This window comes from Hamadaea sp. NPDC051192 (genome assembly GCF_040682475.1).
Lineage (GTDB): Bacteria > Actinomycetota > Actinomycetes > Mycobacteriales > Micromonosporaceae > Hamadaea > Hamadaea flava.
Window position 1 is genome coordinate 1 of sequence record NZ_JBFBAZ010000023.1, and the last position, 85,937, is coordinate 85,937.

At 70.2% G+C, this 85,937-nt stretch carries 93 protein-coding genes; 45 read left to right on the forward strand and 48 right to left on the reverse strand.

All coding sequences use genetic code 11. The features are described 5' to 3' along the window. The first annotated feature begins 60 nt into the window (after positions 1-60). Genes AB0M47_RS12600 through AB0M47_RS12615 form a run of 4 tightly spaced genes read left to right on the forward strand, consistent with a single transcriptional unit; the run spans position 61 to position 4,220 of the window. Entirely contained in the window at positions 61-2,709 is a 2,649-nt protein-coding gene (locus tag AB0M47_RS12600; RefSeq protein ID WP_363412402.1) for a LuxR C-terminal-related transcriptional regulator, read from the forward strand. 56 nt (positions 2,710-2,765) lie between these two features. Continuing rightward, positions 2,766-3,131: a metalloregulator ArsR/SmtB family transcription factor gene (locus AB0M47_RS12605; RefSeq protein WP_363412235.1), complete on the forward strand. Its 366-nt coding sequence runs from the start codon at positions 2,766-2,768 to the stop codon at positions 3,129-3,131. After that, on the forward strand, positions 3,128-3,634 hold the full coding sequence (locus AB0M47_RS12610) for an SRPBCC domain-containing protein (protein WP_363412237.1): 507 nt from the start codon (positions 3,128-3,130) through the stop codon (positions 3,632-3,634). Before AB0M47_RS12605 ends, AB0M47_RS12610 begins: the two co-directional genes overlap by 4 nt. Before the next feature lies 1 nt (position 3,635). Further along, on the forward strand, positions 3,636-4,220 hold the full coding sequence (locus AB0M47_RS12615) for a dihydrofolate reductase family protein (protein ID WP_363412239.1): 585 nt from the start codon (positions 3,636-3,638) through the stop codon (positions 4,218-4,220). Between the two features lie 124 nt (positions 4,221-4,344). Here AB0M47_RS12615 and AB0M47_RS12620 read toward each other — a convergent pair whose 3' ends face one another. Next, positions 4,345-4,908 (reverse strand): NAD(P)H-dependent oxidoreductase, encoded by a 564-nt coding sequence (locus tag AB0M47_RS12620; RefSeq protein ID WP_363412241.1) that lies wholly within the window; start codon positions 4,906-4,908, stop codon positions 4,345-4,347. Next, positions 4,820-5,491, reverse strand: coding sequence for a hypothetical protein (locus tag AB0M47_RS12625; RefSeq protein WP_363412243.1), 672 nt, complete (start codon positions 5,489-5,491; stop codon positions 4,820-4,822). The genes AB0M47_RS12620 and AB0M47_RS12625 overlap by 89 nt, the downstream gene beginning before the upstream one ends. A 56-nt stretch (positions 5,492-5,547) precedes the next feature. Between AB0M47_RS12625 and AB0M47_RS12630 the strand changes: the two genes are divergently transcribed. From AB0M47_RS12630 to abc-f, 3 genes are all read left to right on the forward strand, one after another. Continuing rightward, a complete protein-coding gene (locus AB0M47_RS12630) occupies positions 5,548-6,018 on the forward strand; it encodes a MarR family winged helix-turn-helix transcriptional regulator (RefSeq protein WP_363412245.1) in 471 nt (156 codons plus the stop codon). A gap of 54 nt (positions 6,019-6,072) precedes the next feature. Next, positions 6,073-7,161 (forward strand): ABC transporter substrate-binding protein, encoded by a 1,089-nt coding sequence (locus tag AB0M47_RS12635; protein ID WP_363412246.1) that lies wholly within the window; start codon positions 6,073-6,075, stop codon positions 7,159-7,161. Positions 7,162-7,436: 275 nt separating this feature from the next. Continuing rightward, complete coding sequence (gene abc-f / locus AB0M47_RS12640; protein WP_363412248.1) at positions 7,437-9,026, forward strand: ribosomal protection-like ABC-F family protein; 1,590 nt, start codon at positions 7,437-7,439, stop codon at positions 9,024-9,026. On the opposite strand, the gene AB0M47_RS12645 is transcribed toward abc-f, so the two are convergent. Genes AB0M47_RS12645 through AB0M47_RS12660 form a run of 4 tightly spaced genes read right to left on the reverse strand, consistent with a single transcriptional unit; the run spans position 9,016 to position 12,717 of the window. Further along, positions 9,016-9,975, reverse strand: coding sequence for a sugar kinase (locus AB0M47_RS12645; RefSeq protein WP_363412250.1), 960 nt, complete (start codon positions 9,973-9,975; stop codon positions 9,016-9,018). The two genes, abc-f and AB0M47_RS12645, sit on opposite strands and share 11 nt — an antisense overlap. After that, the gene (locus AB0M47_RS12650) at positions 9,972-10,676 is read right to left on the reverse strand and encodes an SDR family oxidoreductase (RefSeq protein ID WP_363412252.1); all 705 of its coding nucleotides are present in this window, start codon (positions 10,674-10,676) and stop codon (positions 9,972-9,974) included. The genes AB0M47_RS12645 and AB0M47_RS12650 overlap by 4 nt, the downstream gene beginning before the upstream one ends. Continuing rightward, the gene (locus tag AB0M47_RS12655) at positions 10,673-11,572 is read right to left on the reverse strand and encodes a dihydrodipicolinate synthase family protein (protein ID WP_363412254.1); all 900 of its coding nucleotides are present in this window, start codon (positions 11,570-11,572) and stop codon (positions 10,673-10,675) included. The genes AB0M47_RS12650 and AB0M47_RS12655 overlap by 4 nt, the downstream gene beginning before the upstream one ends. After that, complete coding sequence (locus AB0M47_RS12660) at positions 11,569-12,717, reverse strand: mandelate racemase/muconate lactonizing enzyme family protein (RefSeq protein WP_363412256.1); 1,149 nt, start codon at positions 12,715-12,717, stop codon at positions 11,569-11,571. Before AB0M47_RS12660 ends, AB0M47_RS12655 begins: the two co-directional genes overlap by 4 nt. Positions 12,718-12,806: 89 nt before the next feature. Between AB0M47_RS12660 and AB0M47_RS12665 the strand changes: the two genes are divergently transcribed. From AB0M47_RS12665 to AB0M47_RS12710, 10 genes are all read left to right on the forward strand, one after another. Beyond that, positions 12,807-13,607: an IclR family transcriptional regulator gene (locus AB0M47_RS12665; protein ID WP_363412258.1), complete on the forward strand. Its 801-nt coding sequence runs from the start codon at positions 12,807-12,809 to the stop codon at positions 13,605-13,607. Next, on the forward strand, positions 13,604-14,539 hold the full coding sequence (locus AB0M47_RS12670; protein ID WP_363412260.1) for a sugar ABC transporter permease: 936 nt from the start codon (positions 13,604-13,606) through the stop codon (positions 14,537-14,539). The genes AB0M47_RS12665 and AB0M47_RS12670 overlap by 4 nt, the downstream gene beginning before the upstream one ends. After that, positions 14,536-15,393, forward strand: coding sequence for a carbohydrate ABC transporter permease (locus AB0M47_RS12675; RefSeq protein ID WP_363412262.1), 858 nt, complete (start codon positions 14,536-14,538; stop codon positions 15,391-15,393). The genes AB0M47_RS12670 and AB0M47_RS12675 overlap by 4 nt, the downstream gene beginning before the upstream one ends. 26 nt (positions 15,394-15,419) lie before the next feature. Next, a complete protein-coding gene (locus AB0M47_RS12680) occupies positions 15,420-16,715 on the forward strand; it encodes an extracellular solute-binding protein (protein ID WP_363412264.1) in 1,296 nt (431 codons plus the stop codon). A gap of 65 nt (positions 16,716-16,780) precedes the next feature. Then, positions 16,781-17,380: a bifunctional 4-hydroxy-2-oxoglutarate aldolase/2-dehydro-3-deoxy-phosphogluconate aldolase gene (locus AB0M47_RS12685; protein ID WP_363412266.1), complete on the forward strand. Its 600-nt coding sequence runs from the start codon at positions 16,781-16,783 to the stop codon at positions 17,378-17,380. 117 nt (positions 17,381-17,497) lie between these two features. After that, complete coding sequence (locus AB0M47_RS12690) at positions 17,498-18,331, forward strand: fumarylacetoacetate hydrolase family protein (protein ID WP_363412404.1); 834 nt, start codon at positions 17,498-17,500, stop codon at positions 18,329-18,331. A gap of 27 nt (positions 18,332-18,358) precedes the next feature. Beyond that, positions 18,359-18,832: a hypothetical protein gene (locus AB0M47_RS12695; protein ID WP_363412268.1), complete on the forward strand. Its 474-nt coding sequence runs from the start codon at positions 18,359-18,361 to the stop codon at positions 18,830-18,832. Continuing rightward, the gene (locus AB0M47_RS12700) at positions 18,733-19,593 is read left to right on the forward strand and encodes a BNR-4 repeat-containing protein (protein WP_363412270.1); all 861 of its coding nucleotides are present in this window, start codon (positions 18,733-18,735) and stop codon (positions 19,591-19,593) included. Before AB0M47_RS12695 ends, AB0M47_RS12700 begins: the two co-directional genes overlap by 100 nt. Then, positions 19,593-20,759 (forward strand): glycoside hydrolase family 16 protein, encoded by a 1,167-nt coding sequence (locus tag AB0M47_RS12705; RefSeq protein WP_363412272.1) that lies wholly within the window; start codon positions 19,593-19,595, stop codon positions 20,757-20,759. Before AB0M47_RS12700 ends, AB0M47_RS12705 begins: the two co-directional genes overlap by 1 nt. A gap of 1 nt (position 20,760) precedes the next feature. Further along, positions 20,761-21,630 (forward strand): beta-propeller fold lactonase family protein, encoded by an 870-nt coding sequence (locus AB0M47_RS12710; RefSeq protein WP_363412274.1) that lies wholly within the window; start codon positions 20,761-20,763, stop codon positions 21,628-21,630. Here the strand turns inward: AB0M47_RS12710 and AB0M47_RS12715 are convergent. After that, positions 21,591-22,832 (reverse strand): ROK family transcriptional regulator, encoded by a 1,242-nt coding sequence (locus AB0M47_RS12715; RefSeq protein WP_363412276.1) that lies wholly within the window; start codon positions 22,830-22,832, stop codon positions 21,591-21,593. The genes AB0M47_RS12710 and AB0M47_RS12715 overlap by 40 nt on opposite strands. A gap of 335 nt (positions 22,833-23,167) precedes the next feature. On the opposite strand from AB0M47_RS12715, the gene AB0M47_RS12720 reads away from it, so the two are divergent. From AB0M47_RS12720 to AB0M47_RS12745, 6 genes are all read left to right on the forward strand, one after another. After that, positions 23,168-24,403 (forward strand): extracellular solute-binding protein, encoded by a 1,236-nt coding sequence (locus tag AB0M47_RS12720; RefSeq protein ID WP_363412278.1) that lies wholly within the window; start codon positions 23,168-23,170, stop codon positions 24,401-24,403. A 56-nt stretch (positions 24,404-24,459) separates the two neighbouring features. Further along, positions 24,460-25,347 (forward strand): sugar ABC transporter permease, encoded by an 888-nt coding sequence (locus AB0M47_RS12725; RefSeq protein ID WP_363412280.1) that lies wholly within the window; start codon positions 24,460-24,462, stop codon positions 25,345-25,347. Beyond that, positions 25,334-26,158 carry a carbohydrate ABC transporter permease gene (locus AB0M47_RS12730; protein ID WP_363412282.1) on the forward strand — a complete coding sequence of 275 codons (825 nt, stop codon included), beginning with the start codon at positions 25,334-25,336 and terminating at the stop codon, positions 26,156-26,158. Before AB0M47_RS12725 ends, AB0M47_RS12730 begins: the two co-directional genes overlap by 14 nt. A 32-nt stretch (positions 26,159-26,190) precedes the next feature. Continuing rightward, complete coding sequence (locus AB0M47_RS12735; RefSeq protein ID WP_363412284.1) at positions 26,191-27,735, forward strand: cellulase family glycosylhydrolase; 1,545 nt, start codon at positions 26,191-26,193, stop codon at positions 27,733-27,735. Further along, positions 27,732-29,696, forward strand: coding sequence for a DUF2264 domain-containing protein (locus tag AB0M47_RS12740; protein WP_363412286.1), 1,965 nt, complete (start codon positions 27,732-27,734; stop codon positions 29,694-29,696). The genes AB0M47_RS12735 and AB0M47_RS12740 overlap by 4 nt, the downstream gene beginning before the upstream one ends. A gap of 102 nt (positions 29,697-29,798) precedes the next feature. Continuing rightward, complete coding sequence (locus AB0M47_RS12745; RefSeq protein WP_363412288.1) at positions 29,799-32,732, forward strand: hypothetical protein; 2,934 nt, start codon at positions 29,799-29,801, stop codon at positions 32,730-32,732. A gap of 44 nt (positions 32,733-32,776) precedes the next feature. Here the strand turns inward: AB0M47_RS12745 and AB0M47_RS12750 are convergent, their stop codons facing one another. Continuing rightward, positions 32,777-33,412 (reverse strand): response regulator transcription factor, encoded by a 636-nt coding sequence (locus AB0M47_RS12750; RefSeq protein WP_363412289.1) that lies wholly within the window; start codon positions 33,410-33,412, stop codon positions 32,777-32,779. Next, positions 33,409-34,608 (reverse strand): sensor histidine kinase, encoded by a 1,200-nt coding sequence (locus AB0M47_RS12755; RefSeq protein ID WP_363412291.1) that lies wholly within the window; start codon positions 34,606-34,608, stop codon positions 33,409-33,411. Before AB0M47_RS12755 ends, AB0M47_RS12750 begins: the two co-directional genes overlap by 4 nt. A gap of 171 nt (positions 34,609-34,779) precedes the next feature. On the opposite strand from AB0M47_RS12755, the gene AB0M47_RS12760 reads away from it, so the two are divergent. The 3 genes from AB0M47_RS12760 (at position 34,780) to AB0M47_RS12770 (ending at position 37,530) form a co-directional block, all read left to right on the forward strand. Then, on the forward strand, positions 34,780-35,868 hold the full coding sequence (locus AB0M47_RS12760) for an ABC transporter permease (protein WP_363412293.1): 1,089 nt from the start codon (positions 34,780-34,782) through the stop codon (positions 35,866-35,868). Then, a complete protein-coding gene (locus AB0M47_RS12765; RefSeq protein WP_363412295.1) occupies positions 35,865-36,548 on the forward strand; it encodes an ABC transporter ATP-binding protein in 684 nt (227 codons plus the stop codon). The genes AB0M47_RS12760 and AB0M47_RS12765 overlap by 4 nt, the downstream gene beginning before the upstream one ends. A gap of 160 nt (positions 36,549-36,708) precedes the next feature. Next, entirely contained in the window at positions 36,709-37,530 is an 822-nt protein-coding gene (locus AB0M47_RS12770; RefSeq protein WP_363412297.1) for a hypothetical protein, read from the forward strand. 64 nt (positions 37,531-37,594) lie between these two features. Here AB0M47_RS12770 and AB0M47_RS12775 read toward each other — a convergent pair whose 3' ends face one another. From AB0M47_RS12775 to nikB, 7 genes are read right to left on the reverse strand one after another with little or no spacing between them, the layout of a single operon-like run. Further along, the gene (locus tag AB0M47_RS12775; protein ID WP_363412299.1) at positions 37,595-39,109 is read right to left on the reverse strand and encodes an ABC transporter substrate-binding protein; all 1,515 of its coding nucleotides are present in this window, start codon (positions 39,107-39,109) and stop codon (positions 37,595-37,597) included. Positions 39,110-39,122: 13 nt separating this feature from the next. Continuing rightward, positions 39,123-39,917 (reverse strand): endonuclease/exonuclease/phosphatase family protein, encoded by a 795-nt coding sequence (locus tag AB0M47_RS12780; protein ID WP_363412300.1) that lies wholly within the window; start codon positions 39,915-39,917, stop codon positions 39,123-39,125. Positions 39,918-39,955: 38 nt separating this feature from the next. After that, positions 39,956-40,585 carry a histidine phosphatase family protein gene (locus AB0M47_RS12785; protein ID WP_363412302.1) on the reverse strand — a complete coding sequence of 210 codons (630 nt, stop codon included), beginning with the start codon at positions 40,583-40,585 and terminating at the stop codon, positions 39,956-39,958. Continuing rightward, positions 40,582-41,589 (reverse strand): dipeptide ABC transporter ATP-binding protein, encoded by a 1,008-nt coding sequence (locus AB0M47_RS12790; protein ID WP_253763951.1) that lies wholly within the window; start codon positions 41,587-41,589, stop codon positions 40,582-40,584. Before AB0M47_RS12790 ends, AB0M47_RS12785 begins: the two co-directional genes overlap by 4 nt. Then, the gene (locus AB0M47_RS12795; RefSeq protein WP_363412304.1) at positions 41,561-42,574 is read right to left on the reverse strand and encodes an ABC transporter ATP-binding protein; all 1,014 of its coding nucleotides are present in this window, start codon (positions 42,572-42,574) and stop codon (positions 41,561-41,563) included. The genes AB0M47_RS12790 and AB0M47_RS12795 overlap by 29 nt, the downstream gene beginning before the upstream one ends. After that, positions 42,574-43,491, reverse strand: coding sequence for an ABC transporter permease (locus tag AB0M47_RS12800; RefSeq protein WP_363412306.1), 918 nt, complete (start codon positions 43,489-43,491; stop codon positions 42,574-42,576). Before AB0M47_RS12800 ends, AB0M47_RS12795 begins: the two co-directional genes overlap by 1 nt. Positions 43,492-43,493: 2 nt before the next feature. Continuing rightward, positions 43,494-44,417 (reverse strand): nickel ABC transporter permease, encoded by a 924-nt coding sequence (gene nikB, locus AB0M47_RS12805; RefSeq protein WP_363412308.1) that lies wholly within the window; start codon positions 44,415-44,417, stop codon positions 43,494-43,496. A 332-nt stretch (positions 44,418-44,749) separates the two neighbouring features. On the opposite strand from nikB, the gene AB0M47_RS12810 reads away from it, so the two are divergent. The 3 genes from AB0M47_RS12810 to AB0M47_RS12820 are packed head-to-tail and all read left to right on the forward strand — an operon-like array spanning position 44,750 to position 47,163. Then, entirely contained in the window at positions 44,750-45,712 is a 963-nt protein-coding gene (locus AB0M47_RS12810) for a DUF6772 family protein (protein WP_363412310.1), read from the forward strand. A gap of 4 nt (positions 45,713-45,716) precedes the next feature. Continuing rightward, positions 45,717-46,049 (forward strand): hypothetical protein, encoded by a 333-nt coding sequence (locus AB0M47_RS12815; RefSeq protein ID WP_363412312.1) that lies wholly within the window; start codon positions 45,717-45,719, stop codon positions 46,047-46,049. 40 nt (positions 46,050-46,089) lie between these two features. Further along, complete coding sequence (locus AB0M47_RS12820) at positions 46,090-47,163, forward strand: LacI family DNA-binding transcriptional regulator (RefSeq protein WP_363412314.1); 1,074 nt, start codon at positions 46,090-46,092, stop codon at positions 47,161-47,163. Between the two features lie 57 nt (positions 47,164-47,220). Here the strand turns inward: AB0M47_RS12820 and AB0M47_RS12825 are convergent, their stop codons facing one another. After that, entirely contained in the window at positions 47,221-48,213 is a 993-nt protein-coding gene (locus AB0M47_RS12825) for a hypothetical protein (protein ID WP_363412315.1), read from the reverse strand. A gap of 222 nt (positions 48,214-48,435) precedes the next feature. Here AB0M47_RS12825 and AB0M47_RS12830 point away from each other — a divergent pair, with 222 nt between their 5' ends. From AB0M47_RS12830 to infA, 4 genes are all read left to right on the forward strand, one after another. Then, the gene (locus AB0M47_RS12830; RefSeq protein ID WP_253763136.1) at positions 48,436-48,945 is read left to right on the forward strand and encodes a DUF2231 domain-containing protein; all 510 of its coding nucleotides are present in this window, start codon (positions 48,436-48,438) and stop codon (positions 48,943-48,945) included. 30 nt (positions 48,946-48,975) lie between these two features. Next, positions 48,976-49,314: a TfoX/Sxy family protein gene (locus AB0M47_RS12835; protein ID WP_363412317.1), complete on the forward strand. Its 339-nt coding sequence runs from the start codon at positions 48,976-48,978 to the stop codon at positions 49,312-49,314. A 201-nt stretch (positions 49,315-49,515) separates the two neighbouring features. Beyond that, positions 49,516-50,298, forward strand: a complete 783-nt coding sequence (locus AB0M47_RS12840; RefSeq protein ID WP_363412319.1) for a GNAT family N-acetyltransferase — start codon at positions 49,516-49,518, stop codon at positions 50,296-50,298. A gap of 60 nt (positions 50,299-50,358) precedes the next feature. After that, on the forward strand, positions 50,359-50,583 hold the full coding sequence (gene infA / locus AB0M47_RS12845) for a translation initiation factor IF-1 (RefSeq protein WP_253763139.1): 225 nt from the start codon (positions 50,359-50,361) through the stop codon (positions 50,581-50,583). Here the strand turns inward: infA and AB0M47_RS12850 are convergent. Both AB0M47_RS12850 and AB0M47_RS12855 read right to left on the reverse strand, forming a co-directional pair. Further along, positions 50,580-51,377, reverse strand: a complete 798-nt coding sequence (locus AB0M47_RS12850; RefSeq protein WP_363412321.1) for a hypothetical protein — start codon at positions 51,375-51,377, stop codon at positions 50,580-50,582. The two genes, infA and AB0M47_RS12850, sit on opposite strands and share 4 nt — an antisense overlap. A gap of 87 nt (positions 51,378-51,464) precedes the next feature. Then, positions 51,465-51,833 (reverse strand): helix-turn-helix transcriptional regulator, encoded by a 369-nt coding sequence (locus AB0M47_RS12855; RefSeq protein ID WP_363412323.1) that lies wholly within the window; start codon positions 51,831-51,833, stop codon positions 51,465-51,467. A gap of 153 nt (positions 51,834-51,986) precedes the next feature. On the opposite strand from AB0M47_RS12855, the gene AB0M47_RS12860 reads away from it, so the two are divergent. After that, complete coding sequence (locus AB0M47_RS12860) at positions 51,987-52,619, forward strand: ATP-dependent Clp protease proteolytic subunit (protein WP_363412325.1); 633 nt, start codon at positions 51,987-51,989, stop codon at positions 52,617-52,619. Beyond that, a complete protein-coding gene (locus AB0M47_RS12865) occupies positions 52,616-53,221 on the forward strand; it encodes an ATP-dependent Clp protease proteolytic subunit (RefSeq protein ID WP_363412327.1) in 606 nt (201 codons plus the stop codon). Before AB0M47_RS12860 ends, AB0M47_RS12865 begins: the two co-directional genes overlap by 4 nt. Before the next feature lie 51 nt (positions 53,222-53,272). Here the strand turns inward: AB0M47_RS12865 and AB0M47_RS12870 are convergent, their stop codons facing one another. From AB0M47_RS12870 to AB0M47_RS12880, 3 genes are all read right to left on the reverse strand, one after another. Further along, the gene (locus tag AB0M47_RS12870; protein WP_363412329.1) at positions 53,273-53,815 is read right to left on the reverse strand and encodes a hypothetical protein; all 543 of its coding nucleotides are present in this window, start codon (positions 53,813-53,815) and stop codon (positions 53,273-53,275) included. 149 nt (positions 53,816-53,964) lie between these two features. Further along, positions 53,965-55,029 (reverse strand): membrane dipeptidase, encoded by a 1,065-nt coding sequence (locus tag AB0M47_RS12875; RefSeq protein ID WP_363412331.1) that lies wholly within the window; start codon positions 55,027-55,029, stop codon positions 53,965-53,967. Continuing rightward, the gene (locus tag AB0M47_RS12880) at positions 55,026-56,324 is read right to left on the reverse strand and encodes an amidohydrolase family protein (protein ID WP_363412333.1); all 1,299 of its coding nucleotides are present in this window, start codon (positions 56,322-56,324) and stop codon (positions 55,026-55,028) included. Before AB0M47_RS12880 ends, AB0M47_RS12875 begins: the two co-directional genes overlap by 4 nt. A 93-nt stretch (positions 56,325-56,417) precedes the next feature. Here AB0M47_RS12880 and AB0M47_RS12885 point away from each other — a divergent pair, with 93 nt between their 5' ends. Together AB0M47_RS12885 and AB0M47_RS12890 are read left to right on the forward strand one after the other, a co-directional pair. Then, positions 56,418-57,161, forward strand: a complete 744-nt coding sequence (locus AB0M47_RS12885; protein ID WP_363412335.1) for an IclR family transcriptional regulator — start codon at positions 56,418-56,420, stop codon at positions 57,159-57,161. Then, the gene (locus tag AB0M47_RS12890; protein ID WP_363412337.1) at positions 57,158-58,060 is read left to right on the forward strand and encodes an NAD(P)-binding domain-containing protein; all 903 of its coding nucleotides are present in this window, start codon (positions 57,158-57,160) and stop codon (positions 58,058-58,060) included. The genes AB0M47_RS12885 and AB0M47_RS12890 overlap by 4 nt, the downstream gene beginning before the upstream one ends. Positions 58,061-58,085: 25 nt before the next feature. Here the strand turns inward: AB0M47_RS12890 and AB0M47_RS12895 are convergent, their stop codons facing one another. The 9 genes from AB0M47_RS12895 to AB0M47_RS12935 form a co-directional block, all read right to left on the reverse strand. Next, on the reverse strand, positions 58,086-58,541 hold the full coding sequence (locus AB0M47_RS12895) for an ester cyclase (protein WP_363412339.1): 456 nt from the start codon (positions 58,539-58,541) through the stop codon (positions 58,086-58,088). A 159-nt stretch (positions 58,542-58,700) separates the two neighbouring features. Next, a complete protein-coding gene (locus AB0M47_RS12900; RefSeq protein WP_363412341.1) occupies positions 58,701-59,171 on the reverse strand; it encodes a hypothetical protein in 471 nt (156 codons plus the stop codon). A 23-nt stretch (positions 59,172-59,194) separates the two neighbouring features. Further along, positions 59,195-59,791, reverse strand: a complete 597-nt coding sequence (locus AB0M47_RS12905) for a TetR/AcrR family transcriptional regulator (RefSeq protein ID WP_363412343.1) — start codon at positions 59,789-59,791, stop codon at positions 59,195-59,197. Positions 59,792-59,846: 55 nt separating this feature from the next. Further along, a complete protein-coding gene (locus AB0M47_RS12910; RefSeq protein WP_363412345.1) occupies positions 59,847-60,578 on the reverse strand; it encodes an ABC transporter ATP-binding protein in 732 nt (243 codons plus the stop codon). Continuing rightward, positions 60,575-61,705 (reverse strand): ABC transporter permease, encoded by a 1,131-nt coding sequence (locus AB0M47_RS12915; RefSeq protein ID WP_363412347.1) that lies wholly within the window; start codon positions 61,703-61,705, stop codon positions 60,575-60,577. The genes AB0M47_RS12910 and AB0M47_RS12915 overlap by 4 nt, the downstream gene beginning before the upstream one ends. Before the next feature lie 212 nt (positions 61,706-61,917). Continuing rightward, positions 61,918-62,112 (reverse strand): hypothetical protein, encoded by a 195-nt coding sequence (locus tag AB0M47_RS12920; protein ID WP_363412349.1) that lies wholly within the window; start codon positions 62,110-62,112, stop codon positions 61,918-61,920. Then, positions 62,046-62,666 (reverse strand): hypothetical protein, encoded by a 621-nt coding sequence (locus tag AB0M47_RS12925; protein ID WP_363412351.1) that lies wholly within the window; start codon positions 62,664-62,666, stop codon positions 62,046-62,048. The genes AB0M47_RS12920 and AB0M47_RS12925 overlap by 67 nt, the downstream gene beginning before the upstream one ends. After that, positions 62,663-63,553, reverse strand: a complete 891-nt coding sequence (locus AB0M47_RS12930; protein ID WP_363412353.1) for an ABC transporter ATP-binding protein — start codon at positions 63,551-63,553, stop codon at positions 62,663-62,665. The genes AB0M47_RS12925 and AB0M47_RS12930 overlap by 4 nt, the downstream gene beginning before the upstream one ends. Continuing rightward, positions 63,550-63,759: a PLDc N-terminal domain-containing protein gene (locus AB0M47_RS12935; protein ID WP_363412355.1), complete on the reverse strand. Its 210-nt coding sequence runs from the start codon at positions 63,757-63,759 to the stop codon at positions 63,550-63,552. The genes AB0M47_RS12930 and AB0M47_RS12935 overlap by 4 nt, the downstream gene beginning before the upstream one ends. A gap of 275 nt (positions 63,760-64,034) precedes the next feature. Here AB0M47_RS12935 and AB0M47_RS12940 point away from each other — a divergent pair, with 275 nt between their 5' ends. Next, positions 64,035-64,508, forward strand: coding sequence for a cupin domain-containing protein (locus AB0M47_RS12940; protein ID WP_363412357.1), 474 nt, complete (start codon positions 64,035-64,037; stop codon positions 64,506-64,508). Between the two features lie 25 nt (positions 64,509-64,533). Here AB0M47_RS12940 and AB0M47_RS12945 read toward each other — a convergent pair whose 3' ends face one another. From AB0M47_RS12945 to AB0M47_RS12960, 4 genes are read right to left on the reverse strand one after another with little or no spacing between them, the layout of a single operon-like run. Next, a complete protein-coding gene (locus AB0M47_RS12945; protein WP_363412359.1) occupies positions 64,534-65,808 on the reverse strand; it encodes an MFS transporter in 1,275 nt (424 codons plus the stop codon). Between the two features lie 50 nt (positions 65,809-65,858). Beyond that, entirely contained in the window at positions 65,859-66,734 is an 876-nt protein-coding gene (locus AB0M47_RS12950; protein WP_363412361.1) for a sulfite exporter TauE/SafE family protein, read from the reverse strand. Beyond that, positions 66,731-67,318: a rhodanese-like domain-containing protein gene (locus AB0M47_RS12955; protein WP_363412363.1), complete on the reverse strand. Its 588-nt coding sequence runs from the start codon at positions 67,316-67,318 to the stop codon at positions 66,731-66,733. Before AB0M47_RS12955 ends, AB0M47_RS12950 begins: the two co-directional genes overlap by 4 nt. Before the next feature lie 53 nt (positions 67,319-67,371). Continuing rightward, entirely contained in the window at positions 67,372-68,718 is a 1,347-nt protein-coding gene (locus tag AB0M47_RS12960; protein ID WP_363412365.1) for an MBL fold metallo-hydrolase, read from the reverse strand. A 235-nt stretch (positions 68,719-68,953) separates the two neighbouring features. Here AB0M47_RS12960 and AB0M47_RS12965 point away from each other — a divergent pair, with 235 nt between their 5' ends. Further along, positions 68,954-69,223 (forward strand): metal-sensitive transcriptional regulator, encoded by a 270-nt coding sequence (locus tag AB0M47_RS12965; RefSeq protein WP_363412367.1) that lies wholly within the window; start codon positions 68,954-68,956, stop codon positions 69,221-69,223. 4 nt (positions 69,224-69,227) lie between these two features. Here the strand turns inward: AB0M47_RS12965 and AB0M47_RS12970 are convergent, their stop codons facing one another. The 6 genes from AB0M47_RS12970 to AB0M47_RS12995 all read right to left on the reverse strand — a co-directional run bounded on the left by AB0M47_RS12970 (position 69,228) and on the right by AB0M47_RS12995 (position 74,592). Further along, a complete protein-coding gene (locus AB0M47_RS12970; protein ID WP_363412369.1) occupies positions 69,228-70,334 on the reverse strand; it encodes a winged helix-turn-helix domain-containing protein in 1,107 nt (368 codons plus the stop codon). Between the two features lie 110 nt (positions 70,335-70,444). Further along, positions 70,445-70,843: a hypothetical protein gene (locus AB0M47_RS12975; RefSeq protein ID WP_363412371.1), complete on the reverse strand. Its 399-nt coding sequence runs from the start codon at positions 70,841-70,843 to the stop codon at positions 70,445-70,447. A gap of 193 nt (positions 70,844-71,036) precedes the next feature. After that, positions 71,037-71,321, reverse strand: coding sequence for a hypothetical protein (locus AB0M47_RS12980; protein WP_363412373.1), 285 nt, complete (start codon positions 71,319-71,321; stop codon positions 71,037-71,039). A gap of 49 nt (positions 71,322-71,370) precedes the next feature. Continuing rightward, complete coding sequence (locus AB0M47_RS12985; RefSeq protein WP_363412375.1) at positions 71,371-72,288, reverse strand: RNA polymerase sigma-70 factor; 918 nt, start codon at positions 72,286-72,288, stop codon at positions 71,371-71,373. A gap of 5 nt (positions 72,289-72,293) precedes the next feature. Further along, entirely contained in the window at positions 72,294-73,238 is a 945-nt protein-coding gene (locus AB0M47_RS12990) for an NAD-dependent epimerase/dehydratase family protein (protein WP_363412377.1), read from the reverse strand. Between the two features lie 49 nt (positions 73,239-73,287). Then, positions 73,288-74,592: a wax ester/triacylglycerol synthase domain-containing protein gene (locus AB0M47_RS12995; RefSeq protein ID WP_363412379.1), complete on the reverse strand. Its 1,305-nt coding sequence runs from the start codon at positions 74,590-74,592 to the stop codon at positions 73,288-73,290. A 277-nt stretch (positions 74,593-74,869) separates the two neighbouring features. Between AB0M47_RS12995 and AB0M47_RS13000 the strand changes: the two genes are divergently transcribed. After that, positions 74,870-75,301, forward strand: a complete 432-nt coding sequence (locus tag AB0M47_RS13000; protein WP_363412381.1) for a CBS domain-containing protein — start codon at positions 74,870-74,872, stop codon at positions 75,299-75,301. Positions 75,302-75,365: 64 nt separating this feature from the next. On the opposite strand, the gene AB0M47_RS13005 is transcribed toward AB0M47_RS13000, so the two are convergent. Next, entirely contained in the window at positions 75,366-75,956 is a 591-nt protein-coding gene (locus AB0M47_RS13005; protein ID WP_363412383.1) for a TetR family transcriptional regulator, read from the reverse strand. 111 nt (positions 75,957-76,067) lie between these two features. Between AB0M47_RS13005 and AB0M47_RS13010 the strand changes: the two genes are divergently transcribed. After that, positions 76,068-77,003, forward strand: a complete 936-nt coding sequence (locus AB0M47_RS13010; protein ID WP_363412385.1) for an aldo/keto reductase — start codon at positions 76,068-76,070, stop codon at positions 77,001-77,003. 61 nt (positions 77,004-77,064) lie between these two features. Here AB0M47_RS13010 and AB0M47_RS13015 read toward each other — a convergent pair whose 3' ends face one another. Beyond that, a complete protein-coding gene (locus AB0M47_RS13015; RefSeq protein WP_363412386.1) occupies positions 77,065-77,715 on the reverse strand; it encodes a hypothetical protein in 651 nt (216 codons plus the stop codon). 378 nt (positions 77,716-78,093) lie between these two features. Here AB0M47_RS13015 and AB0M47_RS13020 point away from each other — a divergent pair, with 378 nt between their 5' ends. Then, positions 78,094-78,951 carry a nitroreductase family protein gene (locus AB0M47_RS13020; RefSeq protein WP_363412388.1) on the forward strand — a complete coding sequence of 286 codons (858 nt, stop codon included), beginning with the start codon at positions 78,094-78,096 and terminating at the stop codon, positions 78,949-78,951. Positions 78,952-78,965: 14 nt separating this feature from the next. Here AB0M47_RS13020 and AB0M47_RS13025 read toward each other — a convergent pair whose 3' ends face one another. Then, a complete protein-coding gene (locus AB0M47_RS13025; RefSeq protein ID WP_363412406.1) occupies positions 78,966-80,543 on the reverse strand; it encodes a GAF domain-containing protein in 1,578 nt (525 codons plus the stop codon). A gap of 268 nt (positions 80,544-80,811) precedes the next feature. Between AB0M47_RS13025 and AB0M47_RS13030 the strand changes: the two genes are divergently transcribed. Continuing rightward, entirely contained in the window at positions 80,812-81,696 is an 885-nt protein-coding gene (locus AB0M47_RS13030) for a universal stress protein (protein WP_363412390.1), read from the forward strand. Between the two features lie 114 nt (positions 81,697-81,810). After that, on the forward strand, positions 81,811-82,050 hold the full coding sequence (locus AB0M47_RS13035) for a hypothetical protein (protein ID WP_363412392.1): 240 nt from the start codon (positions 81,811-81,813) through the stop codon (positions 82,048-82,050). Positions 82,051-82,178: 128 nt separating this feature from the next. Here AB0M47_RS13035 and AB0M47_RS13040 read toward each other — a convergent pair whose 3' ends face one another. From AB0M47_RS13040 to AB0M47_RS13050, 3 genes are read right to left on the reverse strand one after another with little or no spacing between them, the layout of a single operon-like run. Further along, positions 82,179-82,673, reverse strand: coding sequence for a cyclic nucleotide-binding domain-containing protein (locus tag AB0M47_RS13040; RefSeq protein WP_363412394.1), 495 nt, complete (start codon positions 82,671-82,673; stop codon positions 82,179-82,181). A 16-nt stretch (positions 82,674-82,689) separates the two neighbouring features. Further along, positions 82,690-83,598 (reverse strand): universal stress protein, encoded by a 909-nt coding sequence (locus tag AB0M47_RS13045; RefSeq protein WP_363412396.1) that lies wholly within the window; start codon positions 83,596-83,598, stop codon positions 82,690-82,692. 11 nt (positions 83,599-83,609) lie between these two features. Continuing rightward, positions 83,610-84,599: a nitroreductase gene (locus AB0M47_RS13050; RefSeq protein WP_363412398.1), complete on the reverse strand. Its 990-nt coding sequence runs from the start codon at positions 84,597-84,599 to the stop codon at positions 83,610-83,612. 133 nt (positions 84,600-84,732) lie between these two features. Between AB0M47_RS13050 and AB0M47_RS13055 the strand changes: the two genes are divergently transcribed. Further along, positions 84,733-85,371, forward strand: coding sequence for a response regulator transcription factor (locus AB0M47_RS13055; RefSeq protein WP_253763180.1), 639 nt, complete (start codon positions 84,733-84,735; stop codon positions 85,369-85,371). Between the two features lie 19 nt (positions 85,372-85,390). On the opposite strand, the gene AB0M47_RS13060 is transcribed toward AB0M47_RS13055, so the two are convergent. Beyond that, positions 85,391-85,783 carry an acetate--CoA ligase family protein gene (locus AB0M47_RS13060; protein WP_363412400.1) on the reverse strand — a complete coding sequence of 131 codons (393 nt, stop codon included), beginning with the start codon at positions 85,781-85,783 and terminating at the stop codon, positions 85,391-85,393. Positions 85,784-85,937 lie beyond the last annotated feature (154 nt).

Genomic DNA, 85,937 nt, shown 5'->3' on the forward strand with positions numbered 1-85,937 from the left:
GAGGCCGGTTTCTGGCGCGACCTCCGCTGGGCGATCCTCGATCCGCTGGCCGGCGGCCTGGTGCTGTCCGGTGGCGGCGTCGTGCAGATGCAGGGACCGGCCGGGATCGGCAAGACGGCGGTGTGGCGGGCGCTCGTCGAGCGCGCCCGCGAGGAGAACTGGCTCGTCCTGGCATGTGCGCCGACCGAGAACGAGGCGGGTCTGCCGTTCGCCGCGCTCGCCGACCTGCTCGCCCCGTTGGCCGAGCACGTCGCCGCTTTGCCGCCGCCGCAACGGATCGCGGCCGAGACGGTGCTGCTGTCGGCGACCCCGGACGAACCGGTGGACGAACGCGCGATCGGTGCGGCCACTCGCGCGCTGATCGCCGCGGCCGACGGGCCGGTCCTGCTCGCGATCGACGACGCGCCGTGGCTCGACCCGCCCAGCGAGCGGGCCGTGCGCTACGCGGTGCGCCGCCTGGCCCCGGGGCCCAGCACGCTGATCAGCGTCCGCAGTTCCGGGGTCGCGGAAACGCCGCTCGGGCTCGACGAGCTGCCGTCGCCGGTCACCCGGATCGGGCTGGATCCGCTCGGCGTCGGTCCCTTGCACCACATCTTGTACGCACACCTCGGGCGATCGCTCAGCCGCCCGTTGTTGGCCCGCATCGCCCGCGACGCCGCCGGGAATCCGCTGCTGGCGATCGAACTGGCCCGCGCGGTGCTCCGATTGCCGCAGTTGCCCCGGCCTGGCGACGATCTGCCGGTCGCCGCGTCGATGCACGATCTCGTCGCGGCGACCCTACGGGATCTGCCCACCGAGACCCGGGAAGCGGTACGCCTGGCGGCACTGCTCGCCGCGCCGAACCTGCGCGACCTGGCGGCGGCGGGCGTACCGGCGACGGCGCTCGACGCCGCCGAGGAGGTGGGTCTGCTCACTGTGGACACTCGTGGCGTCCACTTCGCTCATCCCGTCTACGCGTCCGCCGTGCGGGCCGCCACGCCGGACGGCGTACGACTGCGAACTCATGCTCGGCTCGCCGCGACCGTAGCCGATCCGGACGAGCGCGCCCGTCAGCTGGCTCGCTCGGTGGTGGAGCCGGACGCGCAGGTGGCCGCGGATCTGGAGCAGGCGGCCGCCCGGCAGCGTGCGCGCGGCGCCCCGGCGACCGCAGCGGATCTGTATGACCGCTCCGCGGATCTGACACCGGCCGCGCACGCCGACGATCGGGGACGGCGCGTCCTGGCGGCGATCCGATGCCGGTTCGACAGCGGTGATTACGCCGCGGCAGCGACCGCCGCCGACGGCGCGATCGCGCAGCTGGCCGGCGATCAGCTGGCCGAGGCGCGGCTGTTGCGCGCGACGGTGGCCTGGGCCGCTGACGACCTGGCCACCGCGGTGGCCTCCGGCGAACAGGCGTTGGCCGCCGCGTCGTCCGGCAGCCGGCTCGCGGGACGGATTCATGCGCACATCTGCCTGTTCCAGGACTCGCCTACGCCCGCCCGTGACCATGCCGAGGCGGCGCTCGCTCTGCTGGACGGCAGTGTGGAGGATCGGGCGCTGCTCGCCGGGACGCTGCTGAACCTGTTCTTCCACGAGGTACGCGCGGGGCTGCCCGCCCGCGTCGAGTTGCTGGACCGGGCGCTGGACCTCGAATCGGGCCGGCCGACGTGGCTCGGCGGCACCGTGCCGGCGATCTGGTGGAAGGCGGTCGACGACCACGAGCGCGCCCGGACGCGGTTGCACAGCATGCTGCGGTACGCCACGACCGGCGGCGACGACGCCTGGCAGCACGAGATCCTGACTCACCTGGGCGAGACGGAGCTGCTCGCCGGTCGCTTCGCCGAGGCGGAGCACAGCATCACCGCCGCCCTCGACCTGGGCCGCCAGCTCGGCACCGGGTTGATCGGCGAGACGTGGCTGGCGGCCACACTCGACGCGTACCGGGGACGGCTGGAGCAGGCGGGCGCGGTCGCCGAAGCCGGGCTGCGGCACGACGACGCCTGGGCGCGCCGCATTCATCTGCAGCTCGCGGGGTTCGTCGCACTGTCCGCCGGGCGGATGCGGGCGGCGGCCGACGCGTACGCGGAGCTGGCGGACATCCTCGACGCCTCCGGTGTGGTCGAGCCGATCGCGTTGCGCTTCGAACCCGACTGGATCGAGGCCTGCATCGGCGCGGGCGATCTCGACGCCGCGCGTGCGGTCCGGGAGCGCCTGCGGCAACGGCATACGCGGCTGGCCCGCCCGTGGACCACGCTGGGCCTGGCCCGCAGCGACGCCCTACTGGCCAGTGCCACCGGCGCCGCGACGGACGCCCCGTTGGCCCACCTGATCGCCGTACGCGACGCGACGCCGCCCGACGTCGTCCCGCTCGACCGCGCGCGGTGTCTGCTGGTGGCGGGCATCGTGCATCGGCGCGCCCGGCGCAAACGCGAATCCCGGGCCGCGCTGAGCACGGCGGTCGCCGAGTTCACCGCGCTCGGCGCAGCCGCCTTCGCTGCCAAGGCAGAGGCCGACCTTTCGCGTACGGGTGGCCGGGTCGAGGCGGCGGACGAGTTGAGCCCCACCGAATTGCGGGTGGCCCGGCTGGCGTCGCAGGGCCGGACGAATCAGCAGATCGCCGACGAGCTGTTCATCAGCCCGAAGACCGTCGAGGCGAACCTCGCGCGGGCGTACCGGAAGCTGGGCATCGGCCGCCGGGCCGAACTGGCCAGGGTGATCCCGGCGGGCTGAACAATACTGAAGCATCCGCTTGACTATTGGCGCGGGCCGCGCGAATACTTAAGCGCATGCTTGACTATGCGCCGGACCTGGACCGGGTGTTCCAGGCGCTGGCCGACCCCGGCCGGCGCGCCATGGTCGAACGGCTCAGCCGCGGCCCGGCCTCGGTGAGTGAACTCGGCCAGCCGCTGGAGATGTCGCTGGCCGCCGTCCTGCAACACGTCCGGGTGCTGGAAGTGTGCGGCCTGGTCCACTCCAGCAAGGTCGGCCGTACGCGCACCTGCAGCATCAACTCGGCGGCACTGCGTTCCGCGGAGGACTGGCTCGCCGACCGGCGCACCATGGTCGAGCGGAACCTCGATCGGCTCGGCGTGTTCCTGGCGGCCACCGCCGACGACCCTGACCCGGCGAGCGACCCACAGGAGCGGCGATGAACGACCGATCCGTCATCCACGACACGTTCACCCTCGAACGGATCTACCCGGCGGCCCGCGCGCGGGTGTTCGCCGCGTTCGCCTCGGTGGAGTCCAAAGAGGCCTGGGGTGCGACCAGTGAGGTCGAGCCGGGGGAGAGCGCCACGAGCATCGACGAGTTCGACTTCCGGATCGGCGGCCGGGAGCGGTTCACCGTCCGGCGGCGCGGCACGAGCTACCGCAACGACGCGCTGTACTACGACATCGTGCCCGACCGGCGAATCGTCTACAGCTACGAGATCTACGCCGACGGCACCCGGATCTCCGTGTCCGTCGCCACCATCGAGTTCACCGACAGCCGAGCCGGCACGACGGTGACCTGGACCGAGCAGGGCGTCTACCTGGACGGCATCGACGGCGCGCAAGCGCCCGTCCTGCGGGTGGGCGGCACCACCGAGCTGCTCGACAGCCTGACCCGGCACCTGCGGGTTTCCCCACGCCACGACGACACCATGGAGGTCTGACATGCGTACGACGAAAGCGCTGGTGTTCAACTACTCGCTCAACGGACTGCTCGCCGACCCCGACACCGGCTTCTGGGACTTCGTCTTCGGCCAGCTCGACGAGGCCGGCGGCCCGGACCACGACGACGAAACCCTGGCCCTGCTGCGCAACGCGTCCGCGCACGTCATGGGCCGCTCGGCGTACGAGGGCATGGCCCAGAACCTGCCGGCGAACACCGAGCACCCGTGGTCGGCCATCATGAACGCCGGCAACAAGGTGGTCTTCTCCCGGACGATGACGACGGCCGCCTGGGAGAACACCACGATCGTCTCGGGTGACACGGCCGAGGAGATGGATCGGCTGCGCCAGGGCGACGGCCACATCCTGCTCTGGGGCGGCGTCAGCCTCTGGCGCTCGCTCATGCAGCTCGACCTGATCGACGAGTTCTACGTGAGCATGTACCCGTACCTCACCGGGCAGGGCACCCTGATGTTCGACGACATCCCGAAGGGCTACCGGCTCGACCTGATCTCCAGCCTGGCCAAGAGCAACGGGGTTCTCGAACTGCACTACGGGCGGCACCGTCCACTCCATCGCTATCGGTGACCCGGAAGTCGGCCAGGCCCCACGGCCGTCGCCGCAGCGGTTCGGTGATCGCCCTGCTGTTGTCGAGATCGTCGACGAACAATTCCATGCGTAGCCGCATGCGCGTCTCCTCACCGGCTCGATTTCAAGATCGTAGTGTGGCCAGTGCCGGGGTGATCCGCAGGAGTTCGTCGAGGGTGTTCTTGGCTGCGTTCTGCATGGATTGGCTGGGTGCCAGCCGGCCGTCGGCGTCGAGCGCCTGGCGAAGATGAATGGTCACCGTTTCCGCCACCGGCACCATCTTCAGGGCCGACACGACCGGTTTGAGCATGTGCGCGGCGCGCAACCCGCCCGACGACATGCCATAGGTGACGAACGCGACTGGCTTGTCGTTCCACTCGTAGAACAGGTAGTCCAGGGCGTTCTTCAGCGCTGCCGGGTAACCCTGGTTGTATTCGGGTGTGACGATCGCGTACGCGTCGGCAGCGGCACTGATCGCGCTCCAGCGGCGGGTGTGTTCGTGGCGGTACGGCTTGCCGTCGATGGCAGCGTCGGGTTCGTCGAGGAACGGCAGGGCGAGGTCGGCGAGATCGATCAGGTGGGAGTCGAATCCGCCGTGTTCAGCCGCGGCCCGCATGAACCAGCGCGCGACGGAGGCGCCCGCTCGGTTGGGTCGCGTGCTGGCGAGAATGACGTTGAGGCGAGGCATGGTCGTTTCCTTTGCTGATGGTGAACAGAGGGATCAGTCGATGGACAAGTGGCCCAATGGCCAGGGCGTAGAGCAGGGTGCCGAGGCCCACCGTGCCGCCCAGGAGCCATCCGGCGGTCAGCACGGTCAGCTCGATCAGCGTGCGGACGCGGCGGATCGAGTAGCCGCGAGCGGCCAGTCCGGTCATCAAGCCGTCACGGGGACCCGGCCCGAGCCCAGCTCCGATGTAGAGGCCGGTGGCCACGGCGTTGACGACGATGGCGGCAGCCAGCGCACCCCAGCGCGTCGGTAGCAGGTCCAGCTGGGGGATCACCTTCAGTGCGCCTTCGGCTGCGATACCCACGAGGGCGACGTTGGCGATGGTTCCGTAGCCGGGCCGCTGACGCAGGAGGACCCAGGCCAGCAGCACGAGGACGCCCACCCCGTTGATCACCCAACCCAGCGGCAACCCCGTGTGCCGGGCCAGTCCCTGGTGTAGCACGTCCCAGGAGTCCATGCCGAGGTTCGCGCGAACCATCAGGGCGATACTCACGCCGTACAGGGCGAGGCCGGCATGGAGCTGGGCCAGACTTCTTAGTGACATGTCACCAACCTAGAGTCGTCCTTGGTGACATGTCAACTAGATGATAGGGTCGGCGTATGCCCGAACCACGATGGCTCGATCAGGAGGAGATGCGCGCCTGGATGGGCTATCGGCGCATGCGTCTACTCCTCGACCTACAGGTGAACCGTGAGCTGATGGCCCAGCATGGACTGTCCGAACCCGACTATGACGTGCTGTCCAACCTGTCGGAAGCCGGCGACGACGGCATGCGTCTGAGTGAGCTCGCGGCGTACATGCGCTGGTCGAAGAGCCGTCTGTCGCACCACATCACGCGGATGCAGGAGCGTGGCCTGGTGGAACGTCGCGAATGCGCCGATGACGGCCGTGGTTCGCTGCTCCATCTCACCATCCACGGCGCCAAGATGATCCGCAACGCTGCGCCGGACCACGTCGACTCGGTCCGCCGGCATTTCATCGACCTACTGACGCGAGAGGATGTCGAGGTCTTCGGCAAGATCAGCCACCGCGTCCTCGACCACCTCCGTGAGATCGAGCTGAATCACTGACCTGGTCGCGGTTGTCGCGTGCGGGGTGCCGGGCTGGACGCGATACCGTTTCGCATGATCACCCAGGGGCAATCCGCCGTCCACCTCGGAGCCCTCCTCCCCCTGAGCCGGCCCGGCTGGGTCGAGGCCGGGCAGCACCTGCTCGCCGGGATGGAGCTGGCCGTCCAGGAAGTCAACGCCGCCGGTGGGATCGGGGGACACCCGCTGGCGCTGGTGGTACGCGACACCGCAGCCGATCCGCAGCGAGCCGTGGCAGCGGTCGACGAGTTTGCCGCGCTGGGCGTCGCAGCCGTGGTGGGGGAGTATCACAGCGTCGTGGCCCGCGCGGCCGCTGCTCGCGCCGATGCTGTCGGCCTGCCGTTCCTGTGCACGTCAGCGGTGCTCGACGGGCTCACCGAACAGCCGACGGACTGGGTGGCGCGGCTCGCCCCGGCGCAGGCGCGCGGCTGGCAGCTGTACGCCGGTTTCCTGCTCGACGCGGGTCATCGCCGCATCGCCGTCGCCGCGCAGGCGAGCGTCTACTGGGCGGCCGGGATTCGCATCCTGCGGGAGTATCTCGCTCCCCGGGGCGGCACCGTCATCGACCTCGACGCCACGACGCTCGACCCGGCCGCGTTGTGCGACGAACTGGTCAGCAGCAGCGCGACCGCCTTGCTGCTGCTGGTCGGCCAGCCGGAACCCGCGGTGCCGATCGTCCAGGCGGTACGCCGCGACGAGCGCCTCGCCGAGGTCATGATCGGGGCGCCGGCGGGGCAGCCGGAGTTCGCCGAATGGGCGGAGTTGCTCGGTGACGACGGCGTGGCCGTCCCGTTCCTGCGTTACCTGCCCGAACACTTCACGCCGCTCGGCGTACGCGTTGAGGCGGTCCTGCGGGAGTCGCTCGGTGCAGCGCCCTCGTTCGTCGCCTTCGAGGGTTACGACGGGATCGCCGTGCTCGCCGAAGTCCTGCGTACGCAGGGCGCGGACCGGGCGCGGATCGCCGAAGGCTGGGCGACCGTGGCCGTCGAGGGCACCCGGGGCCGCATCCGGTTCAGCCGCGTACCCGGGATCACCGTGTGGCAGTGGGCGTGGCCGCCGATCCAGATCGCCGACCGGGACCCGGCCTGGCCTGGCCGTTTCCGCACCCGGGATACCGCCCGGTGACGACCGCAGACGGAAACACGGTGGCTGCCGCGATCATCACCGGCTAAACTGGCCTCGTGGCATACCAGTTCTACCTGTGAGATCTCCCGGGCCGACGGTGTTGAGCGCGTGGTGAGCGCGGCTCCGCCTCGGCCTAGCTGACGTCTTCCTTCTCGTCATCGGCTGCGACGGCCATCACGTCCGCGGCGGCGGCGGCTGCCTGCCGCCCGCTGGGCGTACGCCGGGGCGCGCCGGGAATCCCCGAGGTGAACATGCTTACCGCCCTAGATCATCAATTGTCCCTGCATTCCGTCACCGTCCGGTTCGGCGAGCACGTCGTGCTCGGCGACGTCACCCTGGCCGTGCGGCCGGGCGAGTCCGTGGGCGTCATCGGCGACAACGGCACTGGGAAGTCCACATTGCTACGGCTGATGGCCGGCGTCCTCACGCCCGACGACGGTCACGTCATCGTGGCCGCACCGGGTGGCCTCGGCTACTTGACCCAGACACTCGGCCTGCCCGGCAGCGCCACCGTCGCCGACGCGATCGAGCACGGACTCCGCGATCTCCGCGACCTCGAACGCCGAATGCGTTACCTGGAACGGCATTGGGACGCCGACGGCGCGGCCGAGGAGTACGCCGACCTGACCGAGCTGTTCGAGATCCGGGGCGGCTACGACGCCGAGTCCCGGGTGGAGATCGCCCTGCACGGTCTCGGCCGGCCAGGGCTGGACCGTGCTCGGCGGCTGGACACCTTGCCCGGGGGCGACGTCGCCCGGCTCGGTCTCGCCGCCGTCCTGGCGAGCCGGCCGCAATTGCTGCTGCTCGACGAGCCGACGAACGACCTCGACGACGAGGCCCTCGGCTGGCTGGAGGAGCATCTGCGGGCGTACCGGGGGACGCTGGTCGCGGTCACCCATGACCGGGTGTTCCTCGAACAGCTCACCAGCACCGTGCTGGAAGTGGACGGCGACGCGAAGGCGGTACGCCGGCACGGCAACGGCTACGACGGCTACCTCGCCGCCAAGGCCGCCGAGCGGGCGAACCAGATCCAGCGCTACGAGCAGTGGAAGGCCGAGTACGCCCGGCAGACGGCACTGCTGTCGTCGCAGGTCGAACGGCTGTCGGCCATTCCCCGCAAGATGGACAAGGCGGGATTCGGTGGCGGCCCGTTCCGGGCGCGATCGCGTACGCACGGCGCGATGGGACGCATCCGCAACGCGAAGGAGGAACTGCGCCGGTTGACCGCCGACCCGGTGCCTCCGCCACCGGAGCCGTTGCGGCTCATGGCCCGCTTCGACGGCGAGTCCGGTGGCGAGCCCGTCGTGCGCTGCTCGGACGTGGTCGTCCGCGGCCGGCTGCGCCTGCCGGAACTCAGCCTCGATCCCGGCGACCGGTTGCTGGTCACCGGACCGAACGGGGCGGGCAAGAGCACGCTGCTCAAGGTGGTCGCGGGCGAACTCACGCCGGACAGTGGGACGGCGTGGAGTTCCGACCGGCTCGGCTATCTGCGCCAGCACGACACCGTCGCCGACGGAACCGTGCTCAGCGCGTTCGCCGACGGGCTACGCGGCACGCCGGACGAGCACGCCGATCTGCTGCTCAGCCTCGGGCTGTTCCGGCCCGAGGACCTGCGTCGGGCTACGCGTACGCTGTCGATCGGCCAGCGGCGCCGCATCGAGCTGGCGCGGCTGATGCGCCATCCGTCCGAGGTGATCCTGCTCGACGAGCCCACCAACCACTTGGCTCCCGACCTGGTGGAGCAGCTGGAGGACGCGCTCACGGCGTACTCCGGCGCGGTGATCATGGTGACGCACGACCGCCGCATCCGCCGCACCTTCACCGGCCGCCGCCTCGAACTCGATCGCGGCTCCGTTATCCGGTGATCGTTGCGAGGAGGGATGCGGCGGCGGTGGGGGTGGGGAGGCCGTCGGTGTCGCCGGGGGTGGCGACGATCGCCGCCGCGAACTGGCTGGCGAGCCACGCCGCCCCCGCCGGTGCCGCGCCGCGTGCTCGGCCGGCGAGGTAGGCGCCCGCGAAGGCGTCTCCCGCGCCGACCGGGTCCAGCACTGTCGTCGCGGCGCTGGGCAGGTGGGCTGCCGTGTCGCCGTCGGCGTACCAGCAGCCGTCGGGTCCGGCTTTGAGGACGGTTTCGGCCACGCCCGCCGCCCGCGCCGCGCGGAACACAGCGTGCGGCTCGGTGGTGCCGAACAGCGGCTCGGCCTCGTCGGTGCCGATCAGCAGCACGGACACGTGCGGGAGCAGGCTGCGCGCTTCGGCGATCTGAGCGTCCAGGTCGCCCAGCGCCGGGCGGAAGTTCGGATCATAAGCGACTTGTACGCCGAAAGCACTGGCCTGCGTCAGCAGGGTGCGTACGGCATCCCGGGCGGTTTCGCTCAACGCGGAGGTGATGCCGGAGACGGCCACCAGGCGCGGCCGGCTCGCCAGCGCCCGGTGAGCGTCCTGATCGGACAGAGCGGAGGCGGCCGAACCGCGCCGGTAGTAGTGCACGCGGCGCGCGCCGTCGGGGCGGACGTCCTTGAGGAACAGCCCGGTCGGGCGAGCGTCGTCGACGGTCACCAGGTCGGTGGCGATCCCGAAGGAGGCCGCGTGGTCGCGGATCCGTTCGCCGAGCGGGTCGGCCCCGACCCGGCTGCAGTACGCCGTCCGCAGCCCGGCCCGGGCGGCGGCAGCGCACAGGTTGAGCTCGGCCCCGGCTACGTGGACCGAGGTGTGCTCGGCCGTACGCAGGGCGCCGACCGGCTGGAAGAGCACCATGGCCTCGCCGAAGCCGATCAGGTCGTAGCCGGGTCCGGCCGGGTCGAGGTCGTTCACAGCCACCGTGCCTTGAGATCGTCGCGCAGGAACGCCGCCGGTGACGCGATCGACAGCCCGCCGTCGACCGGCAGCACTGCTCCGGTGACGAAACCGGCAGCGGCCAGGAAGTGTACGGCGTCGGCGACCTCGGCCGGTCGTCCGGTCCGGCCGAGCGGATAGCCCGCGGCCTTCGCCGGGTCGTCGCCGTCGTCGATCAGCCCCGGCGCGACCGCGTTCACGCGTACGCCGCGGGGGCCGAAGTCGAGGGCGAGCTGCCGGACCAGTCCCTCCAGGCCCGCCTTCGCCGCCGCGTACGCCGGAAGCCCGGGCGCGGCGAGAGTGGCGTTGACCGAGCTGACCGCGACGATCGCCCCGCCGGGGGACAGGATCGGCAACGCCGCTCGGCATACGGCGAACGCGGTGCCGAGGATGGCGTCGAAGGCGGCCTGCCATTGGGCGTCGGTCGTGGTGGTGATCGGCGCGACCGGCATGACCGCGGCGGCCAGGACGACGACGTCGAGCGAGCCCGCCCGGTCGGCGACGGCCTGGACCGCCGTCGCCGCGCCGGACGCGGTCGAGCAGTCCAGCACGAGGTCAGCGGGTTCGGCGAGCGCGACCCCGACGACGGTGTCTTCGCTGAACCGCGCCTGGATCGCCTGCCCGATCGGGGAACTGGACCCCACCACGAGCACGCCTCGGCCAGTGCGTCCGGCGGTCATGACAGCAAGTCCAGGTCGCGGAGGATGTCATCGAGCCACGCCAGGGTGGCGGCGTCCGCGTCGACGGCCGGTGGACGGACTGCCGACGACGTGATCAGCTCTCGGCGTACCAGCACATGCTTGTGAATGGACCACGCGATGCCGGGCTGCAGCCCGAAGCGGATGAGCGGCAGGAGCCGGGCGAAGGCCCCGCGAGCCGCCGCCGTCTCGCCGGCCTGCCATTGGCGCAGCACCGGCGCGAGCAGGTCGGGGAACTCGCAGGCGGGCATGGTGCCCTCGGCTCCGCGGGCGTATTCCTCCAGCACGAACAGGGCGTTCTGCCCGCCGAGGACGACGAAGTCGGGGGCGGTCGCCTCGCGGATCGCGCCGACCTTCGGCGTGGTCGGCTGCGGCTCGATCTTGACCGAGTCGACACCGTCGAGCTTGGACAGTTCGGTGATCAGCGGCACGGGCATGGTCACGCCGGTGGAGCCGGGGGCGTCCTGGATCATGACGGGCAGACCGCCTTCGGCGGCTACGCGGCCGTAGAAGTCGACGAGCTGCGCCGGGCTGGGCTTGACCATGAACGGCGGCACGACCATCACCACGCTGGCGCCGTGCTCGGCAGCCGCCCGGACCTGGTCGATCGCGTCCTGGGTGCCGGTGGCCGCGACCCCGGCGACGATCGGCAGCGCCGGTCCGGCGGCGGCGGTGACGGTACGCAGGATCTCCTTGCGGTCGGCGGCGGTGAGCGAGAATCCCTCACTGGCGAAGCCGAACACGGCGACCCCGTCCACGCCGGCGGTGATCTGGAACTCGACCAGCCGGTTCAGCGACGCGGCGTCGAGGTCGCCGGTGGCGGTGAACGGCGTGGCCAGCACCGGGATCAAGCCGCGGACGTCGGACGAGCGGGTCATTCTTCCTCCTGAAGGGTGGCGGGGTCGACCTCGACGCCGAGGCCGGGGCTCTGGGGCAGGGCGAAGCCGACCGGTCCGCCGACCAGCGGGCTGGTCAAGACGCGGTTGGCGACGGTCATGGTGGTGGGCTGGAACTCGAACGCCGGCATCGCCTCGATCGCGGCGCTGACGTGCAGACCGGCCGCGACGGCGACACCGAGGCCGACGGAGTGGTGCGGGGCGACGGGAATGTGGTGCGCGGCGGCCAGTTCGGCGATCGCCATCGCCTCGGTGATCCCGGTACGCCCGACGTCGGGCTGGCACAGGTCGACCGCGCGGGCTTCGAGCCAGGCCCGGAACTCGAACCGGTGCCGCAGCGCCTCGCCGATCGCGACCGGGGTACGCAGTGCGGCGGCGAGTTCTCGGTGCGCCACGATGTCCTCCGGGACCAGGGGCGCTTCGAGGAACCACGCGCCCCGATCGTCCAGACCGTGACCGAGCCGCAGCGCGTCGGACAGGTCGTAAGCCCAGTGCGCGTCGACGGCCACCTTCAAGTCTGGATGCGCCGCCCGCACGGCGTCGAAGGTCGCGAGATCGGTGTCGACCCCGTGGCCGAGGTGCAGCTTGATCGCGCGTACGCCTTGCGACACCCACTCGCGGGCCAACTCGGCGCGTTCGCCGTCGGTCGGCCGGGGCAGCCCGGAGACGTAGGTGGGGATCTCGTCGCGGTACGCCCCGCCGAGCAGCGCGTGCACCGGTACGCCGTACGCCTTGCCCGCGAGGTCCCAGAGCGCGATGTCGACGGCGGCCAGGGCGTCGGCCTGGTGCCCGCCGAGGTGGCCGCGTTCCCGCATCAGCCCCGTGAGGGTGCCCCACAGCGGGCGTACGCGTCGCGGGTCGCGTCCGATCAGGACGGGCGCGACGAGCCGGTCCACGACCGCTCGCGCGATCTCCGGCGCGACCGGGGCCAGCGCCTCGCCCCAGCCGGTGGTGCCGTCGTCGCAGGTCACCCGCACGATCAGGGTCTCGAAGCGGTCGGCGTAGAGGCTGCGCCACGGCGGCCGGACGTAGTACTCGTCTGCTTTCGCTGACGTGGGCCGCGCACCGAGATACGCCTCCGGCGGGCGGAGCTTGACGACATAGGACTCTATGGCCACTACTTTCACAAGCTTCTCCCGTTCACTGGTTGACCGCTTGCAACATGCGGGATATCTTGCCGTATCACGCAAGCGAAATCCAGAGAGGGTGGAACCCGATGGCTTCGGAAACCGGCACGCAGAGCGTCGAACGAGCGCTCGGCGTGCTGCGCGTCTTCACCGCCGGCCGGTCGGAGCTGCGGGTCTCCGACGTCGCCAGCGCGGTGGGGCTGTCGCTGTCGACCGCGAGCCGGCTGCTGCAGACCCTGGAGGCGGCCGGATTCGTCGACCGCGACCCGGTCAGCGGCCTCTACCGGCTCGGGCTGGACATGGTGTCGTTCGGCGGTGCGGTCCTCAACAGCCACCCCGTGCACCGGGAGGCCCGGCAGGTCGCCCAGAACCTCGCCGCCGAGCTGGGCCTGGGCGCCAACGTCGCGGTACGCCGCGGCGACGAGCTGTTCTATCTGCTGAACTTCGAGGGGCGGCTCGCACCGCGCCCGTTCGTGCTGGCCGGGCAGCGTAATCCGTTGCACGCCACCGGCTTGGGCAAGGCGCTGCTGTCCGGGCTCAGCTCGACCGAACGGCGCGTGCTGCTGGAGGACCTTCCGGCGTACACGCCGCGGACGATCGTCACGCACGACAAGCTCGACCAGGCCATCAGCACCACCTCGGCGCGCGGATACGCCACCGAGGTCGAGGAACTCGCGCTCGGCCGGGCCTGCGTCGCCGCGCCGATCCGCGACGGCTCCGGTGCGGTGGTGGCGGGACTGTCCGTCTCCGGCCCCCTGTCGGCGATCGACCTGCCCAACCGGGAAGCCGTCCTCGCCAGCGCCGTCATCGAGGCGGCCGACTCGATCAGCATCGGGCTTGGCTACCACGGGCCGGCCCGCGTACCGCTGCAATCGGTGGTGGTGGAATGACCGCCCCGCCCGCGACCACCACCCCCGTACGGGCCCAGCCGATCCCGCAGCGCCACGGGCGGCACCTGTCGGACCGGACCTTCGGGTTCCTGCTGACACTGCCCGCGGTGGTGCTGTTCAGCGCGATCGTGCTCTATCCGCTGATCGGGTCGCTGACCACGAGCCTGTTCCAGCAGAGCCTGGTCATCCCCGGGCGCAGCTTCGTCGGCCTGGACAACTTCCGGCATGTGCTCGACGACCAGTTCTGGCCGGTGCTGCGCAACACGCTGGTCTTCACCGTGTTCAGCACGGCCTGCCCGTTCATCCTCGGCTTCGCCCTGGCGCTGGCGTTGAACACGCGGCTGCCCGGCCGCGCCGTGCTACGGGGCGCGTTCCTGTTCCCGTGGGTGATTCCGGGCGTCGTCGTCTCGTTCGCCTGGCTGTGGATCTTCAACGCGAACTACGGGCTGCTCAACGGCGTACTGGTGCAGCTGGGGCTGATCGACGCGCCGGTCAGCTGGCTCGGCGACCCGACCACCGCGATGGCCGCGATCATCGTCGCCAAGACCTGGGCCAGCTTCCCCTGGATCATGGTGATGCTGCTGGCCGGGCTGCAGACCGTCCCGGCCACCCTGCACGAGGCCGCCGCGATGGACGGCGCGGGCACGCTGCGCCGCTTCTGGCACATCACCCTGCCGCACCTGCGCGGCATCATCGGCATCGTCGTGCTGCTCGAAGTCATCTGGAACTTCCAGCATTTCGACATGATCTACGTGCTCACCGGCGGCGGGCCGGCCGGCGCCACCACCACGTTCGCCGTGGCCGTCTACGAGACCGCGTTCAAGGGCTTCGACCTCGGCCGGGCCGGTGCGCTCGGCGCGCTGTGGCTGCTGCTGTTGCTCGTGCTGGTCGTCGGCTACGTACGCCTCGCCGAGCGGGAGGAGAAGCGATGACGACGCTCACCGTGGCGGCTCCCCGGAAACCGCGCAGACCCCGGCCGTGGCTGGCGATGGCGGCCGTCCTCGTCATCGGCGTGTTCGCGTTCGGGCCGGTCTACTGGCTGATCGTCACCGCGTTGACGCCCAGCGGCGACGCCTTCCGATTCCCGCCCCGGCTGTGGCCGCGTACGGTCACGCTGGAGCACTTCGCCAACCTGGCCGACAACCCGGTCCTCGGCCGGTACCTGGTCAACTCCCTGATCGTGTCGTCGCTGACCGCCGTGCTGACGGTGCTCGTCTCGGCGTACACCGCTTACTCGTTCAGCAAGTTCCGTTATCGAGGCCGCCGATCGCTGATGTCGCTGATCCTGGCCTCGCAGATGTTCCCGCAAGCGCTCCTGCTCATCACGCTCTACCTGCTGTTCAGCGCCTTCGGACTGCTCAACTCCTACCTGGCGCTGGTGCTGTCGTTCACCACGTTCACCCTGCCGCTGTGCGTCTGGATGCTCAAGGGGTTCTTCGACACGATCCCCGACGAGCTGCTGGAGGCGGCCAAGGTCGACGGGGCGGGCCAGGGCAGCGTCATCCACCGCATCCTGTTGCCGGTCAGCCTGCCCGGCCTCGTCGCCACCGGCCTGTTCGCCTTCATCCGAGGCTGGAACGACTTCATCTTCGCCCTCACCCTCGCCGGCCCGGACAAGCAGACCCTGCCGCCCGGCCTGGTCAACACCTATCTCGGGGAGTTCCAGGCCGCCTGGCCCGACCTGATGGCCGCCTCGCTGGTGGTCTCGATCCCGGTCGTCGGCGGATTCGTCATCCTGCAGCGCTACCTCGTCGCCGGGCTCGTCAGCGGCGCGGTCAAGGGCTGACCCCTCCACACCCTCAGGAGTACGCGATGTCCCACACGTATTCTCGCCGCAGCGTCGGCAAACTGTTCGGCCTGGCCGCCGGAGCCGCCGTCCTCAGCGCGTGCGCCCCCGGCACCAGCGGCCCGTCCACCTCGTCCGGCGATCCGTTCGCCGACAACGGCGTCAAGGACTTCAGCTTCACCGCTTGGTCGCTGAACGAGGCGTCCACCAAGGACGTCCTGACGACCATGGTCAACGCGTACGCCGGCAGCGCCGGGGCGAAGGTGACCACCGCGTCGTATCCGTACAACGACTACCTCAACCAGCTGCTGCTCCAGGTACGCGGCGGCACGCTCACCGGCGTGATCCAGACCGATGTCGCCTGGCTGGCCACCCTCGCCGCCACCGGCAAGCTCGTCGACCTGGGACCGATCGCGGCCAAGGGCGGCTACACCGACGCCGCGCTCGGCATCGCCAAGGCCAACGGCAAGCAGTACGGCCTGCCGTGGACCACCGCGGGGATCGGCCTGATCGGCAACAAGGAGCTGCTGGACCGGGCCGGGATCGCCCAGGCGCCCACGACGATCGCCGACTTCGAGAACGCCCTGCGCGCCCTCAAGGGGCTGGGCGGCGGGGTCGTCCCGTGGGCGGCGATGACGAAGGTGGACCAGCTCAAGGACTTCATCCCGTGGATGTGGGTCTTCGGCTCCCCGGTCGTGGACAACGGCAAGATCGCCGTCGGCGACGACGCCAGTGTCGAGGCGCTGACCTGGTACAAGAAGCTGTACGACGAGAAGCTCATCGCGCCGGACGTCAACCGGTTCGACGCTCGGGCGCTGTTCGCCCAGGGCAAGGTCGGCTTCTACGAGGACGCCATCGGCGGGCGCGGCGCGGTCACCAAGGCGTCGACCGACAAGACGCTCGGCGACAAGCTGCTGCCGATCTCCCGCCCGGTCAAGGCGTCCGGCGATCAGTCGCGCCATCTCGCCTGGGGGCACGCGCTGGCGGTCCTGCAGGGCGACGGCTCCGCGGCAGCGGCTAAGTTCGTCACCGCGATGACCAGCGACCCGACCTACACGAACCAGTGGTACAAGGGCGCCGGCCTGCCGCCGACCACGACCGCGGGGCTGGCCAGCGCCGACGTCAAGGCCGACGCGTTCGTCTCGGCGTTCACCAGCGCCATCGGCGCGCACTCCACCCCGGATCCGTTCTGGATCTACCCCAAGTTCGCGCAGATCGAGACCGCGCTCGCCAACGCGGTCCAGTCCGCGCTCATCGGTAAGGCCAGCCCGAAGGACGCGCTGGCCACCGCGAAGTCCCAAATGGAGGCACTGACAGCATGAGTGTTATCGACGGCGCCGGCGAGGCTCGTGACCGAGCCGCCCGAAGTGCAGGCAGCCTCGGCCGTGTGATCGCCATCATCCGGCTCCCCTCCGCCGAGGGTGCGGTCCGGGTCGGCGAAATCCTGGCCGGTGCGGGCCTGTCCGCCGTCGAGATCACGCTCACCACACCCGGCGCGCTGTCCGCGATCAGCGAGTTGCGCGCCGCGGTGGCGGGCTCGTGTCTCGTCGGAGCAGGAAGTGTACGCACACCGGAGCAGGCGATGTCGGCTCGTGAGGCCGGGGCGGAGTTCCTCGTCACGCCCACGGTCCGGCCCGCCGTCCTGGCGGCGACCGAGTTGCCGGTGGTGTGCGGAGCGCTGACTCCGACCGAGATCGAGACGGCCGCCGATTGCGGGGCGGCGCTGGTGAAGGTCTTCCCGGCCAGCGCCTTCGGGCCGGGCTACCTGCGCGAGCTGTTGGCGCCGATGCCGGAACTGCGCCTCGCGCCGACCGGTGGAGTCACTCCCGAATCGGTCGCTGACTACGCGGCAGCCGGAGCGGTGGCGGTCGGGGTCGGCAGTGCGCTCGTCGACGCCCGCCTCGTCGCCGCTGGGGCGTGGGACGTCCTCCGCGATCGCGCCGCCCGCTTCATGTCCGCCGCCACCGCCGCCTGGCCCCCCGCCTAACCCCCACCCCCTCTTTTTCGCGTTGATCATGGAGTTAACCGTGGTCTCGACGGTGTGTCGTGACTGGAAACTCCATGATCAACGGCGATCCGATGACTGGAGGAATCCGTGCGCCTTATGCGCGTCGGCCCGCGCGGCCAGGAGCGTCCCGCTGTCGCCGATGCCGACGGCGTGGTCTACGACCTGTCGTCGCTGACGGCCGACATCGACGGGAGCTTCCTCGGCGGCGGTGGTGTGGCGACGGTCGCGCAAGCGCTCGCCGACGGGACGCTGCCGCGCTGGGACGTCACCGGGATGCGTATCGGTGCGCCGGTCGCCCAGCCGGGCAAGGTGATCTGCGTCGGCCCGAACTATCGCAAGCCGCCCCCGTTCGAGCCGCCGGCCGAACCGGCGCTGTTCCTGAAGGCCCCGGACACCGTCGTCGGCGCGTACGACCAGGTCCTCATTCCCCGGGGCGGCACCGCCGTGGACTGGGAGATCGAGCTGGCCGTGGTCATCGGCGCGACCGCCCGCTATCTGGACTCGCCCGCGGCCGCGCAGGCCGCGATCGCCGGGTACGCGATCTCCCACGACGTGTCCGAACGCGTCTTCCAGCACGACCGCGGCGGCACCCTCGACAAGGGCAAGTGCTGCGAGACCTTCAACCCGCTCGGCCCCTGGCTCGTCCCGCCGGACGACCTCGGCGACCCGTCGGATCTGCGGCTGCGGCTGTGGGTCGACGGCGAGACGTGCCAGGACGCGTCCACTCGCGACATGATCTTCGATCCCGCGCACCTGGTCTGGTACGCCAGCCAGTTCATGGTCCTGCGCCCCGGCGACATCCTCAACACGGGCACTCCGCCCGGCTGCGCGATCGGCCGGCCCGGCCGTCCCTACCTCCGGGCGGGCCAGATCGTGGAGCTGGAGGTCGCCGGACTGGGCCGTCAGCGCCAGGTCATCGGCACGGCATAGCACTCCTTCCATCCACAAAGGAGAGACATGCGCAGATCCCTCGTCCTGCTGACGGCGGCGGCCCTGCTGCTCCCGGCGACGCCCGCCACCGCCTCCGCCACCCTCACCGTCGTCCCGTACGCGATCGACTCGTCGAACCAGGCCGGGTGGTGGTCTCCGCTGGAGACCTACTACAGCGGCAACGAGTACGCGTACCTGGCCTTCAACGAACCCGGTTCCACCGCAGGGACGCACAAGGTCGCCATCGCCCGGCGGGACAACGCCGGGAACTGGACCCGCCTGCCCGCGCTGAACGGCACGGCGCAGCCCGAGTTCACCGACGACATCGGCCACAACCAGCCCTCGATGGCGCGCGACGGCAGCGGCCGGTTCCACGTCTTCGCGTCCATGCACAACAACGCTTGGCGCGGTACTTTCGGTCGGACACCACCGGGGCCGCACCGCAATGGCACTCCGCCGACCTGCCGGACCAAGGTGTCGGCGTCACGTATCCGGTGGTGACGACCGCGCCGAACGGCGATCTGTACGTCATCGCCCGGCTGGACGGGACCACCGCGCGATCCGGCCGGCTGTACCGCTGGAACAACGCCGCCTCGACCTGGAGCCTGGTCGCGATCTTCGCCCAGTCGGACAACCGCGCGGTCTACCCCGACGACCTGCAGTTCGACTCGGCGGGCAACCTGCACATCCTGTGGGAGTGGGGGATCTACCCGGCCACCACCTACCGCCACCAGCTCAGTTACCTCGTCTACTCGCCGGCCACAGGAACATTCCGCGACCACGCCGGGGCGGCGGTGTCCGTACCGGTCACGACGGGCACGGCGGACATCGTCCAGCCCCTGATCTCGGGGGAGGCGTACGGGAACGACACCGGCCCGGCCGTGCAGAGCGCCAAGCTCACCCTCGACGGGACCAGTCCCAAAATCGTCTACCGATTCCGGCGGGCCACGAACTTCGAGGTTTTGTACGCCTACGTGTCCGGCAGCTCGTGGGCCCGAGAGGTCGTCTACAACGGCGGGCAGACCACGGCCGCACTCGACATCACCTGGCATCCCACCGACGGCAAACGCGTCTACTACGTGACCAGCAGCGGCACCGATCGGGCATTCATGGCCACCAAGCCCGGCGCGGCGTGGACGACGACGTCGATCGCGCCCGGCGTACCGGTCGAGCGGCTCGCCGTCGAACGCGACGGGGCCGGCGTCGACGTCCTCTATCTGGTCGACCTGACGAACCTGCGCCTCTACTACGGGAGGAACTGATGCGTGCTCATCGTGCTCTCTGGCTGGCGATCCCGGCGGTGCTGCTGGGGGCGTCCCTGTCCGCCGGTCCGGCGCACGCCGACCCGATCGGCGGCACCGGCTGGACCCTCGCCTTCAGCGACGAGTTCTCCGGCACGGCGGTCGACACCGCGAAATGGAACTACCGCACGGATGTGAAGGCGTACAGCGCCCAGCGGCCCGAGAACGTGTCGGTGGCGGGCGGTCTGCTGAACATCAACCTCAAGCAGGAGACGTACGCCGGTAAGAGCTTCACCGGCGGCGGTCTGGTGAGCAAGCAGGCGCTGCGGTACGGCTACTACGAGACCCGGGCGAAGATCAACGACGGGGTCGGCTGGCACAGCGCCTTCTGGCTGATGTCGGGCGACGGCAGCACGACGTTGTCGCCGACCGCGCGTACCGAGATCGACGGGTTCGAGATCGACTCGACGTCGTCGCCGGCCGCGCTGGCCACCAACCACTCCGGCGTGCACACCTGGAAGGGCAACGGGTCGGCCGCTTCCTACAACCCCGGGTCGACCTACAACACCGGCCTCGACCTGCGTCAGTGGCACGTCTACGGGATCGACTGGGCGGAGACCTCGGTCAAGTTCTATGTGGACGGCGTGCTCAAGTACACCGCGCCGTACACGCCGAGCCAGTGGACCCACGACTACCTCAACATCTGGCTGACCACCATCGGCTACGGCACCTCGCCGGACCCGGCCTTCCTGCCCTCGGCGGTGCAGTTCGACTACATCCGCTACTGGCAGAAGGACTACTACGTCGACAATGACGGGCCCGCCGCGTACGGCTACAGCGAGACGGGCACGTGGTACGACTCCACGCTGACCGGCTGGACCTACGCCTCGCCCACCCGCTACGCCGCCTGCGGCTCGGCGGGCAACACCGCCACGTGGCGGCCGAACCTGCGCTCCGCCGGGACCTACCAGGTCTACGTCTACAACCTCGTGTACGCCAACAGCGACGCCAACGCCCGGTACGACGTCGCGGGGAGCACCACGTACGTCAACGGCACCACCGGCAGTTCGGGCTGGGTGTCGCTGGGCAGCTTCGCCCTGCCGGCCGGCACCTCGACCGCCGTGCAGCTCACCTCCAGCGGAACGGGCTGCGCCCGGGCCGACGCGGTGAAGTTCGTCCAGGTCTGACGTGCTGCTGGCCGGGTGCTACACACCACCCCGAGGGGAGGGCGCGGGCGTCGTCCGCGTCCTCCCCGACCGTCGCGTACGCCTGCTCGCCGGGGTTCCGTCGCCGTCGTTCCTGGCGCAGCATCCGGAGCTGCCGATCGTGTACGCGACCGACCCCGACTCGTGCCACCTGGCCGTCGTCGGCGGCCACCTGATCACCGTGCAGTACGCGGCCGGCACGGTCCGGGTGCATCCACTGCACGCCGACGGCACAGCCGGACGGCCGTCGCACGTGCTCGACGGGTTCGTCCACCCGCACATGATCTCCGCGTACGCCGGGGAGGTGCTGATCAGCGACCTCGGCCGCGACGTCGTCCGGCGTACGCGGCTGGACGGTGGCCGGCTGACGCCGGTGGGGGAGCACGCCGTCCCCGGCGGTCCCCGCCACTTCGTCCGCCTGGGCGACACCTGGACGGTCACCTGCGAACGCGACGGCGCGGTGGCCACCTTCGACGCGGACTGGCGACCGATCGCCCGGTACGCCGGCCTCACGCAACCGTCCGAACTGGCCGGTCACCGTAACCGCTTCGTCTACGTGGCCGACCGAGGTCCCGACGTCGTCGCCGTCCTCACCCCGGGGGACCTGCGACTGGTAGCGGAGTTCCCCAGCGGCGGCACCTGGCCCCGGCACCTGGCCGTCGCCGGATCCCTGCTGCACGTGGCCCATCAGCGCTCCGGCGACGTCACGACGTTCCGGCTCGACCCGCAGACCGGGCTGCCCCGGCGACTCCGGGCGGCCTCGGTGCCCGCCGCCTCCTGCGTTCTGCCGCTCGTGGGCGTACGCCGAGCGACTCAGCTCCGGATCATCACACCCGATACGGCGGGAGTCTGAGCCGCCGCCCCACCAGTACGCAGGAACTCCGCGATCGGCAGCGCAGCCGCTCCGACGATCGCGGCGTCCACGCCGAGTTCGGCCAGGTGGATGGTCGCGTCGCGGTAGGGCACCCGCAGCGCGTTCTCCCGGGCGATCTCCCGGACGGCGGGCAGGATCTGGTCGCCGAGCAGTAGGCCTGCCCACCCGCCGATGATGATCCGCTCGGGGTTGATGAGGTTGATGAGGTTGGCCACGCCGGTGCCGAGGTACAGCGCCGTCTCGTCGATGACCCGCCGCGCCTCCGGGTCGTCGGGCGCAGCGGCGACGATGGCGGCCAGGACGGTCTGGTCATCGGCGTACGGGTCGGTCCGGCGGCCGGTCAGCTGCCGATATCGATCGATGATCGCCTCCGCCCCGATGTACGCCTCCAGGCAGCCGCGGGCACCGCAGCCGCATCGCCGGCCGCCGACCTCGACGGTCATGTGCCCCCATTCGCCGGCGCTGCTGCTGGCCCCCTGGTACACGTTGCCGTGCGTGACGATGGCCGCGCCGACGCCCGAGCTGAGCAGGGCGACGACAGCCTCCTGCGCGCCGCGTCCGGCGCCGAACCACAGTTCGGCCTGCCCCATGTTCTTCGCGCCGTTGTCGATGAACAGGGGGATGCCACGTCCGTGCTGGAGCAGCCGGGCCAGCGGCACCGCGTCCCAGCCCATCGTCGGGGCGCTGACGAGGATCTCGTCACCGTGCTCCACCACGCCGGAGACGCCGACGCCGAGGCCGAGGACCTGCGCCCGGTCGACGCCGGCGGTCCGGATCACCTCGTCGGTCACGGCATCGATCTGGCGAGCCGCCTGCTCGGGATCGCGCGACTCGGCCGGCAGCGGCTGGTCGATCCGGCTGAGTTCGGTCATGGCCAGGTCGAACACGCCCGCCTGAATGTGACGGGGGCCGATGCTGACGCCGATGGCGTACCCCCGGGTGGGACTGACCCGCAACAGGATGCGGGGGCGTCCGCCGCTGGAGTCCAGCGCTCCGGCCTCGACGACCGCGCCGGCGTCGATCAGGTCGTTGACCACGTTGCTGACTGTGCCGGCGCTGAGCCCGGTCGCGGCGCTCAGTTCGGGCCGGGTCAGCGGGCCGTCGACGTAGAGCGCGGACAACAGCTCTGCGCGATGATTGCGCCGCAGGTCGTGGACGGTCGTGAACCTGCGGGTCGGCATGGAGCCCTCCTCGGATGATCTTTGTTAACGCCTTGAAGTAACTGGGACTATACGGCACCTCGCCATCGTTTGGCGCACGGGCGTCGACGGTGTCGTCCGTCGGAGTGCCGACGGAGGCAGCGGATCGGACCGCTCTGCTTCGCCGTGTGGTGATCGAGGTGAACCTGCAGATCACGGAACCGCTTTGGCTCGGCCGGCAGCCGTCCTGTGGACGGGGACGAGGCCGGATTCTGGCGGGCCGGTTCTTCCCGCTCTATGAAGAGAATCTTGACACGCTGATGCCGCCCGAGTTAAATCACGGCGTAAATTAAACGACGGCGAAGGGTGCGATCCAGGTGAGGAGACGTTCCGTAGCAGTTCTGGCCGGGTTGGCCGTCGCTGCGAGTGCGCTGACCGGTTGCGGCGGCGGCGACGGGGGCGCGGGCGACGCGCAGACCATCGAGATCTGGACGATGGGCGACAAGGCGAAGCAGATGACCGAGATCTCGGCCGCGTTCACCGCGGACACCGGGATCGAGATCAAGGTTCAGTCCATTCCGTGGAAGAACGCGCGCGACAAGATGTCCGCCGCGATCGCCTCCGGCAACGGTCCCGACGTCGTCCAGGTCGGTCACTCGTTCCTGGCCGAGTTCGCCGACGCGGGCGCGCTGCTCGACTTGTCCGGCAAGCTGTCGGCCTATCCCGAGCTGGACGGCGCGAAGTTCTTCCCGGCCTCGGCCGAGACGATGAAGGTCGGCGGCGCGGCGGTCAGCGTCCCCTGGATCGCCGACACCCGGGTGCTGTTCTACCGCACCGATGTGCTGCAGCAGGCTGGCGTCGCGAAGGCCCCGGCCACCTGGGACGAGCTGACCGCCGCGGCGACGACGCTGGCCGCCCGCGGTGGCGGCAACTTCGGCGTCGGCATCAACACCGACGACCAGTTCCTCCCGCTCATCCTGACATGGAGCGCGGGTGGCGACGTCGTCACTGGTGACCAGGTCACCTTCGACACCGAGCAGTTCAAGAGCGCCGTCGCGTACGAGCAGAGCTTCTTCGCCGCCGGGCTGACCCCGAAGAAGGCGCAACCCGACGCGGACATGGTGCAGGGCTTCAAGACCGGCAAGATCCCGATGTTCATCAGCGGCCCGTACATGGCGACGCTGCTGAACAACCAGGCTCCGGAGCTGGCGGGCAAGTGGGCCGTCGCCGCGATCCCCGCGAAGTCCTCCGCGACGTCGGTGATGGCCGGGTCCAACCTGGCGATCTTCAGCAAGTCGAAGATGGTCGACCAGTCGCTGAAGTTCATGTCCTACCTGGCCCAGAAGCAGACCCAGGAGAGTTGGTTCAAGGCGACGAACGATCTGCCCGCCCGGCAGGACGCGTTGCAGGGACTGGTCTCCGGTGGCGACGCCAACCTGGCCGTCTACTACGAGCAGATGCGCAACGCCAAGATCGTTCCGCAGCTGAAGGCGTGGGGCGCCATCGCGCCGGAGATGGTGCGGGCGCTGCAGAAGGTCTGCGTCAGCGGCGCGAGCGTCGACACGACGGTGCCCGCGTTCGCCGCCAAGGCGCGCGAGCTTTCCGCCAAGTAGTGGCCGTCGCCCCGCCGGCCCACGCGGGCGGGGCGTGGCCGTTCTCAGGGAGAACCATGCGCAAGCTGTCCCGGCACCGCGGTGCCCTCATCTTCGTCGGCCCGTCCGTGCTCCTGCTGCTGGTGTTCATGGTCGTGCCCATCCTGGTCGCCGCCGGCGCCAGCCTCACCGACCTGGACCTGCGCGGGCTGGCCGATCCGTCGTCCGTCGAGTTCATCGGGCTGGAGAACTACCGCAGGCTGCTGTCGGACGAGCTGTTCGGCACCGCGGCGCTGAACACGCTGATGTACGTGCTGCTCGGCGTACCGCTGATCGTGGTGTGCTCGCTCGCCGTCGCGTTGCTGCTCAACATGGGCAGCAACCGGCTGTTCCGGGGGCTGCGAGCGTTCTACTTCCTGCCCGCGATCACCAACATCGTCGCGGTCGCCGTCATCTGGGGCTATCTGTACAACACGGACAGTGGGCTGATCAACTATCTGCTCTCGCTCGGCGGCGTCGAGCCGGTGCCCTGGCTCGACCAGCCCTTCATCGCGAAGCTCAGCCTGGTCCTGGTGGGCGTCTGGAAGGGCGCCGGGTTCAACATGATCATCTTCTTGGCGGCGCTCCAGGGGATTCCCCGCGAGTTCTACGAAGCCGCGGCCATCGACGGCGTCACGCCCTGGCAGCGGCTGACCCGCATCACCATCCCGCTACTGCGGTACGCCACCTTCTTCGTGACCGTGACCACCACGATCGCGTGGATCCAGTTCTTCGAGGAGCCCTTCGTCATGACCGACGGCGGCCCGCTGGACGGGACCATGTCGGTGGCGCTGTTCATCTACCAGAACGGCTTCAACCTGTCCGACTTCGGGTACGCCTCGGCCGCGTCGGTGCTGCTGTTCCTGGCCATCATGATCGTCACGGCGATCCAGTTCCGGCTGCGGAGAAGCGATGTCGAGTACTAGATCCCGTTGGCTGCGCGCCGCGGTCGCGGCGCTGCTCATGGTCGGCGCGGTGGTCGTGTCGATTCCGTTCCTGTGGATGCTGTCGGGCTCGGTGAAGCCGGAGAGCGAGGTGCTCGACATCCCGCCGACCCTCTGGCCGCAGGAGTTCACCTGGTCGAACTACGCGGAGCTGTTCACCAGCCTCGACTTCGGCGTCTATCTGAAGAACACGCTCATCGTGGTGGTGCTGTCGTTCGTCGGTCTGTTGCTGCGCGCCATGGCCGGCTACGGCTTCGCGAAGTTCGACTTCCCGGGCAAGAACGCCGTCTACGTCATCGTGCTGGCCACCATGATGATCCCGGACCAGGTCACCATGATCCCCACCTACCTGATCCTCAACGCCATGGGCCTGACCAACACCCTCACCGGCGTGGTCCTGCCGGGGCTGGTCTCGGCCTTCAACATCTTCCTGTTCCGCCAGTTCTTCACCACCATCCCCAACGAGCTGCTGGAGGCCGCGCGGCTGGACGGCGCCGGCGAGATCCGCACGTTCGTGCGGGTAGTGCTGCCGGTGTCCGGGCCGATCCTGGCCATCCAGGCGATCCTGACCTTCATCGCCTCCTGGAACAGCTTCCTCTGGCCGTTGATCGTCGCCACCGATCAGGAGAAGTACACCCTGTCGGTCGGCCTCGCCCTCCTGGAAGGCCAGTACTCCAGCAACTACGGAGTCCTGATGGCCGGCGCGGCCGTGATGGTGCTCCCGGTCCTGGTGGTCTTCGTCTTCTGCCAGCGGTACATCGTCCGCGGCTTCATGATGTCCGGGCTCAAATGACCGGCCCTCGATTGCTGAAGGAGCAAGACACGATGAGCGGCTTTCTGCGCCGTCACCACCGGCAAGTCCTCGACCCGGCGGGTGAGCCGATCCTGCTGCGCGGGGTGGGACTGGGCAACTGGTGGCTGCCCGAAGGCTACATGTGGCGCTTCGGCGACGCCGCGGCCAGTCCACGGGCCATCGAGAAGGTGATCGCCGACCTCATCGGCGAACAGGACGCGCAAACCTTCTGGCGCCGATATCGCGACGAGTACATCGGCGAGGCCGATGTGGCCCGGATGGCCGAGGAGGGCTGGAACTCCGTCCGGCTGCCGCTCAACGCGCGGTATCTCATGGACGACGAGGGCGTCTTCGATGAGGGCTCGTTCCAGCTGATCGACCGATTCCTGGACTGGTGCCGCCGCTACGGCGTCTACGTCGTCATCGACCTGCACGGCGCTCCCGGCGGGCAGACCGGCACCAACATCGACGACTCCCCGAACAACTACCCGGAGCTGTTCACGACGCCGCGCTATCAGGACGACACGGTCCGGCTGTGGCGCGAGATCGCCCGCCGGTATCGCCACGACCCCATCGTCGCCGGCTACGACCTGCTCAACGAGCCGCTGCCGCGCGAGTTCCAGTACAAGTACCCCCAGGAACTGATCGCCCTCTACCAGCGGCTGATCGCCGAGATCCGCGAGGTCGACCCGGATCACATGATGATCCTCGAAGGCAGCAACTGGGCGCGGAACTGGAGCATCTTCGACGAGCTGTGGGACGACAACACACTGCTCCAGTTCCACAAGTACTGGAACTCGCCCGACCGCGATCAGATCACCGAGTACCTCGACAAACGCGCGGAACTCGACGTGCCCATCTACATGGGTGAGGGCGGCGAGAACAACAACGGCTGGTACCAGGCGTCGTTCCAGCTGTACGAGGACTACGACATCGGCTGGAACTTCTGGACCTGGAAGAAGATCTCCAAGCTGAACTCGCCTGCCACCATCCGGCAGCCCGACGGTTGGCAGGCCATCGTGGACTACGTCTACGGCGGCGCGAAGCCGGACGCCGAGTCGGCCCGGCGTACGCTGTTCGAGCTGCTCGACAACCTCGCGCTGGAACGATGCGACTATCGCCACGACGTCGTCGACGCATTCATGCGCCGTGCGCCGCTGCGCTTGCAGGCGGAGTACTTCGGCCATCTCGGTGAAGGCGTCTCCTACCACTCGAACGGGCCGAGGACGCCGCTGCCCGGGTTCCGGCAGTCGGACAACGTCACCGTCGCGTACCGGGCGTTGCCGGACGGGGCGCAGCCGCCCGCCGAACCCAACTTCCGGCACAATCTCGGCGTCGAACGCGCCGACGACGAGGTCATGGTGGTCCACCTCGACGCGGGGGAGTGGCTGGCGTACGAGGTCAACACAGTGCGCGAGGGCCTGCTGACGGTGACGCCCAGTGGCACCGGCGAGCTGGAGTTCACCGTCGACGGCCTGCCGATCGGCACCCGGATTCCGGCCGGCAAGCACCTGCTGACGGTGCGGGCGCTCGGGCCGGCCGTCCTGGACTACCTCGACGTGACGGTGGCCTCGTGAGCGCGCTGCCTGATCCCGACCGCCTGCTGTCCCCGCACACCGGCTACTCCCGGGCGCACTGGGAGGCCGTCGCCGACCGCATGCTGCTGGCGGTACGCGATCACGCCGCACCCGGGCACAGCCTGATCGATCTGCCCGGACCGGCCTCCAACTCGGGCCGCTGGAGCGACGGACTGGAGGGGTTCGCCCGCACCTTCCTGCTGGCCGCGATGCGCGTACGCGGTGCGGACGGGCAGGATCCGCACGGCCTGCTCGACTGGTACGCGTCCGGAGTGGCCGCCGGATCGGATCCCCGTGGCCGCCATCGGTGGCCGACCCTGGGCGAGCGGCGGCAGGCCCGGGTGGAGGCGGCGTCGCTGGCGATCGCGTTGCACGAGACCCGGCCGTGGCTGTGGGACCGGCTCGGCGACGACGTGAAGGCCAACGTCGTCGACTGGTTCACCCCGATCGTGGGCACGAGCGATTACGACAACAACTGGATCTGGTTCCAGAACATCGTCGAGGCGTTCCTGCGCAGTGTGGACGGTCCGTGGTCGAAGGAGGACATCGAGCGGAACCTCGCGACCCACGAGAGCTGGTACGTCGGCGGCGGCTGGTACTCCGACGGCGGTTCGGGCGACGACCGCCGCCAGAACTTCGACTACTACAGCGGCTGGGCGATGCACTTCTACCCGCTGTGGTTCAGCCGGATCACCGGTGAGGAACCGAATCCGCAGTACCGGTCCCGCCTGTCGGAGTTCTTGGCTGACGCGCAGTACCTGGTGGGCGCGGACGGTCGGCCGCTGTTCCAGGGGCGGTCGCTGACCTATCGGTTCGCGATGCTGGCCCCGTTCTGGATGGGTGCCCTGTTCGACGCCACTCCGCTGGAACCCGGAGTCACGCGGGGACTGGCCTCCTCCGTTCTCCAGCATTTCCTGGAAGCGGGTTCGGTGGACGCCGGCGGGCTGCTGCCGATCGGCTGGCACGGGCCGTTCCCCCGGATCCGCCAGCAGTACACGGGACCGGGTTCGCCCTACTGGGCGAGCAAGGGGTTCGCCGGGCTGCTCCTGCCCCCGGACCACCCGGTGTGGACCGCGCCGGAGTCGGCGACGCCGGTCGCCGCCGCGGACAAGGTCTTCGTGATACCTGAGGCCGGCTGGGTCGTCTCGGCAACCGCCGCCGACGGGGTGGTCCGGGTGGCCAACCACGGCAGCGATCATCTCGCCGATCGGCGCGCGGCCCTCGACGACCCGTTCTACCTTCGCCACGCGTACGCCACGCACGCCGCACCGGATCTCAGTGCCGAAGCGATCCGTGGCCCGCTCGACTCGCATGTCGCCCTCCTGGACGACGCCGGGGAGCCCTCGCATCGCGGCCGCATCGAACGCATCGGCCAGGGAGATCGATGGGCGGCGTCGTACAGCCGGGCCATGTGGCTCGATCTGAGCCCCGCCGGCGGTCTCGCGGCCGGCTGGCACGCCGTCCGCACCGGACCGTGGCTGGCCACCGCGTCCGTGCTCCACGGCGCCGTTGAAGTCCGGCTCGTACGCGTCGGCGACGACACCGTCCGGCTGGCCGCCGGCGGGGAGGATCCCGAGGCGTACTGGCCGGTCGATCCCGGTCCGTGGCGGTTGCACCTGGGCGGCTGGGCGTTGGCCGGGGACTCGCTGGAGCACCGCCACGACGGCGGACAAGCCGCAGTGACCAGGCCGGACGGATTCGTCAGCGAAGTTCGCGCCCTGCGCGGGTTCGACGAGGCCGGCGTCACCGGCCACCACGACGCCAACCCCTTCGGACCGGAGTCGGCGGTGCCCTGGCTGCGTACGACGATCCCGGTGGAACCCGGCGCCCTGTACGCCGCAGCCGTGATCCTGCGTGGGCCGGGCACCACCCCGGCGCTGCCCACGATCGTGGCGACGCCGACAACCGCGGTCGAGGTGCGGTGGCCGGACGGCTCCGTTGACCTGGTGGACCTGACCTGAGTGTGCCGAAGGAAAGCAATCCGCATCGCCTGACCGTCCGGGAGGACCGACGTGACGTCCCAGCGCAGAAGAATCCTGGCAACTCTGACGGCGATGGTGTGTGTGGCCGCCTGGCAGCTCGTGCTGCCGTCCCCGGCGGCCGCGGACACCGTCACCGTCTCGGTGAACGGCTCCACCCTCGGGCGTACCTTCGAAGGAGTCGGAGCCGTGTTCAGCAACGGCATGACCCGGCTACTGCAGGACTACCCCGCCGCCCAGCGTGACGACATCCTCGACTACCTGTTCAAACCGGGCTTCGGCGCGGCACTCCAACACGTCAAGATCGAGATCGGTTCCGACGTCAACAGCTCGGCCGGAACCGAGCCCAGCCACACCCGGTCGTCGACCGACTTCGACGTCACCCGCGGCGCGGGACTCTGGCTCGCCCAGCAGGCCAAGCTGCGCAATCCCGCGATCACCCTCGACGCCCTGCGCTGGGGAACCCCGGCGTACGTCGACACCGACGCCGAGCGGTACCAGTACTACAAGTCCTTCCTCGACGGTGCGCAGAGCCAGTACGGCCTGACCTTCGACTACCTCGGGCCCGAACGCAACGAGAACACTGTGACGGCCGACTGGGCGAGCAGTGGATCGGCCCGCAACTTCGTGGTCAACACGCTGCGTCCGGGGCTGGACGCCGACGGCTACGCGAACGTCAAGCTGACCGCCGCCGACAGCAACGTGAGCTGGTTCATCGCCGATCGGGTCGCCGCCGACCCGAGCCTGAAGGCGGCCTTGTACTCCCTCAACGCCCACTACAAACAGGACAGCACGGCCACCGCGACCGGACTCGGCATGCCGCTGTGGGACGGCGAGGACCTCGCCCCGTTCCGCGGCGACTGGGTCACCGGGCCGCTGGACACCGCGCAACGCATCATCAAGTCGTACGCGGTCGGCCGGATGACCAAGTACGAGATGCACCCGGCCGTCGAGGCGGGCTATCCGAACACCCCGTTCAACTACAAGAGCATCCTGGTCGCGCAGCACCCCTGGACCGGCCACTACGACGTGACGAACGGGCTGTGGGCGACCGCGCACTTCACCCAGTTCGCCAAGCCGGGCTGGCGCTACGTCGACAGCGCGACCAACTCCGACGACCGGGGCGGGGTCATGACGGTCAAGGATCCCGGCAGCGGCGACTGGAGCATGGTCCTGCTCAACACCAGCGCGGTCGCGCGTACCTACCAGGTGGCGCTCAGCGGCGGCATCACCGCGAGCACGCTGCACCATTGGCGCAGCACGGAGACCGCCAGCTTCGTGCAGCAGAGCAACGTCACCGTGACGGGCGGCAGCTTCACCGTCACCCTTCCACCGCACGCGATCTCGTCGCTGACGACCACCACCGGGCAGCAGAAGGGCATCGCCGCCGCGAGCAACCCGGCTGCCACAGACATGACGCTGCCGTACACCGACGACTTCGCGGCATACGGCACCGGCAAGACGCCGAAGTACACCTCCGACCAGGGCGGCGCCTTCGAGATCGCGACCGACGGCACCAACAAGGTGCTGAAGCAGGTCATCACGGCGGCGACCAAACCGGTGGACTGGAAGTACCGCGCGACTCCGGAGCCGTTCACCCTGCTGGGCAGCCTCGACCTGCGCAACTACGAGGTCGAGGTCGACGGCAGGCTCGCCGGGGCCAGCGGATACCTGCTCCTCGGCGGCCGGGTCAACCACACCGCCAAGAGCGCGGAGCCGGCCGACGGCTACGACCTCAAGGTCAACGCCGACGGCAGCTGGGCCCTGCGCGTCGGCAGTGTCGGCAACACCATCACCAGCGGCACGATCACCGGATTCACCCCCACCGCCTGGCACACCCTGAAGCTTCGCTTCAACGGCACCAACATCAAGGCGTACGCGGACGGGGTGCTGCTGGCCGACGTCACCCACACCTCCTTCGCCAGCGGCCAGGTCGAACTGGGCAGCGGTTACCACGAGGCGATGTTCGACAACCTGGCGATCCGGTCGATCAGCGGGTCGCCGACGTCGGTCACCCGTTACTCGGACAACGACGCCCGCCTGCGCTACACCGGCACGTGGCTGGACGAGGACGGCAACTACGACACCTTCGAGCGCAGCACGACCGCGTCCCGGCACGCCGGCGACGAGCTCACCTTCTCGTTCAACGGATCGACCGCATCGCTGGTCGGAACCCGGGACGTCGACGGCGGCCAGGCGGACGTCTACGTCGACGGCGTCTTGTCAGGCACTTTCGACACGTACGCCGCCGCGCGGCAATACCGCCGGGCGATCTACCAGATTCCGGCCCTCACCGCGGGTGATCACACCGTCCGGCTCGTGGTGAAGGGAACGAAGCAGGCCGCGTCCATCGACACCCTGGTACGCGTGGACGCCGTCGAGACCATCGGCGGAACCGGGCTGAAGACGCCGATTGGAACAACACCGGCCCGGACCGTCGTCCACGACACCTTCGACGCGTACCCGGACGGGACAGTGGGCCAAGGCTTCCGGGTGCTGCCCGATGTGCAAAAGCTGGACTGGGCGGAGGGATCACCGTGCTCGGTGACGCCGACGCCGTCGGCCACGGACAAAAGCTTCACGTGCGTCGACACCAGCACGACCGCGTCCGTCGAGACTTCGCGTGATCTGCCGCGTACCGCGTCGGGCACGGTGACGCTCAACTTCCGGTTCCAGCAGAACAACGCGGGATCGTGGACGCGCATGTTCGTGGGCTCCGGGGCGGACGACGCTATCGAGCTGTACGAAACCGGTGGTACGCAAGGACTGGCCTACCTGGACGGCGCCGGCGTCTACCACTCGCTCGGGGTCATCGCCGCGAACACCTGGTACGACGTCAAACTCGTGGTCGACGTGACGGCGAAGACGTTCGACGCGTACCTGAACGGCGTGCTGGTGCTCGACAACGCGGGGTACACCGACCCCGCGGTGGCGGACCTGTCGGTCGTCCGGTTCCGGACGGGCGCCTCCACCACGACCACGCTCGACATCGACTACCTCAGCGCCGAGATCGGCTGAAGCCGGGGGAGGCGGGTCGCATCCGGTCCGCCTCCCGTCCGTGATCAGCGGCGGATGATGCCCTGGTCGGCGGCGGTCGCGACGGCCGCCGTACGCGAGTCGACGCCGAGCTTGGCGTACACGCGGGCGAGGTGCGACTTGACGGTGCCTTCGGTGAGGTGCAGGCGACCGGCGATGGCCTGATTGGACAGACCGTCCGCGACGAGGGTGAGGACTTCGATCTCGCGCCGAGTCAGCGTCAGGGCGGGGGAGCGCAGCCGGTGCAGCAGCCGGTCGGCGACGGCCGGCGCCAGCGTCGTACGCCCGGCGGCCGCGGTGCGGACGGCGGCGGCGAGGTCCTCGGGCGCGGCGTCCTTGAGCAGGTAACCGCTCGCGCCCGCTTCGATCGCGGGCAGTGTGTCGGCGTCGGTGTCGTACGTGGTGACGATGACGACGCGTGGCCCGCCGGGTTGAGCGGTGATGGCGGCGGTGGCCTCTGCACCGGTCATGCCCCGGCCGAACTGAAGATCCATCAGGACCACGTCGACGTCGCCGTCCCCGGCGCGGGCGACGGCGGCCTCCGCGGTCGCGGCCTCGGCCACGATCACCAGGTCCGGCTCGGTTTCCAGGACGGCGCGTAGGCCCGCCCGCACGACCGGATGATCGTCGGCCAGCAACAGCCGGATGCGGTCGCCGGTCATGGCCGGTCGCCGGATCGCTGGGCGTCGGCCGAGGCGAGCGGCAGGTCGACGGCCACGGCGGTGCCGCGTCCTGGGGTGGAGGTGATGCTGAACGTGCCGCCGAGGGCGTCGACCCGCGAGCGCATCGTGGTCAGCCCGAATCCGCCGGTGACCAGGCCGGGGTCGAAGCCCCGGCCGTTGTCGGTGATGTTCAGGGCGACGTGGTCGCCGTGTTGCCGCAGTGCGACGTCGACGGCGGTGGCGTCGGCGTGCCGGACCGTGTTCGCCACCGCGGACTGCGCGATCCGCAGCAAGGCCACCTCATGGCCGGTCGGCAGCGCCACCGGAGCGCCGTCGAGGTGGAACCGGGCGGTGATCTTGTGCTGGCTGCCGGCCGTGGCGCACAGCCGTTCCAGTGCGGCCGCGAGGGTCGCGTCGTCCAATGCGGGTGGGGCGAGTGCCCGAACGAAACGGCGGGCCTCGCCGAGATTGTCGGCGGCGGCCTGGCGGGCCTGTCCCAAATAGCGTGCCGCGTTGTCGGGTGCGTCGGGCAACGCCCGTTCGGCGGCGCGCAGCAGCAACTGGATGCTGGACAACCCTTGAGCCAGGGTGTCGTGGATCTCCCGGGCGAGGCGCTCGCGTTCGGCCAGCACGCCCGCGGTGTGCTGGGCGGCGGCCAGGTCGGCGCGGGTGGCGGTCAGCTCCTCGATCAGGCGGCGACGCTGTTCACTTTCGCGGTACAGGGCCTGGTAACCCCAGGCCACCGCGACGGCCACAGCTGCCCCGAGCGCCGGTCCGATCACCATCGCCACGCTGAAGGAGCCCTGGTGGACGGCGTACCCGGAAACCGCCACGGCAGCGGTGACGGCGACGGCGGCCAGACCCGCGCGACGTGGCAGCAGGTGCAACTGGAGGAAGTACAGCGGGAACGCCAGCCATACCGCGTCGGCCGTCAGCGCGAGCAGTAGCAGGCACAGGATGCTGAACCCGGCGAGCCAGCCGACGGCGGCCCGCCGCGATCGGCGAGACCGCAGCAGCAGGGGTCCGGCGGCGTACCCGACGGCGCAGGCGGCGGCGACCGCGACCGTGGCCGCGGCGTGCGTACCTTCGGCGACCGCTCGACCGGCCGCCACGACGAGCAGGCCGAAGACCAGCAGGTGCAGGCACCACGCCAAGATCCCTGTCGTGGGCGTCAGCGGGCGGGTTTCGGCGTTCATGGCTCTACCAGGGTAGACAGCGCAGCGGCCGGACGGCTGTATCGAAAGTAAGAACCGTCCTGCCGTCTTTCGGCCCGCCGATTACAGTCCTGCGCCAGACGCCGGGGCGTACGCCCGAAGCGCACCGTGGAGATCGACCGCATCGACTGAATCGAGAGGGCGGGTTTCCGCGTGTTTGTGGCCTGGAGAGACCTGAGGTTCGCCAAGGGGCGTTTCGTCCTGATCGGCCTGGTCATCGTGTTGATCACTCTGTTGGTGGAGCTGCTGTCCGGGCTGACCGCCGGACTCGGCCGGCAGAACGTCTCCGCGATCACCGGGCTGCCTGCCGACAAGATCGTCTTCAATGCTCCGGCAGCCGGCCAGAGCGTGTCTTACTCCGACTCCACCGTCACCGAGTCCCAGTGGCAGAGGTGGGCCACCGCGCCCGGCGTACGCAGTGCGCAGCCGCTGGGCATCACGACCACGAAGGCGGAGGCGGGTGACCACAGCGCGGGAGTGTCGGTGTTCGGTGTCGCACCCGGCTCCTCGCTCGCGCCGGACGGCGACAAGATCAGCGACCGCACGGCGGTGCTGTCCGTCTCGGCCGCCGACGATCTCGGCGTCGCGACCGGTGACACGTTCACCCTCGCCGGGCAGACCGTCACGGTCGCGGCCATCAGTGGGGACGCCTCCTTCAGCCACACCCCCGTGATCTGGACCAGCCTCGCCCGATGGCAGCTGACCGCACCGCCGGGCGGGTCGCCAGGTACGCCGACCGCGACCGTCATCGCGGTGACCGCCGACGGCGACGCCGATCTCCCGGCGATCGACGAGGCGGCCGGCACCAAGACCGTCACGAAGGACGGCTCGTTGTCGGCGATCGGGTCCTACACCTCCGAGAACGGATCGCTGCAATTGATGCGTGGCTTCCTGTTCGTCATCTCGGCCCTGGTCATCGGCGCGTTCTTCACCGTGTGGACCATGCAGCGCAGCGGCGACGTCGCGATCCTCAAGGCGTTGGGCGCACCGACGAGACGACTGCTGGGCGACGCGCTCGGTCAGGCCGTCGTGCTGCTCGGTCTCGGGACATCGCTCGGCACCGGCCTCGCGACGGGGTTCGGCGCGCTGATCGCCGGGACGGCGATTCCCTTCCAGCTCAGCGTCGGAACAGTCCTGTTCCCGGCCGCCGTCATGATCGCGCTCGGCGCGGTCGGGGCGGCGCTGCCGCTGCGCCGCATCGCTTCCGTCGACCCGCTGATCGCCCTGGGGAGTGCCCGATGAGCCTGCGACTGACCGACGTCACCCTGACCTATCCCGACGGCGACGGGCGGTTGACCGCCCTCGACCGGGTCAGCCTCCACGTGCCCCAGGGCAGCCTCACCGCCGTCGTCGGACCTTCGGGCTCCGGCAAGTCCAGCCTGCTGGCGGTGGCCGCCACGTTGATCACACCGGACGCGGGCACGGTCGTCGTGGACGGCACTCCGACGACCGGGCTGACCCGGGTCGAGCTGACCGAGCTGCGCCGCCACAAGATCGGCATCGTGTTTCAGCAGCCGAACCTGCTGCCATCACTCACCGCGCTGGAACAACTGCAGGTCATGGCGTACATCGACGGGCGCTCGCCGTCGGCGACCCGGGCGCGGGCCGCCGAGCTGCTCGACGCGGTGGGCCTGACCGCCGAGGCTGGCCGTCGTCCGCATCAGCTGTCCGGCGGCCAACGGCAGCGGGTCAACATCGCCCGGGCGCTGATGAACGACCCGACGGTGCTGCTGGTCGACGAGCCCACCAGCGCGCTGGACCATGAGCGGGGCGCCGCGGTGATCGACCTGATCGCCCGGCTCACCCGGCACCGGGCGACCGCGACCGTCCTTGTCACGCACGACGACGTGCATCGGGCCGCCGCCGATCAGGTCGCCGAGGTACGCGACGGGCGGCTGCACGTCCCCGCCGCCACGACGTAGCACGGCTCGGTTAGGGTGCTGCGCATGATCATCGAGGTGTCCCGGCTGGGCGGCATCAGCCACGGCGGCGACCTGGACCTTGCCCTCGATCTGGCCGCGTGACCCGTTGACGAGTGAACTCGACACGACTCCGCTTACCGTCGCCGCCACCCGCTCTGAGATGCAGGGGTTCCTGGGGGGCCACCGTCGGTGGAACTTCTGGGCGGGCCTGATCGTGCTGTACGCGGTCACGACAGCCCTTGTCGCGATCCTCGTCTTCGTCGTCCTCGTAGTAGTCGCGTTGGCGGTGGAAATGTGGGCCCAGCGGATCCGCGACCACGGCGTGCTCCTCTCCGTCACCGCGGCGGCCTGCCTTGTCGCCGCGGTAGTCGGCTGGGTCGCCAACGCGAAGAAGGGCGAGCGGAAGGAGCTGTTCCGGCTGCAGCGGTTCGCCGCCGCGAACGGGTTCGACTTCGCGCCCGAGGTGAAGGAACCCGACCTACCGGGACTGATCTTTCAGCGCGGCACGCTGCGTCGCTCCTCCGCGCGGCTGCGCCGCTTCGGTCCTCGTCCGCTGGAGGTGGCGAACTACTCGGCCTGGATCGCGAAGGGGCGGGCGGGCGAGCCCCTGATCTGGTCCTACTTCGCGCTCACCCTCGATCGGCGGATGCCGCACGTGGTTCTCGACGCCCGAGCCAACGGCAGACTGCCCGGGACGAGCAGCCTGCCGGGGGCGAGAGAAACCTCGTTGGGCGACGGCTACCGGCTCATCTGCGCACCTGAGGCGGCGGACTGGGCGCATTCGCTGTTCACCCCGGAGATCGTCGCCCGATTCACCCGTCCCGGTAAGAAGACGGCAGTCGACGTGGAGGTCGTGGCGGATCGCGTCTTCGTCTACTCGCGCCTTCGGCCGCTGTCCGGCTGCGATCCGGAGACGTGGCGGTGGATGAGCGAGACCGCGGACGCGCTCTACGACCGGCTCGAGGACCTGCTCAGGAGCTGATGAGGCCGGACGCCGGCCCGCGGTGTCTCGACGTCGGGGACACCGCGGACCGATCGCCGGCGGATCAGCCGAGCGAGACCTTCGAGAAGTCCGGCCGGCCATTGACGGGCATCTCGAAGCCCTTCACAGCCGAGCGGACCGCGTAGTTGTTCTTCAGATCGACTGGGAAGATCCCGACCGCGTCGTCCCACAGGATCTTGTCGGCCTGGGCGTACAGGGTCTTGCGTTCGTTCTGGTCCAGCGACGCCCGCGCCTGGGCCAGGATCGCGTCCAGATCCTTGTTGCAGTAGCCCATCCGCTTGGCGGTGCAGGTGTACAACCGGTTGAGAGTGAAGTCGGCGTCACCCGTGCCTGTCGTGTTGGTCTGCAGGTTCAGGTCCCACTTCAGCGCGCCGAAGTCCTTGAGCCAGGTGGCGCGCTCCTTCTCCAGCGGCTCCACCTTGATCCCGGCCTTGGCCCACTGCGAGATGAACGCCTGGGCCATCGCCCGGATGTTGGGCCCACCTTCCAGCGGCCACTGCATCGACACGCTGATGCCGCCCGGATACCCGGCCTCAGTGAGCAGTTGCTTGGCCTTGTCCGGGTCGTACGCGTACGGGGTGAGCTGGGTCGAGCCGAACACGGATTGGGTGACCGGCGACTGCGCCACCGTGCCGAGATCGCCGAACAGGCCCGCGACGACGCTCTTGATGTCGAGAGAGTAGAGCAGCGCCTGGCGTACCTTCAGGTTGTCGAAGGGCTTGTTGTTCTGGTTGAACCAGATGAAGTAGTAGTTGAAGCTGGGACCGGTGCCGTAGCTGGCGCCGTCCGTGCCCTGGACCTCCGAGACCTGGTCCGGCGGGATGGCCGTGAGAACGTCGACCTCGTTGTTGTCGAGCGCGGTGATGCGCGCGGCGATCTCGGGCATGTCCAAGATCTCCAGCCGGGCGACCTTGGCCTTGTCGCCCCAGTAGCCGTCGTTGCGCGACAGGGCCACCTTCTCGTCGGGGTTGAACGAGTCGATCTTGAACGGCCCGGTGCCGACCGGCTTCTGCCAGTACGCGTCCGTGCCGACCTTGTCCCCCTGGCCGATGAAGACCAGTGACAGGGTGCTGGGCAGGGTGCCGAGCGGGGCCGAGGTGTGGAAGGTGACGGTGTGGTCGTCCGTCGCGTCGACGGCGGTGATGGACGCGAGCAGCGGGTTGAGCGAGCCCTTGAGCCCGATGAGGCGTTCGACGGACAGCTTGACGTCCTTGGCGGTGAACGGCGTGCCGTCGCTGAACGTGACCCCTTCGCGCAGGTGGAAGACCCACGTGCCGGCGTCCGGCGTCTCCCACTTGGTGGCCAGCTTGGGCGCGGGCTGGCCGTCCTTCATCACGGTGAGGGTCTCCAGCGCCTGCTGGACGGTGGTCTGCACGGCCTCCTCGGCCGGGTACTGCTGGACGTCCAGCGACACCGGGAACAGCTGCGGGGCGAATCGCAGCACCTGGCTGTCGCCGCCGGCGTCGTCGGCGGAGCTGCAGGCCGCGAGGGCTACCACGAGCGCGGCGGCGGCGAGGCAGCTGACGGCTCTGGCCCGGGCTTTGGCTCTGGCGAGCATGGGCGTGTCCTCTCTAGGGGTGGGTCGCGGGGAGGGTGAAGGTCGCGACGACGGGCTTGTGGTCCGACGGGGCGCTGCCGCCGGAGAAGAACTCGACGACCTCGCTCGTACGCGTGGCGAGCGGTCCCCGCGCGAAGATCCAGTCGATCGCCTTGGCCGGCGACCCGAGCGGCGACAGCCGGGTGCCCCTGGTCGTGGTGAAAGGCATGGGCTCGACGGGATGGGTGACGGGGGAGGTGCGGCCGAGGGCGGTGAACGAGTCGAGGAAACCCGCGTTGCCCAGCGCCCACAGCGGTGCGCCGATGTCGTTGATGTCGACGGTGAACAGGCAGGGACCGTCACCGGCCAGTTCGCCGAGGGCGTCGGCGACCCGTTCGGCCTGCGGGGCGCGGCGGTTGACGCCGTCGGCGCGTTCGTCGGCGTGGCCCGGCCAGGTCAGGTGGGCCGTGGCGAAGACGAGCGGCGGCACGCCGTCGGCCGCGGGCTGGAGGCGTACCCAGAACAGGCGGGCGTCCGGGGAGAGGATGCCCACGTCCTGGGTGCCGTGATCGATCAGGCTGAACAGGTCGCGGCGCCACCAGAGATTGCTCTGCGTGCCCCAGCCGGGGAAGTCGTCGTGCACTCGGTCGTGGCCGGGCATCGCCGCGTCGAGCAGGTCCCGCGACCGGGGCTGCAACTCCTGGGTGGCGAGCAGATCCGGTGGGCGGGTGGCGAACAGGTCGGTCAGGGCCGGTTCCCGTTCGGTGAGGTGATGGGCGCCCCACAGGTTGTAGGTCATGGTCACGAAGGTGAAGGACCCGGTGAGCATGCTCGTCCTCTCTGCGTTGGGTCTGGTGCGGTGCTGCTTCAGTCGGCCCGGGTGCTGCGGGCCTCGCGGGCGGTCGGCGAGTTGTACTCGGCCAACCGGCTCCGCCCGGCGGCGTACGCGATCACCGTCAGCGAGGTGTTCACCGGCGGCGCCAGGTCGTGGTGGCCGGGAACGGGCAGACTCAGGGCGGCCGCGGCGGCGACCCGGATCGCACCGCCGTGGGTGAACAGGACGACGGTCGCGCCGTCGCCCGCGCGGTCCGCGGCCTCGGTCAGCGCCGTCCACACTCGCTCGCGTACCTCGGCGAAGGTCTCGCCGCCACCGCGGCGTACGTCGACGCCTTCCGCCGCCGCCGCGACATCCGCCGGCTGGTCGGCTGCGACGTCGGTGAAGGTCCGGCCGGTCCAGCTGCCCACGTCCACCTCGCGCAGCCGGGGGTCCACGAGCACATTCCGCGTGTACGCGTACGCGGTGTCCCGGGCTCGGGGCAGGTCGCTGGTGACCACCAGGTCGGCCTCGCCGAACCGGCGGCGCAGCTCGATCGCCGCGACCGCGGCCTGCTCGATCCCGGCCGGGGTGAGGCCGGAGTCGGCCTGGCCCTGATAACGCTCCTCGACGTTCCAATGCGACTCGCCGTGCCGGACGAGGACGAGGCGTACGCCGCTCATGCGATCACCTCCTGGGTAGCCGGGGCCGGTTCGGGGAAATGACAGGCGGCCGGGTGTTCGCCGATGCGTTCGATCAGCGCCGGTTCCTCGGTGGCGCAGAGTTCCTGTGCCTTCCAGCAGCGGGTGCGGAACCGGCAGCCGGACGGCGGGTCGACCGGGGACGGGATGTCGCCGGTGAGCAGGATCTGCTCCGGCCGGGTCGCCGCCCAGGGCCGGGCGACCGGGACGGCCGACAGCAACGCCTGCGTGTACGGGTGCACCGGGGCGGCGAAGATCTGGTCGGCCGCCCCGATCTCGACGACTTTGCCCAGGTACATCACCGCCACCTGGTCGCTGATGTGGCGTACCACCGACAGGTCGTGCGCGATGAACAGGTAGCTCAGGCCGAGGTCGGTCTGCAGGTCGACGAGCAGGTTCAGCACCTGCGCCTGCACCGACACGTCCAATGCGGACACTGCTTCGTCGCAGACCACCAGGCGCGGCCGCAACGCCAATGCGCGGGCGATGCCGACGCGCTGGCGCTGGCCGCCGGAGAACTGGTGCGGATACCGATCGGCGTGATCGGGGTTCAACCCGACTCGTTCCAGCAGATCGCGCACCTCGGTGCGCCAGCGGTCGCGGGGGACGACGCCGGGGTTGATGCGCCACGCCTCGCTGATGATCTCCTCGACCGTCAGGCGCGGGTTCAGCGACGCGTACGGGTCCTGGAAGATCATCTGGATCTGGCGGCGGATCTCGCGCAGTTCGCCGGCAGGCAAGGTCACCAGGTCGCGCCCGTCGAAACGGACTTCGCCGGAGGCCGGTCGTTCGAGCCCGATGACGGTGCGGGCGAGCGTGGTCTTGCCGGAGCCGGACTCGCCGACCAGGCCGAGGGTCTGCCCGGCGGGCAGCTCGAACGAGACCCCGGAGACGGCTTGGACGCTGCCGACGCGACGGCGCAACAGGGCCGAGCGGATCGGGAAACTCGTGTGCAGGTCATGCACCGCCAGCAGCGGGGACGCCATCACCGATCACCTCCTTCGCGTGGTGGCAGGCGGACAGATGGGTGTCTTCGGGTGCGGTGGCGGTGGCCAGTTCGGGCCGGTCGGTGCGGCAGACGTCGGTCGCGTACGCACACCGGGGGTGGAAGGCGCAGCCGCTGGGTAGCCGGGTCAGATCCGGCGGAGCGCCGGGGATGGGCACCAGCCGTTGCCGGGGGCCGTCGAGTTCCGGGATCGACGCCATCAGGCCCCGGGTGTAGGGGTGCGCCACGGTTTCGTAGACCTCGCGCAGCTTCCCGGTCTCCACGACCCGGCCGGCGTACATCAGCATGACCCGGTCCGCGACCCCGGCGACGACGCCGAGATCGTGGCTGATGAGGATCATCGCCATGCGCTGCTCGGCCTTCAGTTCGGCCAGCAACGCCATGATCTGCGCCTGCACGGTGACGTCCAAGGCGGTGGTGGGCTCGTCGGCGATGAGGACGCGGGGCCGCAACGCCAGCGCCATGGCGATCATCACGCGTTGGCGCATGCCGCCGGAGAACTGATGCGGGTAGTCGTCGACCCGCCCGGCCGCGCCCGGGATGCCGACACGGTCCATCAGCTCGATGGCCTTGCGTCGGGCGTCGGCCCGCGACGCGCCCTCGCGGCGGCGGAACAGCTCGCCGATCTGGGCGCCGACCCGGAACACCGGGTTGAGCGAACTGAGCGGGTCCTGGAAGACCATCGCCAGCTCGGTCCCGTTGAGCCGGCGATTCTCCGACGGCGTACGCGTCAGCAGATCGGTGCCGTCGTAGCGGATGCTGCCGCCGGTGATCCGGCCGGCGGGGCGGGGCACGAGCCCCATCAGCGCCTGCGCGGTGACGCTCTTGCCGCTGCCGGTCTCGCCGAGCACGGCCAGCGTCTCGCCCTCGGCGAGGTCGAAGCCGACGCGGTCCACGGCGGTGATGACACCGGCGCGCGTACGGAATTGGACGGTCAGGTCCCGCACCTGTAGCAGCGACTCCATCACAGGCTCCTCAGGCGGGGGTCGAAGCGGTCGCGCAACGCGTCGCCGAGCACGCCGAAGCTGATGACGAGCAAGGCCAGGCCGATGCCCGGGATGGTGGAGATCCACCAGGCGTTGGACAGGTAGTCGCGGCCGTGCGCGATGGTCACGCCCCAGCTCGGGGTGCTGGCCGGGCTGCCGAGCCCGAGGAATGACAGCGACGCCTCGGCGAGGATGACGTGTCCCAGTTCGACGGTGGCGACGACGAGGATGGGCGCCGCCGCCGACGGCAGGATGCTGCGAGTGATCAGATGCCAGGTACGCGCGCCCAGCGTCCGGGTCGCGTCGACGAAGTCGCGACGCTGGATGGCCAGCACCTGGCTCCGGGTGACCCGGGCGAAGGTGACCCAGTTGGAGATGGCCAGCACGATGACGACGTTGACCACGCTCGGGCCGAGGATCGCCGCGATGAACACCGCGAGCAGTAGGGACGGGAAGGTCAGCTGCACGTCGGCGAGTCGCATCAGGACGGCGTCGAGCCAGCCGCCGAAGTACCCGGCCACGACCCCGGCGGCGATGCCGGTGAGTCCGGCCAGCACCAGCGTCGCCAAGCCGACCGTGATGGACACGCGGGCGCCCTGGAGCATCTGGGCGAAGATGTCCTGGCCGACCTGATCGGTGCCGAAGATCGCCACGCTGCCGTCGGGCAACCGGGTGCCGGGCGGCTTCAGGCGTACGCCGAGGTCGGTGGCGACCGGATCGTAGTGCAGCAGGATCGGGCCGACGACGGCGGCGATCACGTACAGGGCGATGACGGTCAGGGCGCCGATGATGCGGGGCCGGCCGAGTTTGGTCCGGGCCTTGGGCGCTGCGGCCGGCTCCGGGGGCTTGGATCCCGGCTGCCGCGGCAGCGAGGCGCGGTCCGTGGTGGTTTCCATGGTCACCGTCCCAGTCGGATGCGCGGGTCGAGGTAGCCGTACAGCACGTCGACGATCAGGTTGATGAGGACGAAGCCGCCGGCGATCAGCAGGATCGCGGCCTGCACGACGTTGTAGTCACGGGCGGAGATCGAGTCGATCAGCAGCCGCCCCACGCCGGGCCAGGCGAACACGGTCTCGACGATCACCGCGCCGCCCAGCAGCTTGCCGAACTCCAGACCGGCGACGGTCACGATGGGGATCAGCGCGTTGCGGATGGCGTGCGGGAAGATGACGACCCGTTCGGACAGGCCCTTGGCCCGGGCGGTCTGGATGTAGTTCTCGTGGACCACGTCGAGCAGGCCGCTGCGGGTCAAGCGGATGAGGATCGCCACGAACGGCAGCGCGAGCGTGATGCCGGGCAGGATCATCCGGTCGAGCCCGCCCTGACCGCCGCTGGCCAGCCAGTGCAGCTGCCGGGCGAAGACGAGGATGAACACGATGCCGATCCAGAACGACGGCATCGACTGCGACAGCAGCGCGAACACCGATACCACCCGGTCGGCGAACCGGTTGACCCGCAGCGCCGCCACCACGCCGAGCGAGATGCCGAGCACCAGCCCGATGACCATCGCGACGGCGGCCAGCTGCAGGGTGGCCGGGAACCGGTCCACCACCAGGCCCATCGCGTCGCGGTGATAGCGATAGGAGTCGCCGAAGTCCAAGGTGGCCACGTCGGCGAGGTATTTGCCGTACTGCACGACGAGCGGGCGGTCGAGGCCCATCTGCTCGCGGAGCTGCGCCAGTTCGTCCTGGGTGGCGTCGGAGCCCAGGATCAGCTGGGCCGGATCGCCGGGGACCAGGCGCAGCACCAGGAAGACGACGGTGACCGCGCCCCAGAGGACGAAGACGGCGAACAGCAGGCGGCGCACCAGGTACGCCGTCATGAGGGGACCGATCGGGATCGGCCGGGGGGTGTCGACATCGCAGGCACTCCAGCTGGGGCCACGCCGGGGGTGCGTGGCATCGAGGGATTCCGGGAGTCGGGAGGGGAGCGGGCGGGCTCCAGGCAGTGGTACGCCGGCCGTCGGGCCGACCGGATCCGCGGCGCGCGTACGGCGGCTCGGCGGCGTTACATTAACGTTAATGTGACTGCCGCCCGATGCTAGGCGGCGCAACATCACTCGTCAAGAGCATGTTTCGGTGCCTTGACACTCGGCGAACATTAACGTTAACGTTCCGGCCACGACGCCGCCCAACCCCTTTTCAGGAGCGTGGCATGACCACATCGGAGCGGCCGGACACGGCCGCCGCACTTCGCGACGCGATCGTCTCGGCCGACCCCCGGCTGTCGAAGTTCAACCCGCTTCGCCGGATCCTCGTCCACGACGACTTCAACACCGGTACGCACGGCTGGACCGAGCTGCTGGGCAACTACAACGGAGTCGGCGACTTGTCCACAGTCGACGACCACATGCGCGACTTCCGCCCGCCGCAGCTGTCGAACTGCACGTTCTTCGACACCGGCACGCACGGCGCCATGAGCGGCTCGTACGCGCTCAAGCTGGCGACCCGCCCGTACACCGGGCACACCGCGACCGCCATCCGGCGGCTGACCATGAGCGGCCGTGGCCTGCTGCAGATCGAGGCGTACCTGACCTTCAAGTCGGAGGCGACGCTCGGCGGCGAGGGCCAGGACCAGTTCGGCGACGTGACCTGGGACGGCAACCTGCATCCGTCGGAGGCGCAGTTCGGCTGCTTCACCGTGGCGACCGACCTGTGCGGCGACGGCGGCCTGCGTTACCACACCGTGGCCCGCTACCTGAACACCACATTGGACAACAACCTCGCCCGGCAGTGGGTGTACCCGATCGTCCCCGAGCCCACCCCGCGCGAACACCTCGAAGGCAAGATCAAACTCGCGTACGCCGCGGACTTCACCGCGCCGAACCCGGAGGACTGGAAGCCGTTCGGCGAGCCGCAGGAGCTCTGCTACAACGAGGTGCCGACCAAGGTCAACTGGCACTACCTGCGCTGGGTGGTCGACACCTCCGCGCGGCGCAACGTCGAACTGCAGTTCAACGACCGGACCTACGACATGTCCGCGCTGCCGGTTCCGCCCTACGAGGAGCGCTACGACTCCTTGGAGAACCTGCTGAACTTCTACTTCTCGGTGCGGACCCACTCCGGCGTCCGCAACTTCCTCTTCCTGGATTCCGTACTCATCTCCACGGAGTGGTGACGCCATGCGGCAGGCATTGACAGCGGTCCTGGAACGGGACACCACGTTCACCGGCGACTTCGCCACCGAGCCCTACGAGGCCGCCTGGGCGGGTGAGGCGCGCTGGTTCGTCAACGCGCTCGGCGTGTCGTCGGGCGCCGTCGTCCGGATGGTCACCCAGATCTCACCCGACGGTCTGACCTGGTGTGACCTGGACGGAGCGGAGCACGAGATCGCCGGTCCCGGTCTGGTAACCTGGCCGGTCAGCCATTTCGGTCAATGGCTGCGGATGCGGGGGACAGTGACGGGCGACGATCCGTCCGCGACCTTGCGCATCTATCTCACGGCGAAGAGCTGAGCGACCGGCACCGGCGTACGAGCAAGAGAAAGGCACGCGGATGGCAGAGCCCCGCCGGCACACGCTGCGGGACATCGCCGCGACGTTGAACCTCTCGGTCAACACCGTCTCGCGCGCCCTTTCCGGCAAGGACGGCATCAGCGACAGCACCAGGGCGTTGGTCCAGGCGGAGGCCGAACGGGTCGGCTACGTCCCCAACGCCCTGGCGCGGTCCCTCGTCCTGGGCTCGGCCACCACCATCGGGCTGGTCATCACCAACCCGTCCAACCCGTTCTACGCCCAGCTGATCTCCACTGTCGAGGTACGCGCCCGCCGGCACGACTACTCGCTGCTGCTCGTGGTGACCGACGAGTCGGCCGACAACGAGATGCGGGCCGCCGAGTCGCTGCTGCGGTCCTCGGTCAGCGGCGCGATCGTCGTCCCGGTCCAGGTCAGCGCCGATCCCTGGCGACGGCTCGGCGCGGCGGGCGTACCCACCGTCCTGCTCAACCGAGATCTGCCCGAACTCGGCTTCCGCTTCGTCGGGACCGACAACGAGCTGGGCGGCTATCGGGCCACCGCGCACGCGGTCCTGCGTGGTGCGCGGTCGATCGTCGTGCTCGAGGAAGACCTGCCGATCACGACGATCGCGCACCGCATCGCCGGGTTCCGCCGGGCGATGACCGAAGCCGGACTGCCGATGCCGCGCGGCAGTGTCATCTCCGTCCCCACCCCCCGCTACGACCAGGCGGCCCTGCCGTGGCAGGCGGAACAGGCGTACCAGGTGGCCCGCAAGCTGCTGCGGCGTGCCAAACTGCCGGACGCCGTCATCGTCGGCAACGACTACTTCGCGCTCGGCCTTTACCGCGCGCTCGAGGAGCACGGGCTCACCGTCCCGGACGACATGATGGTGATCGGCTTCGGCGACTATCCGTTCGCCGGGTTCCTGTCACCCGCGCTGACCACCGTCCGGCTGCCCGCCGAGCAGGTCGGCACCATCGCGGTCGACCTGCTGGTCGAGGAGATCACCGGCGCGCACAGCGGACGCCCGCTCAAGCAGCTCATCGCGCCGGAGCTGGTCGAGCGGGCGTCCACCGCCCGTGCGGTCCGCGGCCTCGCGGCCCTCAGCAGCTGAAGGCGCTCAGTAGGTGAAGGCGCTCAGTAGGTGAAGGCGCTCAGTAGGTGACTGCGCTCAGTAGGTGATGAAGCCGTAGAGCGCCTTGTGATTGGACTTGGTCGAGGCCACGGTGTGCCCGATCGGCGACGACTGCACCGTCCCCCGGACGAACAAGTAGTCGATCTTGCTCGATCCGTTGGTCGCGCCCGTGCCGTAGCCGGTCATCCCGTAGCCGCTCAAGGTGCTCGCCGGAATCCCGGTGCGGTTCGCGTCGATGCCGACGATCCGGATTGTCGAGGCGTTCAGCAGCGTGGTCGCGTCCGCCCCGAGGTGAATGCCCGTACCGCCGAGGCCCGTGTCGCCGTCGCCCGCGCAGGCGTTCTGCCGGTTCTCCTGCGGCAGGTGCATCGTGGCCACGAAAACGCTGGTTCCCGTGTCCTTCAAGGTGAATCGCGCGGCGATCGCACTCGTGCGCTTCCACTTGTACGCGTACGTGCTGCCGTCGTCGGCGTTCGGCGGCTTGTAGAGCGTGCACCCGGCCCCACCGGCGTACGCCGTGCCGGGCTTCAGCCAGCCGGCGCTCCAGTACTTCGACACGTCCGTCAGAGTGAGCCGCGCCGAGTTGTAGACGATGGCGTTGGTCTGCTTCTTCTTCAGATCGCCCAGCGACTGGTCGCTGCAGTTGTGCGTGGAACCCCACGGCTCCGGGTCGTCCCAGACCACGATCGCCTTGAAGGTGCCCGCCGCGAGCCCGAACTTGGCCGACAGCTGATCGGCGTACGCGCTGGCCTGCCCGGTGCCACGGACCTGCTGCACGATCAGGACGTCGGGTGCCTTCACCCCGCTGGTGCCGGTCTGCCCGGCGTCGTCGACGAGCATCGAGGTGAGCTGGTCGGGCCCGGAGACCCGGGTGCACGACCCGTCCGCGTTGTTGACCACCAGGTTCTCGATGTTGTTGTTGTAGACCCGCAGTACGCGGTCGGCCGCGTGCGCCGGGACCGGGTAGGCGAACGTGACGGCCAGCGCGGCGGCTGCGACCGCGAGTCGGACCGGAGCAGAAGCGGACATGCGGCCATCGTGCTCTCGGTGTCTACAACGGAGCTACAGTCCGGCCACACTATGCCGGGCGCGATCTCGGGCCGGATGGTTCGCAGGCGCCGGGCGACCTCGAAGGCTCGGACGTCCCCGCCGGGGCTGCGACGGAACGGGGGCTCGGCGGGGTGTAGAGGGGGCCGGACGCGGGTAGTTTTGGCTCGTCGGACACGTCACACCGGTTCGGAGGTGGGTTCGATGCAAAGCCGCGCCAAGATCATGGGACACGCGGTTCATCCGCTTCTCATCGTGTTCCCGCTCGGACTGCTGAGCACGGCTGTCATTTTCGACATCATCTATCTGTTCAGTGATCGGCCCAGCTTCGCGCTCGCCGCGGCGTACGCGATGGCCGGGGGCATCGTCGGCGGACTGATCGCGGCGGTGTTCGGGCTGATCGACTGGACCGGCATCGAGTCCGGCACCCGGGCGAAGCGGATCGGGGCGGTCCACGGGCTCGGCAACGTCCTGGTGGTCGCCTTGTTCGCGGTGAGCTGGCTCCTGCGTACCGGCGGTGACCAGTGGCAGCCGGGTGTATTGGCAATGGTGTTCAGCTTCGCCGGACTCGCCTTGGCCGGATTCACCGGCTGGCTCGGCGGGGAACTGGTCGAGCGGCTCGGCGTCGGGGTCGACGAGGGCGCGAACGCCGACTCGCCGAGTTCCCTCTCACACATGCCGGCCGGGCACACGCCCGCCCACGTACGCCACTGATCTGTCGGTGCCCGCTGCGATGATGGGCTCATGGCGTACGACAAAGATCTGGCTGAACGCGTCCGCGAATTCGCGCAGAGTGAGCCGGGCTGGTCGGAGAAGCGGATGTTCGGCGGCCTGGCCACACTCGTGGACGGCAAGCTGGCGCTGGCCGTGAGTACGCACGGCGGCCTGCTCGTCAACGTGGCCGGTGACCAGGCCGAGGCGGCGCTCGAAGAGCCCAGGACGGAGGTCGCCGTGATGGGCGGGCGCGAGATGCGCGGCTGGGTCCGGGTGGACTCCTCAGTCTGCGCGGACGACGCCGCCCTCGAACGATGGATTCGCCGCGGACTCACCGCCGCGCGCGCCCGGAAGGCGTCGCGGCGATAGGGCGATAGGGCGCAGGACACAACCGCTTGGCGGGAGGACGATCGGATCTGGTAGCGTGCACCAGGCCGTGAGTCAACTAAGGAGGTGAGCCCCCATGAACACTGCATCCATGCGGGTGCTCCCCCAACCGTCACGGTCGGGCGACTGACATAGGTGTCGCCGGGAGCGCTTGCGATCAGGCGTCTCCGAAAGGACGAACCTATGTACCCAACACACTTCGCCCGCAATGCCGGCGAACCCACAGCGCAGATCATGCGGATCTCCGACCGACACTGGCATGCCTTGGCCGACGACGAGGTCGTGGGCCGGGGCGAAGCGTCGCCGAGACCCGACGGGCGGCTCTTCCTCAGCATCGACGCGTGGCACGACGCCGTCTTCGATCAACTCGCCCAGGCGATGCTCGCCGGGCTGCCGAAGCCGCTCTTCACGATCGTCGACGAGACCGACCACGACCTGAGAGCCCAGTGGGACCGGGCCGGCTTTTCGACCGGCCGTCGCGAATGGGAACTTCTGCTGCCCAGCGGGCCGCATCTCGCCACGCCGCCGCCGGATGTGAAGATCGTCGGCGTCGGGCGTGCGGAGCGGGACCCGCTGCGCGAGCTGGACCGGGCGATCCGAGCCGAGGTGGAGGCGAGCGCCGGCTGGCACACGATGCCGGCCGAGGTCCTGGTCCGGCTGGACGATGCGACCGTCGTGGACCCGGCGAAGTACGCGGTGGCCGCGCAGGCCGATCGCTACGTCGGACTGATCCGGCTGGCGCAGATTCCCCGGCAGCCGCGGATCGGCCTGATCGCCGTACGTGCCGACCAGCAACGGCGGGGCATCGCCCGGGCGCTGCTGGCCCACGTGCTGGATTCGCTGCACCGGGTCGGCATCCACTCCGCGAGTGCCGAGGTGGATGACCGCAATCTCGCGGCGATGGAGTTGTTCGAGAGCCTCGGGGCCACTCGGGTCGGCCGCAACCTCGAGCTGGTGTGCCGCTGACGACGACAGCTCCACCGCCCTGTACATGCCCCTGCACCACTACCGACAGGAGAGTCGATCATGCCTAGAGTCGCCAAAGGCATCGAAATGGAAGGCGTAGTCCTCGAGTGTCTGCGCAACGCGAACTTCACCGTGGAACTGAGCAACGGGCACAAGGTCCTGGCGCACATCAGCGGGAAGATCCGCAAGAACTACATCAAGATCCTGCCGTTCGACCGGGTGCTCGTCGAGCTGAGCCCGTATGACCTCAGCCGAGGCCGGATCCTGTTCCGCTACCGCAACTAGTAGCGGGCCTGATAACGGTCGTACTCGTCCTCCTCGTCTTCGTCGTCGTTGCGACGGCGGAGAACCAACCAGAGGAGCAGACCACCGACGACGACCAACGCCCCGGCGCCGCCGAAGATGAGGACGGGCAGCGAGTCCGAGTCCTCGTTTTCGGCGACCGCCGCCGCGTCGACGGTGGTCGTGGTCTGGCCGTCGGCCACAGCCGCGACCGCCTCCGTCGGCAGCGCGCCGCCTTCCGTGGGTGCCGCGCTGGGCGTACTGCTGCGCTTCGAGGACTTCGGCGTGGCCTTCGCCGAAGCCGTCGCCGATCGTGCCGCTGACGGCGAGCTGGATCCGGACGCCGTCAGTTTCAGCGTTATGGAGGCGGTGTTGTTCTTGTAAGTCGGCTCCGTGTAGCCGGGCGCCTTGATCGTCAGCGTGCTGCCGACGGTCGAGGTGGAAGAGGGGGTGGTCGGCATGACGACCTGGAACGTCAGCTCGTGACGGCCCTGCGTCACGGAGTCCAGTAGGCAGCGCGCTTTGAAGGTACCCCAGTACTTGCACGGAGATGGGTAGACCTTGATCGGTGCGCCCGCCGGGAACGCGACATCCAGTTGCACCACCGGCGGCGGTCCCGATATCGGCGCCGACGCCTCGAAGGCGATGGTCACCGCGACATCCCCACCGGACTGTCCGGAAGCGGTCGCCGGGATCGCCTTCAGGTCGACGACCTCGGCGTACGCCGGCGTGGCACCGATTCCGACACTGAGCAGGGCACCCGCTGCCACCACCGTGATGGCCTGGCGAACATTCATCTGCGCCTCTCCGCTCCAGCGACGACGGAGGCTAGCACGTTCGCGACTCGGCCGGGGGGTTCGGTGGGGGCGGAACGTTTGCGCAGATCAGGCGGCGAGCGCGTACGCCGCCCGGCAGGTGGGTCCGGCGGGAAGGCTGCTCCGCAGGTTCTCCGCGATGGCTGACGCCACGTCCACGAGGGTCGAGTCCAGTGCTCCGGCGACGGCGGCGATCATCTCGCTGGACGGTTCTTTGATGCCACGCTCCATCTCGGAGAGGTACTGGGGCGACACCCCCGCCCGTCCGGCGGTCTCGGCCAGCGTCTCCCCACGTTCTTGCCGAAGAGAACGGAGATGGTCGCCGAGTACGTGGCGCCACAAGGGCTCGCGGTCACGCCGTCCGGCCTGGCGCGGTCGAGTAGACGGCTCCCGCGCACCGTCGGGGGAGGGGTCGTACGTCAGGGATGTCTGAGCCACGTCTCATGGTAAGGCGACCGGGCCACCGACAATGCGCTTCTCCGCTCACAGCAGACAGCCGCCGTGCGGGGTCGCCGTTTTCGCTGCTGTGAGTGGATCCGCCGACGGCAGATAGTGCGGTACGCGGCCGCCGCCCGCAGGCAGGCTGGGTGCATGAGCGATGACCAGAAGCCTCCGCAGATGACCGAACGCGTGCGGCGCGAACTCTACGAACAGCGCGTCCTCGTGCTCGACGGATCACTGGACGACGACAACGGCACGTTGCTGACGACGCAGTTGATCACCTTGGCGATGGCGGATCCGGCCACCGACATCGCGCTGTGGATCCACTCGCCCGGCGGATCGGTGCCGTCGATGCTCGCGATCCGGGACGTCATGCGGCTCGTTCCGTGCGACGTGTCGACGCTGGCGCTGGGCATCGCCTACAGCGCCGGCCAGTTCCTTCTTTCGGCCGGGACGCGCGGCAAGCGGCGGGCGATGCCGCATGCCCGGGTGCTCATGCATCAGGGCTCGGCCGGCATCGCGGGGTCGGCGGTCGACGTCGAGTTGCAGGCCAACGATCTCCGGCATACGCGCGACACCGTGCTCGGGCTGATCTCCGAAGACACCGGCCAGCCCGTCGAGCGGGTGTTCGAAGACTCGCTGCACGACCGCTGGTACACCGCCCAGGAGGCGTTGGAGTACGGCTTCATCGACGCGATCGTGGAGACGTTCGACCAGGTCGCACCGCAGGGGCGCCGCCGCTACGTCGGCCTGGGCGCGTTCGAGGAAGGTGCCTCCCGATGAGCAGCTACATGATCCCCAACGTCATCGCCCAGCACCCGCGAGGCGAACGCATCATGGACGTCTACTCGCATCTGCTGACCGAGCGAATCGTCTATCTCGGCACGGCGATCGACGCGGGCGTCGCGAACGCCCTGGTGGCACAACTGCTGCACCTGGAGGCGGACAATCCTGAGCGCGAGATCCAGCTCTACATCAACTGCGAGGGCGGCGACCCCAGCGCGATGCTCGCCGTGTACGACACGATCCGCTACATCCGCCCACGGGTAGCGACGATCTGCATCGGGCAGGCGATCGCCGTCGGTGCCGTGCTGCTCGCAGCCGGCGCGCCTGGCAAACGCGCCGCGCTGCCGCATGCTCGCATCGTGCTTCACCAACCCGCGGCGCAGGGGCGTGGCGCGATCCCGGATCTGATCCTGCAGGCGGACGAGGTGGTTCGCGTCCGGGCCGACATCGAGGACATCCTCTCCCGGCACACCGGGCAGAGCCCCGCGACGCTGCGCGCCGACACCGATCACGACCGCGTGTTCACGGCCGCCGGTGCACAGCAGTACGGTCTCATCGACGTGGTGATCGAGGAACGGCAACTGGCCGCCGCCGCCTGAGGCGGGGCGGCCGGGAGATGCGATCCTCCCGGCCGCCCCAACCACGTGGGTTCAGCGCGTACCGCCCCAGGTGGGGGTGTTACCCGCGCCGGAGGACACGAGGTCGGCGAACGTGCCGGTGCTGCTGGTGCTCGACGTCCAGTCGCTGGACGACGACGCCGTCTCGTCCGGGTCCTGCTTGCCCCGCCAGCGCGAACCGCTGAACACGGCCATCAACAGGACACCGCCGAGCACCGCGATGACGCCCGAGGTCAACGGGCCCAGCAGCGACACGTCGTAGCCGAACAAGCCGTTACGGACGCGGTCGAACGCGTCGAGGCCGGTCTTCGGGGCGAACACCAGCAACGCGGTGCTGCCCAGGTAGAACAGCGAGACGACGAGCGGCCCCACCGGCGAGACACGCAGGCAGGCGATCAGGCCGACGACGACACCGACGCCCACGAACGCGGCGCCGGCGAGCGCCAGCGTGCTCGTGTGACCCGCCAGCGAGCCGCCAGCGGCTAGGTCCTTCATGACTGCCTGGCCGTACGCCACGGCCGCCCAGCCGAGCGGGGCGATCACCACCCCGGCGAGCAGACTCCACAGATGGCGCATGCGAGATACCTCCAACGCAGCCGTGTGATCTTCCGGCGTCATCCTGCCGGAGGCCGCAATTCGCGTCAACACGACAATTGCCGACGTTTACGTGTCACGCCCGTGACAGGTGGCCGTCCGCGGACGTCGGTCGCGTGACGTTACCGCGGCTAGGCGGTCCAGACGCGGTCGGCGTACGCGAGGAAGTTGCGGCCCATGACCTTGTCGATCCGTTCGTCGGAGAAGCCGCGCTGGGCCAGCAGCTCGATGAGCCGGCGGAACTGCTCGACGCCGCGCAGGTCGACGACGAACGGGTAGGTGTCGGCCCGTTCCCCGGCCGCGCCGACCCCGGCCGCTTTCCGTTGCGCGACATGCTCGGCCAGCCGCGACTGGTACGCGTCGAGGTCGTCGATCGACGTGACGGAGCCGTCGGTGCCGATGCCGACGTGGTCCTCTCCGCACACGTTCACGGCGTGCACGATGTGCTCGACGACGTCCTCGGCGCGGGCATGGCCGGTCGGGTGGACGAACGGCATGAAGTAGATCCCGACGAACCCGCCGGACTCGGCGACCAGACGCAGTTCCTCGTCCGTCTTGTTGCGGGGCAGGTCGACCAGCGCCCGGCAGCCGGTGTGGTTGATCGACACCGGCAGTTTCGCGAGGCGGATCGCGTCCAGGCAGGTGTTCTCGCCGCTGTGCGACAGGTCGACCATGATGCGGCTGTCGCACAGGGCTTCGACGGCTTCCCGCCCGAACGGGGTGAGCCCGCGGTTCTCCGGGGCCATCGCTCCGTCGCCGAGTTCGTTGGCCTGGTTGTAGGTCAGCTGGATGACGCGTACGCCGAGATCGCGGAACTGGTGGACGCGGCTGAGGTCGTAGTCGAGGGCGACGGCGTTCTGGAAGCCGTAGACGACGCCGATCCGTCCGTCTCGGTGGGCGGCGCGGATGTCGTCCGGGGTCAGCACCTTGACGAGGTCGTCCGGGTGCTCGGCGATGATCCGGTCCCAGACCTCGATCTCGCGCAGCGTGTGCGCGTACGGCTCGGCGTCGCCGATCGTGTAGCCGAGCGTGATGGTGACGGCGGTCAGGCCGGAGTCGTGCGCGTCGGCGATCGTCCGCTCGTCGATCGTCAGGTCTTCGCTGTCCTGCACCAGCTTGTGCGCGGCGGCCAGCGAATGCGGCGCGTTCGGGTTGTCGAGGATGCCGAGCGCGTTGATGATCATGCTCGTGGTCATGCGGAAACCCCCTCGTACTCGGCGCGGTCGAACCGGCGGCCCCGCTTGACCGTGCAGACGACGCGACCGAGGTTGTCGATGTCGGCGATCGGGTCGGCGGCGAGGACGACGAAGTCGGCGAGCTTGCCCGCCTCGACGGTGCCCATGACGTCGGCCGCGCCGAGGCTCGCCGCGCCGATCGCGGTGGCGCTGCGGATCACGTCGGCCGCCGGGATCCCGCACCGCTTCACCAGGTACGCCAATTCGCTGTGCAGGGCCGGAAGGGGCTGCGACGGTTCGGTCTCGTAGTCCGTCCCGGTGCTGATCGGCACCCCGGCCCGGAAGGCGTCGCCGGTCAGCCTGGCGGACAGCCGGTCGTTGGCCAGCGCCCGCTCCTTGCCCTCGGTGTCCTCGGCCTGATCGGCCAGCCACAGCCACATCCCGGCGGTCGCGTCGAGGATCGTGCCGCGTTCGCGCATCGTCGCGTACAGGGCGTCGAGGCGCGGGTCGCCGTCGCGGGCCAGCCGGTCGAGGTCGAGCACCGGCTTGGTCTTGTACGACGACAGCGGCTCGTCGGCGGTCTGCTGCGCCAGCAGCGTCACATGGGAGACGGCGTCGACGCCGGCCGCCACGACCTCGGCCGGGCTCGCCGGGAACACGGCGGCGTGCGCCCACACCATGATCCCTTGGCGGCGCGCCTCGGCGACGATGGCCGCCACGGTGTGACCCGGCAGGTCCGCGTACACCTTGATGGCGGTGGCGTGCGTGCCGCGCGCCATCGCGACGGCGAGCGGGAGGTCGGTGCCGTCGTCGATCGCCTGCATCCACGGGACGTGGCCGGGGGTCTCGCCCTGGGAGACCTGCCAGGTCCGCGGGTCGTCGAAGAAGCCGGGACCGGCCATGAGCGCCGCGTAGTGGATGTCCGGCCCGGCGATCTCGCCGACGCGGGTCGCGCGGGCCAGGTCGCCCACCTGCCGCAGGTCGTCGGCCATGTCCCGGATCGCGGTGATGCCGCTGTAGAGCTGGCGGCGCAGGGCCGCCTCGGCGACCGGCCGGTTGGGCGGGGTCGCGATGTGCTGATGCGAGTCGATGAGACCGGGCACCACGAACCGGCCCGCCAGGTCGACGACCTGTGCGCCCTCCGGCGTCTCGACCTGCTCGTCCAGGCCGACCCGCGTGATCGTCTCGCCGTCGACGACCACGGTGGTACGCGGGCGCGGGGCGTTCTCGGTGCCGTCGATCAGCGTGGCGCCGCGATAGACGGTCACCGAACCGGTGGCCGGTGGGGCGTACGGGGTCGGCGCTGGCTCGTCCATCGACTGACTCCTCGATGCGGCAGTCATGTTACAACAGACGTAACATGTGTATCGTTTAACGCAACATCGTGCACTGTACCGCAGGAGGCCGCCGTGCCGAGATCCGCCAGCTCCGCGGTCGACAAGGCGCTGGACCTCGTCGAGGCGGTCGCGCGCGCCGACCGGCCGCAACGGCTGGCCGACCTGGCCCAGGCCGCGGGACTGCATCGGGCGACCGCCTATCGCGTCCTGCTCGACCTGATCCGGCGGGGCTGGGTCATGCGCGTCGGCGAGCATTACCTGCCAGGCCCGTCGGCGATCGGACTGTCGGCCGCCGCCGCCGATCACTCGCTGACCGCCCTGTGCCGGCCCGTCCTGGCCGACCTCGCAGCGCGTACCGAGCTGATGGTCAACCTGCAAGTCCTGGCGGCCGACCGATCCCGGGTGATCGACGTCGTGCGGCCCACCCGGCTCGACATGATCAGCGACCTGCTCGGCGAGCACCTGCCGGTGCACCGGTTCGCCGGCCCGCTCGCCCTCGTCGCCGCGCTCGCCGGCCCGGCCCGCGATCCCTACCTGGCCGTCGCCCAGGAACAAGGCCACGACCGGGCCGACCTGATCGCCGACCTGGAGCGCGTACGCGCCGACGGGTTCGCCGTGGAACGCGGGCGCAACGACAAGCTGATCGCGTCGATCAGCCGAGCCGTCGTCGCCGCCAACGGCCGGCCCCTCTGCGCGGTGACCGTCGTCGGCCCGGACGCCGAATTCACCCCGGCCCGGCTGCGGCAGCTGCGGCTGGATCTCACCGCGGCGACCGCCCGGGTCTCCGAGGTCCTCGGAGAGGTGGCGGACCGATGAGTGACCTGTTGGTCCTCGACAAGGCCCAGACCAGAGCCGCGCTCGACCTGCCCCGGGTGCTCGACGCCGTAGCCGTCGCGCTGATCGCCCTCAGCCGCGGCGACGTGTCCGCCCCGCCCCGGATCGCCGCCCTGGCCCCGGCCGGCCTGCTCGGCGCGATGCCCGCGTACGTGCCCGGACTCGGGCTCGCCGCCAAACTCGTCTCGGTCTTCGGCGACCCCGAGCACCCCGGCCGCAGCCGGCATCTGGGTCTCGTGGCGCTGTTCGACGAGCACGACGGACGGCCGCTGGCGGTGCTCGACGCCGAACCCCTGACCGCCGTACGCACTGCCGCGTCGGCCACGCTCAGCCTGCGCGTACGCGCCCGCCCGCCGGACCGCATCGCGATCGTCGGCACCGGCGTACAGGCGAGCGCGCAGCTGGCCATGCTGGCCGCCGTCGAACCGCACATCCCGGTCGTCGTGGCCGGACGCGACGCCGCTCGCGCCCGCGAACTGGCCAACCGGCACCCCAACGCCAGCGCAGCGTCCATCAAGGACGCCGTACGCGCCGCCGACGCTGTCTTCTGCTGCACCGGCGCCCGGGAACCCGTGCTGTGCCAGTCGTGGCTGGCGCCGAATGCCCATGTCAGCTCCGTGGGCGGCTCCCACGGGCACGAGCTGGACGCCGACACCGTCCGCGACGGCCGGCTGTACGCCGAATGGGCGGGCGCCGCCACCTCGGCCCCGCCCGCCGGCGCGTACGAGTTGCAGGGTGTCGACCCGGATCGGGTGGTCCTGCTCGGCTCCGTGCTCGCCGGTGATCACCCGCCGGTCGACGACGAACTCACGGTGTTCAAGTCGACCGGACACGGAGCGCTCGACGTGGCCGCCGCCGTCGTCGCGTACGCGCGCGGCTGACGGCCTCACCGTCCCGGATGGCTGGTCACATCGCCAGGCCGGACTCGTGCCGGCTGCCGGACTTCGCCGCCTCTTCCATCGACGGGATCACGCCGAGCTGCGTCAGCGCGCCCAGCAGGTCGTAGTTGACCCACTCCTCGACGATCCGGTCGCCTTCCCACTTGTCCATGACCAGACCGGTCATCACGTAGCTCTTGCCGGTCGGCGGGATGCCCCGGAACTCGTTGCGGGCGGTGCCGCCGCAGGTCCAGCGGGCGCAGGTCAGATCGCCGTCCATCAGCACTTCCTGGACGTCCATGTGGAGATCCGGCTGTGCCGCGCGCAACTCGGCGACCTGTTGCTTAATGCCGGCGATGCCGTCGATCGGGAAGCTCGGGTCGTGGAACGAACAGTTGCTCGTGTACACGTCGTCGCAGATCTCCAGGTTGCCCTTGTTCCAGAGTTCGTCGGTCAGCTTCCGGACGATGTCCTTGTGATCCATCGCGTGCCCCCTCACGCTCTGCCGGCGTCCGCGTAGAGGACGCCATACCTCCAGCTCAGCCCGCTTGCGGCGGCCCGTCAAGGGACCTTTGGCCGGTCCTTGAGCCGGCCTCGGACAGCGCCCCCGGCAACCGGGATAACCGGCGCTGCGGGGCGCAAATCAGAACGGGTTGCTGCACACCTTCCAGGTGCCGGCTTCCTTGGCCATCACGATCATGGTCTGCCGAGTGCCACCGCCCGCCTCGGTCAGGGTCGCGGTCACGGTCCCCGTGGACACGCCGTTGACCGTGCTCACGGAAACACCGGTGATCTTGTGATCCCTGGTCCGCCCACGCTGTTCCACACCCGCGGTGAACTGGCTCTGTGTGGCCGTCGCCTTCATGTCCTCGCAGAACATGGCGTACGCCCCGGCGTCGTCGCCGTCTTCCACCTCGTCGAGGAACGCGACGGCCGCGTCCCGGGCGGGGGCGAGGGCGTCCTTGACCGTGTCGAACAGCTTGTAACCGCCGAAGGCGAGACCGCCGCAGCAGAGCACCAGGACCAGGCCGACGCCGATCAAGACGCGCGGCAGGGTGAAGAAGCCCTTCTTGGCCGGAGGCTGAGGGGTGTAGGGCGCCTGCGGAATCGTCATGATCACACCATAGGAGGCGCGATCTACTCCTCATCCGTGCCCGGCGCTTGCCGGGTGTACGGGCCGAGCAATTCGCGGGCCAGGGCGGTAGCGGATCGCAGGGAGGTCCCGTTCTCGATCATTCGGCTGAGGGTGTAAACGATCGACTGAATCACTTCGGCCATGTGGTCCGGGTCAGCCGCGCCGTGGTCGGCCAGCGCGACACGCAACGGCGCTTCGAGGCTGTCGTGCAGGAGCCGGCTCGAGGCGGCGAGGGTCTCGCTGCTGCCGATCGCCGCCAGCGCACGGGCCAGTGCGTGGTCTCCCCGGGCGACCAACTGGAGATTGGCCTCGACGTAGGCGAGGATCTTCGGTCCCGGTGCGCTGACGGCGTTCATGTGCTTACCGACGTAGGCCGCCCATCGGGGAAAGGTGTCGGTCACAAGCGCGTCGAACATGTCCGTGCGGGACTTGAAATAGGAGTACGCGCTCGAGCGGGCGAGGCCGGCGTGCTGAGCGACATCGGCGAGGCTCGGGATCTGGTCGGGGTCTTGCGACAGCAGGGTACGGGCGGCTTCCAGGAGCGAAGCACGTTGTGCGGCCCGGTGTTCGGCGACGGTCGAGGCTTGGATCTTCGGCATTGCCGTTGTCCCTCGTCCTTCCGGCGGCGCGTGGCCGCCCGCCCCGCTGTCACGGCTATCCGCCGATGGTGAGCTTCCCGTCGATCATCTCGTAGACCGTGTCACAGTATTGCAGCACGTCGTGGTCGTGGGTGACCATGACCACCGCGACCGACCGGCGGGTTGCCTCGCGGGCCAGCAGGCGCACGATGTCATGGCTGCGTGCCCGGTCCAACGCCGCAGTGGGCTCGTCGACCAGCAGCACGCTGGGCTCGGTCACGAGCGCCCGAGCGATACCGACGCGTTGGCGTTCCCCGCCGGACAGCTGGTCGGGCCGTCGGTCGGCCTTGTCGGCCAGCCCGACTTCAGTCAGCATTTCGTACGCGTCACGGTGGGTACGCTCGGCGCGCGGCGCGATGCGCTGAGCCAGCCGCAGCTGATCGATCGCGGTCAACGCGGGCAACAGATTGCCCGACTGGAACACGAACCCGATGTGGCGTCGTCGTAGACCGGTACGAACGCGCCGGCTGGCGACGGTCATGTCGTGCCCGGCCACTGTGACGGTTCCATGATCAGGGCAGGCCAACCCACCGGCGACCGCCAGCAGGCTGGACTTTCCCGCCCCAGACGGCCCGACGACGGCGGCCAGTTCGCCAGGCCGGACCGTGAGGTGGACATCATCGAGGGCCTGGACGATCTCGGCCGCGGTGCCGTGTCGCAGGGATACCGCGCGCATCACGAGACCGGGCTGCTTCAGGGCGATGTCGGTACGCGAGTCGGTGGCGGCCGGGGCGGGGCGAGGACTCATCGGTTTCCTCCCAATGCAGTGGCGGGGTCGACGGCGGTGAGCCGGACGACGGCGGCACTCGCCCCGATCAGACCGAGCGCGACCAAACCGGCCGCGGCGACGCTGATGCTCGGCGTGCTCAGCGCGAACGGAGCGCCACCGCCGGCGATGTAGCCGCCGAGCGCCAGTCCGATGCCGACCCCGACGGTGACGGCGCCGGCCAGTAGGGCGAACGCCTGCACAAGCGCGTCACGCAACACCCAGCCGGTCGAGGCACCCAGGGCACGGAGGACCGCTACCTCCTGCTTGCGCTGGATTGCCCACACCGCGAAGAAGGCGCCCGCGACCAAGGCCGAGATCGCATACAGGAAGCCCTGGATCAGTTGGAGCGTCGTCGTCTCGGCCGTGTAGCCGGGCGACGCTCCGTACGACTGGGAACGAGTGAGACTCTCGGTGCCTGCTGCGGCGTCACCGGCGGTGAGATTCACCGTCTGCCCGGTTTCGGCGCGTACCGCAACCGCGGTGATCTCCTGCGCGGCATGTGCCGGGACTGGCGCGCCGGGTGTGGTTCCAGACCTGATCTCCTGCCACAGCGGAAGCGGGATGAATGCCACGTCGACGTGGCCGAACGTGGCCTGCTGCTCGGTCACGCCCACGACCCGTAACACCGTGCCCAACCGGGCGACGGTGACGACGTCGCCGATGTGCAGCCCGGCTTTCAGCGCGGTCGGGCTCACCACGATCCCGTCAGGCGAACCGAGCCGGTCGCCGAGGCTCACCGCCGGTGCGACGAACGAGTCCGGCCGTACGCCGAACAACGCCAAATCGATCTCGGCTCCGCGATCGGTGCGGGTGTTGACCAGCAGGTTGCCGAACGGGGCCGCGTCGGCGACCCCCGGTCGCGCCCGCCAGGCGTCCACCGCCGCCAAGTCGACGACGCTGCGGGAGAACGCCGAATCATGCTGTACGCCGTGCGCGAAGGCGAAGGACGTCACCGGGAGGTTCTGCAACCCGGAGACGCCGTCCCGCACGAGCCCGACCGACAAGCCCGAGAGCATCACCATCAAGACCGCGATCAGTGCGATCACCGCACCCATCAAGGCGAACCGCACGCGGGCGTGGCGCAGCTCGCGAAGTGCCAGGAACATCAGCGACCTGCCAAGGAAGTTAGCGACATCATGTCGGCATCTTAGCAACACGGTGTCGGCAAGATGCCGCCGGCGGGCACCCGGATGCAGCGGGCTATTGGGGGGGAGCCTCGTCCTGATCGACGCGCCGGCAGGGGTGTGCAGCTCGCCGAGCGTGCTCGTCACGTGCGGTTGCGCGTGATCGAGCGGCACGACCTCCCGGAGCGTGCTGCCTAGACCTCGCGCCGGTCACCCAGCAGGACCGCGCCGCCCAACGCCGCCGCCGTGAGCACCACCGTGATCACCAGACCGGGCAGGAAGTCGGTCGCGGGCCGCCCGGCGGTCAGGTCCGCCAACGCGTTCAGCAGGCCGGTCGGCAGCCACCGGCTGATTCCGGCCAGACTGCCGGCGACGCCGGTGAGCAACAACAGACCAGCGCCACCCCGGCCGTGGGGAGAACTCCGCGGACGAGCGCGGCGACGAGCGCCACCAGGGCCACCGCGAAGGCCAGGAAGACCGAGCTGTACGCGACTCCGATGAGCATCGATCCGGCCGGCGGGGCGCCGATCAGGACCGCCGTCTCGTACCAGGCGCAGGCCGTCCCGAGGGCGAACCCGGCGACGGCGGCCGCCGCGTTCACCGCGTACGCCGTGAGCACGACCGGCCGCACGCTGGTCAAGCGCGTCCGCAGGAAGACCGACATCTCGCGGCGGGCGTCGAACGCCAGGGCGGAGGCCGCCACCATGGTGACGACGAGCAGGCCGATCTGCGACGCGTTGCCGACGAACTGGGCGATGCCGTCGGCCGGCGTCGGCTCGGGGAAGGTGACCTGGACGCCTTCGGTGCCGACCGCCCGCAGGATCTCGCCGACGTATCGGGCGGTCAGCGGACCGGTCAAGCCGAAGAACGCGTACACCGCGAGAATCGTGAGCAGGCGCCTGGTCCGCGCCAGCCGCAGCCACTCCAACCGCCACAAGGTCACGACATCAACTCCAGGAACACGTCTTCCAGATCGGCCTCGCGAGGTCCGAGGCTGATCACTTGAGCTCCGGCTGCGGCGAGCACCCCGGCCAGGTGGGTCTCGGCGTCCGTCACGGTGCGTACGCCGACGAGCAGGCCGCCGGTCTCCGGGCGGACGTCTGTCACCCAGGGCTGGTCGCGTAGCCGTGCCTCGACCTCTGGCGCGCCGCCGCGCAGCCGGACGCGGTACGCCGGAGTGGCCCGGCCGACGAGCAGATCCTCGACGGTGCCCTGGAACAGCAGCCGCCCGTCGCGCATGATGCCGATGCGATCGCAGACCTCCTGGACGTCGGCCAGGATGTGGCTGGAGAACACGACGGTCGCCCGGCCGCGCAGCCGGGCGATCAGGTCGAGCACCTCGCGCCGTCCGATCGGATCGAGTGCCGAAGCCGGTTCGTCGAGCAGCAACAGTTCGGGGTCGCCGACGATGGTGGCCGCGAAGCCCAGCCGTTGCAGCATTCCCCGGGAGTAACCGCCGACCCGGCGATCGGCGGCGTCGGCGAGCCCGCTGTCGGCCAGGACGGCGTCGGCGCGTTCGGCGGTGACCGGCCGGCCACCGGGCCCGGCGGCTAGGTGCGCGGCGAGCAGGACCACCTCGCGACCGGTCAGCCACGGGTCGAACTGCGGAGTGTCGGGCAGCATGGCGACCCGGCTGCGGGCGGCGGACACGCCGATCTCGCCGCTGGTCGGCCGCCGCAGACCGGCCAGGATGCCCAGGAGGGTCGTCTTGCCCGCGCCGTTCGGGCCGACCAGCCCGTACACCGATCCGGGCGGAACGCTCAGGTCGACCCCGTCCAGCGCGGCATGCGTCCCATAGCGCTTGGTCAGGCCCGCGGTTTGGACGATCATCGCGGGTTCCGGCCGACGAGCAGGTAGACGATGCCGCCTATGGGGATCGAGATCACGCAGATGACGGCCCACGCCCATTTCGGCAGGTAACGCACGTCTGTCCGGGACAAGTCGTACAGGCAGTAAGCCACGAACGCCAGGCCGAGCAGGATCAGCGGGGCGAGGGCGGCGACGGGGAAGCCGCTGTCGGCGGTCGGCAGGCTCATGGCTGCCATCATCGCGCCACTTGCCGGAGAACCCTTCTTCGGCCCCGCCCGCCGCGCCCATTTGTTCCAGGCGGTCCGAGCCGGCTGGTACTTCTGTTCGGGCTGGTCATGGCCGGGAGGATCAGGTCGAAAGTCCCGTCCGGATAGGCCGAAACACCGTCCGTGCGGGGCGGTCGGCGGCGCATCCTGATCCTAGGCATCGGCCACGAAAGCGGAGCAAAGCCGCACCGTCCGAGGGGACGGGACGGGCCGTGACATTCGGAGGGAGGGTCGCGATGACGATCATGTCGCCTGCAGCGCCGATGGAAAACCTCGTCGGGTTGCGTCCGGAACAGATCGACGCGCAGCCGTGGCGGCCGGTGGCCGGCTGCGGCGGAGTGCGCGTGAAGGAACTCGGCCGCCACGGCGACCTGGTCTACGAACTCCTCCGCTACGACGACGGCGCGATGACGCCGGGCGACCCGCACCCCGCGGCCGACCAGCACATCTGGGTGCTGTCGGGGGAGGCCGAGGTCGCCGGGCACAACCTGCCGTCGGGCTCGTACGCGTACGTGCCCGCAGGCGCATCGCACCCGATCCGTGCGGTCGCGGGGACGGGGTGCGTGCTGCAGCAGACCCACGTGCCAGTCGCGTCACGCGTAGCGGAGGAGCCGGTGATTCATCCTGGGCGGCTGAGCGAATCGACCATTCAGCAGTACGCCCAGCAGGTCGCGGCCATGGTGCACGCGGTCGACCGACGTCACGGGTAGGAGGCGTGCCGCTGCAGCGCTGCGGTCAGGCAGACGCGCCACGTCGGTGGGTTTCGTACATGCGGGTGGCGACGACGACACCCGACGCCGCAGTGATGACGGCGACGACCCAGATCGCTGGGCGCAAGCCGAACATGTCGGCGGTGACGCCGGCGACGAGCGCCCCGACCGCGTAGCCGAGGTCGCGCCACAGCCGGTACACGCCGACGGCACGGGCGCGCCAGGCAGGTTGCGCCACGTCGCCGATGACGGCGAGCAGCGTCGGATAGACCAGTGCGGTGCCGGCACCCATGAGTACGGCGGCGATGGCCCACATGCTGAAGGTGTCCGCTGCGGCGACCAGCCCGATGCCGACGGACTGCAGCAGCATTCCGGCGGTGATGAGCCACTTGCGGCCCCAGTGGTCGGACAGCCATCCGGTGACTGTCTGGCCGACGCCCCAGACGGCGGGGTAGAGGGCGACGAGTACGCCGATGTGCGGGATGTCCAAGCCGCTGGTGGCGAACAGGAGGGGATACAGGCCCCAGGCGAGCCCGTCGTTGAGGTTGTTCACCAGCCCTGCCTGGCTCGCAGCGGACAGGGCCTTCTCCCGGATCGAGGTGTGGAGGAAGATCTGCCGCCCGCTGATCGGTTCGCCGCCGTCGTCACGGGTGGGCGCATGGATGGCGCTTTCGAGGTCGGCGTGGTGGCGGGTCTCCCGCACGAGGGTGGCGGACAGGCCGAGGCCGACGGCGGCGAAGGCCAGGCCGAGCCAGAACGGCGCCGGGCGCAGCCCGTGCTCGGCGGCCAGCCATCCGGTGACCAGCGCGGTCGTGGCGAGCGCGCCGTATCCGGCCGCCTCGTTGAGCCCCATCGCCAGGCCCCGGCGCTGCGGGCCGACCAGGTCGATCTTCATGACGACCGTGGTCGACCAGGTCAGTCCCTGGTTCACGCCGAGCAGGACGTTGGCGGCCACCACCCAGCCCCAGGCAGGCGCCCACATGAGCAGCAGGGGAATGGGCAGTCCGATGAGCCAGCCCGCGATCAGGACGGGTTTGCGCCCGTAGCGGTCGGACAGACTTCCGGCAACGAGATTCGCGAGGGCCTTCGTGATGCCGAACGCGCCGATGAACGTCAGCGAGGCGGTGAACGCGCCGACGGCGAACACCTGGTCGGCGAGCAGCGGCAGGACGGTGCGTTCCTGCCCGATCATGCCGCCGACGGCCGCGTTGACAGCGACCAGGACGGCGAACTGGGCGAGGTTCTCCCGAAGGCCAAGCCGAACGGTGGCCGGTCGGCGGGCTTCCGTGGCGACGGTCATGCGTATTCCTTCAGACAGGGCGTCCGTCTCGCGCGACGAGGTGGCGGTCGTCAGCGCGGACGGGGCGTGCTGGCGCGGCAGATACGCACATGTCTCGCGGCGGCGACGGCGAGCGCGGCGCATCCGGCGACGAGGGCGATCCGGCCGCCGGAGGTGCCGGCTAACGCATGGCGCGCTGCGGCCGGGGCCTGCGCCAGCAGGACCGTGCCGGCCATGGCGACGAGGAACCAGCCGAAGCTGGTACGCAGCAGCTGGGCGGGAAGGTGAGCGGACAGCCGGGCGCCGGCCAGGCTGCCGACGATGGCCAGGGCCGTGACGGCGAGCGTGATGGGCCAGTCGATGACGGCGTGCTGCAGATGCCCGGCCAGGCCGGCGGCCGCCTGGAGGGTGATGACCAGCAACGACGTGCCGACGGCGGCCGCCATGGGCAGACCGGCCAGCAGGACCAGGACGGGGACGATGACGAAGCCGCCGCCGGCCCCGACGAGGCCGGTGACGAGCCCGACGGTGACGCCCAGCCCGATCAGGATCGGCAGCCGCCCCGCATGCGGCGCGGGACGGACCGGCCGGCGGCAGGAGCGGATCATGACCGTCGCGGCGGCCGCCATGAGCAGGCCGAATCCCACCAGCAGCACGGTTGCCGGCAGGTGCGCGGCCAGCCGGCCGCCGGCGTACGCCCCGGCCAGGCCGGCGACGCCGAAGACGAGCCCGACGCGCCATTTCACCCGGCCGGCGCGGGCGTGCGGAATGAGCGCGACCGCGCTGGTGACCGCCACGACGAACAACGACGCCGGGATCGCCGCCTCCGGTGCCTGGCCGGCGAGGTAGATCAGCACGGGCACGGTGAGGATGGACCCGCCGCCGCCGAGCAGGCCGAGCAGCAGCCCGATCCCGACGGCGGCGGCGAGCGTGACGGCCAAGGTCACGGTGTGGCCCCGGTACGCAGCTGAGCGACCACGCTGTCGAGGTTGCAGGACGCCCCGCGGTTGTAGGGCAGCTTGGCCAGCAGCATGCCCATGGCGCAGGTGTTGGTGAGCGCCGCGATCGCCAACCCGGCGCCGATCGCGGCCGCCGCGTACTGCAGGCCGGGAATGACCAGTCCGCCGAGGACGAACAGGACGACCAGGCTGCCCGCGACCAGGCGGACCTGACGTTCGATGTCCCAGCGGGCGCGCCCGGCCTTGATCGGGGCGGCCTGCTGCTGCCAGGCGAGGATGCCGCCGTCGAGCACATGCACGTTGGCCAGGCCGGTGGCGGCCAGCTGCCGCTCGGCCTGGGTGGCGCGCTGGCCGGAGCGGCAGACGAGCACGACGTCCTGATCGAGGTGCCCGGCGATCTCACCGGTGTGCTCCTGCAGCAGATGCAGTGGAACGTTGTAGGAGCCGGGAATGTGCGCGGTCTCGAACTCGGCCGGCGTACGCACGTCGATGACACGTGGTGCGTCGGGCTCGGACAGCCAGCTCCGCAAGGTCGTGGCGTCGAGGCGAGGCGGTCGGGTCTGTGCGGTCATGAGGCGATGTGCTGCTTTCTCTCGTGGTTTCGCTGGGAGCGCTGGTGGTGTCGCTAGTGGACGGTGTCGGGCCTGGCGTCGGCGAAGTCGTCGTCGATGTGCACGACCTGGCGGCCCGCCGCGGCCAGCAACGAGGCCGCGATGGACGCGCGATAGCCGGCGGCGCAGTGAACCCACACCTCGCCGTCCGGGACCTCCGCGAGACGGCTGGGCAGCTCGTGCAGCGGGATGTGCGTCGCGCCCGGAAGGTGCGCCGACTTCCACTCGAGCGACCGCCGCACGTCGAGCACTACGACTGGCCGGTGGTGGCGTACCTGCCGCAGCTCGGCGAACGTGGCGCGCGGATGGCTCGCCAAGGGCTGCTCGCCGGCCCAGCCGGCCGGGCGGCCGGTGGCCTGGGCCGCGGGCCGGTCGATGCCGATCCGGACGAGCTCCCGCTGCGCCTCCGCCACCTGTTCGGGCGTCTCGCCGAGCAGGGTCACCGGTGTGCCCCACGGGATGAGCCAGCCCAGGTAGGTGGCGAAGCTGCCGTCGAGGCCGAAGTTGAGCGTGCCGGCGACGTGCCCGGCGGCGAACGCGACCCGGTTGCGCAGGTCCACGACCCACTCGCCGTCGGCGATGCGTCGCCGGAGCTGCGTGGCGTCGGCCTCCTCGGGTTCCGAGAGATCCGGCGCGGCCGGTCCTTCGCTGTTGGCGGTGGCCATGTGGGCGTAGTACGCGGGCCAGGCGTCCAGCCCGGCCAGGATGTCGTCGACGAACTCCTGCTCGGCTTGGATCAGCGCCGGGTTGGTCGCCTTCTCGGTGGCCAGGGTGGCGGCGGTCGCGCCGGACTGGGTGGCCGAGCAGAAGCTGCCGAACCCGTGCGTCGGATAGACCCCGGCGGTCTCGGGAAGGTCGTCGGCCAGGCGGTGAGCCGACGCGTACTGGAGGCGTACCAGCTCGTGGGTGTGGTCCGGGCCGAGCAGGTCGGGCCGGCCCACGGAACCGTAGAGCAGCGAGCCTCCGGTGAAGACGGCGATCTCGCGGTCATCGGCGGACAAGGCGTAGGACAGGTGGGTGAAGGTGTGACCAGGCGTCGCCAGGACGGTGACCCGCATGCGGTCGCCGATGGCGATCACGTCGCCGTCCGACACCGGCATCCGCGCGAAGGTCACCGAGTCGGCGGCGTTGACGTGGTACGCCGCGCCGGTCGCCTCGGCGATGGCGAACCCGCCGGTGACGTAGTCGTTGTGGATGTGGGTCTCGAAGACGTGGGTGATCCGCACGCCCGCGTCCGCGGCGAGGGCGAGCACGCGGTCGATGTCGCGCTGCGGGTCGACGACGAAGGCTTCCTGCCCGTCGTGGACGAGGTAGCTGCGGTCGCCCAAGGTCGGGGTGTCGATCGGGACGATGTGCACCACGGTGTTCCTTTCAAACGCGCCAGACGGCCGGCCCATTGATACCCTGGGGGGTATCTCGATCTGAGATTCCAATACCCTGGGGGGTATGGAATGCAGCCACCATAGCTGCTCGGACCTGGGCGTCGTCAAGGCGTACGCGTTCCGGCACGCCGTCGGATGGGTCACACGGCCCAGCGGGAATCGATACCCCCGGGCGTATGTTGCACTGGGCGTCCGTGACCGGAAGGAGTCCGCCATGCAGATCGAAACCGACGCCGTCGGCGACGTCGTACGCCGCCTGCGCCGTGCCGAGGGTCAGATTCGCGGCGTGATCGCGATGCTCGAGGACGGCCGCGACTGCGCCGACGTCGTGACCCAGCTCGCCGCGGTCTCCCGGGCGCTCGACCGGGCCGGATTCAAGATCGTCGCCAGCGGGCTGCAGCAGTGCATGGAGGCCAAGAACTCGGGCGAGGACCAGACCGTCAACCTCGAGCGGATGGAGAAGCTGTTCCTGTCGCTGGCCTGAGCGATCACTCGTCGGCGGGCGGGGTCAGGCGTACGCCCAGCCCCGGCACGGTGTGCAGGTAGGGAAGGGCTGATCCCTCCTCGCCCAGTTTCTCGCGCAACGAGTGGATGCCGTCGTCCACGACTCCGCTGGCGGCGTCGTCCGGCAACCGCCAGACGTCGGTCAGCAGCTGCCGCTTGGTGACGATCTGACCGGCCCGGCGCATGAGGTAGTCCAGCAGCTCGAACTCATGCGAACTCAACTGGATCGCCCGGTTGTCCAGCGACACCAGCCGGGTAACCGGATCGAGGACCATGTCTCCGACGGCGACCGCGTGGCCGGACGGCCGGCTCGGCGCCGACGGCTGCCCTTCGAGGCGTGACTTGGCCGATGCGGTGTCATGGACGCGGACCGTCGCCCAGACGACCTTGCCGTCGTCGACCTTCCTGACTCCCCATGCGGTGGCGTACGCGTCGACGCGCTGAAGCCCGCTCGTGCTGTCCTGCCAGTCGCCCCACGGCGAGGCGGGTACGCGCAACGACGGCAAGTGTTCGCTGCGGTCGTGTACGCGAATCCGAAGCAGCTCTCGTTGCAGCGAGACGGTCAGCTCGGCGACGCCGCCACCGTGGCGTATCGCGTTGTCCACCAACTCGGAGGCGATGAGGCGGGCGGCGCCCTGCAACCACGGCACACCCCAGTCGAGACAGGCGGCGCCGGCTTGATTCCGGGCGTAGGCGACCGACTGCGGCTGCGATTCCAGGGTCAGGTGCAGCCATCGATGGGGAACGAGGTGGACCGCGAGGAATCGGGCAGCCTCGACGGTGGGGAAGACGGCAAGGTGCCGGCCCATGATCGTGGACTTCAGCTCCTCGGCGATCTTCGCCCGCAGGACGAACGCGAGCGCGATGCCCTGCTTGGCCGCCCGGCGCTGCTCGGTGGCCAGTGCAGTGGCGAGCACCTCGCCGTCCGACGTCACATCGACCAAGTCGACCACAATGGCCGCAGGGTCGTCTGCGAGGCACTTTCGGATGATCCGCCGGAGGTCGACATGCCCCGTGTCCGTGAAGTCGCCGGTCAACTTCGCGAGCCAGACTCCGTCGAGCCAATCGTGCTCGACCAATGATGTGAGCACGATTCGTACAGTACGCCGCGGGCCTCGACCAGGTCGAGGGCCTCGCGAGATTCTCGCCGCACGGCGAACCCAGCATTCGATGTAATCACTGGAAAGCGTGACACGCGTGGCTACTGCTGGCAGCTCGTGGAAACGATTTCGGTGACCGAGCCGGCCGGAAGCGGGATCTGCGACTGCAAGAGAACGCATCCCCACGACCCGATCGCGTGGATGGGGTGAGCGGTGCCCGGCGGCACCACGGTGTATCCCCCGACGGACAGCCGGTGCAAACCGATGGCGGCCTCCCCCTCCAGCACCCAGATGTGCTGCTCGATCCGCTGATGCGGGCGGCCGGGCGTACTCGCCCCCGGTTCGATGCGCAGGAGCACGTCGGCAAGCTCCCCGCGCCGCGACAGCTCCTTGATGAAGACGCCCGGGCATCCGACGACGGGCGTCCAGGGCTGCCTTCTGATCTGTTCCGCGCCCGTCGCGGCCACCCCGTTCGTATCCGTCCAGACCGGCACCGACATCGCTGCCTCCTCGGTGTGGTGCGCTGGCCGCGGGCCAGCGAACTAGACCTCACCGGGTAAGCGTGGTCCGGCGCCGCCCGGCCGGCCAGAGAGGTAGTCCCTGCTCTGTGGGACTTTGGTCCTGCCGGCCCGCCGGGTGCCCAGCTCGGGAGCGATCCCATCGCGCGGTCGAGCGCGTCGAGCGGTCGAGGGCTCAGAGCCGGTCTAGTCCGCCGGGCAGCCAGAGCAGGTCACGCGCGGCGGCCCGGGCCATCCGCCAGATGGAGATGTCTTCCCGGGCGCCCCGGAGGGCCAGCAACGACGTTGTCGCCAGCAGCAGGCCGTAGAGGATCTGCGCGAAGCCCAGGAAGACGAGGGCGACGGCGGGCAGGTGGTGGCGCAGTTCACCGAGGACGGCGGCCGCGCCGCAGGTCAGGATGCCGGCCACGGTCAGCCGCAGCCCGGCCAGATGCAGTCGGTAGTGTCTGGTGCGTCTCACCTGAGCGACCATGCCGCCACAGTAGGCCAAGGCTCCGACATCCGCGCTGTCAGTCCCGAGGCCTGAAGCTGGACCTCGGTTGGAGCCCCAGCTCGCTGGTCGCCCCGAGGTGCTGAAGCTTGTCCGGGTTGACGACGGAGTGGATGGTCTGGATCCGGCCGTCCACGATGCCGACGCCGAGAACGCCGACGATGCGGCCCTCGGCGTCCGAAGCGACCACCCCGGACTGGCCGTTGACCGTGGTCACCTCGACGCGTACGCCGAGTTGAGCCAGGCGGGGCAGCCAGCGCGCCAGGATCACGGCGACCTGATGCCGGCCGGTGACCGGGCGGCCGAGCGCGGGGACCTTGCCGCCGCCGTCGCCGTGGAACGCCACGTCGTCGGCCAGCAACCGCTCCAGTTCGGACAGGTCGCCGCGTTCGGCGGCGGCGAAGAAGCGCCTGGTCAGCTCGTCGCGCTGCTGCGGCGAGGCGTGATAGCGCGGGCGGCGCTGACGCACATGATCGCGGGCGCGGGCGACGAGATGCCGGGCGGTGTCCACATCGGTGCCGATGATCTCGGCGACCTCGGCGTAGGGGTAGTCGAACACCTCCCGGAGCAGGAAGGCCGCCCGCTGCGCCGGGGTCAGGTTCTCCAGCAGCACCAGGAAGGCCAGCGACAGCGAATCCGCCGTCTCGGCCTGCTCCGCCGGAGACGGATCGGTGACCAGCGGCTCGGGCAGCCACTCGCCGACGTAGCGCTCCCGGCGTACGCGGGCCGACCGCAGCTGGTCGATGGCCTGCCGGGTGACCAGCGTCGCCAGGTACGCCCGGGGCGAGGCGATCGGCTCACCCCGGCGCATCGTCTGGTGCATCCGCAGGAAGGCCTCCTGCACCACGTCCTCGGCGTCGCTGACGCTGCCGAGCATCCGGTACGCGATGGCGAAGGCCTTCGGCCGCAGCTCACTGAACAGATCCGTCTCCGGCACGGCGGTCAGGCCATCCCGTCGCGGAAGCCGGTACGCCAGCTCGGGTAGCGCAGCGTCCAGCCCAGCTCCCGCTTGGCCTTGTCGCTGGTGACGCCGCGCGCCTGGGTCATCAAGCTCACCGCGCCCTTCCCGGCGACGAGGCGTACGAGCCAGGCCGGCACCCGTCGCGGCGGCGGAGCGCCCAGGACGCGGGCCAGTTCGGGCAGCCAGACGGCGATGGCGGCCGGATCGTCGTCGGCGACGTGGTAGACGCCGGTCGTGCCGCGTTCGACGGCTGCGACGGTGGCCGACGCGGCGTCGGCGATGTGGACCATCGACCACACGCCGGTGCCGCCGCCGACGATCGGGAACTTGCGCTGCCGGATCTGCTGGGTCATGCCCGCGTCCGGTGCGGCGCTGAGACTGGTGCCGGGGCCATAGAAGCCACCGTAACGAAGGGCGATGCCGTCGGCCCAGCTGATCGAGGTGACCGCCGCCTCCAGATGCCGCAACGCGGCCACCGACGTACGCAGGTCGGCCGGCGGATCCGGTTCGATCTGCTCGGTCTCGTCGGCGAGCCGCATGGTGGTGCGCTGCATCCACAGGGCGTTGCTCTGCGCCACGATCTTGCGTACGCCGGCCGCGCGGGCGGCTGCCAGCAGGTGATCGGTGCCCTCCGTACGCAGCCGGTCGGTCGCGGCCGCCATCTGCTTGGCGTGCCGGAAGTCGAGCGGCCCGCTCAACGCCGTCAGCTGGTGCACGACGACCTCCGGTTCGGCTCGGGCGACCGCCTCCGCCACGGATTCGGGATCGAGCGCGTCGACGACCACCGCTTCGGCCCCCAACGCCCGCAACGCGCCCAGCTTGGCCGGCGTACGCGTAGTGCCGACGACCTCGTGGCCGCGCGCCACGAGCTGGCTGACGAGCTGGGTGCCGATCGCGCCGGATGCCCCGGCAAGAAAGATCTTCATGCACCTAAGACGAGACGGGCCGGCCCGCTATGAACGGCGGTAATCCAGGTCACACGGCGGGGATGCCGTGCAGCACCTGATCGGCGTGAATCGCCAGCTGGTCGGCCTCGTGGCACATCGCGGCCAGCAGAACCGGCAGATCGGGATGACGGTCGGCATCGGCCTGGACGGCGACGACAAGTCTCCCCGCGTACGACACCGCGAGGAAGCCGATGGTCATGTTGCCCACGACGGTCCCGATCGGGACGACCTCGAGAACGGTCGCTCCGAGCAGCCGCACCGGCGCGGCCGGACCGATCACGTCGCTCTCCATGAAGTTGATCATTCGCTGGCGGCGACTGAACCAGCGCAGCACGCCTAGTCGGGACAGCCCGATCAGCAGGGCGTTTCCCGCCGTCGGCGCTTGGCCGCCCTTCGCTACGGCGGTTTCGCGTGCGATCGCTTCCAGGCGCCGGTGCACATCGGCGGTCAACGGCACGCGTACCGCGAAGCCGCCGGTGCGGTTGCCGCCGTCGGAGGCACCCGCCTCGCGTACCGACACGGCCACCGTGGCGTGCAACTCGACGCCGTCCGTCGGTTCGGACCGAGATCGCAGCAGCGCACGGAGCCCGCCGGCCGCCAGCGTCAACACGACGTCGTTCACCTTGGCACCGTGGCGATGCGCGGTTTCCTTGGCCCGATCGAGATCCAGCGTGACGGCGTCGAGCCGCCGGTGCGCACCGACCGGCCCGTTCAGCGACGTGCGGGGCGCGTTGCGCAGACCGGCCATCTGCCGCAAGGTCGTGGCGCTGGGCCGCCGCAGCGTACGCAGGCCGGCCAACCGTCGCGCGACGTTGTCGCGAACCAGCTCCACCCACGGAGGCCGAGGCAGCGTACGGCCCGCTGGGACGGCCGGAGCGTCATCGGCGAGCGCAGCGAACATGCGAATCGTGGTCAGCCCATCGGCCACCACGTGATGCATGGCGAATACCAGGGCGGCGCTCCCGTCGGGCAGGCCGGTGACGAGCCAGATCCGCCACGGCGGAAGATCGCGGGCGAAGGGCCGGTTGGCCAGGCGTACGGCGAAGTCGGTCAGCCGTACACCCGCGGGCAGGACGGCCGACCTGACGTGGCGGCCGACGTCGAACTTCGGCGAGTCGACCCAGATCGGCCGGCCGCCGAGCCAGCCCGGCCGGTAGACGACCTGCCGCAGCCGGGGCGCTCCGGCCACTCGGTCAACAATGCGCCTCCGCAACGTCCCCAGCTCCACGGGACGGTCCAGCAGCGCAAGCGCGCCCACCCGAGCGGGCGACGACGGCGACTCGACATACAGGTTGATGAGATCGGTGGGGGTCAGCCGCTCGATCCTCCTCATGTCTCCAGCGTTCCCAGGACCGATGGCGTCGCCCAGGGCCGTTCGCCCTGAGATGGGCCCGCCATGGGACCTTCGGCCCGACGGGCGGGACCGGTGCCTCTGAGCGGCGGCCCGAGGTGCTCCTAGCTTCGGAGTAGGGATACGGGGCGACAGGAAACCGCCGAGACCCGGCGACGCCGCGGTACCCGCGCAAGGAGGTCGACATGAACTTCCGCATCGTCGGCGGCGAGCTGGGTCCAGCCGCCGGAGCCGCGTCGCAGGCGGGGGAGGCGAGGTCATGACGCCCACGGCGACGCGGCGTACCCGGCTCACCGACCAGCGGGTCGCCTCGATCATGTCGCGACCGGCGATCGCCGTCCGGGAGTACGCGACGCTGTCCGACGCGCTGACCGCGTTCGCCGCGTCCGGCCTGCGCCATCTCGTCGTGGTCGACTCGGCCGGGCGCTGCCTGGGGATGCTCAGCGATCGGCTGGTCGCCGGTGCGTGGGCGGCGGACCCGGCGTGCTTCGACGACGTACACGTCACCGCGCTGCTGGAGCCGGACCAGCCGATGATCGTGTCGACCGCGACGATCGGGCAGGCCGCTCAGGTGATGCATCGGCTGGGTACGGACGCGGTGGTCCTGGTCGACGCCGTCGCCGAGCCGGTCGGCGTGCTCACCGCGGCCGACCTGATCGGGCTGCTGGCCAAGCCGTCACGCGACGGCTGACGGTCAGAGCCTGAACAAGGCACACCCGGGGGCGGCAGAAGTCCGGGCGGCAGATCGCCGCAGATTACGGTCGGTGGGCCGGGAACAGCCGTTGCACGGCGGCGACGATGGCCGCCCGGCGGTCCGCGAGGAAAGCGTCGCGGTCCCCCTCGGGGACGGTGACCAGGGCGGGATTTCCCGCCCAGGACATGGCGAGCTGGTTGACGAACATCAGGACGTCCATCGGGTCCCAGCCGGTGTGGAGCTGACCGGCCTCTTGCGCCTGGCGCAGCTGCTCGACCTTGTGGCGGACGGACTCGCGGAGCGGGTCGCCGGACGTCTGCCCGTCCAGGGACAGCTCCATCTGGCCCCAGGTCATCAGGCGCCGACGAGCCGGATGCTGGAGGAAGTAGTCGTGCACCCGCCCGGCATAGCCCGGAAGGTCGGCGGGGTCCATCCGGGTGGCCTCGGCCACCGCCGCCAGTTCCCGGGCCGCGACGAACCGGTAGAGCGCCTCCTTGCTCTGGAAGTGCGCGTAGACGCGTTCCTTGCTCGTCTTGGCCGCCTTGGCGATCCGCTCGACCCGGGCGCCGGCGATGCCGTGCTCGGAGAACTCCGCCGTGGCCGCGGCGACGATGCGGTCGCTCGTCGAATCGGTGCTGATCGGGGCCGCCATGCCTTTGAGCGTACTCAACCGAACCATTCGGTTTGGCGGAGTGGGATCCGCGCGGTACGTTCAAACCGAACCGTTCGGTTTGACTTTGGCTGAGTTTGAGGAGCGACACCCATGAAGAACAGGACATTGGGCCGGGAAGGCCTCATCGTCTCCGAGATCGGCTACGGCGCGATGGGCACGGCGATCGGCTACGGGCCGTCGGACGACACCGAGTCCATCGCCGCGATCCGCCAGGCGCACGACCTGGGCGTGACGCACTTCGACACGGCCGAGCTGTACGGCTGGGGAGTCGGGGAGCGGCTGCTCGGCAACGCGCTCGCGCCGATCCGCGATCAGGTGACCATCGCCACCAAGTTCGGGTTCACCCCGACGCTCGGCCGCGACTCCCGGCCGGAGCACATCCGCGAGGTCGTCGACAACAGCCTGCGCAACCTCGGCGTCGGCACGATCGACCTGCTCTACCAGCACATCCCGGACCCGAACGTGCCCATTGAGGACGTCGTCGGCGTCATGCGGGAATACGTCCAGGCCGGCAAGGTGAAGTACCTCGGACTATCCAATGCCGACGCCGACACGATTCGGCGGGCACACGCGGTGCACCCGATCTCGGCGCTGCAGAACGAGTACTCGATCTTCGCCCGCGGCGTCGAACCGCTGCTGCCGGTGCTCGACGAACTCGGCATCGGCTTGGTGGCGTACTCGCCGATCGCGCGGGGGTTCCTCAGCGGCGCGGTCCAACACCGGGACAGCTTGGCCGCTGACGACTGGCGTCAGCGCGTCGCCTGGTGGAACCCGGAGAACTTCGACGCCAACGTGGCGATCGTCGGCGAGCTGACCAAGCTCGCGGAGAGCAAGGGCGCGACCGTGGCGCAGCTGGCGCTGGCCTGGGTGCTCGCGCAGCGGACCGACATCGTGCCCATCCCGGGCTCGCGCAGCTCCGCCCGGGTCGCCGAGAACATCGCGGCCGCCGACCTGGTGCTCACGGCGGAGGACCTCGCCCGCATCGCCGAGATCGCTCCGGACGGCGGCATCATCCAGCACGCCTGACCAGCGGACAGCCGGACGGCCCGGCGACGCGGGAGCGTCACCGGGCCGGACCCGGGGGAGATCACTTGACTGTGGCCTTGGCCGGCTCGGCTTCGACGACGGCGAACCCGGCCGACTTCGGAGTGGTGAAGCCGTGGGCGAAACCGGCCAGCGCCAGCAGGAACATCAAGGCGGCGGCACCGTAGGCGACCAGTGCGGCCTGACCGGCCTTGGCGCCGAATTCGCTGAAGCCGTAGCTGGTCAGCAGCAGGCCGCGCAGGGTCTCGCCCTTGAAGACGGTCTCGCGCTGCTGGTTGACGTCGGCCAGCTGCTTGGTCAGGTCGTCGACCTTGGCCTGGTCGACCGGGGTGGCCTTCTGCGCCTCGGTCAGCTGGTTCTTCAGCTGCGTCTGCGGTGTGCCGAGGTCGGCGTAGGTCTGGCCGCCGGCGATCGACTTCAGGTGCAGCCCGATGAACTCGTTGGCGTAGCACTCGGCCTGCTTGCCGGTGGTCATCGGCTGGCCGGCGTACTCGACGAGGCAGGCCGCCTTCTTCTCCTCGCCGGTGAGGGTGTCGGCGGTCTTGAAGGTGATGTGCTGCGCGGCCAGCTGGTCGTGCACGTAGGTGTTGGCGAAGCTGGCGTTGGCGCCCAGCACGATGCCGGCGACCAGCAGGAGCGCGGCGATGGCGAGCCCGCCGATGCTGAACAGGAGGTCGAGGGTCCGGCGCTTCATGGTGTGCTCCTTCAGGAGGGGGTGAGAAACACGTCGTTGCCCCCAAAGCATCGGTTGTGGACGGTCACCGCAGCAGAGACACAGTCCCCGGATTCGGCGGGACCAAAGACTCCGATTGGACGGGACCCTCAGCCCAGCGTCCGGTGTAGATAAGGCAAGGGCGGTGCGGACCGTCGAAGGTCCACACCGCCCTGACCGGCCCACCGGCTCGCCCGCGTTCCCAAGTGGATGTCCGCTCGGGCCCTCCTCGCGGGCTGGCCAGGCGCCGGGCCGCTCCAGCTCAGCTCACCGGTCTCGGTCACAGACAGAGGACAAAGTCCCGACCGGCTGCGCCACAAGGCCCTACGCCACATCGTCGATGCGGCGCACCGTGTGCCGATGAGACACGCCATCCTCGCCGAGTGCCTCGATGCCGCGATCGCCGCGCCGTCCATTCACAACACTCAGCCGTGGCGGTTCCTGCCGCGCGAGCATTGCGTCGACGTGTACGCCGACCGCAGCCGGCGGCCGGCGGCGAGCGATCCGAACGGGCGCGAGCTCGCCATCTCGGTCGGGGCGGCGGTGCTGAATCTGCGGGTCGCGTTGCTGGCCCGCGGATACCGGCCGCTGTACGCGCTGCTGCCGGAGCCGTCGCAGGCGGATCTGCTGGCCCGGGTCACCTTCGGCGGGCGCGTTCAGCCGACCTATCTCGCGCGCCGGTTGGCCGGTGCGATTCCCCGTCGACGGTCCAACCGCGGCCCGTTCCGCTCGGCCGAGCTGCCGGAGCCGGTGCTGACGGAACTGGTCCAGGCCGCTGCCGCCGAGGGGGCGTACCTGATGATCGTCGACTCGCCGTTGCGGGACGCGGTCCTCGGCGCCGTACGCCGGGCGGAGACGTCGCGCCGGGCCGATCCCGCGTACTCCGCCGACTTCGCCTGGCCCGGAGCGGTCGAGGACGATCCCACGCTGGCGGTCCTCTACGGTTCCGGCGACTCCACGTACGCCTGGCTGCGGGCCGGGCAGGCGCTGGAACGCGTCCTGCTGACGGCCACGGCCAACGGCGTGCAGAGCACTCTGATGACGCAGCCCTTGGAGTACGCCGACCTGCGTACGCTGTTCGACGACAGCGCGCTGGGCCGGCGTGCTCAGGCGATCATCCGGCTCGGCTACGGCGACGAGCCGCCCGCGTCGCCTCGGCGGGCGCTGGCCGAGGTCATCATGGCCGTCCCGGATGAACCGGCCGGTACAGCAGACTGATCACAGCCGTCCCGTCAGGCCAGCGGCACCGACCAGACCAGGCGAGTGCCCTCGTCCGGTGGCGAGGTCAGATCCAGGTCGCCGCCGTGCTGCTTGGCGCGTTCGCGGGCGTTGGCCAGCCCGCTGGACTCCTTGGCGCCGCCCCGGCCGTTGTCGTAAACGGTGAGCGTCAGCCGTCCCGATCGCACCGCGACAGCCATCTCCAGCTCGGTCGCCTGCGCATGGCGTATCACATTGGACAGAGCCTCGTTGACCACGGCCAGGATGTCGCCGTGCAACTCGACCGGCACGGCCGAGTCGACCGGCCCGTCGAGCCGCAGCGCCGGGCGGAACCCGAGCCCGGCGGACGCGCGCTCGGCCAGTCCGCGGATCTCGGCCCGGAGCGAGGTGGCGGTCGGGGCGCGCAGCTCGAAGATCGCGCCGCGGATGTCGCGGATGGTGGCGTCGAGGTCGTCGACGGACTGGTGGATGCGGTTCGCCACCTCGGGCTTCGTCGCGAGCGCCGCCACGGTCTGCAGTTGCAGACCGGTGGCGAACAGCCGCTGGATGACGACGTCATGCAGGTCGCGCGCGATCCGCTCACGGTCGGACAGCAGCAGCAACTGCTCGCGATCGAGGTGCGCCTGGGCGCGGTCGAGGGCGAGCGCGGCCTGGCTGGCGAACAGCCCCACCAGGCGCAGCTCCTCGGTCTCGCGGGGCTCGCCGGCGTAGGCGACGATGAGCGCGCCGCGCGAGTGGCCGAACGGCGAGATCGACGCGCGCAGCTCCGGCACGGCGACCGGCCAGGTGGCGGCCTTGCCGACGTGCTCGACCTCCAACTGCTCGCCACGGGTGATCGCGGCCTCGATCGCCGAGCCCTCCAGCGGAATCGTCTCGCCGACCAGGCCGTCCAAGGGCTCGAAAGAGTCGCAGGCCGCGACGGTCAGGCCGTCGCCGTCGTCGTCGAGCAGGACGACGGTCGTGAAGACCGCGTCAGCCGCCTCGCGGGCCTTGCGGACCACGATCGCCAGCGGATCCTCCGCGTCGTGCACGTCGGCGATCGTGGCCGCCACCTCGGCCGTGGCCTGCAGCCAGCGCTGGCGGCGCCCGGCCAACGCATAGAGGCGGGCGTTCTCGATCGCGGCACCGGCGGCGGCCGCGAGCGCGACCATGATCTCCTCGTCGTCGTCGGAGAACTCGGGCGCACCCTGCTTCTCCGACAGGTAGAGGTTGCCGAAGATGTGATCGCGGACGCGGATGGGCACGCCGAGGAAGCTGTGCATCGGCGGGTGGCCCGGCGGGAACCCGGCCGACTGCGGATGCCGGGTGATGTCGGGCAGGCGTACCGGGCGCGGATCGCCGATGAGCAGGCCGAGCACGCCCTTGCCGGTCGGTGGATTGCCGATGCCCTTGTGGGTCTTCGGGTCCATGCCGTGCGTGATGAACTCGATCAGCTGCCGGTCGCCGCCGATCACGCCGAGCGCGCCGTACTTGGCGTCCGCGAGGTGACAGGCCGACACGACGATCCGTTCGAGGGTGGCGTGCAGATCGAGGTCGGTGCCGATGCCCACGACCGCGTCGAGCAGGCTGCGCAGCCGTTCACGGCTGTTCATCACGTCGCCCACGCGGTCCAGCAGCTCCTGGAGAAGCTCATCCAGGCGTACGCGCGACAGCGGCGACAGGCCGAGCGAAGTCCACTGCTGTTCCACGAGACAAATGGTACGGCCGGGCGGCACAGTCGTGGCGGGCCGCCGCCCGGGTGACGCACTTGTCACGTCACCCGAGATTCCCCGCATCTCCGGCGATCCCGGGACTTTGGTCCCCTGATCAGGGGCCGGGGCACCCTGCCGCCGACGGGTCGGCTGGACCGACGGTGGGCGCATGAACACCATGCATTCCTCGCGTCCGGTGGTCGTCGGCGTCGACGGCTCTCCGTCGAGCCTGGGCGCGGTCGCGTACGCGGCCCGCGACGCCGGCTGGCGAGGCGTCCCGCTCCGCCTGGTGTACGCGCACGAGCTGCCGATGTACGGATACCTGCCGATGGGCATGGTCGCCTACTCCGTGGCCGAGGCCGAGCACTTCCAGGAGCAGGTGGCCAAGCTGCTCGCGGACACGGCCGAGCAGGTCCAGCAGCAGTTCCCCGCACTGGTCGCGATCGAGTCGAAGGAGGTCACCGGCGGGCCGGCGGGTGTCCTGATCGACGAGTCGCGGACCGCGGCTGTGACGGTCGTCGGCTGCCGGGGCGTCGGAGGCTTCGCCGGGCTGCTGCTCGGCTCGGTCTCGGCGCAGCTCGCCGCGCACGCGCACGGTCCCGTGGTGGTGGTACGCCCACCGGTGAGCGATGTCGAGCCCGGCCCGGAGCAGCCGCCGCCTTCGCCGGGCCCCCGTGGTCCGATCCTGGTGGGATTCGACGAGTCGGCCGCCTCCCGGGCGGCGTTGGCCTTCGCCGTCGACGAGGCCCGCCGCCGGGGCGTCCCGTTGATCGTGATGAACGCGTGCGTGCCCAGTGAGCAGACCAGCGCGGCGAAGAAGCTGGCCGACGCGGTCGCGGCGTACGCCGACGGCGGGCTCGCGGTGCAGACCCGCGTTCAGGTCACCGACAACGTCGAGAAGGCGATGGTCGACGCCTCGGCCGACGCGGCGTTGTCCGTCGTCGGATCACGAGGCCGGGGCGGTTTCGCCGGCCTGCTGCTCGGCTCGGTCAGCCGGGCGCTCGTGCATCACGCCCACCACGCGGTCGCCGTGATCCACCCGTCCGAAGACTGATCCTCTGGTCGTGATCCACCCGGGAGCGGGACTGAAATCCTGGCGGGTCTAAAGTCCCGGCTCGCGGGACCCGCGGCACTGGGCCGGGCGACGCGCCGGACGCACCCTGAAGACATGGCCACGGAAGAAGCCGTCCCGAAGGAAACCGCCGCGGAGGAAGCCGCCCCGAAGGAAGCCACCCCGAAGGAAGCCGCGCGGGGTCTGCTCCGGAAGTCTCAGGATCACCGCCTGGGGTACCTGCTCGGCGTGGTCTATCACGACGAAGAGGTCCGCGAGAACCCGTCGCCTGACGATCGCGCCGTCCGCGACCGCGAAGGCCCGCGGAGCACCCGGCTGGCGGGGCGGGAGGAGTGACCGGCACCGCGCCGCAGATCGTGGGGCTGACCAGCACCGGGATCGCTCATCCTGAGCTGTCGCCAGATCGAAACGACGCCGCCCGGTTCACCATTACGGTGAACCGGGCGGTGGCACGGTCGAGTGTGCTACGAGGCCGGCTCGGGCTCGATCGCCGCCAGTTCGTCAGCGGGTTCGACGGCCAGTAGCCGCGCCCGGGTGTGGCTGAGCCGTTCGGCGATGACGCCGGTGAACCGCCGCATCAGCTCATAGCCGAGTGCGGGGTCGGCCGCGCACAGTTCGCGCACGCCGGGACCGTCCAGTGCCACCGCGTGCACCGCGTCCTCGGCGGTGCCGGTGAACTGCCACCGGTACGGCGGGAACAGCCAGGACCAGCCGATCACCGAGCCGGGGCCGAGGGTCTCCACGACGACCTCGCCGCGACCCGGGACGGTGGTGCTCAGCCGGACGTGACCGTCGTCGACGAGCCAGAACCGGTCGGCGCGCCCGCCCTCGGCGAACAGGCGGCTGTCCCGGTGGAACATGGTGGTGTAGCCCCACATCGACAGCCGGTCGAGTTGCCGGTCCGACAGACCGGTCAGGAACGGGTGGGACCGCAGGGTGAGATACGTCGTCTCGATCATCGGAAAACACCTCCTGCTATCGGGCTGCTGTCGGGGCTGGATGGATGACGGCGACCGGTCCGTGCGCGTGGTGCACGAGGGCTCGGCTGACCGAGCCGAGCAGCAGTCCGGTGAACCCGCCCCCGCCCCGGCTGCCGACGACGGTCAGCCCGGCTCCGCTCGTCTGGTCGATCATCGCCTTCTCGACGTGCTGCGCCGCCACGGTACGCGTCTCGATGGTGACGCCGGGCTGGTGCAACCACGGGCTGACCGCGTCGAACAGGATCTGCTCGGCGACCGCCTCGTCCTGCCGCACCTCGAAGTAGGGTTCGCCGCGGCCGATGGGGAAGGCGTACACGGCGATGATCGAGGTGGTCCGGCGGCGGGCCTCGTCGACGGCCCACTTCAGGGCGAACTGCGCACCCGGGGAACTGTCCACACCGACCACGATCGGGCCGTCCACCGGTTCGGCAGGGGTCTCGCCGTCGGTGACCGGTGGGCGTACGACGACGACCGGACCGTGGGCGTGCGCGGCGACCTGTGCCGACACCGAGCCGAGCAGGAGCTCGGTGAACCCGCCCAGTCCTCGGCAGCCGACCACGGTCAGCTGGGCGTGGCGGGACTCCTGGAGCAGCACGGCCGCTCCGCCTCCGGTCACCGAGCGGGCGCTGATGTCGGCCAGCCCCGGATGATCGTCCGTCAGCTGCTTGACCACTGCGGCCAGCATCGTCTCGGCGTCGGCCCGCATCGCCTGGTCGTCGAGGTAGTACCGATCTGCGACCGCGACGGGAAGGTATCCGTAGACCGGGATCTCGAACCCGTGGACCAGCGACAGTGGTGCGTCGCGCAGTTCGGCCAGCCGGGCGGCGTACCGGGCGGCGGCCAGGCTGGACGGGGAGCCGTCGACACCGACGACGACCGGCGGAACGGGGGTGGTGCTGGACATCAGAGCCTCCTTCAGCTCGACAGGTTGACGACCTCACCCAGCCGGCGACGCGGGCTGGCGGGTGGTGTGCCGTCGGGGGCGTAGCCGACGCGCAGCGCCAGCTGGGGCGCGCCGATCCCGGCCAGCACGTGCCGCAGCCGTTCGCGGGTCAGGGTGTGCTCGGTGACGTCGCTGATCGGGGAAGCGGCAAGACCGGCCGCGGTGGCCCCGAGCAGCAGCGCCGAGAGCGCCTGACCGGCGTGCAGCCAGGCCGGCGGGGTGTCCTCGTCGGTGAACAGCACCGCGTACAGGGTTCCGGCGTCGCCCTCGTCGCCGGGGTCGAGCGTGCCGGCGCTAGGCGGGGCGAATTCGCGTACCGGGACCCGGCGGGGCGACGGCGACACGGCCGTCTCCGATGGCACCCCGGATCCGTTGGCCGGGGCCTTCGGCGCGTTCGCGGTCCAAGCCGCGAGCTCGTGCCGGTACGCCGGATCGGCGAACTGCAATTCCGCCGCGCGGGCCGCCAGGATTGCCAAGTCGTCGATCTCGCCGCCGCGGAGGACCGCCAGGTGGGCGCCTTGGTGTTCAGCCAGGCCGATCAGCCGCTGGATCACCGCCACGGGCACCGGCTGGCCGGTGAACGCCCGCCGGTCCGTGCGTCGCTGCGAGATGGCGGCGTACGCGGCCCGGTCCTCGGTGGCCGGATCGGCGGCGTCGCCGAGGCGTACCTCGGCCAGCAGATCAGGCTCGGCGGGATCAGGCAGCGTACGCACGTCGGCGGCGTGACCGGCGACGGCCAGCGCGACTCGCGCGTGGTGCAGGGCGGCGCCGCAGCTGACGGTCAGCAGCCGGCCGTCGGGATCGGCGACGAGCAGCTGCCGCGCGCGGTCCGCCCACAGCTGCATCGAGTCCTCCTGGACGACCCATCGCCACGGCTGCGTGTTGAAGATGGACGGGGCGTTGAGGGCGACCTGTGCCGCCACCCGCAGGGTGCGGCCGTCCGCCGGTCCGATGGTCCTCATGGTTATGACGATCCACCTACGCGGGCCACGAGGTCAGGGCCGCCGGGCGCAACCCCTCAGGCCCGATGGCCCATGCCCGGGTGGGACTAAAGTCCCTGTGCGCCGGGTCAGGAACGCTGGCAGACTGAGGAGCATGATCCGCGTGTTCCTCCTCGACGACCACGAGGTCGTCCGGCGCGGCCTGCGCGAACTGCTGGAGGCGCAGGGCGACATCGAGGTGATCGGCGAGGCCGGTCTGGCGACCGAGGCCGCGCACCGGGCCCCCGCGCTGCGTCCGGACGTGGCGATCCTGGACGCGCGGCTGCCCGACGGCAGCGGCATCGACGCGGCTCGTGAGATCCGTTCCGTCGACCCGAGCATCCAGGTGCTCATCCTCACCTCCTACGAGGACGACGAGGCGCTGTTCGCGGCGATCATGGCCGGGGCCGCCGGATACGTGCTCAAGCAGATCAAGGGCACCGACCTGGTCGACGCCGTCCGGCGGGTCGCCGATGGACAGTCGCTGCTGGACCCGGCGGTCACCGCGCGCGTCCTGGAGCGCATCCGCAACCCGCAACGGGAGCCGGCCCAGCTGCGTGGGCTCACCGAGCAGGAGCGCAAGATCCTCGACTTCATCGCCGACGGGCTGACCAACCGCCAGATCGCGGCGCAGATGTTCCTGGCGGAGAAGACGGTCAAGAACTACGTCTCGAGCCTGCTCGCCAAACTGGGCTTGGAGCGGCGGACCCAGGCGGCGGTGCTGGCCACCAAGCTGCGCGAAGGCGGCCACTGACGCCCAGTCAGCCGCGCGGTCAGCGCAGCCGGAACACATAGGGATCCGGTTCGTCGCCCACCGCCGCCAGGCGCAGTTTCGCATCGACCACGACGAGCCCGTCCGGTCCGGCGATGATCGGATTCAGGTCCAGTTCCGCGATCTGCGGCAGGTCTTGGGCGATTCGGCCCAGCCGGTGGACCAGCTCCTCGACCGCCGCGGTGTCCACGCCGGGGGCGCCGCGATAGCCGGTGAGCAGCCGCGCGCCGCGCAACGACCGCCACATCCGTGCTCCGTCCCGGTCCGACAGCGGCGTCAGCCGGTAGACCCGGTCGCCCAGGAGGTCGGTGAGCACGCCGCCCAGGCCGAGCATCACCAGCGAGCCGAACAGCGGGTCGTGCACGACGCCCGCCGCCAGCTCCACCGGCGTCATGATCCCAGCTTCGGCAGCCGCGCGTACTGCCGGAAGTGCCGCTCAGCACCCGCGGCTGGGACCTTCGTCCCCCGGGACGAGCGCGGTGGCGGGCTCCCCGACCCGGGGGCCCGCCCCGGAACAACAGGCCTTGGGGAGCGCGCGTGGCGCCGGC

Coding starts and splice junctions, on each gene's coding strand:
- AB0M47_RS12605 (WP_363412235.1), top strand. CDS start 2,766: ATGCTTGACTATGCGCCGGACCTGGACCGGGTGTTCCAGGCGCTGGCC.
- AB0M47_RS12610 (WP_363412237.1), top strand. CDS start 3,128: ATGAACGACCGATCCGTCATCCACGACACGTTCACCCTCGAACGGATC.
- AB0M47_RS12615 (WP_363412239.1), top strand. CDS start 3,636: ATGCGTACGACGAAAGCGCTGGTGTTCAACTACTCGCTCAACGGACTG.
- AB0M47_RS12620 (WP_363412241.1), bottom strand. CDS start 4,908: ATGCCTCGCCTCAACGTCATTCTCGCCAGCACGCGACCCAACCGAGCG.
- AB0M47_RS12625 (WP_363412243.1), bottom strand. CDS start 5,491: ATGTCACTAAGAAGTCTGGCCCAGCTCCATGCCGGCCTCGCCCTGTAC.
- AB0M47_RS12630 (WP_363412245.1), top strand. CDS start 5,548: ATGCCCGAACCACGATGGCTCGATCAGGAGGAGATGCGCGCCTGGATG.
- AB0M47_RS12635 (WP_363412246.1), top strand. CDS start 6,073: ATGATCACCCAGGGGCAATCCGCCGTCCACCTCGGAGCCCTCCTCCCC.
- AB0M47_RS12650 (WP_363412252.1), bottom strand. CDS start 10,676: ATGACCGCCGGACGCACTGGCCGAGGCGTGCTCGTGGTGGGGTCCAGT.
- AB0M47_RS12655 (WP_363412254.1), bottom strand. CDS start 11,572: ATGACCCGCTCGTCCGACGTCCGCGGCTTGATCCCGGTGCTGGCCACG.
- AB0M47_RS12665 (WP_363412258.1), top strand. CDS start 12,807: ATGGCTTCGGAAACCGGCACGCAGAGCGTCGAACGAGCGCTCGGCGTG.
- AB0M47_RS12670 (WP_363412260.1), top strand. CDS start 13,604: ATGACCGCCCCGCCCGCGACCACCACCCCCGTACGGGCCCAGCCGATC.
- AB0M47_RS12675 (WP_363412262.1), top strand. CDS start 14,536: ATGACGACGCTCACCGTGGCGGCTCCCCGGAAACCGCGCAGACCCCGG.
- AB0M47_RS12680 (WP_363412264.1), top strand. CDS start 15,420: ATGTCCCACACGTATTCTCGCCGCAGCGTCGGCAAACTGTTCGGCCTG.
- AB0M47_RS12690 (WP_363412404.1), top strand. CDS start 17,498: ATGCGCGTCGGCCCGCGCGGCCAGGAGCGTCCCGCTGTCGCCGATGCC.
- AB0M47_RS12695 (WP_363412268.1), top strand. CDS start 18,359: ATGCGCAGATCCCTCGTCCTGCTGACGGCGGCGGCCCTGCTGCTCCCG.
- AB0M47_RS12705 (WP_363412272.1), top strand. CDS start 19,593: ATGCGTGCTCATCGTGCTCTCTGGCTGGCGATCCCGGCGGTGCTGCTG.
- AB0M47_RS12715 (WP_363412276.1), bottom strand. CDS start 22,832: ATGCCGACCCGCAGGTTCACGACCGTCCACGACCTGCGGCGCAATCAT.
- AB0M47_RS12725 (WP_363412280.1), top strand. CDS start 24,460: ATGCGCAAGCTGTCCCGGCACCGCGGTGCCCTCATCTTCGTCGGCCCG.
- AB0M47_RS12730 (WP_363412282.1), top strand. CDS start 25,334: ATGTCGAGTACTAGATCCCGTTGGCTGCGCGCCGCGGTCGCGGCGCTG.
- AB0M47_RS12735 (WP_363412284.1), top strand. CDS start 26,191: ATGAGCGGCTTTCTGCGCCGTCACCACCGGCAAGTCCTCGACCCGGCG.
- AB0M47_RS12750 (WP_363412289.1), bottom strand. CDS start 33,412: ATGACCGGCGACCGCATCCGGCTGTTGCTGGCCGACGATCATCCGGTC.
- AB0M47_RS12755 (WP_363412291.1), bottom strand. CDS start 34,608: ATGAACGCCGAAACCCGCCCGCTGACGCCCACGACAGGGATCTTGGCG.
- AB0M47_RS12765 (WP_363412295.1), top strand. CDS start 35,865: ATGAGCCTGCGACTGACCGACGTCACCCTGACCTATCCCGACGGCGAC.
- AB0M47_RS12770 (WP_363412297.1), top strand. CDS start 36,709: ATGCAGGGGTTCCTGGGGGGCCACCGTCGGTGGAACTTCTGGGCGGGC.
- AB0M47_RS12775 (WP_363412299.1), bottom strand. CDS start 39,109: ATGCTCGCCAGAGCCAAAGCCCGGGCCAGAGCCGTCAGCTGCCTCGCC.
- AB0M47_RS12780 (WP_363412300.1), bottom strand. CDS start 39,917: ATGCTCACCGGGTCCTTCACCTTCGTGACCATGACCTACAACCTGTGG.
- AB0M47_RS12785 (WP_363412302.1), bottom strand. CDS start 40,585: ATGAGCGGCGTACGCCTCGTCCTCGTCCGGCACGGCGAGTCGCATTGG.
- AB0M47_RS12790 (WP_253763951.1), bottom strand. CDS start 41,589: ATGGCGTCCCCGCTGCTGGCGGTGCATGACCTGCACACGAGTTTCCCG.
- AB0M47_RS12795 (WP_363412304.1), bottom strand. CDS start 42,574: ATGGAGTCGCTGCTACAGGTGCGGGACCTGACCGTCCAATTCCGTACG.
- AB0M47_RS12800 (WP_363412306.1), bottom strand. CDS start 43,491: ATGGAAACCACCACGGACCGCGCCTCGCTGCCGCGGCAGCCGGGATCC.
- nikB (WP_363412308.1), bottom strand. CDS start 44,417: ATGACGGCGTACCTGGTGCGCCGCCTGCTGTTCGCCGTCTTCGTCCTC.
- AB0M47_RS12810 (WP_363412310.1), top strand. CDS start 44,750: ATGACCACATCGGAGCGGCCGGACACGGCCGCCGCACTTCGCGACGCG.
- AB0M47_RS12815 (WP_363412312.1), top strand. CDS start 45,717: ATGCGGCAGGCATTGACAGCGGTCCTGGAACGGGACACCACGTTCACC.
- AB0M47_RS12820 (WP_363412314.1), top strand. CDS start 46,090: ATGGCAGAGCCCCGCCGGCACACGCTGCGGGACATCGCCGCGACGTTG.
- AB0M47_RS12825 (WP_363412315.1), bottom strand. CDS start 48,213: ATGTCCGCTTCTGCTCCGGTCCGACTCGCGGTCGCAGCCGCCGCGCTG.
- AB0M47_RS12830 (WP_253763136.1), top strand. CDS start 48,436: ATGCAAAGCCGCGCCAAGATCATGGGACACGCGGTTCATCCGCTTCTC.
- AB0M47_RS12835 (WP_363412317.1), top strand. CDS start 48,976: ATGGCGTACGACAAAGATCTGGCTGAACGCGTCCGCGAATTCGCGCAG.
- AB0M47_RS12840 (WP_363412319.1), top strand. CDS start 49,516: ATGTACCCAACACACTTCGCCCGCAATGCCGGCGAACCCACAGCGCAG.
- infA (WP_253763139.1), top strand. CDS start 50,359: ATGCCTAGAGTCGCCAAAGGCATCGAAATGGAAGGCGTAGTCCTCGAG.
- AB0M47_RS12850 (WP_363412321.1), bottom strand. CDS start 51,377: ATGAATGTTCGCCAGGCCATCACGGTGGTGGCAGCGGGTGCCCTGCTC.
- AB0M47_RS12860 (WP_363412325.1), top strand. CDS start 51,987: ATGAGCGATGACCAGAAGCCTCCGCAGATGACCGAACGCGTGCGGCGC.
- AB0M47_RS12865 (WP_363412327.1), top strand. CDS start 52,616: ATGAGCAGCTACATGATCCCCAACGTCATCGCCCAGCACCCGCGAGGC.
- AB0M47_RS12870 (WP_363412329.1), bottom strand. CDS start 53,815: ATGCGCCATCTGTGGAGTCTGCTCGCCGGGGTGGTGATCGCCCCGCTC.
- AB0M47_RS12875 (WP_363412331.1), bottom strand. CDS start 55,029: ATGACCACGAGCATGATCATCAACGCGCTCGGCATCCTCGACAACCCG.
- AB0M47_RS12880 (WP_363412333.1), bottom strand. CDS start 56,324: ATGGACGAGCCAGCGCCGACCCCGTACGCCCCACCGGCCACCGGTTCG.
- AB0M47_RS12890 (WP_363412337.1), top strand. CDS start 57,158: ATGAGTGACCTGTTGGTCCTCGACAAGGCCCAGACCAGAGCCGCGCTC.
- AB0M47_RS12895 (WP_363412339.1), bottom strand. CDS start 58,541: ATGGATCACAAGGACATCGTCCGGAAGCTGACCGACGAACTCTGGAAC.
- AB0M47_RS12900 (WP_363412341.1), bottom strand. CDS start 59,171: ATGACGATTCCGCAGGCGCCCTACACCCCTCAGCCTCCGGCCAAGAAG.
- AB0M47_RS12905 (WP_363412343.1), bottom strand. CDS start 59,791: ATGCCGAAGATCCAAGCCTCGACCGTCGCCGAACACCGGGCCGCACAA.
- AB0M47_RS12910 (WP_363412345.1), bottom strand. CDS start 60,578: ATGAGTCCTCGCCCCGCCCCGGCCGCCACCGACTCGCGTACCGACATC.
- AB0M47_RS12915 (WP_363412347.1), bottom strand. CDS start 61,705: ATGTTCCTGGCACTTCGCGAGCTGCGCCACGCCCGCGTGCGGTTCGCC.
- AB0M47_RS12930 (WP_363412353.1), bottom strand. CDS start 63,553: ATGATCGTCCAAACCGCGGGCCTGACCAAGCGCTATGGGACGCATGCC.
- AB0M47_RS12935 (WP_363412355.1), bottom strand. CDS start 63,759: ATGAGCCTGCCGACCGCCGACAGCGGCTTCCCCGTCGCCGCCCTCGCC.
- AB0M47_RS12940 (WP_363412357.1), top strand. CDS start 64,035: ATGACGATCATGTCGCCTGCAGCGCCGATGGAAAACCTCGTCGGGTTG.
- AB0M47_RS12945 (WP_363412359.1), bottom strand. CDS start 65,808: ATGACCGTCGCCACGGAAGCCCGCCGACCGGCCACCGTTCGGCTTGGC.
- AB0M47_RS12955 (WP_363412363.1), bottom strand. CDS start 67,318: ATGACCGCACAGACCCGACCGCCTCGCCTCGACGCCACGACCTTGCGG.
- AB0M47_RS12965 (WP_363412367.1), top strand. CDS start 68,954: ATGCAGATCGAAACCGACGCCGTCGGCGACGTCGTACGCCGCCTGCGC.
- AB0M47_RS12975 (WP_363412371.1), bottom strand. CDS start 70,843: ATGTCGGTGCCGGTCTGGACGGATACGAACGGGGTGGCCGCGACGGGC.
- AB0M47_RS12990 (WP_363412377.1), bottom strand. CDS start 73,238: ATGAAGATCTTTCTTGCCGGGGCATCCGGCGCGATCGGCACCCAGCTC.
- AB0M47_RS12995 (WP_363412379.1), bottom strand. CDS start 74,592: ATGAGGAGGATCGAGCGGCTGACCCCCACCGATCTCATCAACCTGTAT.
- AB0M47_RS13000 (WP_363412381.1), top strand. CDS start 74,870: ATGACGCCCACGGCGACGCGGCGTACCCGGCTCACCGACCAGCGGGTC.
- AB0M47_RS13005 (WP_363412383.1), bottom strand. CDS start 75,956: ATGGCGGCCCCGATCAGCACCGATTCGACGAGCGACCGCATCGTCGCC.
- AB0M47_RS13010 (WP_363412385.1), top strand. CDS start 76,068: ATGAAGAACAGGACATTGGGCCGGGAAGGCCTCATCGTCTCCGAGATC.
- AB0M47_RS13015 (WP_363412386.1), bottom strand. CDS start 77,715: ATGAAGCGCCGGACCCTCGACCTCCTGTTCAGCATCGGCGGGCTCGCC.
- AB0M47_RS13020 (WP_363412388.1), top strand. CDS start 78,094: ATGAGACACGCCATCCTCGCCGAGTGCCTCGATGCCGCGATCGCCGCG.
- AB0M47_RS13025 (WP_363412406.1), bottom strand. CDS start 80,543: ATGAACAGCCGTGAACGGCTGCGCAGCCTGCTCGACGCGGTCGTGGGC.
- AB0M47_RS13030 (WP_363412390.1), top strand. CDS start 80,812: ATGAACACCATGCATTCCTCGCGTCCGGTGGTCGTCGGCGTCGACGGC.
- AB0M47_RS13035 (WP_363412392.1), top strand. CDS start 81,811: ATGGCCACGGAAGAAGCCGTCCCGAAGGAAACCGCCGCGGAGGAAGCC.
- AB0M47_RS13040 (WP_363412394.1), bottom strand. CDS start 82,673: ATGATCGAGACGACGTATCTCACCCTGCGGTCCCACCCGTTCCTGACC.
- AB0M47_RS13045 (WP_363412396.1), bottom strand. CDS start 83,598: ATGTCCAGCACCACCCCCGTTCCGCCGGTCGTCGTCGGTGTCGACGGC.
- AB0M47_RS13050 (WP_363412398.1), bottom strand. CDS start 84,599: ATGAGGACCATCGGACCGGCGGACGGCCGCACCCTGCGGGTGGCGGCA.
- AB0M47_RS13055 (WP_253763180.1), top strand. CDS start 84,733: ATGATCCGCGTGTTCCTCCTCGACGACCACGAGGTCGTCCGGCGCGGC.
- AB0M47_RS13060 (WP_363412400.1), bottom strand. CDS start 85,783: ATGACGCCGGTGGAGCTGGCGGCGGGCGTCGTGCACGACCCGCTGTTC.